Below are 112,698 nucleotides of genomic sequence, written 5' to 3' on the forward strand. Positions count from 1 at the left end.
GCGTAAACAGCGCAAAGCCGAGTTCGGCCTCCAGCTCCTGGATCAGGCGCGTGATGGCCGGCTGCGAGCGGCCCAGCAGGCGCCCCGCGGCGGTGACGCTGCCGGTGGTCACGACGGCGGCGAAGGCTTCCAGTTGCCGGATTTCCATTGGCGTTGGCTATGTATGTGTAAATTGGATTCTGACGTGCTCATCATGCAAATGGCAAATACTATTTCGGGATATGTCTATGCCGCAGCTATGATGTAGAGATGCCGGGCGCACACCGGCCCACCAAAGTGACCCCACAGAAGGACCCCACCAAAGGACCCCACCAAAGGACCCCACCAAAGGACCCCACCAAAGGACCCATTAAAAGGACGGATGTTTTGGCCTGGCTCCGTGGCAATCAGCAGAAGGACGGCACGCCCATGCTCTGGCGCATCGCGCTTTGGGTGCTCGCCGCGGCACTCGCTGGCGTGGGGCCAGCCAAGGCGGCCGACCCCTTGCGGGTCGGCTCCAAGCGCTTTACCGAGTCCTACATCCTTGGCGAACTGCTGACGCAGGCCGCCGGACCGCGCGGCATCGCGCAGCACCAGCAGGGGCTGGGCAATACTGCGATCGTGTTCGAGGCGCTCAAGGCCGGCAGCATCGACCTGTATCCCGACTACACCGGCACGCTCGCTGCCGAGATCCTGAAGCTGCCGCCGGGCGCCGGCCTGGATGCAATCCAGCGGGCACTGGCCCCGCTGGGGCTGGGCGCCGCGATCCCGCTCGGCTTCGAAAACACCTATGCACTGGCCGTCTCCGATACCCGCCCGCCCCACCTGCGCCGTCTCAGCGACCTGGCCGCCCAGCCGCGGCTGCGGCTGGGCCTGTCGCACGAGTTCCTCGGCCGGGCGGACGGCTGGCAGGGCCTTGCCAGCCGCTATCGCCTGCCGCAGCATCCGATCGGGCTGGACCACGGCGTTGCCTATGAGGCGCTGGCTGCAGGGCAGGTCGATGCGATCGACATCTATTCGACCGACGCCAAGATCCTCAAGTACCGGTTGCGCGTGCTGGAGGACGACCGGCGCTATTTCCCGCGCTATGACGCCGTGGTGGTGTACCGCCTGGACCTGCCGCAGCGCTTCCCGCAGGCGTGGCAGGCGCTGCAGCGCTTGTCGGGCCGCATCAGCGCGGCCGACATGGTGGCGATGAACGCGGCGGCGGAGATCGACCGCAAGCCGTTCGATGCCGTCGCGCGCGAGTTCCTGGCGCATGGCTCGAATCCCGGCAACCCGGCCGCAGTGCCGGCGTCCGCGGCTTCAGGCAGCAACGATCGCCGCCTGCTGGGCGCGCTGCTTGGCCCCGACACCAACCGGCTGGCACGGCGCCATGTCGGCCTGGTGGCCGGTGCGGTCGGCGCTGCCACGCTGGCCGGCGTGCCGCTGGGCATTTTGGCCGCGCGCCGCCGGCGCACCGGGCAAGTGGTGCTGGGCGCCGTCAGTGTGCTGCAGACCGTGCCGTCGCTGGCCTTGCTGGCGATGCTGATCCCGCTGCTGGGCCGCATCGGCGTGTGGCCGGCGCTGGTGGCGCTGTTCCTGTATGCGCTGCTGCCGATCGTGCGCAACACCGCCACCGGACTGGAGCAGGTGTCGCCGGGCATGCGCGACGCGGCGCGCGCGCTGGGCCTGCGCAGCGGCCAGGTATTGCGCTATGTCGAATTGCCGCTGGCGCTGCCGGTGCTGCTGGCCGGCGTCAAGACCGCCGCCATCATCAGCGTGGGCACGGCCACCATCGCGGCTTTCGTCGGCGCCGGCGGATTTGGCGAGCGCATCGCCACCGGGCTGGCGCTTAACGACACCACGCTGCTGCTGGCCGGCGCGATCCCGGCGGCGGTGCTGGCGCTCGTCGTGCAGGCCGCGTTCGAGACGCTGGAATGGGCGCTGCGCCGCCACCGCGACGCGCGCTGACGGGGCTCAGGCGGACTGTTGCGCGATCAGCCGCCCGAGCGTGGCAATCGCCGCCTCCGCCTCGTCGTTCCACAAATGCCCGTAGTTGAGCCGGATGCAGTTGCGGTAGCCCTGCCGCGCCGAGAAGATCGGCCCCGGCGCCAGCCCGATGCCGGCCTCCAGCGCGGCATGGTGCAGCGCCAGCGCGTCAAAACCCGGCGCAAACTCGACCCACAGGAAGTACCCGCCATCCGGACGCGACACGCGCACGCCTTCCGGAAAATGCCGGCCGATGGCGTCGAGCATCTGGCCCTGCTGCATCTCCAGCACATGGCGCAGGCGGCGCAGGTGCTTGTCGTAGCCGCCGTGCTGCAGGTACTCGGCCAGCGCCACTTGGGTCGGCACGCCGGCCGACAGCGTGGTCATCAGCTTGAGCCGCTGGATCGCCTCGCCGAAGCGGCCCGGCGCCACCCAGCCGATGCGGAACCCTGGCGACAGCGTCTTCGAGAACGAACTGCAATGCATGACGAGCCCTTGCGTATCGAAGGCCTTGGCCGGCAGCGGGCAGCGGTTGCCGAAGTAAAGCTCGCCATAGACGTCGTCCTCGATCAGCGGCACCTGGTGGCGCGCGAGCAGGGCTACCAGCGCCTTCTTCTTGTCTTCCGACATGCTGGCGCCGAGCGGATTCTGGAACTGCGTCATGAACCAGCAGGCCTTGACCGGGTGGCGCGACAGCGCGTTGTCGAGCGCGCCCAGGTCGATGCCCTCGGCCGGATCGACCGGGATCTCCAGCGCCTTGAGCCGCAGCCGCTCCAGCGCCTGCAGCGCGGCATAGAAGCCCGGCGACTCGATCGCGACCACGTCGCCCGGCTGGGTCACGGCCATCAGGCACAGGTTCAGCGCCTCCAGCGCGCCGTTGGTGACGACCAGGTCTTCGGCTGGCTGCGGCGCGCCCGCGCCGAGGTAGCGCAGCGCGATCTGCCGGCGCAGCGCGGTGTTGCCGGGCGGAAGGTCGTTGACCGAATACCACGGATCCAGCGCACGGCCGGCGCGCGCCAGCGACTTGCCCAGCCGCTCCCACGGGAACAGCTCGGGCGACGGGAAGGCCGAGCCGAACTGCACCAGCTTGCGGTCGCGCGCGCCCTCCAGCACCGCGAACACCAGCTTGGAGATGTCGACCTGGGTCGAAACCTGCCGCGACGGCCGCGCCTGCGGCTGTGGCATATCGCGCCGTGCCGGCCCCGCCACGTAGTAGCCGGAACGCTCGCGCGCGCGCACCAGGCCGCGCTCCTCCAGCCGGTAGTAAGCCTGGAACGCGGTGGAGGGGCTGACGCCGTATTGCGCCACGGTCTTGCGGATCGATGGCAGGCGCGTGCCTGGGGGCAGGCTGCCGTTGCGGATATCGGCGGCCAGGGTCTCGGCGAGGGCTTCGTACCGTTTCATGGAGCGCTGTCGGGAGCGGAGGGCGGTCGTGCCATTATCGCCGCGTGCGGCCAACTGATACGTAAATTTTCCCGGTATCTGATGCTGTTACGGCTGGCGCCTGACGGCCATAATCGGTCCTGACCGCCAGAGGCATTTCTGCAAGGAGAGGCAATGAACCCATTCAGGCTGTTGCGGACCGTGCTGTGGGGCTTCTTTGGCCTGCGCAAGGGCCAGGAGCACCAGCGCGACCTGGAAAACCTGCGTCCCGTCCCGCTGATCCTGACCGGCGTGGCCGTCGCCGCCGGGCTGGTGGTCTGCCTGGTGCTGGCCGCCAACTGGGCCGTTTCCACGGCATCATCAGCGGCAACCGCGGTGCCGACGGTGACGATGGCCTGAGCGGCAGCGTCACGCGACTTATCCACCACAACGAAAAACTGACTGTCCCCATGTTTCGCCCGACCGGGCGGCATCGCGCCGCCGCATTGCTGCCGGCGCAATGGCTGCCCTGGCTGTGGCTATCCCTCGCACTGCTGCTTGCGTGGCCGGTCCGCCCGGCACTGGCTGCCGGCGCCACCGATGCACAGCAGGTCGAGCGAGGCCGCTACCTCGCGCGCGTCGCCAACTGCGCCGCATGCCATACCCGCGAAGGCGGCAAGCCGTTTGCCGGCGGCTTGCCAATCCGCACCGCCGTCGGCACCCTCCACTCGACCAATATCACCCCCGACGCCACCACCGGCATCGGCGCCTATACCTTGGCCGAATTCGACCGCGCGCTGCGGCAGGGCGTGGCGCGCGACGGCAAGCGCCTTTATCCGGCCATGCCGTACCCGTCCTACGCGCGCATGCGCGCCGACGACGTGGCCGCGCTGTATGCCTACCTGCGCGCGGAAGTCGGGCCGGTGGCGCAGACCAACACGGCGCCGCAGCTTCGCTTTCCGTACGGCATGCGCTCGCTGCTGTCGGTGTGGAACCTGCTGTTCCTTGACGATGACCCGGTGCGCACCGAGCCCGCGCGCGGAGACGCATGGAACCGCGGCGCCTACCTGGTGCAGGCGGTGGCCCACTGCGGCGCCTGCCATACGCCGCGCGGCCGGCTGTTCGCGGAGAAGGGCCTGGACGAGCGCAGCCGCCACTTCCTGTCCGGCGCCAGCGTGGAAGGCTGGTCCGCGACCAACCTGACCGGCGACCAGATCACCGGCCTGGGCGCCTGGTCGCGCGCGGACATCGCCGAGTTCCTGCGCACCGGGCGCAACGGTCATGCGACCTCGTTCGGGCCGATGTCCACCGTCATCTCCACCGCCACGCAGTACATGAGTCCGGCCGACCTCGATGCCGTGGCGGCCTACCTCAAGTCGCTGCCCGGCGCGCGTGGGGAGGACAAGCCGTTCCGCCCCGATCCGGCCACCGCGCGGCAATTGCAGCAGGGCCGCTTCGACTTGCCGGGCGCGCGCCAGTACGCGGTGTACTGCATGCCGTGCCATGGCGCAGACGGCAAGGGCTTCGCGCGCGTGTTCCCGCCGCTGGCCGGCAACCCGACCGTGGCCGATCCCGATCCGGCCTCGCTGGTCAACCTGCTGCTCGATGGCGCCGTGACCGCGCGCGTCGGCACCGCCGCCACCGACTACCACATGCCCGGCTATGGCTGGACGCTGGACGACCAGGAACTGGCCAGCGTGCTGACTTTTATCCGGGGCGGCTGGGGCAACCGTGCCGGCCCGGTGACCGAAGCCGAAGTCGCCGCGCGGCGCAAGGCGCTGGCGGCACAGCGCTGAGGCCAGGCGTTCCGGCACGCACCGATTACCGATGAGCATCCGATGACGATCACGCGCAGAGACTTCCTCAACGGCACCGCGTTGACCATTGCCGCCGGGCTGGCCCCGGTGCAATGGGTGAATGCGCAGCAGGGCGGGGCGGCCAGCCCTGGCTACCCTCCGTCACTGACTGGCCTGCGCGGCAATCACGAGGGGACGTATACGCTGGCCCACAGCCTGGCGCGCGAGGGGGCGAAGTATCCCGTGGTGCTGGCGCGCGAGGCCTTCGACCTGGTCGTGGTCGGCGGCGGACTGAGCGGACTGGCCGCGGCGTGGTTCTACCGGCGCCGCTTCGGCGCCGCCCGGCGCATCCTGATCCTGGACAACCACGACGACTTCGGCGGCCATGCCAAGCGCAATGAATTCACGGTGCGCGGCAAGCGGCTGGTGACCTACGGCGGCAGCGCCGAGATGCCGCCCGGCGCGGTCAGTGACGCCGCCATGCGTGAGTTGCTGGCCGGCATCGGCCTCGATCCCGCGCGCCCGCCGGCGGGCACGCCGTCAGACCCATATGCCGCACTGGGCATGGGTCGCGCGGTGTTCTTCGATGCCGAGCATTTCGGCCGCGACCAGTGGGTCGGCGGCGATCCCTTCGGCGAGCTGTTTGATGCACGCAGTGGCCTGCGCGCGCAGGGCGCTGACGCCGTGGCCCTGCAGCGCTTCCTCGACCTGGCGCCGCTGCCCGCGGCGGACCGCGCCGCGCTGTCCCGCCTGGCTGCCGGCACCGCCGACTACTTGCCCGGCCTGGAAGGCACTGCCCGCGCCGCTGCGCTGCGCACCATGCGCTACGCCGCCTTCCTGCGCGACAAGGCCGGACTCGGCCTGCCAGGGCTGCGCTTCCTGCGCAGCCGCAGCAACGACGCCTATGCGCTCGATGCCGACGGCATATCGGTGGCTGACGCCATCGCGATCGGGTTGCCCGCCGGCGCCAGCATGCCCGCGCCGGCGGGCAACCCCAGGCTGGGCAAGTCGCCCGCCTCGCGGCTGTGGTTCCCGGATGGCAACGCCTCGCTGGCGCGGCTGCTGGTGCACAGCCTGATTCCCGGCGTGGCGTCGTTTGGCACCCCGGTCGACGTGGCCGGCGCCGCCTTCGACTACAGCCGGCTGGACCGCGACGGCGCGCCGGTGCGGCTGCGCCTGAACAGCACCGCGATCGCGGTCGAGCCCGACGGCAACATCACCCGGGTGACCTACGGATGGAGCGGCAACCTGCATCGGGTCGAGGCGCGCCATGTGGTGCTGGCCGGCTACAACATGATGATCCCGCACCTGCTGCCGTCGCTGCCAGCGGCGCAGAAGGCGGTGCTGCGCGACGAGGCCAAGGCGCCGCTGGTCTACACCAAAGTGGCGCTGGACCACTGGCAGGCCTTCGCCACACTGCGCACGCGGCGCATCCATGCACCCGCCATGCCGTACAGCGACCTGTGGCTGGAGCCGCCCGCGGGCACCCGCCCGTCCGACCCCGCGGTGCTGCACATGCTTTATGTGCCAACCGTGCCCGACAGCGGCATGCGCGCGCGCGAGCGCTTCCGCGCCGGGCGGGCCTTCCTGCTCGGCACGCCGTTCGACGCGCTGGAGCGCGACATCCGCACGCAGCTGGACCGGATGCTGGCGCCGGCCGGCTTCAGCGCCAGCAAAGTGATCCGCGGCATTACGGTGAACCGCTGGGCGCACGGCTACAGCTATATGCCGGACAGCGTGGCCGGCGAAAACGTGGCTGCCGATGCGGCCTGGCCGAATCTGGCGGGGCTTGGCAACGTCAGCATTGCCAATAGCGACAACGCCGGGAGCCCGTCGGTGACGGCGGCGGTCAGCCAGGGCAAGCGGGCGGTGGAGCGGCTGCCGGGGTAACAGGGAAGGCGTTTGCCGGGCAATGCGCGCGCGGTCAGCCAGCGCGCCCGGTCGTCAAGTCCTCGATCTCGTCGTCCTTGTCCTGCCACTGCTGTGCCAGCCAGTGATGGAACTCGGTGCGGAACGCCTTGTTGGTGGCGTAGTCGGCCTCGCAGAACGAAGGCGGCACCGGCAACTGGTGCATGCGCACCACCACCATGCCGGCGCGGCCGCAAGCCAGGTCCCAGAAGCTCGGCACGCCGTCGGGATAGGCGATGGTCACGTCGATCATCGAGCGGAAGCGCGTTCCCATTGCATTCAGCGCCACCGCCAGCCCGCCTGCCTTGGGCTTCAGCAGGTGGCGGTATGGCGAGGCCTGCGCCGCACGCTTGGCCTCGGTAAAGCGCGTGCCTTCGGCAAATACCATCACACTGGTCGGCACCAGCGAAAATTTCTCGCACGCGCGCCGCGCCGTTTCCTGGTCCTGGCGCCGCAGCGCAGGGTTGCGGCGCAGTTCCGCCTTGCCATGCCGTTTCATGAACGGGAAGTCCAGCGCCCACCAGGCCAGCCCGATCACCGGCACGTAGATCAACTGCTGCTTCAGGAAAAACTTCAGCAACGGGATGCGCCGGTTCAGCGCGCGCTGCAGCACAAAGATATCGGCCCACGACTGGTGGTTGCAGTTGACCAGGTACCAGTCCGCATAGCGCAGCCCGGTATTGCCCTGGATATCCCACGGCGCCTGCTGGATGCGCGCGAACCAGCCGGACGTACAGGAAATCCACGCCGTGGCAATCCCGTTCAGCATGGGATCGATGCGCCGGCGGACCGCGGCGAACGGCAGCGCCAGCTTCAGCAGCGCCAGCGGGAACAACAGCGCGCACCAGAACAGGGTGCTGGCAACCAGCACGATCCAGCTGACGATGCCGGTGATCCACCCAAAGCGGCCGCGCGGCAAGGGCAGGGTGCGATGAGACCCGGAGGATGCGCTGGATTGACCAGCATCGGCGGCACGGGGCGTGCCGGATGGCGAGGTAGGAAAAGTCATGGATGCCAGTTTGCTAGCTCTCGGCGGATAAAGGCTTGAGCAGAGTCAAGGCGGGCAGTACGAATCTGGAGCCGCAGGACACAGTTGTGACGCCAGTGTGACGTCAGTGCCTAGTGTACGACAGGATGCGCGCCGGAAATGGCGCCGGGGGCACCTGCAATGCTGGGGCAGCCCGTCTGGACGGCGCGCTGCGGAGGAAGTCCCGGATCAACGCGGCGTGGAAGGACTATGCTTTGAGAACGGGCATGCCGGACGCAATGCGGGCTACGCTGGCATCACGGCCCCAGCCACGCACAACCGTATGGCGGTGACGACATGAAGCGTGTTCACGCCCTGATCGCGGCCAGCGCAATGCTGGCTGCCTGCGTTTCGACGGGCGTCGACGTCCGGCAGGAGCATCTGGAAAACTTCATGCTCGGCTTCTCCACGCTTGACGACGTGACCGGGCAACTCGGCAAGCCGACCTCGGAGACGACGCTGAGCAACGGGTCGATCATCCTGGTCTATTCCTTCGCGGCCTCCCGGCCGCATCCAGAGAGCTTCATCCCCTTCATCGGCCCGCTGTTCGCCGGCGGCTCCATCCGCTCGTCGATGGTGCTGTTCGAGTTCGACGAAAACGGTGTGCTCAGGAGCCAGCGCAGGAGCATGTCGACCAGTGCGTCGGGGCTGAGCGTATTGCCGGCGGATGCTTTGCCGTAGCGATGTCCTCGCGGACACCGCCTTGGGTCGCTTCCGGTCGCTTCCTGTCGCTCCAGGCCGCTTCAGGCTGCTTCGGGCACGGATTCCGGCCGGGTTGCCGCGCCGGCCTCGGCCCGGCCCGTGGGATACCCTGCCGCAAACACCATCCGCCCCGCCGACCACGTATGGGTGACCAGCGGCTGGCCGGCCACGCTGGCCACGGCAATCACGTCGGCGCGCAGTCCCGGCGCCAGGCGCCCGCGGTCGCGCAGCAGGCAGGCTTCCGCCGGGTTTGCCGTCACCAGCGCCAGCGCTTCGTTCAGTGGCAGTTCAGCCTGCCGTGCCGCGGCATAGGCGGCGGCGATCAGCGTAGAGGGCTGGTAGTCCGAGCACAGGATGGTGCCGACGCCGGCGTGGATGGCGTCGATCGCCCGCATCGAGCCGCTCTGGCTCTTGCCGCGCAGTACGTTGGGTGCGCCCAGGATGGTCGGCAGCGCTTGCGCGCAGGCGGCTTGCGCAGTCTCCAGGTTGATCGGGAACTCGCTCATGCGCACGCCCAGCGCCTGCATGGCTGCGATGCGCTGGGGCGAATCGTCGTCATGGCTGGCCGTGGGGATGCCGAGACGGTGCGCCTGTGCCACCAGCCGGTTGACGCGCTCGTGCGCGCCGTCCAGTGCGGCAGCTTTCTTGTCGGCGGCATCGGCGGCTTCCTCGCGGGTCATGCCGTGGTTGCCCATCATGTAGGCAAGGTAGGCGTCCAGCGTCTTGAACTGGCCCTGGCCCGGCGAATGGTCCATCACCGACAGCAGGTCGACCACGCCCTCGGCCATCAGCATTTCCAGCACCGGCACGGCGCCGGCGTCGGTCACTTCATAGCGGCAGTGGATGCGGTTATCGACCAGGCTGTGGCGGCGGAACGCGGCTAGGGTACGCACCAGCGTGGCGGCGGTGTCGACGTTGCGCACGCCGAAGTGGTTGCCGGCAAAGGACAGCGCATGGTACGGCGTGGTGATGCCGGCGGCGGCGTTGCGGCGGTCGACCTGGGCCACGGCGAAGTCCAGCGGAAACAGCACGTTGGCGCGCGGCTCGACCTCTTTCTCGATGGCATCGCAATGCACGTCGACCAGCCCCGGCATCAGGGTGTGGCCGCGCAGGTCGATCACCTCGGCGTGCGCGGGCGCGGCGGCAGGCTCGATGGCGGCGATATGGCCGTCATCGATCAGCAGCGCGCTGTCGTGCAGCACGCGGTCGGGCAATACCACGGTGGCGTGCGTGAGGTAGGTTGCAGGCATGTCCGGCTCCGTTGTTCTGACAGTTACTGGCCGGCGAGGGCAGTGGCAGGCTGCAGCGGCAGCAGGCGCGTGGCCACGGCGTCGCGTACCGCCTCGTCGTGGAAGATGCCGATCAGCGCGCGGCCTTCGGCCAGCGCCTCGCGGATCAGTTCGACCACGACCGCGCGGTTGTCGGCATCGAGCGAGGCGGTGGGCTCGTCGAGCAGCAGGATGGGGTGCCCGCCGATCAGGCCGCGTGCAATGTTGACGCGCTGCTGCTCGCCGCCGGAGAACGTGGCCGGCGGCAGTTCCCACAGCCGGCGCGGCAGATTCAGGCGTCCCAGCAGCACCTCGGCGCGGGCGCGGGCTTCTTCATGGCTGGTGCCGCGCTGTTGCAGCGGATCGGCCACCACGTCCAGCGCCGACACGCGCGGGATGGCGCGCAGGAACTGGCTGACATAGCCGATAACATCGCGGCGCAGCTTCAGTACGCGCTGTTCGGGGGCGTTGTTAAGCTCGACCCACGGCTCGCCGTCGGCGCTGGTGTCGCGCAGGCGGATGCTGCCTTCGGTCGCCAGGTAGTTGCCGTACAGGCAGCGCAGCAGCGTGCTCTTGCCCGTGCCGGACGGACCCGACAGTACCAGGCATTCGCCGCGCGCGGCGTCGAAGTCGATCGCGCTCAGCACCGGCAGGCGGATGCCCCCCTGGTTGTGCAGCGTAAACATCTTGCCGAGGCCGCGGACCTCGACCAGTTTCTGTGCATTGTCTGCTTGCATGTCGTCAGCCTTGCAGGATGGAGGAGACCAGCAACTGCGTGTACGGGTGCTGCGGGTCGTCGAGGATCTGGTCGGTCAGGCCTTGCTCGACCACGCGGCCGCCCTGCATCACCAGCGTGCGGTGCGCGAGCAGGCGCGCCACGGCGAGGTCGTGCGTGACCAGCACCGCGGCCAGGCCCAGGTCGGACACCAGCCGGCGCAACAGGTCGAGCAGGCGCGCCTGCACCGAGACATCGAGCGAGGCAGTAGGCTCGTCCATGAACACCAGCCGAGGATGCGTGACCAGGTTGCGCGCGATCTGCAGGCGCTGCTGCATGCCGCCCGAGAACGTGCCGGGCACGTCGTCCAGGCGCGCGAGGTCGATCTCCATTTTCTCGAGCCAGCTTCCGGCGACTTCGCGCAGGTTGCCGTAGTGTCGCTCGCCCACGGCCATCAGCCGCTCGGCGATATTGGCGCCCGCGCTGACCTGCATGCGCAGGCCGTCGCGGGCATGCTGGCGCACGAAGCCCCAGTCAGTGCGGGCCAGCAGCCGCATGCGCGCGCTCGACAGCGTGGCGAGGTCGGCCAGGCCGGACTCGCGCATGTCGTAGCTGACGCTGCCGCGCTGCGGTGGCGCCTGCATCGACAGGGCCTGCAGCAGCGTGCTCTTGCCAGAGCCGGATTCGCCGACCACGCACAGCACCTCGCCGGGATAGAGGTCGAAGCTGACGTCATGGCAGCCATGCAGGCCGTCCCAGGTGCGCGTCAGGTCGCGCACCGACAGCAGCGGGGTCGCGCTCATCGTGCACCTCCTGCGGCGGCCTTGAGGGCTTGCTCGGCCTGGCGGTCCGCGCAGTACTCGGTGTCCGAGCACACGAACATGCGCGTGCCGGCATCGTCGGTGATGATCTCGTCCAGGTAGCTGTCGGTGGCGCCGCACTGGGCGCAGCAACTGGTCCACTTCTCGACCGTGAACGGGTGGTCGGCGAAGTCCAGGCTCTTTACCGAGGTGTAAGGCGGCACGGCATAGACGCGCTTCTCGCGCCCGGCGCCGAACAGCATCAGCGCAGGGCTGCGGTCGAGCTTGGGGTTGTCGAACTTGGGAATCGGCGACGGCCGCATCATGTAGCGCTGGTTGACGATCACGGGATAGTCGTAAGTGGTGGCGATATGCCCGTGATGGGCGACGTCTTCATAGAGCTTGACGTGCATCGCGCCGTACTCCGACAGCGCGTGCATGGTGCGGGTCTCGGTCTCGCTCGGCTCCAGCCAGCGCAGCGGCTCGGGGATCGGCACCTGGAACACCATGGTCTGGCCCGCGCGCAACGGCGTTTCCGGAATGCGGTGGCGGGTCTGGATGATGGTGGCCTCGGCGGTGCGCTCGGTGGTCTGCACGCCGGTCACGCGGCCGAAGAAGCGGCGGATATTGATGGCGTTGGTGGTGTCGTCGGAACCCTGGTCGATCACCTTGAGCATGTCAGGCTTGCCGATAATGGCCGCGGTGACCTGGATGCCGCCGGTGCCCCAGCCATAGGGCAGCGGCATTTCGCGGCTGCCGAACGGGACCTGGTAGCCGGGAATCGCCACGGCCTTGAGCAGCGCGCGGCGCAGCATGCGCTTGGTCGATTCGTCGAGGTACCCGAAGTTGTAGTGTTCGTCGCGGGCGATGCCCGTGGTGGCGGATGCGTTCGCGGTGGTCATGCCAGCGACTCCTCTTGCGGCTGGGGCCGGGGTTGCGATTCAGGTTGCGACCCCGCCGGCGCTGCGGTTGTGATCGTGCCTGCCTGCTCGCCGCGCAGGCGGCGCAGCAGTTCCAGGTTGGCCTGGAAGTCCACGTAGTGCGGCAGCTTCAGGTGTTGCACGAAGCCGGAGGCCTCGACGTTGTCGCTGTGGTACAGCATGAATTCGATATCGTTGGCCGGGGCGTCGGCGGCTTCGCCCAGTTCGGCGGCGCGCATGGCGCGATCGGTCAGCGCCATCGACATGGCCTTGCGCTCGTTGTAGCCGAACACCAGGCCGTAGCCACGCGTGAAGCGCGGCGCTTCGTCGGCGTTGCCGGCGAACTGGCTGACCATCTGGCATTCGGTCAGTTCGATCTCGCCGATCGTCACCGCGAAGCCGAGCTCTTCGACAAACAGTTCGACCTCGGCGGTGCCATAGCGGATTTCCGCCGCGAACGGGTGCGAGTTGCCATAGCCGCGCTGCGTGGAATAGCCCATCGACAGCAGGAAGCCTTCATCGGCGCGCGCCAGGTTCTGCAGGCGCGCGGCGCGGCTGGCGGGGAAGGTCAGCGGTTCGCGCGTCAGGTCGGGCGGGGCGGGGTCGCCCACGGGGATCTCGTCGGCTTCGACCAGTTGTTCCGCTTCCAGCAAGCCGGTCACGCGCGGCATGCTGGCGGGCAGCGGCTCGGCCGATGGCGGCAGCGGCGCGGGCTCGCGGCCGGCTTCGAGTGAAAAGTCCAGCAGGCGCTGCGTGTAGTCATAGGTCGGCCCGAGTACCTGGCCGCCGGGCACGTCCTTGAAGGTCGACGAAATCCGGCGCTGCAGGCGCATCGCGCCGGTATCGACAGGCACCGTATAGCCAAAGCGCGCCAGCGTGGTCCGATACGCGCGCAACAGGAACACCGCCTCGATCTGGTCGCCGGCGGCCTGCTTCAGCGCCAGCGCGGCCAGGTGCGGGTCGTACAGCGAGCCCTCGGCCATCACGCGCGACACGGCCAGCGGCATCTGTTCGCGGATCTGCGCCAGCGTCAGCTCCGGCAGCGCCGTGTCGCCGCGGCGGTAGGCGTCGAGCATCTGGTAGGAATTCAGGATGGCGCGTTCGCCACCTTTGACGGCTACATACATGTCAGGCCTCCATCTGCGTGGTGCGCGTCAGCGCGCAGAACCGGTCGCCGCTGGCGAGCAACAGGTCGACGCCCAGCGGAAAGCCGGCGTTGTTGGCGCGCCAGGCGCCGCGGAAGTCCGCCGGCAGGCCGGCCACGCGCAGCGTTTGCGTGTGCTCGATGCCGGGGCCGCACAGCGTGAAGGTGTCGCCGTCGTCCAGCGAAGCGACTTCCACCAACAGCGTGGCCGAGCGGTCCGGGAAAGCGGACTCGCCCTGCGCGCACTCTGCCAGCGCCGGCATGGCGTGGCCGGCGGGCACGCACACGAAGGTGGCGGCGCGGAGGTCGTCGGTCAGCGGACAACCGCAATGGAAGCGCAGGAACGCGCGCGCCGCGGCGGGCACGCCCGCGGGCAACCACACCGGGGTATCGGGATCGGCCAGCGTCAGCAGCAGCGCGGCCAGCGCCGGCGACAGGCCGTCGGGCAGGCCGCTGGTCACCGGCAGGGACTGGATTTGTCCGGGATGGGCGAAGGCATGCAGCGTGGCGCGGAATACCTGCTGTGCATCGTCGACCGGGTTGTCAAAGCCAGGCACCAGCGAGGTGGCGGCGGACAGCACCGGCGTTGCGGAGGATTGGGCGGATGTCATGTCAGTCCTCTCCCCGGACCATGGTGAAGAACTCCACGCGCGTCTGCGCGGCGACGGCGGCCTGCTGCGCCGTGCGCGCGGCATGGGCGTCGGCCAGCGGCGCCAGCACGGCGTCGTGCACGCGCCGGTGCCACGCCGGGCGCTGCAGCAGCGCATCCAGCACCGCGGCATGCTGCGCGTGCTGTGTGCTGCGGCCTTGTACATAGGCAACACCCACGGTGCCGCCGGCATCGCCGTCTTCCAGCACGACCGCGCAGCGCGTGACCGTGATCTCGCCGAGGTTGAACTGCGCGCCGGTGCCGCCGGCACGCGCCCGCACCATCGCCATGCCGGACTCCGGCTTGCGCAGCAGGCGCCACGCGGGCAGGGCCGCTGACTGGCCCAGTCGCGCGTAGGCCGCATCGAGCGCCTCGGTTGGCGCCATCGCCAGGATTCGCAGCCAGGCAGCGCGGGCCGCGTTCGCATCGGTCGTTGCCGGACCGGCGTTTTCGCTTTGCATCATCACCCCTATACGTCTATACGTTTAGATGTCACAACGTGAACACGCCGCTACTAGACCACAGGCAGATGAACGTTTCGTGACGGTGTGCGGCACTAGTCGGGCAACACGCCATGCCGGCATAACTCGGGCACAATCGCATGGCACCAATGAACGCTTGATGACAAGAGGGCAGGATGTCTGATCGGGAAGTAGAACGGGGTTCCGGCGTGGCAGTCTGGCGCCAGATCGGCGAGGCGCTGGCGGACGACATCCGCAACAAGCTGTACCAGCCCGGTGAGCAACTGCCGCCGGAGCCGGAGCTGGCGACACGCTTCGCCGTGAACCGGCACACCATCCGGCGCGCCATGGGCGAGCTGGAACTGAGCGGGCTGGTGCGCATCGAGCAGGGGCGCGGCACTTTCGTGCAGGAGCATGCGATCGACTACGCGATCGGGCGGCGCACGCGCTTTTCGCGGAACCTGGCCGCGCAGGGGATGCGCGGGCATACCGAGATCATCGGCTGCCAGGAACTGCGCGCACCGGAGATCGCACGCCACCTGGGGCTGGCGCGCACGGCGCCGGTCTTGCACGTGCAGATGCGCGGGCAGGCCGAGGCCCGCACCATCGACGTTGCCGAGCACTATTTCGATCCGAAGCGCTTCCCGGGCCTCGACGAGGTGCTGCGCGCGCAGCAATCGGTGTCGCGCGCGCTCGCGCACTTCGGCATCGCGGACTACACGCGCAAGTGGTCGCGCATTACCGCCGCCATGCCCAGCGCTCCGGTGGCACGGCTGCTGAACCAGCCCAAGACTCGCCCGGTGCTGCAGGTGGAGGCGCTCAACGTCGATATCGACGGCGCGCCGGTGCAGTACAGCGTGACACGCTTCGCCGGCGACTGGGTCCAGCTGACGGTTTCCGACAGCGACTGAGGCTGGACTGAGGCCGCACGGACGCTGCGCGCATTGGTCTAGACATCTGTCTGTCATCTGCCGGCGCTAACGTGCTGACCATGCATACGATCATTCCTACCCAAGCGCCGCAACTGAGCGGCATCACGGGGCGCCGCGTGCTTGGCGCAGCGGGCCTGGGCCCGGCCACGCTCGGCTGGCACGACGGCATCGTTGCCCCGCATCCGCCCGCATCCGGCCTGTGGCTTGACGCAGGCGACCTGCTGGTGCTGCCCGGCATCGTCGATATCCACGGCGACGCGTTCGAGCGCGCGGTGATGCCGCGCCCGGGCGTCAGCTTCCCGTACGCGGGTGCGCTGCTCGACGTGGACCGCCAGTTGCTGGCCAACGGGATTACCACCGAGTTCCATGGCGTGACCCTGTCATGGGAAGGCGGGTTGCGCGGCGAAGCGTATGCGCTGCGCATGTTCGAAGCGCTCGCACAGGCAGCTCCCGTGCTTGGCGCCGGGCACAAGGTACACCTGCGCTTCGAGGCATTCCACCTCGCCGGCGTCGAAACCGCGCTGGCCTGGATCGCCGAAGGCCGTGTCGGGCTGCTCGCCATCAACGACCACCTGCCGATGATGGCGCGCCGCATGGCGGACGAAGGCAAGTTGCGGCAATACGCCGAACGCGCCGAGTGTGACGTCGAGACCTTCCGCCGGCGGCTGCGCGCAGCCAGCGCCAATGCGCAGGAAGTGCCGGAGGCGATGGCTCGCCTTATCGCCGCGGCGCGCGCGGCCGGGCTGCCGGTCGCGTCGCATGACGACCCGGACGTGGCCACGCGCCAGCACTATCACCGCCGTGGCTGCCGCATTGCCGAGTTTCCGCTGACCATCGACGCTGCCACGCTGGCGCGCCAGCTCGGCGACGACATCGTGTTTGGCGCGCCCAACGTGGTGCGCGGCACCAGCCACACCGGCGCGCCCAACGCGACCGAGATGGTGGCCGCCGGCCTGTGCACGGTGCTTGCCTCCGACTACTACTACCCGGCGCCGCTGCAAGCCGCGCTGCGCCTGGCGCAACTGGGCATGCTCGACCTGCAGGGTGCGTGGCAACTGGTGTCGCGCAATCCCGCGCGCGCCGCCGGACTGCGCGATCGTGGCATGCTGGCCGCGGGCCTGCGGGCCGATGCGATCCTGGTCGATGACCGCCAGCCGGGCGCGCCGCGCGTCTGCGCCACTATCGTCAATGGCGAGCTGAAGCATGCGGCGGCGATGCCACTGCTGGTCGATCTTGCCGACGCCGGTACACTGGCGGCATGACCATGCATGCACACCGTTACGCGATATACCTGGCGCCGGCTGAGCCGTTTCGTACCTTCGGCAACCAGTGGCTTGGCCGCGATGCCGATACGGGCGCGGCTCCGCTGGTGCCTGCCGCATTCACTGCGCCGCCTCCGGAGTGGGTGCGGGCGCCGGCCCACTACGGCCTCCATGCCACGCTGAAGCCACCATTCCGGCTTGCCGACGGCATCGACGCCACGCAGCTCGACGCCGCAGCCCGCGCTTTCGCGCGCGGCCGCGAAGCGTTCGACGCGCCGTTGGCGCTGCACTCGCTGCGTGGCTTTGTCGCATGGTGCCTGGCCGAAGCTTCCTCGCCGATGCAGGCGCTGGCCGATGACAGTGTGCTGGCATTCGAGCGCTTCCGGGCGCCGCCCGGCGCGGCGGAACTGGCACGGCGCAAGCCGGAACAGCTGAACGAGGCGCAACGCCGGATGCTCGATGCGTGGGGCTATCCGTACGTGTTCGAGACCTTTGTCTTTCATATCACGCTGACCGGCATGCTTGATGCCGCCAGCGAGGCCGCTGCACTGGCACGCCTGTCCGCTGTGGTGGGCAAGCTGCCGGAAGTGCCGCTGCATGTCGACGGCATCAGCGTGTTCGTGCAGCCGCAGGCTGGCGATGACTTTATCGTCGGGCGCCACTATGGCTTCGATGGCAGCATCAACGATGGCGCCGGTGCGGCGTACCTGGACGCATGAGTACGCGAATCAAAACTGACGGCAGTGGCCTGTTTTACGTGATGGGGCCGTCCGGCAGCGGCAAGGATTCGCTGCTGCGCGCGTTGCGCGAGCGGTTGGGGCCTGATGATCGCGTCGTGGTGGCGCATCGCTATATCACGCGGGAGGCAGATGCCAACGAAGCGTCGGTGGCACTTAGTCCTGATGAGTTTCAGCGCCGGCGGGCGCTTGGGTGCCTGGCGCTGAACTGGCACAGCCATGGGTTGCATTACGGGATTGGGGTCGAGATCGAGCAGTGGCTGGCTGCGGGACTGACGGTGATCGTCAACGGCTCGCGGGAGTATCTGCCGCAGGCGGTGGCGCGCTATCCCAAACTTTGCGCTATCCATGTGCGGGTCAAGCCGGAGGTGCTGGCTGCGCGCCTGCGTCAGCGCGGGCGTGAGTCAGAGGAGGCCATCGCACGGCGGCTTGTGCGGGCCGGGCAGGCGTTTGATGTTCCTGATGGATGTTTGTTGGTAGAGATTGATAACAGTGGGGCGTTGCGGGCGTCGGCGGATGATTTGGCGCGGGTGGTGGGGGTGGGAGGGGATTAGCTCGGTCCTGCCACTGTGGCTCAAGGTTGTGACATGCTGTCGGGCTTTGAAGCGCCGGGGTCGCTGCTGGTGACATGCTGTCGGCCTTTGAAGCGCCGTGATCGCTGCTGGTGACATGCTGTCGGCCTTTGAACCGCCTGGTTCCGCCCTGCTGGGCGGGTCACTTTTTGGCCGAGCGCCAAAAAGTAACCAAAAAGCGCGTCGCCTGAGCGGCTGGCTATCAATTTGGCGGCGTGGGTGGTTCGGGCGGTGGTGATTTCCGTTTAGCTTGGGTGCCCGTTCGAACCTGCTAACGCTATGTGAGTTAGGGATCGTGCCTGCGTTAACCGGCTCTTGAACAATCCCCATGCCGGGCGTAGGCCGCCTGCTGCATGCGATATTGGTGGGACGCCTTCGGCTGCGCTACGCGCGGGCCCTAACGTGGCAGAGCGGCCGATCTCTCTCTGGTCATTGCCGTCGCCGCCTAGCGAGCGAAGCGATGCGTTCGTGCCAGGGCACCTCATCCGCGAGACTGAGCCGCGCGCAGCGCAGCCGTAGGCGATGATGCGATACCGCAGGCAGCAGGCGGCCTACACCCGTCCTGGGGATTGTTCAAAAGTGGGTATTCGCCAGGCACCGACATTCACTCACCTGGCGTAGCAGGCTGGCACCGCGACCGCCCAGGAGGGCGGAACCGGGCGGTTCAAAGGCCGACAGCATGTCACCAGCAGCGATAACGGCGCTTCAAAACCCCCAGCAGCGACCCCGGCGCTTCAAAACCCGACAGCATGTCACCAACATCCACAGCCGCGCCTCAAAGCCCAACACTAAAACTAACGCCATGCTCAATAAACCCAAGCCCCCGATAAAACCGATGCGCCTGTAACCGCCGCGCATTGGACGAAAGCGCCAGCTTCCCAGCCCCAGCCTCACGCGCCAGCCGCATAGCCTGCTGCATCATCGCCTTGCCAACTCCCATGCCACGCGCGTGCGGCGCGACCACCACGGCCTCGACAATCGCCTCTGGCCGCCCGTCATGAACGATCACAGGAAACACCAGCAAACAAAACGTGCCAAGTGGAATCTCGTCAGCATCCACCATCATGTAGCAGCGATAGTCCGGATAGCGCCGCATGGTCGCATAGCGCTCACGCATCGTCGCCAGAGACAACGGCGGCTCGCCATCCATTGAGGCAAGCAGTGCGGAAAGGTGCCGCAACTCCGCATCGGACCCCCGCACCTCGCGCAAGGCAAGGGCAGGAGCAGCGGAACAGTCCTCGGAGCGGGAACGCATCAGCATAGGATTACACCAGCACCTTGCGGATCTGCGCAGAAATAATATCGATGGCCGACACAAACAGGATGATGATGATCATCACCGCGCAGGTCTGCCCATACTGGAAGCTGCGGATGATTTCCCAAAGCACGGTGCCGATGCCGCCGGCGCCGACAATGCCCACCACCGAAGCCGACCGTACATTCGACTCGAAGCGATACAGCGCAAACGACAGCCACAGCGGCAACACCTGCGGAATCACACCGTAGACGATCTCTTCGATCGGACCGGCGCCGGTGGCGCGCACGCCTTCGACCGGCCGCGGGTCGATCGCCTCGACGGCTTCGGCAAAGAGCTTGGCCAGCACGCCCGTGGTGTGGATCCAGATCGCCAGCACACCAGCGAACGGCCCCAGGCCGACGGCGACGATAAACAGCATCGCGAACACCATCTCGTTGATGGCGCGGCAAGCGTCCATGATGCGGCGCGCCGGCTGGTAGACCCACACCGGCACAATATTGGCCGAGCACAGCAGGCCCAGCGGCACCGCCAGCGCGACCGCCATGGCCGTGCCCCACAAGGCGATCTGGACAGTAACCAGCATCTCGTCCAGGTAGTGGCGCCAGTCGCGGAAGTCGGGCGGGAAGAAATCGGCGGCGAATTTCGCCATGTTGTCGGAATCGCGCAGCAGGTCCATCGGGCGCATGTCGGCGCCTTGCCAGGACAGCGCAAGCAAGGCCAGCACGACCGCCCAGGTCAGCATCATGGCAAGGGACGTGCGCGGCGGCCGGACAGGATTTTGACGCGAGGGGGGCAGGCCGGGCGTGGCGGTGGCGGTCATGGGCAATCCGGTTTGAAGCATGTGAGGAAGTAGCGGCCTTGGGTCGGCAACAAGCCGGCCCAAGGCAAAACAGCTTATTGCGCGCTGGTCGCGGCAGCGGCCTTGTCCAGCTCGGCCAGGCGGCGCGAGACGTCGGCGAGGCGCTTGTCCTTGTCGGCGGCGGCCAGCGTGGTGTCGGTCTCGATCTTGGCCTTCTCGCGCGCCAGTTCGATCTGGCGGATCGGCACCAGCTGCGCGTCGCTGGAGGTGCGGAAGCCCTGGTAGGTCAGCGTGGCCAGCACCTGCTTTTCGCGCGCGGCGTCGGTACCTTTGCCATAGTTGACGAAGAAGGTCTGGATCTTCTTCTTCAGCTCGGGCGACAGGTCCTTGCGGTAGACCATCGGATCGGCCGGGATCAGCGGCGACTTCCACAGCACGCGTACCTGGTCATAGGGATTCTTGCCCGTGTTGATGCGGTAGCGCTCCATGTTCTCGGTGTTGTTCACCGCCACGTCAACTTGCTTGTTCAGCACCGACAGCAGGTTGGCTTCGTGGTTGCCGATGCGCACCGCCTTGAACAGCGTTTTCGGCTCGACCTTGTTGGCGGTCCACAGGTAGAAGCCCGGCACCGCGGTACCGGAGGTAGAGTTGGGATCGCCGGCGCCGTAGCTCAGCTCCTTGCCGCGCTTGATCACGTCCTCGACGCTCTTGATGTCGCTGTCTTTGTTGACGATCAGCAGCGACCAGTAGCCCGGGTTGCCGTCCTTGTCGATCACCGAGGCGAACACTTCGCCGTTGGCGCGGTCCACCGCTTCCATCGCGGACTTGTTGCCGAACCAGGCGATCTGGACCTTGTTGAAGCGCATGCCTTCGATGATGCCGGCATAGTCCGAGGCGAAGAACGGCTTGACCGTCACGCCCAGCGTCTTGCTGAGATCGTCGATCAGCGGCTGCCAGGCGCTTTTCAGGTTCGAGGACGATTCCGTCGAGATAAAGCCGATGCTCAGGCTCTTGGCGTCCTGGGCGAAGGCGGGCAGGGCGACCAGGCCAGAAGCGACGACGGCGACAAAGGTTCTGCGAAGCATGGATAACTCCGATTGGGAAGCTTGGGGGGAGAAGACTGCGTGGGCGGGGCGGCGCTCAGGCCGCCGCCAGGTTCATCGTGACCATCGCGGGCGCGGGCATTGCCGGGGCGGTTTCGTCCGCATCCGTTGCGGCATCGTGCAGCAGCTCGTCGGCCTCGGTGCCGTACAGGTCGCGCAGCATGGCCGGCGTCAGCGCCGCCGAGGGGCCGTCATAGACCACCTTGCCGTGGCGCAGCGCCACCACGCGCGGGCAGTAGCGCATGGCCACGTCCACCTGGTGCAGCGATACCACCACCGCCACCTTGCGCGTGCGGTTGATCTGCGTGAGCAGCGACATCACGCGGCGCGACGATTCCGGGTCGAGCGAGGCAATCGGCTCGTCGGCCAGGATCACGCGCGCGTTCTGCACCAGCGTGCGCGCGATGGCCGCGCGTTGCTGCTGGCCGCCCGACAGCGTCGAGGCGCGCTGAAACGCATAGTCGTCTATACCAACCTGGGCAAGCGCATCGAGGCCGGCGCGTAGTTCATCGGCCTTGAAGATACGGAACAGGCTGCGCCATTTGGGGATGCGGGCCAGCATGCCGACCAGCACATTGGTGATCACCGGCAGCCGGCCCACCAGGTTGAACTGCTGGAAGACGAAGCCGATCTCGCCGCGCACCTGGCGCACGTTGCGGGCCAGGCGGCCATTGCGCTGCACCGGGCGGCCGTTGACCAGGATCTCGCCGGCATCGGCGGTGACGAAGCCGGCCATATGGCGCAGCAGCGTCGACTTGCCCGATCCCGAGGCACCCAGCAGTGCAACCATTTCGCCGGGGGCAACGCGCAGCGTGACCTCGTCAAGCGCCTTGCGGTCCGCGCGGAACGATTTGGAGAGCCCGCGGACTTCAATTGTGTGGGTCATGACGACTCCGTGGCTTGAATGACGTCACGGATTCTGGCGGGCGTATATGTCAGACAGATGAAGATGGACGTCCCGTGCTACAAGCCGCCGAGCGCGTTCACGGTGAACGCCAGGATTCCCATGTTGAACAGGAACGCGGCCATGCAGTGCGCCAGCGCCACCTTGCGCATATGCGCGCCGTGGATAGTGATGTCCGACGTCTGGAACGTCATGCCCAGCGTGAAACTGAAATACAGGAAGTCCCAGTAGCTGGGCTCCCGCACGCCGGGCACCTCCAGCCCGCGCCGGTCGCCGGTGGGAGACTGCAGGTAGAAGAGATGCGCATAGTGCAGCGTGAAGACGGTATTGGCGAAGAGCCAGGACAGGATCAGCGTGGCGACGATCAGCGCGACATCCATCCAGTGTGGCGTCTCCGGGCGCGCGACCAGCGTGCCGATCGATACCAGGATGACCATCGACAGCAGCACGGTGATGGCCAGCAGCGCGGGCCGGTTGGCGTCGTTGAGCTCTGCGGTGCGCCGCATCGCGGCGGCATCGGCACGCAACAGCGGCAGTGCTGCGCCAAGGAAGACCAGGGCGGCGATATCGAAGCCGATCAGCAGCGCGATGCGCAGCTGCGCGCCGAGCGCTGCCGCGGCGCCGGTCGCGACGATCAGGATGGCGCCGCACACCAGGAAGCGCGGCGGCGCGAGGCGTTTGCCGATGGCAATGGAAGAAGGTGTGTGCATGGCTGGAGCTGGTGTCCGTAATCAGGCCTTGACTGCCGGCGATCAAGCCGCGGGCGCGGCGGGAAATCGCATACCGACCAATCGGTCGCACATAGCCCTTGCGTCGCCATGTTGCGCCGCGACGCGCGAGCGCCGGCTGGCAGGGCAATGTGAGGATATGCAGCGGTCAGCCATTCCGCATCTGGTATTGAACAGTCCCGGCTGACCGACTAAGATGGACTTTCGCGGCGCAAACGGTAAGCGCCGCCAGCCAGTCCCTCGCCCCGGCAACGACGTCTGCACCACCAGACCGGCTTCCGGCGGCGTTAGCGCAGTCCCGTTGCAAGACACTACCCCTGTTTGCCGAGGAGACGCCTGTGCTGAGTCATCACGAGTTTGCCACCCTGGTCCTTGTCAACGACAGCATCGACCCGCCCGAACTGGAACGAACCGACGTGGAAGCGCTGCTCGCGCACCAGCTGATTACGCTGGAACGGGTCGGGCCCAGCGTCAGCCGGCCGCAGGTCACGCTCCAGGGTTACCGTTTCCTCAAGGCGCTTGGGCGCATCCGGGCGAAAGAGCCTCGCGCCTGCCAGTGACGCCCTGCCATGCGCGGCTTGCCGCCGCGGCATGCTTGCCAGTCCCCCGATGTCCGCCGTGCATTCGGTTTTGCCATATGGCCCTTTCGGGAAATCCGGATAGCCAGCCGTAGCCTTGTCCTGCAATCTGGCGGCCGATCGATAACAGACCGGCGCGCAGGTGCCGGCAGCATGGAGACGGCAACGATGGCGACGCAAGCAATGCAGGTACAGGGCAAGGGCAAGGGTTGGCAATGGATGGTGGTCGGAGCGCTTGGCCTGGCGTTCGCCGGCGGGGTGCAGGCTGCGGATGCCTATCCGTCCAAGCCGATCACGCTGGTGGTGCCGTTCTCGGCAGGCGGGCCCACCGATGTCGTGTCGCGCGCACTCGGCCAGGCGATGTCCAAAGACCTGGGCCAGAGCGTGGTGGTGGAAAACCGCCTGGGCGCTGGCGGGACCGTCGGGGCGGCGTTCGTGGCGCGCGCGCAGCCGGATGGCTACACCATCCTGATCCATCACAACGGCATGGCCACCGCGCCGGCGCTGTACAAGAAGCTGTCGTACAGCCCGCTGAAGGATTTTGAATATATCGGACAGGTTGCCGATGTGCCGATGACGCTGCTCGGCCGCAAGGACCTGCCGCCGGCCAATGCGGCCGAACTGGTGAAGTACGTGTCGCAGAACAAGGACAAGGTGTCGCTGGCGAATGCCGGCCTCGGCGCCGTGTCGCAACTGTGCGGCCTGTTGTTCGAGGAAGCGTTGCACGTCAAGATGACCGCTGTCCCGTACCAGGGGACGGGGCCCGCGATGACGGCCCTGCTGGGCGGCCAGGTCGACCTGCTGTGCGACCAGACCACCTCCACGTTGCCGCATATCAACGCCAACCGCGTCAAGCTGTATGGCGTGACGACCCCCAATCGCATCAAGGCGCTGCCCAATGCGCCGACGCTGCAGGAGGGCGGATTGAAGGGCTTTTCCATGAAGGTCTGGCATGGTGTCTACGCGCCCAAGGGCACGCCGCCGGCCGTGGTGGCGCGGCTGAACAAGGCATTGCAGCAGGCACTGAAGGATCCGGTGGTCGCCAAGCGCCTCGATGACCTGGGCGCCGAGATCGTGCCCGCCGACAAGCAGACGCCGGAGGGGCTGAAGACCTGGCTCAAGGCCGAAAGCGACAAGTGGCAGCCGCTGCTGAAGACGATGAAGATCGAGGCCGACTGAGTCGGAGGCCGACTGAGCGCGCCCGGCCTCGGCCAGCGCACGCAGGCAACCAGCATGCCGCACGGCGAAAGCCGTGCGGCATGCTTGCATTTGCGGCCTGCCGAGGCCATGTTTGCGCCCACGGACCCATTACGGGTAAACACGGCAGTACAAGCCCCAGGCATGCCGGCGCGTGATGGCAGCAGCGGAATTTTCTATTTCACCATCCGAAAGCTAGCTCGCTACCATCGTCTCAACGGGTGCCGCCATGCCGCGACACGCCTGACCATAACTACCCGTGGAAGAGACAATGAAACGCTTGCTTGCCCAAGTGGGGATCGGTGCGCTCGTCGTATCCGGTGCGCCTGCCGATGCCGCTTATCCTGACCACCCCGTGCGCATGGTCGTCGGCTTTGCCGCCGGCGGCAGCACCGATGTCGTGGCGCGGCTGGTTGCCAACAAGCTTGGCGCGCTGCTCGGCCAGCCGATCGTGGTCGAGAACAAGGCCGGCGCCGGTGGCACCATCGCGACCGAGGCCGTGGCCAAGAGCCCGGCGGACGGCTACACGCTGCTGTTCGGCACCAGCTCGCATGCCATCAATGCCACGCTGTACAAGAAGCTGCCCTACGACTCGGTCAATGACCTGGTGCCGGTCTCCGTGGTCGCGGCCGTGCCGATGGTGCTGGCGGTGAACCCGTCGGTGAAGGCCAATACCGCGAAGGAGCTGGTCGAGGACATCAGGAAGAACCCCGGCAAATACAGCTACGGCTCGGCGGGCAAGGGCAGCGCGGTCCATATGGCGGTCGAGCTGCTGCAGTACCAGGAGCACCTCAGCCTCACCCACGTGCCGTTCCGCGGTGCAAGCCAGGCGATCCAGTCAGTGATCTCGGGCGATGTGCAGTTCATCACCGATGGCGTGTCTACCGCCGCGCCGATGATCCAGTCGGGCCGGCTCAAGGCACTGGCGGTGACCACGTCGACGCGCTCCAGCGTGCTGCCGAACGTGCCAACGATGAAGGAGGCCGGCTATGGCAACTACGAGACGTCGCTGTGGAACATGGTGATGGTGCCGCGCGGCACGCCCGCCCCTGTCATCCACAAGATCAGCACAGCCTTGCAGGCGACCGTCAAGGATCCGGAGGTGCGCCAGCGTATGGAAAAGATCGGCGTGCAGCCGATCACCGATTCCACGCCGGACAAGGCGGCGAAATTCGTCCAGGCGGAAACGCGCCGCTGGGCCGAGGTGATCAAGGCGGCGAATATCGAACTCGACTGACGGGGGGTAATGTCGGGCGTCCACCGAAGCCGGGGCAGGTTCCGGTTGGCGTGAGGCGATAGCCTTCTATCGCATGCCAGCCGCGCACGACCAGCGGTGCATGGCAGGCGGGAGCGGACAAAGCGATTCAATCGCCAAAGGGCAGCTTGATTCTAGGCCGCAGCAGTTCCTTCCTCCACGATGCGGCGCCGTTTCAGCCGAAGCACGACGCCATAGACGGCCAGCGCTGCGATGACGTGCTTGAGGGTGTGTCCGCTGACCAGTCCCGTCAGCGCAGCGATCTGGTGGTCCAGTACATCGCAAACCAGTGCCAGCACATAGCAGCCGGTGATGGCCAGCACGTCCCGGTCGCCCGTGTAGCGCGGTGCATAGAGGCAGAGCAGCAGCGGTACCACCAGAATGGCGCAGGCCTGGACCAGGAGGTAAGGGCGCAGGTCGCCGCTGCCGCGGGCTTCGCTCCATGCCCAGTAGCCGACGCTGGCCGGCCCCACGATCAGCAGCAGCGGCAGCAGCCGCAAGCCGGCCTTCAGGCTGGCGCGCTCGCACACGTTGGCGCCCAGCCAGGCCATCAGCGCGAGTGCCAGCGGAGCGCGGTCCCACACCAGCCGCTGGTTGTCCGGTGCCAGGTGGTAATAGCCCGAGCCCAGGCCCACGAGGAATACGGCCAGAAAAAGCACCCGGTAAGGCCAGGCTTCGGCCGGAGCGATAAACGCGCGGCTGGCAGCGGTGACGCCCAGATAGCGCAGGCCGGCCGCGCCCGCGAGCAGGAACAGCAGGTTCGAGCCGATGTCGAGGCAATGGGGCGTGCCGAAGCAGACGTAGGGGTCGGCAAAACGATGATATTGCGGCGGCTGCGCGATGCGCGGCACCAGCCAGGCCCCGGCGGCCATGGCCGCCACCAGCAACCAGACCCCGGCGGCCCTGGCGGCAGGGCGGGCTTGCCGGCAGGCGCGCATGATGGCTCTCTTCAGCTCGTTGGCATCCGTGACTGCAATGCAGGTTACGACGGTAGCACGATCTGGGCGCGACAAGATTCAATCGCCGCCGCGCACTGGCCGTTCGTGCCGAGGGACGTAGTGATTGCTACATCGCCGGTCCGTGTAGCCGCGCTTGCCGATGAAACATCGCGCTCAGTCCGTGCACTGCTGGATGAACTGCGTAATGGCCGGCAGGATGGATTGCCGGAAGCCCTGGCCGGCGAACGTCCCATAGTGGCCCACGCCGTCAACGACCAGGTGTGCGCGCCTGTCGGCGGCAAGGCCTGGGCAGAGTGCGTGGGCCGCTTCGGTCTGGCCCCGGCCGGTGATGTCATCCTCGCCGCCTTCGATGGTCAGCAGCGAAACATTCGTGATTGCCTCGGGGTGGACACGGCGCTGGCCGATTTCCATGCAGCCGCGGCACAGGTGATGCTCAAGGAAGACCTTCTGGATGGTTTCCAGATAGTACTCGGCCGGCACGTCAAGCACGGCGTTGTACTCGTCATAGAACTGGCGATGCCTGGCGGCTTCGTGCTGCCTGCCATCGACCAGGTGGCAGTAATAGTCAAGGTGAGCACCAGCGTGGCGTGCGACGTTCATCGAGATAAAGCCCGCAAGCTGCAGGAAGCCGGGATAGACCCGGCGCCCCCGTCCGGGGTAGCTGTCGGGTACCCGTTCGATGACATTCGACTCGAACCATGACAACGGATATTTCTGCGCGAACTGGTCGACCGCAGTCGGGCTGACGCGGGTGTCGATCGGCGCGGCGATAAGCGTCATGGAGCGGGGCTGGGCGTGCTCGTTGTCCTCGGCCATCTGCGCGACCGCACAGAGCAGCGGGACGCCCGGCTGGCATACCGCTACCACATGCGTGCCGGCGCCGAGGTATCGCATGAACTGCTTGAGGTAGTCGACATAGCTGCCAAGGTCGAAGTCGCCGGCGTGAAGTGGGACCAGGCGCGCATCGGCCCAGTCGGTGATGTAGACATCATGCTCGGCCAGCAATGCTTCGACCGTCGGGCGCAGCAGCGTGGCGTAGTGGCCCGAGAGCGGCGCCACCAGCAGCACACGGGGACCGGGGCTCGGCATGTCCTTCCTGAAATGCAGCAGCCGGCAGAAGGGCGCCTCAATCAGCACGGTCTCGGTGACAGCCACCCGTTGCCCACACGCGATGACGTGGTCGATGGCGAAGCCAGGTTTCCCGTAGGACTTGGTCAGACGCGTGAATAAATCAAGCGCGGCGCCGGCCTCGCGCATCCCTGGCACCCACGCGAGGGACTCGCCCCAGAAACCGACTGCACGCTGGCCTGCCTCGATCATGGCCCCGAGCGGCCCGACCGACTGCAGCGTGAGTTCACGCAGAGCATAGAGCGCCATGGCAATCCCCGTCTTCTGAAAAAATGGTTGCTGCATTGTTCCGAGGCCGGGAGCTGCAAACCGCGCGTGGCCTCTTGCTGGCGCGATGCCGCGATCGCTTCAGCGCACAGGGTGCGCCGGACAGCGGCAGGACCGACTTCGTTCAAGGTGGACGGGCGGGCGGCAGGCTTGTAACGCGGCTCGGCCGGAGGGAGGTGGGCAGTGCGCCGCGAGGTGCCGCGCACGGCCAAGGTGTCGTCGATGCCGAATTGCCTGGGCGCGGGTAGCGTGCGCCTTGCCGGGACGGCTGGTCCGGCAGCTGCGGCCGGATGCAAGCGCACGGCTCAGGCCGCACGCGAATCGATTGGTATGCTGCATGACGTCCCCACGACTCAGGGCTACCGGCATTGCGTCGCAATACCGGTGCAACAACATGCATTTAAGTTACGCGATTTACATTCAGTAACATATTCGATCTAACCCTACTGCAACGCCTTGCATGCTTTTTCTCGGGGAAAGTGACTCGGGTGACATCGCTTGTTCGCAACTCGGATTCAAGGGTTCTCGCGAAGTGATGCTTGAATTCCAATGCGCTGCTGCAGCTAGCGCTGGCTGCCGTGCAATTTGTAAATCTTTGCAAACAGGGGGCCTGTTGCTGGGTCAGTCACTGATCCACGTTGCCCCCGGCCAGGCGCCATCGAGCACCAGCCGCTTCATCAGCGCGACCAGTTCCGCGGCAGCGAAACTGGTCGCGGGCGTCAGCCGCCGTGTGGCGGCGTGGGCCAGCACGATGCGCCGGGCGAGGTTCGGCGAGACGACCGGCGCGCCCGCAAGGACGCCATCCTCCATCTCTCCCGAAACCGCCGAACTCGGCAGCACGGTAAAACCGAAGCCCTTCGCCACGAGGTTCTTCTGCACCGCCAGCGAGTTGGTTTCGACGGCGATGGTCGGGCTGAACCCCGCCACTGCGCACGCATGCTCCACCACGCTGCGCAGCCCGTGCGGGGCATTGGGCAGGATCAGGGGCAGGTCGCGCAGGCGCTCGACGGTCTCGTCCTCGCCGGGCGACAGGCTGCCGGCCGGTCCGATCAGGTAAAGCTGTTCATCGAGCAGCGGCTCCACCTGCAGGCCGGGGGACGCCTTGGTGTCGTAGAGCAGGGCGACCTCGACGTCGCCAGCCTCCAGCCACTGCAGCAGGTTGCCCGCATAGCCCACGTTGAGGCGTATTCCGAGTTGCGGGTGCCTGGCCTTGACGGTCGCGACCAGTTCGGCCGCAAGCAGCTCGCAAGTGCTGGGAAGCAGCCCGATCACCGCGGTGCCTGAAATCGCGCCTGCCGCCGGCTTGATTTCCGCACGGGCCCGGTGGAGTTCCTGCAGCGCCCGGCGTCCGTATTCGACCAGGGTGCGGCCCGCGTCGGTCAGGACCATGCCATGGCGCTCGCGCTCGAACAGCTCGACGCCCAGTTCTTCCTCAAGCAGGCGCACATGCCGCGACACGGCAGGCTGCACGATGCGCAGCAACTCGGCCGCCTTGGTGGCGCTGCCGGTCTCGGCGATGGCTAACAGGGCGCGCAGTTGCTTGATGTCCATGCGTCGGGGAGTGGCTGGTTGGCATGCAGGTTTGTGATTGCAGGCATCAATTTATTGTATTTCATGGCGCCAGCTAATCAACTCTATGATAGCAAACGTTCCCGCCGCAGTTCTCCATGTCGCAATTCTCTATCCATGTCCCGCTATGACTACTCCCCACGCTGACCCCCTTGCCTGGCAGGAAGACATCTTCCAGGCCCTCAAGCAAAACGACATTCGCCAGGTGGCCTACGTGCCGGATGCCGGCCACTCGCATGTGATCCGGCGCGCCAGGGCCGATCCTGATATCCGTGACGTGGTGCTGACCACCGAGGAAGAAGGTGTTGGCGTCGTCAGCGGCGCCTGGCTGGGCGGCCAGCGCGCCGTGCTGCTGATGCAGAGCAGCGGAGTCGGCAACTGCGTGAACATGTTCTCGCTGCTGGGAAGCTGCCAGTTCCCGTTCTTCACGCTGGTCACCATGCGCGGCGAGTACGCCGAGTTCAATCCCTGGCAAAACCCGATGGGCCTGGCTACCCAGCAGGCGCTGGAGCTGATGGGGATCACCGTCTACCGCGTGAACTCGCCGGAAGACGCCGCCGAGCTGGTCGACGCCGGCCTGGCCTCTGCCTTCGACGCTGGCAACCGCGTTGCCGTTCTCCTGTCCCAGAGCCTGATCGGCCGCAAAAAGTGGATGCGCTAAACCCATGACTACCTCGACCTCCAAGCACGCCCATCCCGGCCTTGACCGCCGCAAGTTCGTCGCCGAACTGCTCAAGCAATTTCCTGACGCCCTCGTCGTCACCGGCCTCGGCTCGCCTTCGTACGACGTGTTTGCCGCCGGCGACCGCCCTGGCAACTTCTACCTGTGGGGGGCGATGGGCGGCTCCACCTCGCTGGCGCTGGGCCTGGCCATCGCGCAGCCGGAAAAGACGGTGATCGCCATCACCGGCGACGGCGAGCAGCTGATGGGCATCGGCAGCCTGGCTACGGCCGCGGCGCAAGGGCAGAAGAACCTGAATATCATCATCCTGGACAACGGCCACTTCGGCGAGACCGGCATGCAGCAGAGCCACACCAGCCTGGGTACCAACCTGGCCCAGGTGGCGAAGGCCGTCGGTGTGCCGACCACGCTGGAAATCACGGATATCGAGCAAGTGGAACAGCTCGCACACCAGATCAGGAAGGCCGACGGCATGACCGTGGCGCAGGTCTATATCTCGACGGACGAGCCGCAGCGCGCACTGCCGCCGCGCGATGGCACTTACGTCAAGAACCGCTTTCGCCAGCATCTCGGCTTCGCACCGTTCTAGCCTGCCTACCCGAACCAGAATTCGAACCCGGACCGCATCGCGCCATGAAGCAGTATCAAATGTTCATCGACGGGGCCTTCGTCAATGCCGACGACGGCCGCTGGTTTGAAACCCAGAATCCCTATACCGGCAAAGCCTGGGCCGAAGTGGCCCGCGGCACCGCAGCGGATGCCGACCATGCCGTCCAGGCGGCCGACCGGGCGTTCCGCGCCGGCCCGTGGCCGGAGATGACAGCGACGCAGCGTGGCGCCTTGCTGCGCAAGCTCGGCGACCTGATCGCGCGCGACGCCGAGCGGCTGGCCGAGTTCGAAGTGCAGGACAACGGCAAGCTGCTGGCGGAGATGAGTGCCCAGCTGAAATACCTGCCGCAGTGGTTCTACTACTTCGGGGGGCTGGCCGACAAGGTCGAGGGCTCGGTCATCCCGCTCGACAAGCAGGGCTACTTCAACTACACGCGGCGCGAACCGCTGGGCGTGGTGGCGGCCATCACGCCGTGGAACTCGCCGCTGATGCTGCTGGCGTGGAAGATCGCGCCCGCGCTGGCGGCGGGCTGCACGGTGGTGGTGAAGCCGTCGGAATTCACCTCCGTGTCGACACTGGAGCTGGCGCTGCTGTTCGAGGAAGCCGGCTTTCCCGCGGGGGTGTTCAACGTGGTGACCGGGTTTGGCGCCGAAGTTGGCTCGCCGCTGGTGACGCATCCGCTGGTCAGGAAGGTCACCTTCACGGGATCCGATGCCACCGGGCGCGTCATCAACCAGCAATGCGCGGCGCAGTTCAAGCACGTCAGCCTTGAGCTGGGGGGCAAGTCGCCGAACATCGTCTTCAGCGATGCAAAGCTGGACGATGCCGTCAACGGCGCCGTCTCGGGCATCTTCGCCGCGAGCGGCCAGACCTGCATCGCGGGTTCCCGGCTGCTGCTGCAGGAAGATATCCACGACGTCTTTGTCGAGAAACTGCTGGCGCTGGCGCGGACCGCCAGGCTCGGCAACCCGATGAATGCCACCACGCAGGTGGGGCCGATCACCACGCCCGCGCAGTACGACAAGGTGCTCTCGTATATCAAGATCGCGCAGGAAGAGGGCGCGGAGCTTCTGCTCGGTGGCAAGCCCGCATCCTGCCAGGGATGGTTTGTCGAACCGACCATCTTCGCCGGCGTTTCCTCCGCCATGCGCATCGCCCGGGAGGAGGTCTTCGGGCCGGTCCTGTCGATCCTGAAGTTCCGCGACGAAGACGATGCCATCGCGATCGCCAACGACAGTTGCTACGGGCTGGGTGCCGGCGTATGGACGTCCGATATCGGCCGCGCTTTCCGCATGTCCGAGCGGATCCAGGCGGGGACGGTGTGGGTGAACACCTATCGCGCAGTCAGCTTCATGTCGCCGTTCGGTGGCTACAAGGACTCGGGCCTCGGCCGGGAAAACGGCAGCGCCGCCATCGACTCGTACCTGCAGACCAAGAGTGTGTGGATCAACACGGGGGCGGCCACCGGCAATCCTTTCACCATCCGCTAATTCGCGTCTTGCCGAAGCCTCCTCGCCTGCAGGCGGGGAGAGTGCCTTGCCTCGGCAGTTGCGCAGTCTGCAAACTGCGCTCGCGGGTCACCGTGAAAGCGCGTCTTCCGGGCTCCCGCCCGCGGCCTGCGCCACTTCGATCAGCTCATCGATCAGCGCCTTCGCGCAGCCGGGCAGGCCGTCCAGTTCCCGCACGATCACCGCGCGCTCGCGAACCGCCCACGCTTCCGGCAGTTCGATGATGTCGATCTTCATCGTCTGCCGATGGCGCAACGCTGCCGACAATGGCACCACGCCGATCCCCACCCCGGCCTCGATCATCCTGCACATCGCCTCGAAGCTGCGGATCTGGATGCGGATCTGCAGCTTGCGCCGTTGGTCGCGCACGAGTTCGGTCAGGAAGGCATGCAGCGTGCTCCCTTCATGCAGGCTGACGTGCTCGTAGTCGAGCGTGTCGTCGAAGGTGACGTTTTCCTTCCGCGTGAGCGGATGCCCTATCGGCGTGGCCAGCACCAGCTTGTCGGTACTGAAGTGGATGACCTCCAGCCCATCCGGGTTCAGCGGCCCGGAAATGATGCCGAGATCCGCGCTGCCATCCAGCACGCCGCGAATGATGTCGCGCGTCAGGCGCTCCTGCAGGTCGACAGTGACCGCCGGGCGTTCGGCCATGAAGCGCGCCAGCACCTCGGGCATGAATTCGGTGACGGCCGTGGTGTTCGCAAAGATGCGGATATGGCCGACGGAGTCTTTCGAATACTCCTCGAACTCGCTCCGGACATGCTCGAACTGCCGTTCGATCACGCGGGTATGCCGCAACAGGCGCTCGCCGGCTGGAGTCAGCGCCAGGCCCTTGCTTTCCCGGTAGAAGAGGCGGGTGCCGAGCTGGTCTTCCAGCGCCTTGAGCCGGGCGCTGGCGGCGGCTGGCGACAGAAATGCCTTTCTCGCCCCGCGCGACAGGTTTTCCTCTTCGGCGATGCGGGCAAACAGCCTGAGGTCGGCAAAATCGAAATGCATGGGGGCTCCTTGGCCGTAACTCTATCAAGGCACTTCAGGTGGCGCAAACCGCGGCTGGCCGTTGTGCGGCGGTGCTTTCGGCCCGAGCGAACGGCTGCTTCGAGAAAACGAGATTTACCGCGCCGGCCCGTGCTGCGAGACTTGATGCATTGGCGGCCGGCACAACGGGCCGCAACCGGATCACCGTTGTTTGCGCGCGCTGTGGCGGTGCAAACGCAATCTTCACGAAAAGGCTGCTATGCGTCCTCTTGATGGCATTACCGTGGTTTCCCTGGAGCATGCGATTGCTGCGCCGTTCTGCACCCGCCAGCTGGCAGACCTGGGCGCTCGGGTCATCAAGATCGAACGGCCCAAGGTCGGCGATTTCGCGCGCGGCTACGACGAGCGCGTTGACGGGATGTCGTCCCACTTTGCCTGGACCAACCGCTCCAAGGAAAGCCTGGCGCTGGACCTGAAGCACCCGGAAGCCCCCGCCATCCTGCAGAAGATCCTGGACCAGGCCGATGTGCTGGTGCAGAACCTGGCGCCGGGCGCGGCCGACCGGCTGGGCTTGTCGTACCAGGCGCTGTCGCAACGCTATCCAGGCATCGTCGTCTGCGACATCTCCGGCTACGGCAACGACGGCCCATACCGCGACAAGAAGGCCTATGACCTGCTGATCCAGGCGGAGTCCGGTTTCGTCTCGATCACCGGCACGCCGGAGAGCCCGTCCAAGGCTGGCTGCTCGATCGCGGATATCGCGGCCGGCATGTATGCCTACACCAATATCCTGGCGGCGCTGCTGCAGCGCGGCAAGACGGGGAAGGGCGCCCATATCGATGTGTCCATGCTGGAAAGCATGGCCGAGTGGATGAGCTTCCCGCTGTACTACGCCTTCGACGGCGCCACGCCGCCGCCGCGCGCCGGCGCCTCGCATGCCACCATCTTCCCGTATGGCCCGTTCACCGCCGGAGACGGCAAGACCATCATCCTGGGGCTGCAGAACGAGCGCGAATGGGAGGCTTTCTGCCGTGTGGTGCTGGAGCGGCCGGAACTGGCCACCGACGCGCGTTTCGTCACCAACTCGCTGCGCTCGAAGAGCCGGGCCGAGCTGACGCAGATCATCACCGATGTCTTCGCCGCACTGACAATCGACGACGTGGTCGGGCGGCTGGAGCGCGCCCAGATCGCCAACGCGCGCATGAACGATATGCGGGACCTGTGGAATCACCCGCAGCTCAAGGCACGCGAGCGCTGGACCTCGGTCCAGTCCCCGGTCGGCGTGATACCCGCGTTGCTGCCGCCGGGGCAGTCGAATGCCTTCGAGCCGCGCATGGACGCCATCCCGGCGCTGGGCGAGCACAGCGAAGCGATCCTGCGCGAACTCGGCTACACCGGCGACGACGTCGCGCGCCTCCATTCGGAAGGCGCCATCTAGCCCGCGCCGCTCGCTTTTCCCCACCATGTCTTGCCGCCACCATGTCTTGCCGCTCTACGCCCGCCTGTCGGCGGGAAGGCGGCGCTCGCCCGTACGCCAGCAGGGTTCCCATGACTACCACCGCCATTGCCCGCTCTTACCTCTTCGTCCCGGCCAACCGGCCTGAGCGCTTTGCCAAGGCCCATGCATCCGGTGCCGACCGGGTCATCCTGGATCTGGAGGATGCGGTTTCCGAAAGCGACAAGGACCGCGCCAGGCACCTGCTGGCTGAATACCTGGCAGCAGGCGGCACCGGGCTGGTCCGCATCAACGCCACGCAGACGCGCTGGTTCGAGGACGACATGCGTGCCTGCCTCAGTCCTGGCGTGCAGGGCGTGGTGCTGCCGAAAGCCGAGAGTGCCGGGCAGGTTGCGCAGGTGACGCGGCACCTGCCACCGCAGGTCAAGGTGCTGCCGCTGATCGAAACCGCCGCGGGCATGACCAACGTGGCGCAGATAGCTGCGGCGCCAGGCGTGGAGCGGCTGATCTTCGGCACCGTGGACTTCCGCACCGAGCTGGGCATCGAGGGCGACGACGAAGAACTGCTGTTTTTCCGCTCGATGCTCGTGCTGGCGTCGCGCACGGCGGGCATCGCGGCGCCGGTGGACGGCGTGACCGTGTCCATTGCCGATGCGGATGAGCTTGGCGCCGCCAGCGTGCGCGGACGCCGGCTGGGATTCGGCGCCAAGCTGTGCATCCATCCCTCGCAGGTGGAAGCCGTGAATGCGGCGTATCGGCCCTCTGACGCCCGGGTGGCGTGGGCCGAGCGCGTCATCGCGGCTGCCAAGACCAGCCCAGGCGCATTCCAGCTCGACGGCGAGATGGTAGACGCCCCGGTAATCGCCCGTGCCACGGACCTGCTGCGCCAGGCGGGGCGCAATCACTGAGAACACCTTTCCGTGCGAGCGAATGGCTCGTTCAGAACTTTCGAATGGGAACCGGCCGCGCCAGCAGGCATAGTGGAACCACGCAATCAACACCAGAGACCAGAGAGACGTGATGGACGTTGTTAAGTTGAAGGAATGGATCGGCAAGACCACGGAAAGCCAGGACGAGATCACCGCGTATCCCGTCAAGGCGCTGTCGGCAACACTCGACTATGAACACGCCGCGGCGACGCGCGGCGACGGCATCCCGCCCCTCTGGCACTGGCTCTACTTCCTGCCGCTGCACCGCCAGTCAGAGATCGGCGCGGACGGCCACGCCAGCCGCGGCGGCTTCCTGCCGCCGGTGCCGCTGCCGCGCCGCATGTGGGCGGGCGGCCGCCTCTGGTTCCACCAGCCGCTGCGCGTTGGCGATGCGGCGTCCAAGGTATCCCGCATCCTCGATGTCAGTGCAAAGACCGGCCGCACGGGTTCGCTTGCATTCGTCACAGTGGAGCATAAGTACTCGGGCCCCAATGGCCTCGCGGTCACGGAAGAGCACGACATCGTCTATCGCGAAAGCGCTTCGCCGGATGCGCCCGCACCGGCCCCGGTTCCCGCGCCGACGGACGAAGAGTGGGCGCAGGAGGTGGCAACCGATCCCGTGCTGCTGTTCCGCTTTTCCGCACTGACCTTCAACGGCCATCGCATCCACTATGACAAGCCGTACGTGAGCACGGTCGAGCATTACCCGGACCTGATCGTCCACGGCCCGCTGCAGGCGATGTTGCTGCTGGAGCTGGTGCGCACCAACCTGCCGGACGCCGTGGTCAAGACCTTTTCGTTCCGAGGCGTGCGTCCCACCTTTGTGCCGCAGCGCATTTTCGTCTGCGGCAAGCGCAGCCCGGACGGCAAGACCGTCGAGTTGTGGATCCGCCATGAAGACGGCGCCCTCGCGATGAGCGCGACGGCAGAACTGAACTAACCCCCAGGAAGTTGGAGACCAGGCTGTGCAGAACCGAATCGATGAATACCAGGAAATCCGTGAGGCCGTCCGCGACCTGTGCGGGCAGTTCTCATCGGAGTACTTCCGCAAGGTCGACGAAGTGCGGGGCTACCCCGAAGACTTCGTCAATGCGCTGACCGAGGCCGGCTGGCTGGCGGCGCTGATTCCGGAAGAGTACGGCGGCTCAGGCCTCGGCCTGACGCAGGCCTCCGTGATCATGGAGGAAATCAACCGTGCCGGCGGCAACTCGGGCGCCTGCCACGGCCAGATGTACAACATGGGCACGCTGCTGCGCCACGGCTCCGCCGAGCAGAAGAAGCTGTACCTGCCCAGGATCGCCAGCGGCGAACTGCGCCTGCAATCGATGGCCGTGACCGAGCCGACCACCGGAACCGATACCACCAGGATCAAGACCACCGCAGTGCGCAAGGGCGACAAGTATGTCGTCAACGGCCAGAAAGTGTGGATCTCGCGCGTGCAGCATTCTGACCTGATGATCCTGCTGGCGCGCACCACGCCGCTGGCCGAGTGCACGAAGAAGTCGGAAGGCATGTCGATCTTCGTCGTCGACCTGCGCGAGGCGATCGGCAAGGGCCTGACTGTCCAGCCGATCCTCAACATGGTCAACCACGAGACCAATGAGCTGTTCTTCGACAACCTGGAGATCCCGGTCGAGAACCTGATCGGCGAGGAAGGCAAGGGCTTCAAGTACATCCTCGACGGGCTCAACGCCGAGCGCACGCTGATTGCCGCCGAGTGCCTCGGCGACGGCTACTGGTTTATCGACAAGGTGACCAAGTACGTCAACGAGCGCGTGGTTTTCGGCCGTCCGATCGGCCAGAACCAGGGCGTGCAGTTCCCGATCGCCAAGGCCTTCGTCAACGTCGAGGCCGCCAACCTGATGCGCTTCAAGGCGGCAAAGCTGTTCGACGCGCACCAGCCATGCGGTGCCGAAGCCAATATGGCGAAGATGCTGGCGGCGGATGCGTCGTGGGAAGCCGCCAATGCCTGCCTGCAGTACCACGGTGGCTTTGGCTTTGCGGCGGAGTACGACGTCGAGCGCAAGTTCCGTGAGACGCGCCTGTACCAGGTGGCGCCGATTTCGACGAACCTGATTCTTTCCTACGTAGGCGAGCATATCCTGGGGATGCCGCGCTCGTTCTGAGGCTGGGCGAGAACGCTTGCCTGTGCCGCCACCTCTGGCAAACGCTCCCCTCTCCCGCGCGCGGGAGAGGGGAGCAAACCGGCAGCGTGCCGGGCTTGATCGGTTCTGGCAACGCGCTGTCGTTACCTACAGCACCCTCTCAAACGCAAACAACGCCTGTCCATAGCCGACCAGGCTGCCGCAGTCAGCGGCCTGCTCGCCCAGGATTAAGCGTTCCCCCGCGAGCACGGCGCTCAGTACAGCGCCCACCTGCAAATAGCCGACTGGCTCCCCGGCCTCGATGACGAGGCGTGCCGGTTCAAAGGTTTCGTCCGCCAGTGGATGACTGGCGTGGAAGATGCCTGCTGCTGGCGCCCGTATGAAATCTTCATCGCAGCCACGCAGTTGGGGCTGGGTTGCAGCCTGGGACACTATCGCGGTCTTGTCTTGCGCCACCACGGGCCCGCTCAACACCAGGCGCTTGCCGCCCAGTTCGAGTTCCAGGAGTTCCATGGTGCCGGATCGCATCCGCTCGGCCAGCCGCTCGATCGTTTCAAGGTTCATGTCAGGCGCGCTCCCCAAGCCCTTGCTCCAGGCACCGTTCCAGGTGGTGAATGTCATAGCCGCCCTGCACGAACCCAGGTTCGTCCATCAGCACCCGGTGCAGCGCCACTGTTGAGTCGATGCCTCCCAACACGATTTCATCCAGCGCCACGCGCATGCGTGCGATCGCTTCTTCGCGCGTGGCACCATGCGCGAGCAGCTTGGCGACCAGGGAGTCATAGTTCGGCGGTACCGCGTAGCCTGCATAGAGATGGGATTCCACGCGTATGCCGGGACCGCCGGGCGGCACCCAACCGGTGACACGGCCGGGAGCCGGGGTGAACCGCCACGGGTGTTCGGCGTTGATGCGGCATTCCACGGCATGCCCGCGAAGCACTACGTCTTCCTGTCGGAAGGAGAGCGGCTCGCCGCGGGCGATACGGAGTTGCTCGGCGACGATGTCGATCCCGGTGACCAGTTCGGTGACCGGATGCTCCACCTGTACCCGGGTATTCATCTCGATAAAGAAGAAGGCGCCGTCCTCATAGAGGAACTCGAAGGTGCCGGCGCCACGGTAGCCGATATGCAGGCACGCCCTGGCACATTGCTGACCGATCCTCGCAATCGCCTCGCGGGGAATGCCCGGCGCCGGCGATTCCTCGATGACCTTCTGATGGCGCCGCTGCATCGAGCAGTCGCGCTCGCCGAGCCAGACGGCATTGCCATGGGCGTCCGCCAGCACCTGGATTTCGACATGGCGGGGACGTTCGAGGAATTTCTCCAGGTAGACGTGCGGGTTGTTGAATGCCCGTGCGGCTTCCTCGCGGGTCATGGCGATTGCCTGGGCAAGCTCGGCCGGTTCGCGCACGATGCGCATGCCGCGCCCGCCGCCACCACCTGCCGCCTTGACGATCAGCGGGTACCCGACCTTGTCGGCGAGCACCGCCGTGGCTTGCATGTCGTCCGTCAGCGCGCCCTCGGAGCCGGGAACGCAGGGAACGCCGGCTTCGATCATCGCGCGCTTGGCGCTGACCTTGTCTCCCATGCGCCGGATCGAGGCCGCGGTGGGGCCGATGAAGACCAGCCCGGCATCCTCCACCGCCTGCGCAAAGTCCGCGTTTTCCGACAGGAAGCCATAGCCGGGATGGATCGCATCGGCACCTGACAGGCGTGCTGCCAGCAGCAATTCGTTCTGGTCCAGGTAGCTTCGGCCCGCGGGTGCCGGACCGATGCACAAGGCCTGGTCCGCCAGCGCGACGTGACGCAGGTTGGCATCGGCCTCGGAATGCACGGCTACCGTGCGGATGCCAAGCTTGCGGCAGGCCCGCAGTACCCGCAGCGCAATTTCGCCACGGTTGGCGATCAACACAGTCTCAATCATGGTCGTCTCCCGCAGGCTCGATCACGAAGAGCGGCGCGCCGGCTTCCACCGAGGCGCCATCCGTGGCGACGATCCGGACAACGCGGCCCTTGTGGTCGGCCTCGACCGTGTTCAGCATCTTCATGGCTTCGATGATGGCAAGCTGTTGTCCTGCTTCCACGAGGTCGCCTACCGCCACGAACGCAGGCTGGCCAGGCGCGGGGGCGCCGTAGAACATGCCGGAAAGGGGCGCCGAGACGGTTTGGGTCCTGTCCTGCGGGGCAATGGCTGCGGCAACAGGAGCAGGCGCATCCTGCACTGGCGTGGCAAGCGTGGCGGTAGCGTCGGCCTCCGGCGCACCGGAGCGGACCAGCCGGACGCGCCCGCTATCCTCGGCGTACTCCAGTCCTGACAAGGCCGAACGCTCCAGGATGCCAATGAGCTGCTCTATGAAGTCGATATCGATCGGCATGCTCACCTCAGCTGAAGGCCCGTACCGCGACGCCAGCCTCCTCGAGGGTGCGCCGCACCTGCGCGGCCATGGCGATTGCCCCCGGGGTATCGCTGTGCACGCAGATCGACTCGATCGGCGCGGGAAGCAGCTTGCCCGAGATGGTTTCGATCGCGCCGGCACGCACCATTCGCAGCATCCTTGCAGCGGCCTCGTGCGCGTCGTGCAGCACCGCGCCGGGGATCTTGCGATGCACCAGGTGACCCTCGTCGGTGTAGGCGCGGTCGGCGAACACTTCGGCACATACCCGCAACCCCATCTCCTTGCCGATGCGCTCGAGATGGCCGTTGGCAAAGGTCAGGCAGACCAGGTTGGCATCCACTGCCTTGATGGCGCGGGCAATGGCGGTGGAGACGTCGGCATCGGTCTGGGTCAGGTTGCCGAGCGCGCCATGTGCCTTGACGTAGGTGATGGGGTGGCCCGCGTAGGCGGAAAGCGCTTGCGCGGCACCGATCTGGTAGGCAACCAGCCGTTCGATCTCGCCGGTGCTGAACGGGATGATGCGCCGGCCGAAGCCCCAGAGGTCGGGGAAACCGGGGTGCGCACCCACGGCGACGCCACGTTCCCTGGCCAGGGCGAAGGTGCGGGCCATGATCTCCGGATCGCCGGCGTGCAGGCCGCAGGCGATATTGGCGGAGCTGACGATATCGAGGATGGCTTCGTCGTCGCCCATGCGGTAGGCGCCGAATCCCTCGCCCATGTCGGAGTTCAGGTCGACGCGCAAGGCTGCTGCATTCTGTGTGGTCATGGTTGCTTATGTCGATGTGGTTTGGGGGAGGCTTCAGCGGCGTTGCGCCATCAGCGCGAGATTGCTGCGCAGTGACGCGCGTTCTTCGGATTGCGCCTGCGATGCGGCAAGGGCCTGGTCCTGGCCGACCGCCATGAATCGCACGCGGCAGCCGACAGGCGCCTGGGCAAGCCGCCACAGATCAGCCTCGATCACGGTGGCGATCTTGGGATAGCCGCCGCAGGTGTTGGCCTCCGCGAGCTGGATGATGGGTTGGCCTGAGGGCGGGACCTGTACGGTTCCGGGCACGATGCCATGCGACAGCAGTTCCAGCGGCCAGGTCAGCGTCAGGGCTTCGCCGGCCAGGCGGTATCCCTGGCGGTTGGCGTCGGGTGTCACCTTGTACTCGGTGCCGGTGAAGGCGGTCCTGGCCTGCTCGCTGAACTGTTCGTACTCGGCAGCCGGGACGGCCCGTACCGTCACGCAGCCCTGGGACAATTCCTGCCAGAACGCGGGAATGTCGTTGGGGATCAGGCCGAGCCCTGAGCCTTGCAGCGCGGGTTTTGCCGCGGGCGTCGCCTCGGGGGTCGCATTGGCGAGCGGCAGCACGTCGCCACGCCGCAGGCCACGTCCCTCCCAGCCGCCGAATCCGCCTTTGAGGTCGGTCGATCTGGAACCTAGAACGGGCGCGACATCGATGCCGCCGGCGAAGGCCAGGTAAGCACGCGCGCCCCGGCGGGGGCGCTCCACCACCAGCACCTGGCCAGCGCGGGCGCGTTTGCTCCACCACGGCGCCAGTACGCGCTCGTCGAGCAGCACGCGGCTGTCCGAACCCGTGCAAGCGAAGACCGTGTCGGACTGGAAGCGCATGCGGAACGGGAACAGGCTGATCTCGATCCCGGCCGCGCCATCGTCGTTGCCGGCCAGCGCATTGGCAAGGGACAGCGCCATGGCATCCATCGCGCCGCTGCGGCCCACCCCGATACCAAGGTGGCCACGCCGGCCCAGGTCCTGGACGACGTTGGGCGCTCCGGTGGAGAGGATTTCGATCATGATGCGATGCCCTCCACCCTGAAGTGCACACGGTCTCCCGGCGCCAGCAGGCAAGGCACGCTGCGGTGCGGGTCGAACGTATCCAGCGTCGTCATGCCGACGAGATGCCAGCCGGACGGGGCCGTGCATGGCATTACCCCGGCGTGGCTGCCACCGATCGCCACGGAGCCTTTCGCCACCTTCGTCCTTGGCACCTGCCGGCGCGGCGTGGCAAGCCTGGCCGGCAGGCCCGTCAGGAAGGCAAAGCCAGGGTATGCGCCGATGCAGGCGACCGAGTACACTGCGGCGCTGTGCAAGCCGACGAACGCTTCGATGGTCAGTCCGGCGCCTGCCGCCAGGGCCGGCAGGTCTTCACCGGCGTCTGCGCCATAAAGCACCGGAACCTCGATATCCCGGCCCGGTCGTGCCTTGACCTCAAGCGTCTCCCAGAGGCCGACCAGGCGAGCGCGGGCGCTGGCAGGCTGCAGCAGCACAGGATCAAACACCACGAGCAGATTGTTGACGCCCGGTACGGTTTCCCGAACCCCGTCAAGCACCTTGCCCCCCGACAGCAGGGCGGAAAGCGCCCAGATGCGTTCCTGTATCGCCTGGTCGAATTCGCCGGCTGCGGCATCGAGCAGCAGCGCGGTGGTTCCTGCGGCGTGGATCCTGGGCATCCTGTCGGCGCTGTCCACGTGGCCCGCAGGCTGTTCTTCAATGGCATGCATGGTCGTATCCACGGGATTCAGTCGAGCTTGATGCCAGCGTCGTCGACCACCTTCTTCCACTTGGCGGTTTCGCTCTTCATCACCGCACCCAGCTGCTCCGGGCTGCCTCCGGCCGGATCCAGCCCCATCTCGACCAGCTTGCTGCGGATTTCCTTGTCGCGGAGGATTTCATCGATCGACTGGTTCAGCCTGGCAACGATCTCCCTGGGCGTGCCCGCCGGCGCGACAAAGGCCTGCCAGAAAATCATCTCGAACCCCTGCATGCCGGACTCGGCGATGGTGGGCAGTTCGGGGTATTCGGCGGAGCGCTTTGCCGTGGTGATGGCCAGCGCCTTCAGCTTGCCGGCCTTGACCAGCGGCATCGCCTCGGGCAGCAGCGCCATCATGATCTGCACCTGGCCCGCCATCAGGTCCTGCAGCGCGGGCGCGCCGCCCTTGTACGGCACATGGACGACATTGGCGCCGGTGACGCGCTTGTACAACTCCATGCCGAGGTGGCTGGGCGTGCCGTTGCCGGCCGAGGCGTAGCCTTCGCTGCCGGGCTTGCCCTTCAGGAACCTGAGCAGGTCCGGCATCGACTTCGCCGGTACGTTCGGGTTGACCACCAGCACGCTGGGGATGGTGGTGGCCTGGATGACAGGCGCGAAGTCCTTGCGCGGATCGTAGGCAAGCTTGCTGTACAGGCTCGGGTTGACCGACAGGCCGGTCATCGTGGCCAGCAGGATGTTGTAGCCGTCGGGCGCGGATTTCGCCACGAAGCTCGCGGCGATTGCCTCGCTGGCGCCGGGCCGGTTATCGACGACCACGGGCTGGCCAAGTTTCACCGAAAGTTTCTGCCCGACCATGCGCGCCACCGCATCGGTGGAACCACCGGCCGGGTAGGGCACGACGAGGCGAACCGGTTTGGTCGGATAGTCGGTGGCGCTTGCCGTGGAGATGTCGGAGGCAAACGTCAGGCAGGCAACCAGGCAGGCAATAGCGAACTTCATGACAGTCTTCCTTCAAGGGGGGCAGGAACAACATCGTGGAAACACGCAGCGCGCAAAGGCATGGCGGCGCCGCGACAAGTCTTGGTGCTGGCGTTGGATATCGGTGCCACTGCCGCGCTATGTGCCCGACAACCGCGCCAGGAACCCGGAAATCCGCGCCCACATCTCCGGCGGGTTCGAGTACATGGGGAAATGCCCGCACCGCGGAATCTCCGCGAGTTCCACGCCATGGCGTTCGAGATGGGCCAGGTAGGACAGCGAGGCGTTCTGCGCGCCGTACATGAACATCTTCGGGCAAGGCAGGCCGAGGAATTTCGTCATCAGGTCGCCGTTGTCGGAAAGGTCGACCATCGACTCGAAGATGCCGCGGACGGCGCCGGCGCGCACCTTGTGCCGCAGGCTGGCCGCATATAGCGGGCTGGAGAAGTACGAGGAGTGCCAGGTGCGCTCGATGAACGCTTCAAAGAAGCGGTCCGCGTCGTCGGTGCGATGCGAGACGATCTGCCGGCTGAGGAAGCAATCCTCGGGGGCCACATTGCCCTCGATGTCGATAAAGCTCAGCACGCGTTCGGGGGCGCGGTGGGCCAGCATCAGAGCGGTCAGGCCGCCCATGGAATGGCCGACCAGGTGAAAACGTTCCATGTCGAAGTGGTCGAGGGCGGCAAGCGCCGTTTCGACCAGGAAGGGGATCGAGATCCGGGACAGGTCCCCGCAACGCGTCTCGCCGCAACCGGGCGCATCGTAGGCCAGTACTGCGCGGCCGGCGAGTGCGGGCTGCAGGACGATGTCCGCGTAATCCTCCTTGGTCGAGCCGAAGCCGTGCAGGAAGACAAGGGGAGGGTATTCGCCGGGGCAATGGAGCGTGGAGAGCTCGATTGGCGCTCTGCTTACGGTTAGTGGAATGCGTTGCCTGGTGAGTGGTGACACGTTGGAGCCTCCAGATGTGGGACGAAGACAGCCCAGCTTGAGCAGCCGGCAAGCCGAAGGGCCGGCGCTCAATCCCTCAGCGCACCGCAAAACCCCGCGATCGCCTCGCACGCCTGCCGCAGCGATTCCGTATCCAGCGCATACGCAATCCGGATATACGGCCCCAGCCCAAACGCGCTGCCGTGCACGACCGCGACATTGGCTTCATCCAGCAGCGCGCCAGCGACATCCTCGTCGGTCTGCAGCAGCGTGCCGGCCGCCGTACGCCGGCCCAGCAACCCCGCGCACGAGGCAAACGCATAGAACGCGCCGCCAGGCACCGGGCATTCCAGCCCCGGCGTATCGTTGAGCATCCGGATCATCAGGTCCCGTCGCTCCTCGAACACGGCACGCGATTCCGTAATGAAGTCCTGCGGCCCGGTCAGCGCAGCCAGCGCGGCATGCTGGGAGATGGAGCAGGCGCCCGAAGTCTGTTGCCCCTGCACCTTCTCCATCGCTTCCAGCAGCCAGCGCGGCCCGGTGCCGAAGCCGATGCGCCAGCCGGTCATCGCATACGCTTTGGATACCCCGTTCATGGTCAGCGTGCGCGATGCGAGGCGTGGTTCCACAGCGGCCAGCGTGTGGAAGCGGGCGCCGTCGAACGTCAGGTGTTCATAGATATCGTCCGACAGCACCAGCACATGCGGGTGCGCCAGCAGCACTTCGGCCAGCGCGGCCAGCTCTTCGCGCGTATAGACCGCACCGGTCGGGTTCGACGGCGAATTCAGTATCAGCCAGCGCGTCTTTTCTGTGATCGCCTGCGCCAGCGCGGCAGGGGTCAGCTTGAAACCGGCTTCCGCACCGCACGGAACAATCACCGGGATGGCGCCCGACAACTGCACCATCTCCGGATAGCTGACCCAGTATGGCGCCGGCACGATGACCTCGTCGCCCACGTTCAGCGTCGCCGACAGGGCGTTGTAGATCACCTGCTTGCCGCCGGTGCAGACAATGGTGTCCTGCCAGTCCACGTCCAGGCCGTTTTCATGGCGGAACTTGGCGGCGATGGCTTCGCGCAGCGCACGCATGCCGGCCACCTGCGTGTAGCGCGTGTGGCCGGCGCGGATCGCTTCGATGGCGGCATCGCGGACATGTGCCGGGGTATCGAAGTCGGGCTCGCCGGCACTCAGCGAGATGATGCTGGCACCGGATGCCCGCCGGGCTGCCACCCGGTCCATGATCCGGTAAGTCGCGGAGGCCCGGGCGCAGGCCAGGTTGACGTTCAGGCGCTGGATATCGGCGTGCATCAGGACTTCCTCTGCAGGGTGTGGTAGCCAAGGGCCGCACGGGCCTCGCCGAGCGTCTTGCCGCTGGCGATGTGCTCACGGATCTGCGCTTCGACCGCTTCGATGCTGCGCGCCAGTTCCGCCACCTCGCGCGCCCGCTCGCGCGGCACCACCACCACGCCGTTGGCATCGGCGACGACGATGTCGCGCGGGCAGACGCGCGCTGTGCCGACGGATACGGGAGCGTTGACCGCTTCCACTTGCACGCGATCCTTGCCGGTGCGCATGAAGCGGCCGCGCGAGAACAAGGGATACCCGTCGCCCAATGCCCTGGCGACGTCGCGGCAGACGCCGTCGATGACGGTGCCGGCAATGCCGCGCGCGCCGGCATACTGGGTCATGATGTCGCCCCAGACGGTGCAGTCGGTGCGGCCATCGTTGTCGATGACGACCACGTCGCCCGCGGCTACGTCATCGATGAAATCGCCAACGGTGCCGGGCGGTGTGCTTGCCGGCACATACCTGACCGTGTACGCCGGCCCGACGACCACCTGGCGATAATTGTCCAGCGGCGCGATGCCGAGGCATTGGCCGGGCAGGCCCAGCCGGTCCATCGCATCCGATACTCCGGGGGTATCCAGTCCCTCGAACAGGGCAACCAGTTCCTTGTCTTGCGCGCTCATTTTGCTGCTCCGGTGTGGATGGCGTCGAATTCCTTGTCGTGCATGACCGCTTCCACGGAACGGCCCGTGCGTACGGCCTGCACCATGCCGTCCTGCCGGCGCGCGATGTGCTCGGCCAGGTCGAGCACCGTTTCGATCCGCGCCGCCGGGACGAACACCGTGCCGCAGCGGTCCGCGATCACATAGTCGTCCTGGTGCACCACGACGCCAGCAAAGGCCACGGGTTCGCCAGAGCCGGTCTGCACCACGCGGTTGCGCGCGCTGATCATGGTCACGCCGCGGCCGAAGACGGGATAGCCGATCGATTCGCTGCCTTCGATATCGCGGCTGAGGCCGTCGATCACCGAGCCGCGCACTTTGCGGGCCGTGGCGGCATTGGCGAGGATGTCGCCCCAGCAGGAGATGCCGTCGAGGCCGCCGGCGATCACCAGTACGCGGTCGTCGCTGTCGATCGCCGCGACAACGGGTGTGATCAGGTGCGCCGTCGGCGCGGCGTCGGTCTTGGGACCCAGCTGGACGGTGCTGGCGCGGCCCGCGATCCTGGGGCAGTCCCACAGCGGGCGGATGCCATACGTGGCCCCTGGCAGTTCCAGGAAGTCGAGTGCGTCAGACACCGTGTTGGTATCGAGCGCGGCAAGGCGGTCAAGCAGGGTAGGAGAAGTCATTGCGGCTTCCAGAGTGGTTGCTTGGCCTGCACTATCGGCGCTAGAGTCTGATCCGTAAATTTCGAAGAACAGAACCTTTCCATACGCCAAAGCTATCAACCATCATGATCAACTTCAGACTGGTAAGGCACCTGTGGCTGTTCCTGGCCGTGGCCGAGGAAGAGCACTTCGGGCGCGCGGCGAAGCGGCTGGGGATGTCGCAGCCCCCGCTGACCGAGCAGATCCAGGTGCTCGAACATGCGCTGAAGGTCCGGCTGTTCGAGCGCTCCCGGCGCGGCGCGAAGCTGACCGCCGCCGGCGCGGCGATCCTGCCGGCGGTGCGCAAGTTCGCCGAGCAGCTGGAGCGGCTGGAGCTGGCGGTGCGCGAGGCGGTGCAGGGCCAGAGCGGCGTGCTGACCATCGGCGCCATCTCATCGGCAATGGTCGAGACCCTGCCAGCGCTGATCGAGCACCTGAAGGCGGAGTATCCGCAACTCACGGTATCGGTGAAGGAAATCGACAGCGTCGAGGCCGTGCCGGCGCTGGAGCAAGGCGATGTCGATCTCGCGTTCGCGCGCCTGGAAGGCGACCTTGGGCCGTCGATCCAGTCCATCGCGCTGAAGCAGGAGCGGCTGGCGGTGGCGCTGCCAAGGTCCCACCGCCTGGCGGAACTGCCCCGGATTCGCCTGGCGTCGCTGGCGGAAGAGGCCTTTGTGATCTTCTCCCGGCATGTGAGCCCGGTCTACTACGACAGCCTGATTGCCACCTGCCGGGCCGCCGGCTTTTCACCCCGCATCCTGCATGAGGTGCGGACCGTGTCGTCGCAGATCGCCTTTGTCGGGTGCGGGCAGGGGATCGCGCTGGTACCGGCTTCACTGAAGAAGGCGGCCTCGGACAATGTGGTCGTGAAGCCGCTGAAGGAGGCCGTCAACGTGGTCACGACCGCCATGGCATGGTCGACCAGCCGGGAGAACCCGATGGTGCAGGCGGCCGTGGCGGCCTTGTCGGCCGGCAAGATCGCGGAGCGCAAGCCGCGCCGGCGCGCGACCGCACCGCCTGCCGGCTGATAGGTTTGGCAGAACGAAACGATCCTGTCTTCGGAATTTACAGAAGGATCACGGAGGCAGAAAGTTGGCGGACTGGTGCGTCGCCACGGAAGGACCGTGAGGCGCGATGTCTTTCCGTACCGGAGCCTGCCGTGGCGTCAAACTTTGCCATCCACCCCGTTCCCCAACTTGCTCCGGCCGCGCTGGTCGAGGCCTTTCGCGAGGTCGTGACCCCGCATATCAGCGACAACCTGCAGCGCCTGTCCGGCGTGACCGGGCTGACGCGGTTTCACCGCAGCAAGAAGCTGGTCGGTACAGCCTTCACGGTGAAGGCCAGGCCCGGCGACAACCTGCTGATCTACAAGGCACTGATGGAACTCCAGCCCGGCCACGTGCTGGTGGTGGATGGTGGCGGCGATTGCACCAATGCGCTGATCGGCGAACTGATCATGCTCTACGCGCAGCAGCGCGGTTGCGCCGGATTCGTGCTCGATGGCGCGATCCGCGACACTGCGGCGTTCTACGAAGCCGATTTTCCCTGCTATGCGCGCGGCACCAGCCACCGCGGGCCGTACAAGCTCGGGCCCGGTGCGATGAACGTGCCGGTATCGATCGGCGGGCAGGTGATTTCGCCCGGCGACCTCATCGTCGGCGATGAGGATGGCGTGGTGTCGTTTCCGGCGGCCCAGGCGACTGCGCTGCTTGAAGCCGTGCAGGCCACCGTCTCGAAGGAAGACGCCATCAAGGACGAGATTGCAACCGGTCGGCGCGAGCAAGGCTGGCTTGAAGCCGTACTCGCGCCACACGGGCTGCTGGGGTAAGCCGGGCTACTTGTCCGCCACTGGCCCCGGGCGCCGCTTCCTGAGGGCCATCCCCTACATCCGGTACACCAGCCCCACCCAGACACTGCGCGGCGCCCCCGGCGCCACGAACAACGCCGTCGCGGCATCGCCGGGCGCCATGTGCGGCTGCACCAGGCTGCCGCCGGGAAACACGTTGTTCGCCACTTGCCCGTAGGTTTCGTAGCGCCGGTCGAACAGGTTGGCCACGCGCGCATAGACCTCGAAGCGCTTGTTCACCTTGTACGCGGCGCGCAGGTTGACGGTGGCGTAGCCGGGCACGTGCCAGTCGGCGGTCCTGGGCGGCTGGCCCGGCTGCGGATCGCTGCGCAGGCCGTCCTCGTTGCCGCTGGCGACGCTGCCGGACACGGCGACCAGGTCGGCGCCGAGCGTCAGCCCGGCCAGCGCCTGCCAGTCGGCGCCAAGCTTGAGCGTGTGGCGCGGCAGGCCGGCCATGCGCATGCCGGGCTGGACCTCGATGGTGCGCTCGCCGGCCGCCAGTTGGCCGGCCGCCTGGTAGGTAGCATGCAGGTAGCTGTAGGCCAGCCGCAGCGTGATATCGCCAGCGCGCTGGCGCGCGCTCAGGTCGAGCCCCTGGTTGCGGGTGCGGTCGAAGTTGGCGAAATAGCCGAGCTGGGTGTTGGGCGCGCGCAGGAACAGGATGTCGTCGTGGTTGTCGATGCGATAGAGCGCGGCGGTGACCTCGGTGTCCTTGCCGGGGCGCCAGCGCACGCCGGCTTCATAGGCGTGCGAGACCACCTGCTTCAGGTAGGGATCGGCCTGCAGTCCGGCCGGCAGGCGGCACGGGCGCGTGGGATCGGCGCAGCCGAGTTCGAGCACGGTGGGCACGCGGTTGTTCTGCGCGTAGCCGCCGAATACCGTGACGCCGCCGCCCAGTTTCTGGGCCAGCCCCACCGCCGGGTTGAGGCGGCGGTAGGTAAAGCTTTCGCGCGGCTGCTCGCTGCCGTCGCTGTTGCGCAGCGTATTGCTGACGGTGGCGAGATTCCACCTCGCCGACGCCGTCAGGAAGGTGCTGGGTGTCAGCGACCACGTATCGGACAGGTAGGCGCCGAAGGTGCGCGCGTTGCCGCTGACGCCGGAGAACAGCGCATTCGGCTCGGCCGGGTCGGCCACGGCGCCCCGGTCCGCGGTGAACGTGCCGGGCTGCTCGAACTGGGAATAGGTCAGCCGGCTGCGGTCCAGGCTGACGCCGGCGTTGAGCACGTGGCGATCGGTCTCTTTTGCCAGGCTGAGCGCCACGCCGACGGTCTGCTGCCGCATATGGGTGGTGTTGACCACGGCGGGATGCAGCGCGGCGCCTTCGGCGCGGGTCACGCCGCAGTCGCCGCCGCGCGGGCTGCCGTCGGCGTTGAAGCCGTCCTCGCAGGCTTCCGCATATTCCTCGTAATCGGGATTGACGTCGCCGTTGGTGGTGTCGCGGCGGCTGTTGCGCACATAGGCGAGGGCGGCGGCGCTGGTCTTGTCGTCGAACCAGTGGCGGCCGTTGGCGGCGACCTGGGTCACCTGGTTGCGGGTCTGGTCCGGGTAGGTATAGACGGCGCGACGGTTCGCCTGATAGATGTCGGGCAGCGTCGCGCTGCCGTCGGCGCGGTAGGACGGCACCAGCCCGTTGCCGGTCAGCGTGCTGCGGCCGTGCAGCAGCGAGACGTCGACGCTGCTGGTATCGCCCGCGTAGCCGGCCTTGGCGAAGATATTGCCGAGGCGCCCCGACGAATGGTCGCGCCAGCCGTGCTCCTGGAACAGGGTGCCGGCGGCGAAGGCGTGCCAGCCACCGTCGCTGCGCACGCCGCCCGACAGGTCCGCGCGCTTGCGGCTGCCGCTGCCATAGGACAGGTCGGCGGTGACGCCGGGCGAGTCCAGCCCGGAGCGGGAGGTCATGGCCAGCGCGCCGCCCAGGCTGTTCAGGCCATAGGCCGGGTTGGCGCTGGAGACCAGCGATACGCTGGCAAGCGCGGCCTCCGGGATCATGTCCCAGCTGACCACGTCGCCAAAGGGCTCGTTGACCCGAATGCCGTCGAGATAGACCGAGAGCCCCTGCTGCACGCCCGGGATCGATGAGGCGCGGAAGCCCCGGTAGGTGATATCGCTCTGGAAAGGGCTGCCCTGGATGTCGTTGACGTTGACGCCGGCCAGGTTGCGGGCCAGGTAGTCGGCCAGGTTGCTGGCGCGGGTGCCGTCCAGTTCATCGCCGCGCACGGTCTGCACGGTGTAGGGCACGAGGTCGCTGGCGACGCCGATGCCCGGCAGCGGCGCCGCGGCGACTACCAGCACTTCAGGCAGCACCGCACTGTCCTGATTTTGAGCAGCGGTGTCCAGTTGTGCAACAGCGGGACGCTGGAGCTGCATCGCCACGGCCATGGCGATGGCCGTGGCGATGCAGCGGCGGCGCGCGGCTGCGTGGCGGAATGCCTGCTTTTGCGGGACAGGGAACGGGCTGGCTGGCATCTTGCATCTCCTCGGGCGTACGGGGGTGCTGCCTGCATCGGGCGGCACCTGAAATCGAACTAGCTGAGGGGGTGGGGAGCAGGTTCCGTACCTCGGGCATCGGGAAAAACTCCCGACCTGGACCGGAGCGTCGACCACCAACGTCGACCGCCAACGCCGACCACCATCCCCCGGAGGAGCACTGCCATGACGATGTCGCACTTCCTGGCCAGCCGGGCCCTGTGGCTGTCCTGCGCATGCCTTGGCTGCGCGCTGCTGGCGGCGCTGTGGCAGGCACGGCAGGCGCTCGGCGAAGAGCGCAGCGGCGCTGCCGCCACGGCGCAGGCGATGGCGCGGCTGTCGGCGCTGCAGGCCGCGGGGCCGGCGGAGCGCGCGGCGCACCTGGCCGCGCTGCGCGCCATCAACCAGTCGGCGCAGATGCGCCACCTGCGGCTGCATGTGGAGGACGCCGCGGGCGGCGTGCTGGTGGGGGCCACGCCGCATGGCGACCCGGCGCATGCGGAAAGCCAATGGGACATCCGCGCGCGCGACGGCACCGTCTACCGGGCCGCGCTGCGCTGGAACCCGGACAGCGAACTGCGCGAAGCGCGTGGCGACGTGGCGGGCAACCTGGCTATGCTGGCCGCGTACAGCGTGCTGTTGCTGTGCTGCCTGTGCTGGGCCGCCCGCCGCGCCTTCGCGCCGCTGCAGCAGATCCTGGACGCCATCGGCCACTATGAACGCAAGGATTACAGCGTGCGGCTGCCCGCCATGCGCATCCATGAACTGGAGCTGGTGCGCCGCGCGCTGAACCACCTGGCGGGCGCGCTGGCGCAGCACCAGGCCGAACGCCGCGCACTGAGCCGCAAGCTGCTCGACGCGCAGGAATGCGAGCGCGCCCGGCTGGCGCGCGAGCTGCACGACGAGTTCGGCCAGGTGCTGACGGCCATGCGCGCGGACGCCGCCTATCTTGTCCGCAAGAGCGCGCATGCGCCGATGCTGCAGATCGTGGCCAACGACCTGGCCGGGCATTGCGCCAGGATCCAGGACGAAGTCCGCCACCTGCTGCACCGCCTGCGTCCGCATGGCGCGCAGCCCGACGGGCGCGTCGCCTGCCTGGCGCGGCTGCTGCAGGACCTGGTGCGCTGCTGGCGCGACCAGCCCGGCCAGTCGGTGCGGCTCGATTGCGAGGTCGACCTCGGCGGCGCCGCGCTGGGGCCGGACCTGACGCTGACGCTGTACCGGATGACGCAGGAGGCGCTGACCAATGTCATGCGCCACGCCGGCGCGGGCCAGGTGGCGGTCCGCATCGCCGCCACCGGCAACGCCGTCCACTGGTGCGTGCAGGACGACGGCAGGGGCATCGACGATATCGGCGCGGCGCTGCAGCGCAGCCACGGCCTGCGCGGCATGCAGGAGCGCGCCTGGGCGCATTGCGCCACGCTGCACGTGGGGCCGGCGCCAGGCATGCGCGGCTGCCGCTTGCGCGCAAGCTTTCCGGTGCCGGTGCCGGTGCCGGCGCAGGATGCCACGCAACTAGCCAACGTACCGGCAGGGAGCCAGCCAGCATGAACACGATCGATGTGGTGATTGCCGACGACCATGCCGTGGTGCGCACGGGCTACCGGCGCCTGCTCGAGCTGGACGACGGCATGCGCGTGGTGGCGGAGTTCGGCGATGGCGATGCCGCCTACGCCTGGCTCTCGCAGCACCGGGCCGATGTGCTGATCCTGGACTTGTCGATGCCGGGCCGTGGCGGCCTGGAGATGCTGCAGCGGCTGGGCGCACGCGTGCCGTCGCTGCGCACGCTGGTGTTCAGCATGCATGACAGCGCCGCCATCGTGCTGCAGGCCATGCGCGCCGGCGCGGCCGGCTACCTGACCAAGAACAGTGCGCCGGAGGCGCTGGTGGATGCGGTGCGCCGGGTGGCAGGCGGGGAGCAGGTGTTGTCCGCCGACGTCGCGGGGCTGGTGGACATGGGCCAGCCGCCGCCGCACCTGGCGCTGTCGCCGCGCGAGTTCGACCTCTTCCGCCAGTTCGCGCGGGGCACGGCGCTTGAGGACGTGGCCGCGTGCTTCTGCCTGAGCACCAAGACCGTGGCCAACTACCAGACCCTGATCCGCAAGAAAATGGGGTTGGCCAACCGCGTCGAGATGCATCGCTACGCAGTGGAGCATGGCTTTGGCTGACATGACCGCTACCCAGGCGCCGCTGGCGCTGCGCTGCGAGGCCGTGCGCAAGGCGTTCGGCGCCCGCGTGGCGCTGGACGGGGTTTCGCTCACCGTGCGGCGCGGCGAGTTCGTGGCGCTGCTCGGGCCCAACGGGGCGGGCAAGACCACGCTGTTCCAGATCCTCAGCGGCCTGTTCGTTGCCGATGCCGGGCGCGTGACGGTGCTGGACAGCGATATGCACGAGCACGACATGCGGCGCGATCCGGTGCGCGCGCTGGCGCGCCTCGGCATCGTGTTCCAGCAGCCGGCCATCGACCTGGACCTGCCGGTGCTGGCCAACCTGCGCTTCCATGCGGATTTGCACGGGCTGACGCGCCGCGTGGCCACGCAGCGCATCGCCCGGCTGCTCGACGCCTTTGGGCTGGCCCCGCGGGCGCATGCCCCGGTGCGCGAGCTGTCCGGCGGCAACCGGCGCAAGGTGGAGCTGGCGCGCGCGCTGCTGCACGAACCGGCGCTGCTGCTGCTGGATGAGCCCACCGTCGGGCTCGATCCGGCTTCGCGGGCGCAGCTGGTCAGCGATGCCAGACGGCTGACCGCGCAGGCGCAGGCCGGTGTGCTGTGGGCCACGCACCTGGTGCAGGAGGTGGAGCACGCCGACCGCGTGATCGTGCTGGACCGCGGCACCGTGCGCTTCGACGGCACGCCGGCGGCGCTGCGCGGCGCCGCCGGGCGCGACGACCTTGAAAACGCTTTCCTGGCTATGACGCGGGCACCGGCCGCTTCTGCCGCCACTTCCGCCAACAACACCGAAAGGAGCGTACCAGCATGAACGAGATGCCATCGCCGAGGTGGCTTGCCATCACGCTGCTGCTGGTGACGGCATTGCTGGTGGCCGCCGGACTGGCCGAAGCGGCGCGCGTGGCCAGTGGCCAGGTGTTCGTGTCGAGCGAGAAGGATGATGCAATTGCCGCCTTCGATGCGCGCAGCCGGCAACTGCTTGCCGTGTGGCGCCAGTGCAAGCGGCCGCGCCACCTGCAGCTCTCGCCCGATCGCGCGCGCCTGTATGTGGCCTGCAGCGATGACCACCGCGTCGACGTGGTCGACGTGGCCAGCCGCAAGACGCTGGCTTCGCTGCCGGTAGGGGACGACCCGGAGTTGTTCGACCTGAGCCATGACGGCCGCATGCTCTATGTCTCGAACGAAGAGGATGGCCTGCTGTCGGCCTACGACACCGCTTCGGGCAAGCGCGTATTCGCCGTCAAGGTTGGCGAGGAGCCGGAGGGCGTCAAGGTCAGCGCGGATGGCAAGCGGGTATACGTGACCTCGGAGGTGGCCAACCTGGTCCATGTGATCGACGTGGCCAAGCACAAGGTGGTCGGCAATATCCAGGTCGGCAACCGGCCACGCCGGCTGCTGCTGTTGCGCGACGGCAAGGAACTGTGGGTCTCGAACGAGCTGTCCGCCAGCGTCAGCGTGATCCGCACCGATACGCTGGAGGTGGCCCATACCATCCACTTCACGCCGCGGGGCTTCCGCGCCGGGGATGTGACCCCGGTGGGGATGGCGGCCAGCAGTGATGGCACGCGTGCCTATGTCGGGCTTGGGCGTGCCAACCACGTCGCGGCGGTGGACGTGGCGTCGCGCCGGGTGCTGGACTATGTGCTGGTCGGCCGGCGCGCATGGGGGCTGGCGCTGAGCCGCGACAACGCCAGGCTCTATGTCGCCAACGGCCTGTCGGACGACGTCAGCGTGGTGGATACCGCCAGCAGCAAGGCGACGGCAACCCTCAAGGCGGGCCGGGTGCCGCACTCGGTGGCGATCGATGACTGAACGCGTGCGCTGCTGCCGCTCGCTCGTTGCCGCGCTAGGCCTGTTCGCGGGTGCGGCCGGGGTGGCCGACTCCGCCGAGGTGCGCATGGCGGTGGTGTCGCTGGCCGGCGACCCGCGCCATGAGGCCCGCCGCCTTGCGCAGCGCTATCCCGGGCAGCCGCAGGGCCGCGCACTCGATGGCGCGCAGGTGGCGGCAGCGGAGGCCCGCTTCGCGCTGGAGGCAGCGGGCCAGTCGCTCAGGCTCGATGCCCAGGAAGCGCGCAGCGAAGCGGAAGTCGGGCCGATGGTTGCGGCGCTGGCGCGGCAGGGCACGCGCTTTATCCTGCTCGACCTGCCATCCGCGGCAGTGAGGCAGGCGACGGCCGCCATCAAGCCGGGCGAGGCCCTGCTGTTCAACGTCTCGGCCGATGACGACGACTTGCGCGGCGCCGCCTGTTCGCCGGTGCTGCTGCACACGCTGCCCAGCCTGCGCATGCGCGCCGACACCCTGATGCAATACCTCGCGCTGCGCACGTGGCGCCGCGCGCTGCTGCTGAGCGGGCCGTCGGCGGGCGACGCGGCGCAGCGCGATGCGCTGGTCAAGTCCGCGCGGCGCTTCGGCATTGCGTGGTCGGTGCAACGGACGTTCAGGCTGTCCAACGACCCGCGCGAGCGCGACCTGGCCAACGTGAACCTGCTGACCAATGGCACCGACCATGACGTGGTGGTGGTGGCAGATGCCGACGGCGAGTTCGCCCGCGGCGTGCCCTATGCCACGCAGCTGCCGCGCCCAGTGGTGGGCGCCAGCGGCCTGGGCGCGCAGGCCTGGCACTGGGCCTGGGACCGCAATGGCGGGCCGCAGCTCAACCGGCGCTTCACGCGTGCGGCGGGGCGCCCGATGACGGGCCACGACTGGGCCGCCTGGGTGGCGGTCAAGGCGATAGCGGAAAGCGTCGCAAGGCAGCCCAGGGCCGGCTTTGCCGCGCAGGCACAAGCCCTGGTCACCGGCAAGGTGGTGGTGGACGGCTTCAAGGGCCCGCCGCTGTCGTTCCGTCCCTGGGACCGCCAGTTGCGCCAGCCCGTCATGCTGGCTCACCCGGATGGCGTCGTTGCCGTGGCGCCGGTGGAAGGCGTGCTGCATCCGAAGAACAACCTCGACACCCTGGGCGCGGACGAAGCCGACACCGCGTGCCGCGCCCCGTCCTCGTAAGGCGCAACCCATGGCCACCGTGCTGATCCATCGCTGGCGCGCGCTGCGCGCCGTCTGCGGGCGCGAACTGCGCAAGTACCTGCGCCAGCCCGGGCGTCTGCTGTCGTCGCTGGTGCGGCCGCTGCTGTGGCTGCTGGTGTTCGCGGCCGGCTTCCAGAATGCGCTCGGCGTCGCGATCGCGCCGCCGTATGAGACCTACATCGAATACAAGGTGTACGTCGCGCCCGGCCTGCTCGGCATGATCGCGCTGTTCAACGGCATGCAGTCGTCGCTGGCGATGGTGTACGACCGCGAGATGGGCGTAATGCGCCTGCTGCTGACCGCGCCGCTGCCGCGTGGCTGGCTGCTCGGCTGCAAGCTGGCCGCGAGCACGGTGCTGTCGCTGCTGCAAATGGCCGCGTTCCTGCTGGTGGCGATAAGCTTCGGCATCCGGTTCGAGCCGTTGCACCTGCTGCCCGCTTGCGGCGCCATGGCGCTGGCGGCGCTGATGCTGGCTGCGCTGGGACTGCTGCTGTCGGTGCATGTGCGCCAGCTGGAGAACTTTGCCGGCACCATGAACTTCGTGATCTTTCCGATGTTCTTTGTCAGCTCGGCGCTGTATCCGCTGTGGAAGCTGCAGGAGTCAGGTGCCGAGATCGTCTATCAACTCGCGCGCTTCAACCCCTTCACGCATGCGGTCGAGGCCATACGCTTCGCGCTGTATGGGCAGGTGGCCCCCGTGAGCCTGGCCGTGGTGGCAGGCTGTGCTGCAGTGTTCTTTGCGCTGGCGCTGCGCGGCTACGACCCGCAGCGCGGCATGGCCCGCCAGGGGCAGGCGTGAACTGGGCTGCGGCCGCCACGCATGGCTGTTCAGATCTGGAGCAGATGCAACGCAGTGTTGCGTGCTGACACGGCCGCCGGCACGCAATGCGGCCGCTTTCGGCGTGCTAGCGCGGCAATCCGATTGGCATGGGAATTGCCGTAAGTGCGGGTCCGGTGCCTGGTGGGTGCCTGGTATCGGCGCACTGGCGCATCGGTGGGAAACCAAAACAAGAGAGGAGAAGGCAATGAGGACGTTACGAGCAGTGATGGCGATCGCGGCAGTCGCGACTGCCGCGGCCAGCCTAGCGGCGCAGGCGGCAGTGACCGACGCCATGATCGAGAACGACGCAAAGAGCCCCGGCGACGTGCTGTCGTGGGGCATGGGCCCGCAAGGGCAACGCTATTCTGCGCTGACGCGCATCAATACGAAAAATGTCGGCAACCTCGTGCCGGCGTGGTCGTTCTCGTTCGGCGGCGAGAAGCAGCGCGGCCAGGAAGCGCAGCCGCTCATACACGACGGCAAGATGTTCGTGACGGCATCGTATTCGCGCATCTACGCGCTCGACCTGAAGACCGGGGCCAAGCTGTGGAAGTACGAGCACCGCCTGCCCGAAGGCATCATGCCGTGCTGCGACGTGGTTAACCGCGGCGCGGCGCTCTACGACAACCTGGTCATCTTCGGCACGCTGGATGCACAGCTGGTGGCGCTGGACCAGAAGACCGGCAAGGTGGTGTGGAAGGAGAAGCTGGAGGACTATGCCGCCGGCTACTCGTACACGGCTGCGCCGCTGATTGTCAAAGGCATGGTGCTGACCGGCATCTCGGGCGGCGAATTCGGCGTGGTCGGCCGCGTCGATGCGCGCGATGCCAAAACGGGGCAACTGGCGTGGTCGCGCCCGGTGGTGGAAGGCCACATGGGCTACAAGTACGACAAGGACGGCAACAAGACCGAGATCGGCGTGACCGGCGCCGAGAACGCCAGCTGGCCAGGCGAGACCTGGAAGACCGGCGGCGCTGCCACCTGGCTGGGCGGCACCTATGATCCGGCCACCGGGCTGGTGTACTTCGGCACGGGCAACCCGGGGCCGTGGAACAGCCATATCCGCAAGGGCGACAATCTCTACTCCGCGTCGACGGTGGCGATCGATCCGGCCACCGGCAAGATCGTCTGGCACTACCAGAACACCCCGAACGATGGCTGGGACTTCGACGGGGTCAATGAGTTCGTGACCTTCGACCTCGATGGCAAGCGCATGGGCGGCAAGGCCGACCGCAATGGCTTCTTCTACGTCAACGACGCGCGCAACGGCAAGCTGGTCAACGCCTTTCCCTTCGTCAGGAAGATCACCTGGGCCAGCGGCATCGACCTGAAGACCGGGCGGCCCAACTTTATCAGCGAAGGCCGGCCCGGCGACCCGGCCGCCGGCACCGACCCGAAGAAGGGCAAGTCCGTGTTCGCCGCGCCCGGCTTCCTGGGCGGCAAGAACCAGCAGCCGATGGCCTACAGCCCGCAGACCGGCCTGTTCTATGTGCCGGCCAACGAGTGGGGCATGGATATCTGGAACGAGCCGGTCAGCTACAAGAAGGGCGCAGCTTTCCTGGGCGCGGGTTTCACCATCCAGCCGCTGAACGAGGACTACATCGGCTCGCTGCGCGCGATCAATCCCAAGACCGGCAAGATCGTCTGGGAGGCTAAGAACGGTGCGCCGCTGTGGGGCGGTGCGATGACCACTGCCGGGGGACTGGTGTTCTGGGGCACGCCGGAGGGCTATCTGAAGGCAGCCGACGCCCGGACCGGCAAGGAACTGTGGAAGTTCCAGACCGGCAGTGGCGTGGTGGCGCCGCCGGTCACCTGGGAAGACAACGGCGAGCAGTACGTGGCCGTGGTGTCGGGCTGGGGCGGCGCGGTGCCGCTATGGGGCGGGGAAGTCGCCAAGCGGGTGAATTTCCTGGAGCAGGGCGGATCGGTGTGGGTGTTCAAACTGCACAAGAGCTGAACACGGGCCGGTCGATGGACATGCACGCTGGCATCGCGATGCCGGCGTGCGCGCATAACGAAACTGTGAGACCAAAGGTATGAAGAAGGAATGGATGGCGCTGGCGGCTGCGGTGCTGCTGCCTTGCGCGGCGCAGGCGGGCACGGCGGCCGATATGCAGGCACTGGCTGACAAGAACGGCTGCTTCGCCTGCCACGGCATGCAGTCGAAACTGGTGGGGCCGGGCTTCGCCGAGGTGGCGGCCAAGTACAAGGGGGATAGCCAGGCAGTCGGGCGGCTGGCCAGGAAGATCCGTGAAGGTGGCAAGGGGGCGTGGGGGCCGGTGCCGATGCCCGCGCATGGGAATCTTGGCGAGGCGGATGCGAAGAAGCTCGCGGAGTGGGTGCTGGATGTAGGGTAGGAACGCGGTAGAAGCGCGTGAGAAGCGCGTAAGAAGCGCGTAAGAAGCGCAGCCCGGCTGGCGCGAGCCAGCCGGGCTTTGCTACTTGCCCGCAGCGCTCAGGCGCAGGGAGTTGCCATCGCTGCGAAACACCATCGGCTGGACTTCGCCGCGCGCCTGCAGGGCCGCAAGCCGGCCCCGCAGCACGACCTCGCCGACCTTGCCGTGCTCTGCGGAGCGCTCGCAGACCGGATCGGTCGCAGCGGGGTCGCCGGTCAGCAGGAAGGCCTGGCAGTGGCAGCCGCCGTAGTCCTCCTCCCGGTGGTCGCAGGACCGACACGGTTCCTGCATCCATGCCGTGCCGCGAAAACGGCGGAACGCCTCGCTGTCGCGCCAGATCTCGCGCAATCCCTGCGTCGTCACATTCGGCAGCGCCAGCCCCGGCAGCATGCGCGCCGCGTGGCACGGCAGGGCAGTCCCGTCGGGCGCCACGCCCAGGAAGGTCGTGCCCCAGCCATTCATGCACTTCTTGGGCCGGGCCTCGAAGTAGTCGGGCACCACGAACAGGATCTGGCACCGCTTGCCGATGCGCGCCCGGTACTCCCTGACCACGGCCTCGGCCTCCAGCAACTGCTCGCGCGTGGGCAGCAGCGCAAGGCGGTTCTCCCACGCCCAGCCGTAGTACTGGGTATTGGCCAGCTCAAGGTATTCCGCCCCCATCTGCAGCGCCATCTCGATGATGGTGCCGACATGCGGCAGGTTGTGCCGGTGCAGCACGCAGTTCATCACCATCGGGTAGCCCTGCGCCTTGATCATCCGGGCTACGCGCTGCTTCAGGTCGAAAGTGCGGGTGCTGGAGAGGAAGTCGTTGAGCTCGCGCGTGGAATCCTGGAAGGACAGCTGGATATGGTCCAGCCCCGCCTCGCGCAACGCCGCGAGCCTGGCGTCGGTCAGGCCCACGCCAGAGGTGATGAGGTTGGTATAGAAGCCCAGGCCGTGCGCATGCCGCACCAGTTGTTCCAGGTCCTTGCGCAGCAGCGGCTCGCCGCCGGACAGGCCGAGTTGCACTGCACCCAGTGCGCGGGCCTGGCTGAATACGTCGCACCACTGCGCGGTGTCGAGCTCGGCCGTGTGCCGGGCATAGTCCACGGGGTTCGAGCAAAAGGCGCAGTGCAGCGGGCAGCGGTAGGTCAGCTCGGCCAGCAGCCACAGCGGCGGGCCGGGCTGGCCGGGCGGGGGGGCAGCGATGGCGTCAGACCAGCCAGCCGCGTTCGGTCGCATGTTTGACAAAGGCATGTACCTCCGGGGCGATGCCCTGCACGCCGAATGCGGCCTGCAGGTCGTCGATCAGCATGTCGAGCGTATGGCCGCCGTCGCAGCGCTGCAGGATCGCGGCGGCGCTGTCGTTGAGGGTGACCATGCCTTCCGGGTAGAGCAGCACCCAGTTCTGCTGGGCCTCTTCCCATTGCAGGCGGAAGGTCCGGTGCAGCAGCGGGCGGGCGAGGTCTGGCGCGTTGGCTGTCATGGCTGTCATGGCTGGGCGTGCTGGATGGCGTCGAGCATCGACCAGAGGACGTCGAGCTTGAACTGCAGGATGTCGAGCGCGCGCTGCTGTTGCTCCGGGGTACGGAAGTAATCCAGCGTCACGCGCAGTCCATGGTCGACGTCGCGCTGCGCCAGCGGGATGCGCGAACGGAAGTAGTCCAGCCCGGCGGCCTCGATCCATGGGTAGTGGGTGGGCCAGCCGGCCAGGCGCTCCTTGTGGATCTCCGGCGCGAACATCTCAGTCAGCGACGAGCACACGGATTCCTGCCACGGCGCGCGGCGCCCGAAATCGACATAGGCATCGACGGCAAAGCGCACGCCCGGCACCACGTGCCGATGGTCCAGCAGCGCCTCGCGCTCCAGCCCTACGGCCTGGCCCAGCCGCAGCCAGGCTTCGATGCCGCCGGGCACGACGTCGGTGCCGTCGTGGTCGAGGATGCGCACGACCCACTGGCGGCGCGTGTCGCGGTCGGGGCAGTTGGACAGGATCGCGGCATCCTTCAGCGGGATATTCGCCTGGTAGTAAAAGCGGTTTGCCACCCACGCGCGGATCTGCGCTGGCGAACACTCCCCGGCGGCCATGCGCCGGTTGAACGGATGGTGGATGTGGTAGCCGCTTTCCTTGGCACGCAGGCGGGCCTCGAACTCCGCCGGGCTCCATGCAATGGGATGTGTCATAGCGCGATTTCCATGCCGTCGCAGGCCAGCTCGATGCCGTGCCGCGCCAGTTCGGCGCGTTCGGGAGAGTCTTCCACCAGCACGGGGTTGGTATTGTTGATGTGGATGAGAATCTTGCGTGTGGCCGGCAGCCGGTCGAGGATTTCGATCATGCCGCCGCGGCCAGACAGCGGCAGGTGGCCCATGTCGGCGGCGGCCTTGGCGGAGAAGCCCAGGGCCTGCATCTCGTCCTCGCGCCAGAAGGTGCCGTCGACCAGCACGACGTCGGCGTCGCGCAGTTCCGCGAAGACGAGGTCGTCGACGCTGCCGAGGCCGGGCGCATAGAAAGCGCGGCGCCCGCTGCGGCTGTCTTCAATACGCAGGCCGATGTTGTCACCGGCGCGCGGGGCGTTGCGGCTGGGGGAATAGGGCGGGGCCTTGCTTTGCAGCGGCACGGCCGTGAGCCGGATGCCTTCCAGCGGCGGCACGGTGAACGGCGTGCCGTCGCAAGGCAGGGCGTGCGTCTGCAAGCCGCAGTAGTGCGACAGCATGCGGGTCAGCGGAAAGGCCGCCCCCAGGTCATCGAGGACCGCCGCGGTTGCATAGAGCGGCAGGGCCCGGCGGTGCTCGCGCAGCATCAGCAGGCCGGTGACGTGGTCGATCTGCGCGTCCATCAGCAGCACCGCCGCGATGGCGCTGTCGCGCGGCGCGCGCGCCGGCTGCAGTGCGGGCGTCTGGCGCAGCTGTTGCAGGATGTCGGGCGAGGCGTTGACCAGGATCGAATCCGGTCCGTCGCCGGACAGCGCGATCGACGACTGCGTGCGCGGCGTGGCCCGCACGGTGCCGCGGCGCACGCCGTCGCAGTTGTGGCAATTGCAGTTCCACTGCGGAAAGCCGCCGCCGGCGGCCGACCCCAGTACCCGGATGGTTGTCATGGCGCGAGCGCTTTGTCGTGGGGCATGGCGTCACGGAGCAGGCGCGCGGTCCGGCAATGCGGGCGTTGCGCCTGTCCGGGCGCGGTCAGCGGTTGGCGATATACATCGTGATCTCGAAGCCCAGCCGCAGCTCGGTGTAGGCAGGGGTGGTCCAGGTCATGTCTCTCTCCTTGGGTGGCATGGTTAGTGAATATCGTTGTGGCGCGGCAGGCTGGGCTGCCGCATCCCCGTAAAGGCAACATCCATGCCCGACGTATCCACACCCGACGTATCCATGACCAATGCCTGCTTCTACCTGCGCACGCCAGACGCCCAGCGCCTGCATGTGCGCCTGGCCGGCGCCGCGCACGGCGAGCCATGGCTGGTCCTGCATGGCGGCCCCGGCAGCGGCTGCCCGGCGGCGATGGCGGCATGGTTCGACTTGCGGCGGCACCGCGTGGTCATGCCGGACCAGCGCGGCGCCGGCCGGTCCAGGCCGGCGGGGTGCCTGCGGCGCAATAACGTGGGCGCGCTGCTGGCCGACCTGGAGCAGTTACGCCGCACGCTGGGCATCGAACGCTGGGGCGTGGTCGGCGGATCGTGGGGGGCGGCACTTGCGCTGGCCTATGCCGCGCGCTGCCCGGATGCAGTGGCGGCGCTGGTGTTGCGCGGCGCGTTCCTGACCGGGCGCGACGACGTGTTCAACCTGTTTTCGTCGCGCCATGGCGGCCGCATGCTGGAACGCGTCAGGCCGCTGGGCGAGCGCCTGAGCGATGCCCGTGCACGCCTGATCACTGTGTCACGACTGTTTCAAAGTGGGACACCTGTCCAGAAACGGGACACCGCCGCGGCGTGGCGGGCGAGCGAACAAACATTGCTTGGCATGCCGCGGCGGTTGCGCTCCCGCCGCCCGCTCCTGCGCGAGCGCGAGGCCACGGTGGCCAAGTACCGCATCCAGGCGCACTACCTGCGCAATCGCGCCGGGCTGGGCAAGCCGGCCCTGCTCAGGGCGGCGCGGGCGATTGCCGCGCACGGGCTGCCGGTAACGCTGCTGCATGGCCGGGCCGATGCGGTCTGCCGGCCCGCCAATGCGCTGCGCCTGCAGGCGGCGATGCCCGGCGCGCGCCTGGTGTGGGTGGATGGCGGGCACCTGACCGGCGGTGCGATGGGCGCAGCACTTGCCGCCGCCATCGGCGCGCCGGGCGTGGCTCAGCCGGGCTGGTGCGGCAGTCCGCGCGCTTCTTCCATCTTCCGGTAGACCGTATTGCGCGAAATGCCCAGCGCCTTGGCCGCCGCCGAGATATTGCCGTGGTGCGCCCTGACGGTGGCGACGATGGCCTGGACCTCGACCTCGGCCAGCCGCGTCGGCTGCGCACCCGGCGGCCCGCCCGTCAGGGCATGGGCTGCCGGCGCGGCCGCCCGCGCCTGCCGTTCGCGCAGGTCGTCCAGGAAATCGTCGGGCAGGTGGTCCTCGGTGATCTCGGCTTCGCCTTCGGCCATCAGCCGCGCGGTGCGCAGCAGGTTGCCGAGCTGGCGGATATTGCCCGGCCAGTGGTAGTGCCGGAACATCTCCATCACCGAGCCCTTGATGCGCGGTGGCACGCCTGCGGCCTGCTCCTGGCGCAGCAGCTTGCCGGCCACCACGTCCAGGTCGCTGCGCTCGCGCAGCGCGGGCAGGCGCACCACCAGGCCGTTGAGGCGGTAGTACAGGTCCTCGCGGAACTGCCCGCCGGCTACCATCTCGCGCAGGTTGCGGTTGGTGGCGCACACCAGCGAAATATCGATATGGATCACCTTGCTGCTGCCCAGCGGCTGCACCGCGCGCTCCTGCAGCGCGCGCAGCAGCCGCCCCTGCAGGTGCAGCGGCATGTCGCCGATCTCGTCCAGGAACAGCGTGCCGCCGTTGGCCAGCAGCATCTTGCCGATGCCGCCTTTCTTGCGGGCGCCGGTGAAGGCGCCTTCCTCGTAGCCGAACAGCTCCGATTCGATCAGGTTTTCGGGGATCGATGCGCAGTTCACCGCGATGAACGGACCCGCGCGGCGCGGGCTGTCGGCGTGGATGGCGCGCGCCATCAGTTCCTTGCCGGTGCCGGTCTCGCCCAGCACCATGACCGGGATGTCCTTGCCGATCACCTTGCGCAGCTTGCCGATGACGGCCCGGATCTGGGTGTCGCCGGTGTCCAGGTCATCCAGCCCCTCGGGCCCGGACGGGTCGGCGCGCAGGCGCTGTGGCGCCACGACGGCCTCGCGCGCATCGGGGCGCACATCGTGGCGCACATCCGGGCGTACATCGGGGCGCGCTGCGTCCACGCCGGGCACCGCGCTCCGGCTGGTCTTCCATTCCACGCGCGCGCTGACCTTGACGCCGCTTGGCAACTGCAGCTGCACCATGGCCGCCTGTGCCGCGCGCACCGCATCGAACAGCTGCGACATCGACATGCCGAACAGCGAAGAGAAGGTATGCGCCTGCAGCGCGCCGTTGGACAGGCCCAGCTGGAACTGCCCGCTGCGGTTCGCCGACAGGAAGCGCCCGCCCGGCGTGAACGACACGATGCCCTCGACCAGCGTGCCCAGGAACTCCGCACGCGAATGGAAGCGGATGCACACCATGTCGCGGAAAGCGTTGCCGAACAACTGGTTTTCGATCATCTGCGCCGACATCCGCACCAGCGCCATAGTGTGCTTGTGGAAGCCGCGCTGGTCGCCGGTCACATCGAGCGCGCCGACGGTCTTGCCGTAGGGATCGAGGATGGTCATGCAGGAACAGGTCAGGAACTGGTTGGCCTCCAGGAAGTGGTCGGCGCCGTGGACCAGCGTGGCACGGTTCTCGGCCAGCGCGGTGCCAATCGCGTTGGTGCCGCGGGACGACTCCGACCAGTCCGCGCCGGCGCGCAGCGCCACCTTGTCGGCGCGGGCAAGGAAATCGTCGTCGCCCAGCGAGTGCAGGATCAGGCCGTCGGCGTCGGTCAGGATCACCATGCTCTGGGTGTTCACGATCTGGTCGTAGAGCGTTTCCATCACCGGCAGCGCATAGGTGAACAGTGATTGACTGCGTTCGATGCGGGTCTTCAGCTCGCTCTGCAGCACAGGGCAGAAGTCCGGCGACTCATATGGGCGCAGGCCATAGGAAGCGGAACGCTGGTGGGCCTGGGCAATCAGTTCGGCGCGTTCGGGTTGCGCAGGTTCACCTGCCGTGGCGGCTTGGAAGGTCATCTCTGTGTCTCCTGTGGAAGGTCGCCCGCGATCTTTGCGCGGGTCGCTGCCGGCGCCTTCAGCGGGCGCGTGTCCGACAGTGTTGCGTCATGAAGCAAGACGCTTGCCAGAGTGTGGCATTGCGGGACACCCGCGCGCCGATGGCTTGTTCCGCTCCGGCTGGCGCGGCCCTGGCCAGCGCTGCTGCGGAGCGGTTCCGCGTCCCGTCGGGCCCGTGTCCTGCCCGCTGGTATGGCTCTTGCGGAAATGACGTCAAACACAGAACCCATTCACCGCAGGAGACATCCATGAACACGCAGCGCCATTTGCTTGCCTTGCTATCGCTTTGCGCGGCCCTTGCCGCCCTTGCCACCCCCGCCTCCGCGCTGGCCCACGGCGACGTCACGCCACAGGCCGTCGACACCAAGGCCCTGCCACAGCTTGGCGACGAATGGCGTCCGGACAATCCCTACCGTACCGGCGCCGCGCAACAGGAAGCGCAGCGCATCGGCAGCTCGGCCTACAACCAGAACTGCGCGCGCTGCCACGGCCTGGAAGCGGTGTCCGGCGGCATCGCCCCCGACCTGCGCAAGCTCGACGGCGACTGCGTGTCGCTGGCGGATGCCAAGAAGAAGCAGGCCTGCATGGGCGAGATCTCGCAGTTCTACACCACCACCGTGCGCAAGGGCCGCACCCGCGACGGACGCGTCTACATGCCGCCGTTCGACGGCGTGCTGAGCCAGGAAGCGGTGTGGGCGATCAAGACCTACCTGGAATCCCGGCGCGAGTGAGCGCCGGGCGTCCCGCAGGCCATGCCGTTCCACATGCCGTTCCTATAGCCGTCGTCATTCAATTCCAGGAGAGACCTCATGCCTGCCAGCCCAGTCAGTGGCCAGAGGCTTTGCCAGACCCACGCTGCACCAGCGGCACCGGCATCTACCCGGCGCCGGCTGTGCCTCGCCTTGCTGGCGGCCGGCGCGTTGCTCTGCACACAGCCCGCGTTGGCGGACCTGGCCAGGATCCGCCAGAACGGCTCGCTCAAGGTCGCGGTCTACAAGGGCCTGCCGCCTTTCTCGGCGGTGGCGGGCAGCCATTACGACGGCATTGACGTCGCGCTGGCCAAGGCCCTGGCCAGCGAACTGGGTGTGTCGGTGTCGCTGCTGCCGTTCGATGCCGACGAGAACATGTCCGACGACCTGCGCTCGATGGTCTGGCGCGGCCACTATCTCGGCTATGGCCCCGCGGACGTGATGCTGCACGTGCCGGTCGACCGCGCCTTCATGCGCGCCAACGACAAGGCGCTGATCTTCGCGCCTTACTACCGCGAGACCTTCGTGCTGGTGCGCGACCGCGAGCGCGTGCCGGACTTGCGTAGCCTGGACGACCTGGCGGGCCAGCCTGCCGGCGCGGTGGCAGGCTCTGCCGGCGCCAGCGCGCTGCTGTCAGGCGCGGGCGGCGCCTTGCGCGACAAGGTGAAGATCTACCCCGAGGCCGGGCAGGCGCTGCGCGCGCTTTTCGCCGGCGAGATCGCCGCCGCGATGGTGACCCGCGCGCAATACGAGAGCGCGCTGCAGGCCGCTGGCCAGTCCGGGGCGCGCTTTGCCACGGCGGACGTCAGCTCGCCGCTGCTGCCGCCGCGCGGCTGGGCGGTCGGCATGGCGATCAAGGCCGGTGACACGGAACTGGCGCAATCGCTGGAAAATGCACTGGACGCCCTCAGGCGCAAGGGCGAACTGGCGCGCATCTTTGCCGGCTATGGGGTGACGATGCAGGAGCCGTGAGGCGAGGGCGATTGCCGTCATGGGCAGGCCAGCGCCGCTGCGGCATACAGCAGCAGCGCCACCAGTATCACCACGGTAAAGCCGGCATGGATGGCAACCAGCGTGGCCAGCACCGCCGCCACCACCGATGCGCAGGCGTTGATGCCCCAGGCCCACGGCACCAACGCTTCGTCGCGAGCCGCGATCCGGTCCAGGCCGAGCGGAAAGGGCATGCCCATCAGAAACGCCAGCGGCGCGATCAACAGCACCGCGACGGCAATCCGGGCCGGATCGGGCAATGCGATCAAGAGCCTGAAGAGGGCCGGCAGCCCCGCGAGGTAGAGCAGCGATATCGCCCAGATGCCGGCGACCGCCAGCATCACCTGGCGCCCATCGCGTGAGGGGAGGCGTTGCGAGTAGCGGCTGCCAAGCCCGGCGAAACAAAGGAAGGCGCACAGCACTACTGCCACGGCGTACAGCGGATGGCTCAGGAACAGGATGAATTTCTGGATGAAGGCGATCTCGACGAACATGAAGCCGACCCCGACCGCCAGGAAATAGAAGCCGACACGCCATGCGTGCGGACGCTGGCTGCCGCCGGTTGCGACGGGGGTGCGCCGCCGGAGTATTCGCAGCGGGACCACGATCAGCAGCAATGCCGCGGCGGTTGCCTGCAGCAGCGTGGCGACCAGCACCGGATAGCCCCATTCCAGCAGGGGCAGGCCGCCCTGCGACTTCAGCGCCAGCAATTCAGGCAGCGTGCGCCATTTGAAGAAATGGAAGAAATAGGGCTTGTCATCGGTGGCGGGCCGCACGTCAAACTTGTATTCCGACAGGAAGCGCGCACGATCGGGGCCGAGCAAGGCTCGCGCAGTCTCGAAGAAGTAAGGCTTGTCGAGCACGTTGTAGCGATTGGCCTGGCCCGGCTGGATGCCGGGAAAGTACTCGACGTCGAACGAACGGGCGCGACAGAAGGCCTGCAACGCGGCAAGCTCCGCCGCGTCGAACTCGCCGTTTTTTACCAGGAGCGTCGCCGTCTTCCAGCCGCGGATCAGCACCAGCCGCCGCGCCGGCGCCGGCACGTCCATGCCCTCCATGGCTGCCACGGCGGTGGCGAACAGCTTGGGGATATCGCGCGGCGGCAGCGTGACCCAGCGCGTGATCGCCAGCATGCCGCCGGGACGCAGATGGCGCAGGTAGCCCTGGAAGGCTTCCACGGTATAGAGATAGCTCTCGGACAGCGCATACAGGCCCGCTGACGATGTGCTGAACGAATCGAGCAGGGCTACCTGGATCAGGTCGTAGCGGTCCTTGCTGGCCGCCAGGAAGCCGCGCGCTTCGCCGGTAAAGACACGCACGCCCGGTGCGCTGTACGGCTTGCCGGAGAACGCGGCGAAGCGGCCCTGGACCAGTTCGATCACCTGCGGATTCAGTTCCACGGCATCGACAGCGCTGGCGTGATGCCAGATTGCCTGCAGGACGTCCGCCCCGGCGCCGCTTCCCAGCACCAGCACCCTGGGGTTTCGCAGCAGGTGGAACGGCAGGGCAGAGGTCAGGTCGCCGAGGTACGCCAGCGGCTCGCGCCGGCCGTCATAGCGGTTGAGCGCGCTGAGCCCGTCGCCATCCGTCAGCACGGCCAGTTGCGGCGGCGGCTCGGTGCGGGCATTCAGGCTCAGTCCGGGCGCATGACGCAGCGGGATCGACGGGCTTTCCACCACCGTGACCAGCCCGAGCGGACTGGAGCGCTGCGCCACCACCCGTGCATCGCCGATGCGCAGCAACTGGCTCAGCTCCTTGTACTCGGATGGCCGCAGCGCGATCCATTCTTGGGGCACGGCAGCCGGCACTAGCGCCGCCACCAGCAGCAGCGCCGGCAACCATGGGCGATGCCAGCGGCATTCCATGCTAGCGAGCGCGGCCGCCGCCATGCCCGTCGCGCTGACCAGCCGCAGCGCCCCGACCGGGCTCAAGGCGAACAGCGCCACGATGATCCCGAGGCAACCCAGCCCGGCCCCCAGGATGTCGAAGCTGTAGACGCGGTGGACCTGCGCGTTGAAGCGAGAAAACACCAGGCAGACGCTGGTCGCCGCGCAGAAGAACGGCACGAATAGCAACAGGTAGAGCAGCAGCAGGCGCAGCGGCTGCGATGGCTCCCACAGGATTTCCAGCGGATTGAAGGCGACTTGCTGGGCAATCGCGAAACACGCCATCGTCCCGGCGCCGAAGAGCAGGGCGCCCGCAGCGAATGCCGGCATGAAATGGCGCAGCAGCGCCTGCCGTGCGAGGGCGACCAGCGCGCCGGCCGCGCCATAGCCCAGCAGGGCGACACTGATCATCATGTAGGCGAAGTGGTGCCACAGGATGATGGACAGCAGCCGCATCAGCAGGATTTCATAGCCGAGCGCAGCGGCGGACAGCAGGGCCAGGGCAAGCAGCGGCGGTCGTGGCATGGGCCGGCGGCGCGCTATTGCTTGCTTACCAGCGGCACGAACCTGACCGGCAGGATCTGCCGGGTGGACACGGCGCCGTCGGCGGCCTTCTCGACCAGCAGCAGGTATTGCGTCATGAACTGCGCGCCCACCGGGATCACCATGCGGCCGCCAGGCTTGAGTTGGCGGATCAATGGAGGCGGCACATGGCTGGCCGCGGCGGTGACGACGATGGCGTCATACGGCGCGTGTTCCTCCCAGCCGTAGTAGCCATCGCCAACCTTGCACGCCACTTGCCGATAGGCCAGTCGCTTCAGCCGGTCGCAGGCCTGCCGTCCCAGCGGCTCGATGATCTCGATGGTGTAGACCGCCTTGACCAGTCCGGCCAGCACAGCCGCCTGGTAACCCGAGCCGGTGCCGATCTCCAGCACGGTATCGCCAGGCTTTGCCATCAGCAGGTCAGTCATCAGGCCGACGATATAGGGCTGCGAGATGGTCTGGCCATGGCCGATGGGCAGCGGGCGGTTGTGATAGGCGTACGGCTTCTGCCCATCGGGAACGAACTCGTGCCGCGGTACCTGACCCATCACCGCCATGACGCGCGGGTCCAGCGTGTGTCTGCCGCTGGCCGCACCGGTGCCGGCCGCGACGGTGGCGATCTCCTTCACCATCTCGGCGCGCTCGGCGGTGCTTGCGTCCTGGGCGCTGGCGCTGCGCCATGCCGGCGCCACGGTGAGGGCGGCGGCGAGCAGTAAGAGGGCGGGTGACGGTTTCACGGCAAGCACCGGTAGGTTGCCTTATGGACATCGTAGTCACGAAAACGCGCGCTTCTAAGGGCTCGGGCCACGCGGATAATGCACATGGCTCGCCAAGTGGCAAAAGAGGCGCTTTCAGGATTTTTTGAAAAACACTTGCCACTTTGTTTCGGAGGCCCTAATATTCGCCCCCTCCTGCAGCGCAAGCAGCACTGCAAGCCGGCAGGAGGAAGTGGGTAGTTGAGATTTACTTCGGCTGGCAGCGCCAGTCGGAAAAAGAAAGTTCTCGAAAGTAGTTGCTAAATCGTAGAAAATTCTTTAATATCTCGTTTCTTCGCTGCTAACCAAACAGCGACGCGACCAGCAAAGCGAATCGCGAAAGTTCTTTAACAAACAAACACCGATAAGTGTGGGCGCTTGATTAACGGATGCGAAAGACCTCGGTCTTTCAGCTTACAAGTTATACAGTGCTCGCACAGCAAAACGTGACTGGGTCTTCGGATCTGGTCAGTCAGTTTTCTGAGAGTGAGCGACCGCTCGAAAGAGCGAGGGAGCCGCGAGGCTTCCACACAGAGATTGAACTGAAGAGTTTGATCCTGGCTCAGATTGAACGCTGGCGGCATGCCTTACACATGCAAGTCGAACGGCAGCACGGGCTTCGGCCTGGTGGCGAGTGGCGAACGGGTGAGTAATACATCGGAACGTGCCCTGTCGTGGGGGATAACTAGTCGAAAGATTAGCTAATACCGCATACGACCTGAGGGTGAAAGCGGGGGACCGGTAACGGCCTCGCGCGACAGGAGCGGCCGATGTCTGATTAGCTAGTTGGTGGGGTAAGAGCCTACCAAGGCGACGATCAGTAGCTGGTCTGAGAGGACGATCAGCCACACTGGGACTGAGACACGGCCCAGACTCCTACGGGAGGCAGCAGTGGGGAATTTTGGACAATGGGGGCAACCCTGATCCAGCAATGCCGCGTGTGTGAAGAAGGCCTTCGGGTTGTAAAGCACTTTTGTCCGGAAAGAAATGGCTCTGGTTAATACCCGGGGTCGATGACGGTACCGGAAGAATAAGCACCGGCTAACTACGTGCCAGCAGCCGCGGTAATACGTAGGGTGCGAGCGTTAATCGGAATTACTGGGCGTAAAGCGTGCGCAGGCGGTTTGATAAGACAGGCGTGAAATCCCCGAGCTTAACTTGGGAATGGCGCTTGTGACTGTCAGGCTAGAGTATGTCAGAGGGGGGTAGAATTCCACGTGTAGCAGTGAAATGCGTAGAGATGTGGAGGAATACCGATGGCGAAGGCAGCCCCCTGGGACGTCACTGACGCTCATGCACGAAAGCGTGGGGAGCAAACAGGATTAGATACCCTGGTAGTCCACGCCCTAAACGATGTCAACTAGTTGTTGGGGATTCATTTCTTCAGTAACGTAGCTAACGCGTGAAGTTGACCGCCTGGGGAGTACGGTCGCAAGATTAAAACTCAAAGGAATTGACGGGGACCCGCACAAGCGGTGGATGATGTGGATTAATTCGATGCAACGCGAAAAACCTTACCTACCCTTGACATGCCACTAACGAAGCAGAGATGCATCAGGTGCCCGAAAGGGAAAGTGGACACAGGTGCTGCATGGCTGTCGTCAGCTCGTGTCGTGAGATGTTGGGTTAAGTCCCGCAACGAGCGCAACCCTTGTCTCTAGTTGCTACGCAAGAGCACTCTAGAGAGACTGCCGGTGACAAACCGGAGGAAGGTGGGGATGACGTCAAGTCCTCATGGCCCTTATGGGTAGGGCTTCACACGTCATACAATGGTGCGTACAGAGGGTTGCCAACCCGCGAGGGGGAGCTAATCCCAGAAAACGCATCGTAGTCCGGATCGTAGTCTGCAACTCGACTACGTGAAGCTGGAATCGCTAGTAATCGCGGATCAGCATGCCGCGGTGAATACGTTCCCGGGTCTTGTACACACCGCCCGTCACACCATGGGAGTGGGTTTTGCCAGAAGTAGTTAGCCTAACCGCAAGGAGGGCGATTACCACGGCAGGGTTCATGACTGGGGTGAAGTCGTAACAAGGTAGCCGTATCGGAAGGTGCGGCTGGATCACCTCCTTTCAGAGCGTGCATCCCAGGTTGAGCGTCCACACTTATCGGTAGTTTGTTGGTTAAGGCCAGGTGGCCAAATGCAAGCGCTTAAGGATTGAGCGTTTGCATTTGGCATTGCCAAGCGATCGGAACGATCGGCTGTTCTTTAACAATATGGGATGTAGTAAAGGTGTCGCGCGAGCGTTGATGAGACGCTGCAGTACCAACGCGATACCGGGTTGTGATTGTATCAACCAAAATGTATTTAAGTGATCGAAAGATGACTTGGAATACGGCACAAATGCGAGAACTCAACCTGTAGTGAGCGGTGTCATAGAGCGCAAGCTTGAGACACACTTGTTATAGGGTCAAGCGAACAAGTGCATGTGGTGGATGCCTTGGCGATCACAGGCGATGAAGGACGCGGTAGCCTGCGAAAAGCTTCGGGGAGCTGGCAAACAAGCTTTGATCCGGAGATGTCCGAATGGGGAAACCCGGCCCGAATGGGTCATCCCACACTGAATTCATAGGTGTGGGAAGCGAACGCGGCGAACTGAAACATCTAAGTAGCTGCAGGAACAGAAATCAACCGAGATTCCCAGAGTAGTGGCGAACGAAATGGGAACAGCCTTGTACTCTTTAGCAGCATTGTTAGCAGAACGGGATGGAAAGCCCGGCCGTAGCAGGTGATAGCCCTGTATGCGAAAACAGCGTTGTGGAACTAGGTGTACGACAAGTAGGGCGGGACACGTGAAATCCTGTCTGAAGATGGGGGGACCATCCTCCAAGGCTAAATACTCGTGATCGACCGATAGTGAACCAGTACCGTGAGGGAAAGGCGAAAAGAACCCCGGGAGGGGAGTGAAATAGATCCTGAAACCGCATGCATACAAACAGTCGGAGCCTGGCAACGGGTGACGGCGTACCTTTTGTATAATGGGTCAGCGACTTACATTCAGTGGCAAGCTTAACCGATTAGGGCAGGCGTAGCGAAAGCGAGTCCGAACAGGGCGTTGAGTCGCTGGGTGTAGACCCGAAACCAGATGATCTATCCATGGCCAGGTTGAAGGTGCGGTAACACGTACTGGAGGACCGAACCCACTAACGTTGAAAAGTTAGGGGATGAGCTGTGGATAGGGGTGAAAGGCTAAACAAATCTGGAAATAGCTGGTTCTCTCCGAAAACTATTTAGGTAGTGCCTCGTGTCTCACCTTCGGGGGTAGAGCACTGTCATGGTTGGGGGGTCTATTGCTGATTACCCCGCCATAGCAAACTCCGAATACCGAAGAGTGCAATCACGGGAGACAGACATCGGGTGCTAACGTCCGGTGTCAAGAGGGAAACAACCCAGACCGCCAGCTAAGGTCCCCAAATATAGCTAAGTGGGAAACGAAGTGGGAAGGCTAAAACAGTCAGGAGGTTGGCTTAGAAGCAGCCACCCTTTAAAGAAAGCGTAATAGCTCACTGATCGAGTCGTCCTGCGCGGAAGATGTAACGGGGCTAAGCTATATACCGAAGCTGCGGACGCACAGCAATGTGCGTGGTAGGAGAGCGTTCTGTAAGCCTGTGAAGGTGTCTTGTAAAGGATGCTGGAGGTATCAGAAGTGCGAATGCTGACATGAGTAGCGATAAAGGGGGTGAAAGGCCCCCTCGCCGTAAGCCCAAGGTTTCCTACGCAACGTTCATCGGCGTAGGGTGAGTCGGCCCCTAAGGCGAGGCAGAGATGCGTAGCTGATGGGAAGCAGGTTAATATTCCTGCACCGTCGTATGATGCGATGGGGGGACGGATCGCGGAAGGTTGTCCGGGTGTTGGAAGTCCCGGTCCCTGCATTGGAGAAGGCGCTTAGGCAAATCCGGGCGCGGAATTCAAGGATGTGGGGCGAGCGGCCTAGTGCTGCGAAGCAATTGGAAGTGGTTCCAAGAAAAGCCTCTAAGCTTCAGTCATACGAGACCGTACCGCAAACCGACACAGGTGGGCGAGATGAGTATTCTAAGGCGCTTGAGAGAACTCGGGAGAAGGAACTCGGCAAATTGGTACCGTAACTTCGGGATAAGGTACGCCCTGGTAGCTTGACTGGCCTGCGCCAGAAGGGTGAAGGGGTTGCAATAAAATGGTGGCTGCGACTGTTTAATAAAAACACAGCACTCTGCAAACACGAAAGTGGACGTATAGGGTGTGACGCCTGCCCGGTGCCGGAAGATTAAATGATGGGGTGCAAGCTCTTGATTGAAGTCCCGGTAAACGGCGGCCGTAACTATAACGGTCCTAAGGTAGCGAAATTCCTTGTCGGGTAAGTTCCGACCTGCACGAATGGCGTAACGATGGCCACACTGTCTCCTCCCGAGACTCAGCGAAGTTGAAGTGTTTGTGATGATGCAATCTCCCCGCGGCTAGACGGAAAGACCCCATGAACCTTTACTGTAGCTTTGCATTGGACTTTGAACCGATCTGTGTAGGATAGGTGGGAGGCTTTGAAGCGTGGACGCTAGTTCACGTGGAGCCGTCCTTGAAATACCACCCTGGTTTGTTTGAGGTTCTAACCTTGGCCCGTGAATCCGGGTCGGGGACAGTGCATGGTAGGCAGTTTGACTGGGGCGGTCTCCTCCCAAAGTGTAACGGAGGAGTTCGAAGGTACGCTTGGTACGGTCGGACATCGTACCTAAAGTGCAATGGCAAAAGCGTGCTTAACTGCGAGACCGACAAGTCGAGCAGGTGCGAAAGCAGGACATAGTGATCCGGTGGTTCTGAATGGAAGGGCCATCGCTCAACGGATAAAAGGTACTCTGGGGATAACAGGCTGATACCGCCCAAGAGTTCATATCGACGGCGGTGTTTGGCACCTCGATGTCGGCTCATCTCATCCTGGGGCTGTAGCCGGTCCCAAGGGTATGGCTGTTCGCCATTTAAAGAGGTACGTGAGCTGGGTTTAAAACGTCGTGAGACAGTTTGGTCCCTATCTGCCGTGGGCGTTGGAATCTTGACGGGGGCTGCTCCTAGTACGAGAGGACCGGAGTGGACGTACCGCTGGTGTACCTGTTGTCTCGCCAGAGGCATCGCAGGGTAGCTATGTACGGAAGAGATAACCGCTGAAAGCATCTAAGCGGGAAACTCGCCTGAAGATGAGGATTCCCTGGAGGCTTGACCTCCTTGAAGGGTCGTTCGAGACCAGGACGTTGATAGGCTGGGTGTGGAAGCGCAGTAATGCGTTAAGCTAACCAGTACTAATTGCCCGTAAGGCTTGATCCTATAACCAGTGTGTTTCACCTGGTGTGTGTGATCGTGTCGGTGCCCTCGGTTGGCACAATACGCACAACCCAAGACTACATCCCGATTCGCAGCGTTGACCTCAACCTCAGCGCTGCACCCCCTTATGCCTGGTGACCATAGCGAGCTGGAACCACCCCTTCCCATCCCGAACAGGACCGTGAAACAGCTCCGCGCCGATGATAGTGCGGACTACCCGTGTGAAAGTAGGTCATCGCCAGGCTCTTATTGTGCAAAACCCCTCGACAGCGTGTGCTGCGAGGGGTTTTTGCTTTTTTGGATTTGATTTTTGTTGCAAGGCAGTAGGTGGCCTGCTGGCGCGGTTGATGACATGTTGTCGGCCGTTAAAGCGCCGGTCTCGCTGTTGATGACATGCTGTCGGCTGTTTGGGCGTCCGCTGTTCGCTGCCTATGACATGCTGTGGGCCGTTGAACCGCCTGGTTCCGCCCTCCTGGGCGGGTCACTTTTTGTCCGAGCGACAAAAAGTAACCAAAAAACGCGTCGCCTGAGCGGCTGGCTATCAATTCATCGGCGTGGGTGGTTCGGGCGGTGGTGATTTCCGTTCGACGGGGCTGGTGGTTCGCACCTGCTACGCTAGGTGAGTTTGGGATAGTGGCTGCGTCGAACCGCTATTGGACGATCCCCATGCCGGGCGTAGGCCGCCTGCTAAATGCGTTATCGGTGGGACGCCTTCGGCTGCGCTGCGCGCCACTCAGTATCGCAGGTCGGGTGCTCTGGCAGGGAGTGCGTCGCTGCGCTCGCACAGCGCCGTCGTGAAACACGCCTGGCCCGAAGCCGGGGCGAGAACGTGGGCGTAGCCCTGCCACCTTAGGGCCGGCGCGCAGCGCAGCCGCAGGCGTTCCTACCATGCCGCCCGCAGCAGGGTCCACCCACAGCTCTGGGCTCGTTCAAGCATCGCGTCTATCCCGAGCCACCGTGGCGCACCACGGCGTCAGGCAGTCTTGCCCTGCAACGAAGCAAAGCCCCGTACGAAAGCCCCCGTCCGCTACGATAAGAGTGGCCGCCCGCAGGGCCGTAAACGCGTTTTTTGGTTACTTTTTGCCGCTCGGGCAAAAAGTGACCCGCCCAGGAGGGCGGAACCCAGCGGTTCAACGGCCGACAGCATGTCATCAACAGCGACAGCGGGCCGCCAGCATGTGCCCGAGCCACAGCTAAAAACCCCCCAGTACCATAAACTTGGCAACCCCCGCCACGCCAAGCAAAACCATGCTAGCAATCCTGCGCAAAACCACCGACGCGCTGTTCGACACAAACCGTCGCTTTCGGCAAGCCAGGCTGTTCCACGCCACGCGTGTCGCACTGGCATTGCTGGCGTCAATTGCCCTGACCACCGGCATCGATATCCCGCACGGCGAGTGGGCCACCATCACCGTACTGGTGGTCATCGGCGGCCTCCAGCACCACGGCAATATCCGCCGCCGCGCCGCGGAACGGGGGATCGGCACCCTGATCGGGGCCCTCATCGGTCTCGCGCTGATCGTGCAGCAGTCCTTCTTTGGCCAGCCATTACTCACCTACGCGCTGCTGGCGCTGATCTGCGGATATTGCGCGTACCACGCCATCGGCACAGGCGGCTACATCGCATTGCTTGCAGCGATCACGGTGGTAATTACAGCCGGCCACGGCGAGCAGAATATCGCCGACGCGTTCTGGCGCACCGCTGACGTGTTTATCGGTACCGCGATCGCATTGGTGTTTTCCTTCGCGTTGCCGGCCTATGCCTCATACTCATGGCGCATCCGCCTGGCAGGGCTGTTGCGCGCCAGCATGGCGGTCCACACGCGGATGCAGCGCGGTTTTGCTGATGCCGCTGAACTGCGCGCCGCCATGATCGACCTGGGGTCGAAGCTGATCCCGCTGCGCGGGCTGATCCCCTCTGTGGCCAAGGAGACGGGCGTGCCCGCCGCCGAGTTCGAGGAAATCCAGCACGGAGCGCGCGTCTGTATCAGCGCGCTGGAACTGATGGCTACGATCGAGTTTGAGGGCGGCTTGCGGGAGGGCGACGATCCCGGCATCGACGCTACCTTGCTGGCGCTGGCCGACGCACTGGAAACTGGCATGGCACCATTGCCGGCGCCAGCACCACGCACCGTCGTGGCGGAGCCAGAGCCCGGGCCGCTGCCGATCATGGCGCGGCAGCTGGCCGGCGAACTGGCCAGCCTGCGCGCCAGGCTTGACCGGCTGAGCAGGCAGTATGGCTTTCCGTACGCCGCTCGCCCGTAACCTTTGTCAGCGCGGCTTGTCGGCTTGCTTGTCGACCTGTGCGCGTAGCCGTTCTTCCTGCTCGCGCAGCTCAGGCGTGAATTCGGCGCCGAAATCCTCGGCTTCGAACACCTGGCGGATCTCGATCTCGGACTCGCCCTCCATGGGGTTAGGGCAGCGCTTGACCCATGAGATGGCCTCATCCATCGATTTGACCTGCCACAGCCAGAATCCCGCAATCAGCTCATTGGTCTGCGCAAACGGGCCGTCCGTCACGGTCCGCTCCTTGCCAGAGAAGCGCACGCGCTTGCCCCTGGCGCTCGGATGCAGGCCCTCGCCGGCGAGCATGATGCCGGCCTTGACCAGCTCTTCGTTGAAGTTGCCCATTGCCGTCAGCAACTCCGTGCCCGGCATCTTGCCGGCTTCGGAATCGCTCGTTGCCTTGACGATCACCATGACGCGCATTGTCTTCCTCCTTGAAGGCCTGGCTGCCGCCATGGCAGCAGGAGCAAGTCAGAATAGGTGAAATTCAGGCCGCCTTCAAATGACGCCACGGGCGCATGGGATGCCCGCAAGACGGGGTCGGAACCCTTTGCAAAGGGCCCCGACCATCACCCCGCGATCAGCTTGAGCCCGGCGGGCAGCGCTTCCCCGAATACCCGTCCTTCGTCCGCGGCATCGAGCTCGACGATTTCGCGCACCATCGCAATCCAGCTTTGCGGCGCGTTGGCGGCTTCGAGCCGGCGCACGACATCGGCCCGGGTCTCGTCGGGCAGGTCACGGGTGCGGTCGCCGGTCATGCGCGCGATCTGCACCGCGGCGAATGCGGCGGGTTCGACCTTCTTCCAGTCGAGCGCGAGGATTGCGTCGAGCCATTGCGTAGCGATCTCCGCCGGCACCACGCTGTGCGCGCTGCCATAGAACGGCATGCGCGCGCCGATGCGGCCTACCGCCCACCAGGCCAGGTTATTTTCCGATGGCTTGCGCAGCCGCGTCAGCAGCCAGCCGGCAAGCTCGATCTTGGTGTCGGCCGACAGGCGTTCCAGCGATCCGGCCAGGCGCACCATGTCGGCATAGCCACCGCGCGTGGGACCAGCGGGCTTCTTGTAGTGTCCGCTGCCGGGCGGCTGCAGGTAGAACGCCATGTCTTCGAACAAGCGCAGCTGCGCGCTTTCATCGAGGCCGCCAGCGGCGCGCCGCCATAGCGTCCACCACTCCGACCAGTTCTGGCTTTCGTTGACGTACTGGATGCCCTGGTCGTACTGCGACCAGAGCTGCTCGACGCGCCATTCGTCCAGCGGATAGCCGAACCCCGGCCGCACGCAATAGCCGGCCAGGTTCAGCCACAGGCGTTCATGGTCGGCCGTGCGGCGGCGGCGTTTGGCGCGCTCCCAGAACGCGCCGAACAGCTCGCGCAGCAGGGCGCTGTCCCATTGCTCGCGCGCGCCCAGCACCTGCTCCAGTTGCGCACGCAGCCGCTTGACCTCCTTGGGGCCCACGTCCTGAGAGCGGGCGCCGAAGGTGCGGTCGATCGCCTCGATGGCCTGCGGCAGCGACGGATGCGCGGTCGCGGCTACGGGTGCTTCCGCCGGGGCGTCGTTGCCGCGCAGCTGGAACTCCAGCTGCCAGCGTTGCGCGGCATCGGCGATGTCGATGCAGTGGACTTCGAGCGTGCCCACCTCGGTCAGCGATGTGCTGATCTGCACCGGCGTCTCGCGCGGACCGCGGGCGCCGCGCGCCGGCACGACGGTGGCGATCGGCGGCAGGCGCACGAAGTCGCCAGCCGACAGGTCGACCAGCTCGCCTGGCTGGTAGGCGGTGTCGGCAACGGACGACACCAGGTGGAATTGCACGGGGTGCCCGACCCGCAGGGCAAAGGTACGGTCGCTGAGGTGGACCTCATGGCCTTCCTCGGTGCCCTTGGGCAGCAGGCAGATGCCTTGTTGCCCCGACGCACCGTCGTCAAGGACAAGGAAATAGCTGCGCGGCGAGCCGCCCCCGATGCGCGGCGCCTGTCCGCTGCGGGCCCTTGCATAGGCCACCGCGCCGCGCGCCACGGCAATGTCGGGATCGGCGTTGTGCAGCACGTGCAGCGGCGCACCGCGCCATGCGCCCAGGGTCTCGGCGATGCGGCCTGCCAGCGCATCCGCGCGGAACACGCCACCATTGAGCAGCAGGGTGTCGGGCACGGGCAGGGCATCTTCCTGCACCGGCGGCGCTTCCAGGGCCATGCGGGACTGCGCGGCATGTTGCGACAGGAAGCCCGCGACGTGCCGCGTCACAGCCGGATCGGACGCGTATGGCAGGCCGAACTCGACGATGGCACCTCGCGCGCGGCCGGGCCGTTCTGCGGATGCAACCTTGGGGAAGAAACCGTCGACGACGAGTTGCTCGACTTCCTGCCGCGTCACCTCCACCGATCGCGCGCCGCCGATCAGCTTCGAACCCGCACCGAGGAGGGTGACCGTGACGGAATCCGGCGCCTGCGCGCTGAGCAACTGCTCCTTGGCGGCGCGGCTGCGTGCCACCAGCTGCGACAGGCTGGAAGCTGACAGCCGCTGGCCTTCGCCGAGGCGCGCTTCGACCAGGTGCGCCAGCGCCAGGTCCATGTTGTCGCCGCCGAGCATCAGGTGGTTGCCCACGCCTATACGGGTCAACTGCGGCGTCGATTGCGGCTGCCCGTCCTGCATTTCCACCCGGATCAGCGTGAGGTCGGTGGTGCCCCCACCGACGTCGCAGATCAGCACCAGGCGTGTCTGCGCGAGGTCAGCGTCCAGCGTCTGGCGATGGTGGAACAGCCAGTCGTACAGCGCGGCCTGAGGTTCTTCGAGCAGCCGCAGCGCGGGCAGCCCGGCCAGGCGCGCGGCCTCGAGCGTCAGCGCGCGCGCGCCTTCGTCGAACGAAGCGGGCACGGTAAGGACCACGTCCTGCTGTTCGAGCGGCGCATCGGGAAACCGATGGTTCCAGGCCGCGGCGACGTAGCCCAGGTAGCTGGCGCTGGCGACCACCGGCGAGATCTTGTCGGCGTCGTCGGGCCCGCCCCACGGAAGGATGGGCGCGGTGCGGTCGACCGACGCATGCGACAGCCAGCTTTTGGCGCTGGCGACGAGCCGGCCGGGGACCTGCGCGCCCAGCGTTGCCGCCAGCCGGCCGAACACGGTCCGGCGCGCGGCGGCGCTGGCGGCGGTCTGCCAGGGAAGCTGCAGGTCATCGCCGCTGAGTTCGCCCGGCGCCGCGTGGTAGCGGACCGAGGGCAGCAGCGGGCGCGCCGCTACTTCGCCGGGGCTGACCAGCTGGTCGATATCGAAGACGCGGATATCGTCCGACCCGGCCCTCGCGTAGGCGACGACCGTATTGCTGGTGCCCAGGTCGATGCCGACGACGTACTGCTTCGCCGGCGAGGAAGCTGCCTCAGGCATCGGCGCTGCCGCGCACGTCGAACTCGACCTTCCAGCGTTCGCCGTTGCCGCGTGGCACCGCTTCCAGCTCCAGCGTACCGGCCTCGGTCACGCGCGCATGCAGCCTGACCGGCACCACTTCGCCAGCGGTGCGGCCTTCGGCGGGCAGCGTTGCCTGGATCTCTTCCAGTTCCTGCAGTTCTTCCGGACCCCAGAAGTCGAGCAGCGTGCCGACCTGGTCCTGGCGTCGCACCGACGAGCCGAAGAAGCGGAAATGCACCGGCTCGCCCACCACCAGGCCGAACTCCTGCGGCGGCAGCGCGGCATCGGTGCCTTCTTCCATGCCGAACGGCGCCACGCACAGCGCCTGGATCGGCGGCTCGAACCCGGGCACGGCCGGCATCGACGATTCCACCGCGACATAGTAGGCGCGCGCGGTGCCGCCACGGATGCGCACGCCCTTGCCGCGCCGCACGTAGCCGTAGTAGGCCGCGCCGCGTGCCACGGCCAGGTCCAGTTCGGCGCCGCCCAGCAGCCGCGCGGGTGCGGCGCTTTCGCCGGCGAGCCAGCCGTTGAGGGTCTGCAGGATACGCTCGACCAGCAGTTCCGACTTGAACACGCCGCCGTTGAACAGCACCGCGGTCGGATGCAGGAAGGTCGCGCCTTCCGCCTGCGCGCCCTGGAAGCCTTCCAGTTCGGCCAGCGCGGCAACCTGGCGGCCCAGGAACGCGGCCAGGTGGCGCGTGATGGCCGCATCCTGCGCGTACGGCAGCCCGAGCTGCGTCAGGCCGGCCCGGGTACGGCTGACCGGGCGGGCCGAGGCGTCGACCTGCGGGAAGAAGCCTTCCAGGATGGTCTGCGTCAGCTCGGCGCGGGTCAGGTCCGTGCGGATCGAGCCGCCGATCAGCTTCGAGCCGCGGCTCGGCACGACCAGCGGCACGGTATCGGTGGCGGGATCGGTAAGCAGCGTTTCCTTGGCCGCGCGGCAGGCGTAGGTCAGCGCGCGCAGTTGCCACGGATCGGCTTGCGTGCCCTGGGCCGCCAGCTTGCGTGCCACCACGTGGGCCAGCGCCAGGTCCATGTTGTCGCCGCCGAGCAGGATATGGTCGCCCACGGCGACGCGGTGCAGCTCCAGGTTGCCGTCGCGCTCGATCACCGCGATCAGCGACAGGTCGGTGGTGCCGCCGCCGACGTCGACGACCAGGATGATGTCGCCGACCTTGACCTGCTTGCGCCACTGGCCGCCGCTTTTCTGGATCCAGCTGTACAGCGCGGCCTGCGGTTCTTCCAGCAGGGTCATGCGGGCATAGCCGGCCGCGGCTGCCGCTTCGGCGGTCAGTTCGCGCGCGGCGGGGTCGAACGATGCGGGGATCGTGACCGTGATGTCCTGCTCGCCGAACGGCGCGTCGGGATGGGCCTGGTCCCAGGCTTCGCGCAGGTGGTTCAGGTAGCGGACCGATGCCTCCAGCGGCGATACGCGCGAGACTTCCGGCGGCGCGTCGGCCGGCAGGATCTGCGCGCGGCGGTCGACGCCGGGGTGGCACAGCCAGCTTTTCGCGCTCGACACCAGGCGGATCGGCGTGGCCGCGCCGCGGGTGCGCGCCATCTCGCCCACGGCGAAATCGCGCTCGGCGGTCCACGGCAGCGCCAGGTCGCCGGGCGACAGTTCGCTCGCGTGCGGCAGGTACAGGAAGGAGGGCAGCAGGTCGAGGTCTTCGACGGCGCCCGGCGCGGTCAGCTGCGTGATGGCCTGCACTTCCTGGCTGGTCTTCTCGCCATCGCTGGCGGCCAGGTCCACGTAGGACAGCGCGCTGTGGGTGGTGCCCAGGTCGATGCCGATGGCGTAGCGGGCTTCGCTCATAGCTCGACCTCGGCCGGGGCGATCACGGTGGCGTCATGGCGCTCGGCCACGCGGGGCAGGCGCACTTCCTCGACCTTCCAGCCGCGGTGGCTGATGCTGCCGTGGAACGGCGCGCTGCCGACCACGTTGCCGGTCAGGCGGATGGCGGTGGCGTCAAAGCCGTCGGCCACCGTCACGCGGCTGCCTTCGGCTTCCTCGCGCACCGGGCGGATGGTGAAGTGCTCGCGCAGCACCGCGCGGCAACCGTCGTGCACCAGGCGCGCGGCGGCGCCGATTTCCGTGTCGGAATAGCGGGCGATGTCTTCCTCGACGAAGTCGACGAAGCGGGCGTCACGCTGCAGCAGGCCCAGCAGCTGCAGTGCCGCCACCGGGCTGGCTTCCTTCAGTGCGGGAGTTTCAGGCGCTGCTGCCGGGACCGGTGCGGCCACGGGGGCCGGCGCCGCGGTCTCGCCGTTGCGCAGCCGCTTGATTCCTGCCGCGAGCTGGGCGTCGCCGAGGATGGCGAAGAAGGTGCCCACGGCAAGCGAAACCCTGCCGAAGAAAGATAGGTTCGAGTCAGTCATGAAAAAGCTCCCGTGGCCCGTCGGGGCCACCCAGACCGGGATTTTGCCCTAACAAGTGTGACAGCCGGCCAGTTTGCGACGAAACGGCCACGGCAGCTTCCCATGCGCCGCCCGGTGCACGCCGGCCGGCCGGAGATCAGGCGTCGCGCAGGTAGGTCATCAGGCGGTCAGCGCGGCTCGGGTGCTTGAGCTTCTTCATGGCCTTGCTTTCGATCTGGCGGATCCGCTCGCGCGTGACGTCGAACTGCTTGCCGACCTCTTCCAGCGTATGGTCGCTGGCCATGTCGATGCCAAAGCGCATGCGCAGCACCTTGGCTTCGCGCGGGGTCAGCTCGTCGAGCATCTCGCGCACTACCGCGCGCAGGCCCGCCTGCAGGGCGGCATCGGCCGGCGTGGCGTTGTCCGAGTCGGCAATCATGTCGCCCAGGCTGGTGTCGCCGTCTTCGCCCACCGGCGTTTCCATCGACACCGGCTCCTTGGCGATCTTCATGATCGAGCGGATCTTCTCTTCCGGCATCTCCATGCGCTCGGCCAGCACGGCCGGATCCGGCTCCTTGCCGGTCTGCTGCATGATCTCGCGCGAGAGGCGGTTGAGCTTGTTGATCTGCTCGATCATGTGCACCGGCACGCGGATGGTGCGGGCCTGGTCGGCGATGGCGCGCGTGACGGCCTGGCGCACCCACCAGGTCGCGTACGTGGAGAATTTCCAGCCGCGGCGGTATTCGAACTTGTCCACCGCCTTCATCAGGCCGATATTGCCTTCCTGGATCAGGTCCAGGAACAGCAGTCCGCGGTTGGTGTACTTCTTGGCGATCGAGATCACCAGGCGCAGGTTGGCCTGCGTCATCTCGTGCTTGGCCTGGCGCATCTGGCGCTCGGCGGCAAGCATCTTGCGGTTGACCGACTTCAGTTCGGCCAGCGACAGCGTGGCGCGGGCCTGGATGTCGATCAGCTTCTGCTGGTGCGATTCCAGGTCAGGCAGGGCACGCGCCACGGCGGCGCTGTACGGGCGGCCTTCGGCCACCAGTGCCTGCCCCCAGGCAAGGTTGGTTTCATTGCCGGGGAAGCGCGCCACGACGTCCTCGCGCGGCATCCCGCAGCGCTCGACCAGCAGTTGCAGCACCTGGCGCTCGACCACGCGCACGGCATCGACCATCGACTGCACATCGGCGCACAGGCGCTCGATGGTCTTGGCGGTGAAGCGGATCGTGCGCAGTTCTTCACGCACCGCGTCGCGGGCGGTCAGGAAGACTTGCGACTGGGTGCCGTCCGCCGTTTCTTCGCCGCGCATCACTTCGAACTGCGCGGCCACGCGCGCAAACCGCTTCAGGCATTCCTCGCGCAGCTGCGCCGAGTCGGTATCGGCACCGCCCTGCTGGGTCGAGCCTTCGTCGGCATCGTCTTCGTCGCCGTCTTCGTCGTCGGCGCTGACACTGGTGTCTTCGGCCTCGTCGTCGGAAGCGGGGGCTGCGGTGACGTCTGCACCGCTCTCGTCGCTCAGGCCGTCGACCAGGTCGTCGATCGACATGTCATTGGTGGACACCCGCTCGGACAGTTCCAGGATCGTCGCGATCGTCGACGGGCACGCCGAAACCGCATGGATCATGTTGTTCAGGCCGTCTTCGATACGCTTGGCCAGCTCGACTTCCTGCTTGCGCGTGAGCAGGGTGGCCGAGCTCATCTCGCGCATGTACATGCGCACCGGGTCGGTGGTGCGGCCGAATTCGGAGTCGACCGTGGACAGCGCCACCTCGGCTTCTTCTTCGGCCTGGTCGTCGGAGGCGACCGCCGGGCCGTCGCTCAGCAGCAGCGTTTCGGCATCCGGCGTCTGCTCGTAGATCTTCACGCCCATTTCGGCGAACGTGTTGACGATGCTTTCCATCGCCGCCGTGTCGGTGAAGTTTTCCGGCAGGTGGTCGCTGATATCCGCGTGGGTCAGGTATCCGCGCTGTTTGCCCAGCTGGATCAGGGCGCGCAATTGCTGGCTACGCGCGGCGGCCTCGGCCGAGGGGTCAGGCTGAGCCGCGGACCCGCCGGGGGTCTGGCCTAGGCCCTTGATGGCTCCTGCATCTCGTGATTTGGCTGCCGTACGTTGTGCGCCGCTTGTCATTGACTGCTTTTTCCTTCGTGAATGGCAATTCGACGGCAGCGCGCACGATCGCGTGCATCTGCTCCTGCTGCCGAGGCTAAAGAGGGGGTTCGTTATGGCGAGGGGCCGCAAAAAGGGGTCCGCCGTGGCCTTCGAATCGGGGCCCGACATTGTACAGCCATTGGTGCGTCGCAGCACCCTGTGGTCGCACGGAAGGTACTGTGGACTTGCCTGAACGGCGTAATCGGTGTATGCGCCGATCCATTCTATAGGTGCTCAAAAAGCCATGTGAGGGCAACATGCGGCATATCAATGTCGGCTCCGGGGCCGGATAGCGGTTTTAGCTTAGGCTACCCGGCTAAAATCAGGGGCGCGGCACAAGTTCGTGCCGCGTCGACAAAGGCCCCCGAATGCCCATGAACCCGAGAACGATCACGATGGTGCTCTTGCTGGCCGCATGCAGCATCCCGGCCTACGCGAGCCTGGCGTCGGACGCGCGCGCGTTCAAGCAAAACGTCAAGGCGGCGGGCAAGCAAGGCGGCCACGCGGTGCGCGATGCGGCGCATGCCGTCGGCCGCGGTGCCAAGGAAGCCGGCCATGCCGTCGGCGGTGCGACGAAGCAGGGCTGGCATGCGACGAAAAAGGCAGTAAAGGGCAGCGACTAACCAGTGCAGGCCGTCCCTTTACGCCCCGGCATGAACGCTGCCCTTGCCCAGGACTGGCTGGTCTTCAGTGCGCCAGTGGCCGCCGCGCGGGCCGCGGGCCGTCCCGTGGTCGCGCTTGAATCGACCATCATCGCGCACGGCATGCCTTACCCGGAGAACGTGCGCACCGCCCGCGAGGTGGAGGCGTTGATCCGCGGCCTCGGCGCCGAGCCGGCGACGGTCGCGGTAATCGGCGGGCGCATCCGCATCGGCCTGTCCGACGACGAGCTGGAACTGCTGGGCCGCTCCGGGCAGGCGCACAAGGTCAGCCGGCGCGACCTGCCGGCGGTGCTGGCCAGCGGCGAACTCGGCGCCACCACCGTGGCGGGGACGATGATCTGCGCCGCGCTCGCGGGTATCGAGGTCTTCGTCACCGGCGGCATCGGCGGCGTGCACCGCGGCGCGCAGGAAACCTTCGACATTTCGGCCGACCTGCAGGAACTGGCCAGGACCTCGGTGGCGGTGGTCTGCGCCGGCGCGAAATCGGTGCTGGATATCGGCCTGACGCTGGAATACCTGGAGACGCATGGCGTGCCGGTGCTCAGCTGCGGGCAGGACAACGTCGCGGCGTTCTACAAGCGCGACAGTGGCTTCCGCGCGGATTACCGGCTGGACGACCCGGCGCAGCAGGCGCGCTTTATCCGCGCCAAGTGGGACCTGGGCCTGGCGGGCGGCGTGGTGCTGAGCACGCCGGTGCCCGAAGCGGCCGCCATGGCCTCGGCGGAGATCGATGACCTGACCACACAGGCGCTCGCCGAAGCCGCCGCGCAGGGCATCGCCGGCAAGGCCGTGACGCCGTTCCTGCTGGCCCGCATCAAGGCGCTGACGGGCGGCCGCAGCCTGGCGACAAATATCGCGCTGGTCAAACACAACGCCGAAGTGGGCGCGCGGCTGGCCCTGGCGCTGGCGGCTACCGGAGCGCTGGCCGGTCCGGACACCTCGCCGGGCACGCCATGAACACCAATGCCCCCGCACCGCTGAATTCCGACGACCTGGCCTGCTTTGTCTGCGTGGCCGGCACGGGCAGCATCTCGCGCGCGGCGCTGGAGCAGGGCGCGGACCAGTCCACGGTCAGCCGGCAGATCGCGCGCCTGGAAGCCAGCCTGGATACCCGGCTGTTCCATCGCACCGGGCGCGGCATGATCCTGACCGAGGCGGGCCAGACCCTGCTCGGTTATGCGCGGCAGGTCTCGGCCACGCTGGCCGACGCGCGCGAGGCGATCCGGGCCTCGACCGCGCAAGGTCCGGCGCAGCTGATCATCGCGGCGCAGCCGACCATCGCCAACACCGCGTTCGCCAGCATCGGCACGGCCGTCAGGCAGCGCTTCCCGGCGACCCGGCTGCGCTTTGTCGAAGGGCTGGCCAGCCCGTTGCTGGCCTGGCTGGCGGAAGGCGAAGTCGATGTCGCGCTGCTCTACCTGCCCGACCAGCATGGCGCGCTCAAGGTGGACGTGCTGCTGGAAGAAGACCTGACACTGGTCACGCCGACCTCGTGGAGCCATATCGGGCCGACTTTCCCTTGCGGCAGCCTGGACGAGGTGCCGCTGATCCTGCCCAGCACCGGCCACGGGCTGCGCGTGCTGGCAGAGAACCTGGTGGCGCGCGCCGGCAAGCCGCTGCAGCTGGCGATGGAGTGCGATGCGTCGAATACCGTGTCGATGCGGCTGGTGGAGGATGGCTGCGGTGCCACGCTGCTGCCGTTCGCCGCGGTGGCGGACCGCGTGGCGCAGGGGCGGCTGCGCTGCGCCCGGCTGGTCGAGCCGGTGGTGACGCGGCAGGTCGCGCTGGCCACCGCGCGCAACCGGCCGCCGGTGCCGGAGCTGTGGGACATCATGCAGGCCGTGCGCCAGTCGGTGCGCAATACCGTGATGTCGGGCGCGTGGCCGGGCGCCCGGCTGGTCTGATCACCTCATTCCACCTCAGCCCGCGCCCGCTACCCTCAGTCGGCAAAGCGGTCGCGCAGCGCCTGCGTGGCCTGGCGCAGCAGCACGTGGTCCAGTCCCACCGCAACGAAGCTGGCGCCCATGTCGAGGTAGCGGCGCGCGTCGGCCTCGACCGGCGTCAGCGTGCCGACGGCCTTGCCGGCCTGCCGGGCCGCCCGGAAGATGCGCTCGACCTCGGCCTGCACCTCGGGGTGGTTGGGGTTGCCGAGATGGCCGCAAGCGGCCGCCAGGTCATTGGGGCCGATGAAGATGCCGTCGACGCCTTCCACCGCGCAGATCTCCTCCGCAGCATCCACGCCTTTCCGGCTCTCGATCTGCACCAGCACGCACAGGTTGTCGTTGATCTGCTCGAAATAGCCCGGCATGGTGCCGTAGCGGTTGCTACGCTGCGTCATCGCCACGCCGCGCGTGCCCAGCGGCGGATAGCGGGTTGCCGAAACCGCCTGGCGCGCCTGCTCGGCGCTTTCCACGAACGGGATCAGGAAGTTGTGGAAGCCCAGGTCGAGCAGGCGCTTGAGCAGGATCGGGTCGTTCCACGCGGGCCGCACCACGGGGGCGCTGACGCTGTCCTTCAGCGCCATCAGCTGCGGCAGCAGTGTCAGCGGGTCGTTGGGAGCATGCTCGGTATCGAGCAGCAGCCAGTCGAAACCGGCCACGCCGACGATCTCGGTGGTCACCGGGCTGGCCAGCGAGCACCAGCAGCCGATCTGGCGCTGCTGGCCGAGCACGGCGGCACGGAAGGTGTTGGGCAGCGGCGAATACGGGGCGCGGGTTTGGTTAGCCGAGGGCATGCGGTCTGCTTCCTTGTTGTCGGGGGGGTGAAGTAATGCTCAGGCCGCCAGCCGCGACAGCGGCCCGGGCGAAATGCCGCGGACCGACTGCACGCGCGCGGCGGCGTCGTCAAGCTGGGCCAGCGTGCCGCTGTCCACCGGGATGGCTTCGGCGCGTTCGCGCCGGCGTTGCCGTTCGGGTTCGCCGGGCAGGGCGATGCCGGCATGCCCGGCCTGATGGCGCGACGAGCGGACCCAGTCGGCGAAGGCCTGGACTTCGCCGCCGAAGCTGGTGCTGGTGCCCAGCCGCTGCGGGTCGAATACGATCGCCAGCATGTTGTTCCATACCGCGTGGCGGTGCGTCAGTGTCTCGGGCCGGATGGTGTGGCCGCCGGTCACCGCGGCGCCCAGCAGTTCGCACATCACCGCCAGCACATAGCCCTTGTGCTCGCCGAATGCCTGCAGCGCGCCCTGTGCGGCGCCGTCAGTGGGGAACATCACCTCGGGCCGCGTGGTCGGCACGCCGTCCGCATCGATCAGGCAGCCGGCCGGCACCTCGACCCCCTTGTTGTGGGCCACGCGCACCTTGCCGAGCGCGATCGCGCTGGTGGCGAAGTCGAGCACCAGCGGCTCCGCGCCCGCCACCGGCAGGCCGATCGTGAAGGGATTGGTGCCGAAGCGCGCTTCGCTGCCGCCGTGCGGGGCGACGAGCGGCTTGGACAGCACGTTGACGAAGTGGATCGAGATCATGCCCGCCGCGCACGCCTGCTCGGCCCAGTGCCCGACGCGGCCGAGATGGTGCGACTGGCGCAGTCCCATCACGCAGACGCCATGCTCCCTGGCGCGGCCGATTGCCAGCGCCATGGCTTCCTCGGTCACCGCCTGCCCCATGCCGCGGTTGCCGTCCAGGCTCAGCATGCTGCCGCCGTCGTGCAGCACGCTGACGTTGCGGTTGAGCTGCAGCTCGTCGGCCTGCCACGACAGCACGTACTTGGGAATCATGCCGACGCCGTGCGAATCGTGCCCGCTCAGGTTGGCGCCGACCAGGTGGTCCGCGGTGAGGCGCGCCTCGCGCGTGTCGGAGCCCGCCGCCAGCCAGAGATCGGTGACCCATTGGTGCAGGGCAGGCGTGGAAATTTGGTGTTCGCTCATGTCTGTCTCGAATTGTTCTTGGATGGGGCGCCTTCCCGTTGGCAAGGCGCGGGCCCGGCGAGCGGACATTCTGGCAGCAATCTACCTGCCGGCGGCCACCCCGGCCTTGCATTTTCTGCATAGCAGGCATGCAGGAAGACGCGTGCGGATGTGGCAGGCCCGAGGCAACAATCGACGCCGTGCCTTCCCCGAACCCTGATGAGACGCCATGCCTGCCGATTCCGCCCTGACTGATGCCCGAGAGACCGACGCTGCCAGGATTGCCGCGCCAGGCCGCCGCACCGGTGGCCGCGCGCTGGTCGACGCCTTGCGCCTGCACGGCGCGGACCGCGTCTTCTGCGTGCCGGGCGAAAGCTTTCTCGACGTGCTGGATGCGCTGCACGACCAGCCCGCCATCGAACTGGTGGTTTGCAAGCATGAGGGTGCCGCGGCGAACATGGCCGAGGCCGACGGCAAGCTGACCGGCCGCCCGGGCATCTGCTTCGTGACGCGCGGGCCGGGCGCCACCCATGCCAGCATTGGCGTGCATATCGCGGCGCAGGATTCGACGCCGATGATCCTGTTCATCGGCCAGATCGCGCGCGAGCACATGGGGCGCGAGGCGTTCCAGGAAGTCGACTACACCGCGATGTTCGGCGGCATGGCCAAGTGGGTGGCACAGATCGACGCTCCCGAGCGCATCCCGGAACTGGTCGCGCGGGCGTTCCAGTGCGCAACCTCCGGGCGGCCCGGCCCGGTGGTGCTTGCGCTGCCGGAGGACGTGCTGGACGGCCTGTGCGAGTGCGCCGATGCCGCGCCGTACCGCCCGGTCGTGGCCGCGCCGTCGCAGGACGATGCCGAGGCGCTGCGTGCCGCGCTGGGCGCCGCCGAGCGCCCGCTGGTGATCGCCGGCGGCGCCAACTGGAGCGCCGCTGCCGCGGCGGACTTCGCCGCCTTCGTCAAGGCCTGGGACCTGCCGGTGGCGTGCGCCTTCCGTCGCCAGGACGTCATTGACAACCGCGATGCGCACTATGCCGGCCACCTGAGCCTGGGCATGAACCCGCGCCTGGCGCAGCGCGTGCGCGACGCCGACCTGATCCTGGCCTTCGGCACCCGCCTGGGCGATATCGCCACCGACAGTTACCAGCTATTGACGCCGCCGCGGCCGCGCCAGCGGCTGGTGCACGTGCATGCCGACAGCGCCGAACTGGGACGCGTCTACCAGGCGGAACTGGCGATCCAGGCCGGCATCGGGCCGGGGGCACGCATGCTGGCTGCACTGGCCCCGCCGTCCTCATCGTCCTCGCTGCGCTGGTCGGAATGGACCTGCGCCGCGCGCGCCGACCACGTCGCCTTCTCGGCCCCGGTGGCGCCGAACGCGCAGGCGCGTGGCGTCGACCTGTGCCAGGTGATGCAGCACCTCGACCAGGCACTGCCGGACGACGCCATCCTGAGCAATGGCGCCGGCAACTACACGGTCTGGCTGCACCGCTTCTTTGCCTACCGGCAGCCGCGCACCGAACTGGCTCCCACCTGCGGCGCCATGGGCTACGGCCTGCCGGCGGCCATCGCGGCCAAGCTGCGCGCGCCGCAGCGGACCGTGGTCTGCTTTGCCGGCGACGGCTGCTTCCAGATGTATCCGCAGGAACTGGCCACCGCGGCGGAGGCGGGCGCCAACGTGATCGTCGTGCTGGTCAACAACGGCATGTACGGGACCATCCGCATGCACCAGGCCAGGCGCTATCCGGGGCGCGTCAGCGGCACCGGCATCCGCAACCCGGACTTTGTCGCCTTGGCGCGCGCCTGTGGCGCGTGGGCCGAGCGGGTCGAGCATGCCGACGGGTTTGCCGCTGCCTTCGAACGCGCCCGCGCCGCCGGCACGCCGGCCGTGATCGAGCTGATGACCGATCCGCGCCAGATCACCCCGGCAATGTGGGTGGAGGAATGAGATGCGGCGAAACAGGCGGTGAAACAGGTGCGGTGAAGCGCGGTGCCGTCAGCGGAAATAGTCGGTGAAGCGCCCGCGGATCTCGTCGATATTGGCCAGCGTGCCCGACAGGTGGGCGCGCAGCGCGCCTTCGGCACGCGCCGGATCGCCGGCCGCGATCGCGTCGACAATGGCGTCATGGTCGCGCAGCACCGCCGTCGCCTTGCCGGGAATCGGCAGGTGCAGGCGGCGCAGCCGGTCGAGGTGGCCGCTTTGCCGGCGCACCAGCGTCCACAGGTCGGGCACCCGGGCCGCTTCGTAGAGTTCGCGATGGAAGGCCTGGTCGTTGACGTTGAATTCGTCGAAGTCCTGCAGCTCAAGCATCAGGCGCTGCCGCGCGACCGTGGCGCGCAGGCGCTCGACCAGCACGGGATCGGCCTGCAGCGCCAGCGTGCGCACGATTTCCAGCTCGACCGAGCGGCGCAGGAAGTGCGCCTGCGTCACCAGGGCGACGTCGATCGGGCTGACCACGGTGGCGTGCTGCGGAAAGATGTCGACCAGGCCTTCTTCGCCCAGCCGGATCAGGGCGTCGCGCACCGGGGTCTGGCTGATGCCATACAGGTCGGCCAGCTCGGGGCGCGACAGCACGGTGCCCGGGGGCAGGGCCATCGAGATGATCTGGTCGCGCATGTGCTCGAACACCTGCGGCGCTGCGTGGCGCGTGCGGTCGAACTGGAACTTGGCGGCGGTAGGAACGGTTGCGGATGGCATGGGAAGGCTCGGCGCATGCCTGGAGCGCCACACCGGTGGCGCCGAGGCGTTGCTGATGCGCTGGATTCTAAGGGATTTCACCCGGATTCTCTTACATTGACGTACTAATATATTAGTGCTTTAATGTTTTCGAACGACGCCAGGCGGCACGATCGCCTGGCACCAGACAACAAGGTGGAAGAGACACATGACGGCTCGCAAGAAAACGCCGGACGCGCTGCGCAGCGCGCGCTGGTTCGCACCCGATGACCTGCGTTCGTCGGGCCATCGGTCCCGGATCATGCAGATGGGCTACTCGCCGGGCGAGTGGATGGGCAAGCCGGTCATCGCCATCATCAATACGTGGTCGGACATCAATCCCTGCCACGCCCACTTCAAGCAGCGCGTCGACGACGTCAAGCGCGGCATCCTGCAGGCCGGCGGCTTCCCGATCGAACTGCCGGCGATCTCGCTGTCGGAAAGCTCGGTCAAGCCGACCACCATGCTCTATCGCAATTTCCTCGCGATGGAGGCGGAAGAGCTGATCCGCTCGCACCCGATCGACGGCGCCGTGCTGATGGGCGGCTGCGACAAGACCACGCCGGGCCTGCTGATGGGCGCCACCAGCGCCGGCGTACCGGCGATCTTCGTTCCCGCCGGACCGATGCTGCGTGGCAACTACAAGGGCAACGTGCTGGGTTCCGGCTCGGACGCGTGGAAATACTGGGACGAGCGCCGCGCCGGCAATATCACCGACGCGCAGTGGACCGGCATCGAGGCCGGCATCGCCCGCAGCCACGGCACCTGCATGACCATGGGCACGGCCAGCACGATGACGGCCATCGCCGAAGCCATCGGCATGACGCTGCCCGGCGCTTCGTCGATCCCGGCGGCCGACGCCAACCATATCCGCATGTGCTCCGAGGCCGGCCGCCGCATCGTCGACATGGTGTGGGAAGACCTGACGCCGCAGCGCATCCAGACGCACCAGGCCTATGAAAACGCAATCGCGGTGGCGATGGCGATGGGTTGCTCGACCAACGCGATCATCCACCTCATCGCCATGGCCCGGCGCGCCGGCCATGACATCGGCCTCGAAGACTTCGATGCTGCCAGCCGGCGCGTGCCGGTGATCGCCAATATCCGGCCCAGCGGCGACAAATACCTGATGGAGGATTTCTTCTACGCGGGCGGGCTGCCTGCGCTGATGCAGCGCATCAGCGACCGCCTGCACCTGGACGCGCTCACCATTACCGGCCGCCCGCTGGGCGAAACCATCGCCCATGCCGAGGTCTACAACGACGACGTGATCCGCACGCCGGAGAACGCGCTGTACCAGGAGGGTGCGCTGGCGGTGCTGAAGGGCAACATCGCGCCGGACGGCTGCGTGATCAAGCCCAGCGCGTGCGAGAAACGGTTCTTCCGCCACACCGGCCCGGCGCTGGTGTTCGACGACTATCCGTCGATGAAGGAGGCGGTGGAGCGCGATGACCTCGACGTCACCGCCGACCACGTGCTGATCCTGCGCAACGCCGGCCCGCAGGGCGGCCCCGGCATGCCGGAGTGGGGCATGCTGCCGATCCCGAAGAAGCTGGTGAAGCAGGGCGTGCGCGACATGCTGCGCATGTCAGACGCGCGCATGAGCGGCACCAGCTACGGCGCCTGCATCCTCCATGTCTCGCCCGAATCGTATGTCGGCGGACCGTTCGCACTGGTGCGCACCGGCGACCTGATCTCGGTCGATATCGAACGGCGCAGCATCCACCTGGAAGTCTCCGATGAAGAACTGGCGCGCCGCCGTGCGGAGTGGACGCCGCCGCCGCCGCGTTTCGAGCGCGGCTATGGCTGGATGTTCTCCCGGCATATCCGCCAGGCCAACGAAGGCTGCGACTTCGATTTCCTGCAAACCGACTTCGGCGCGCCGACCGGCGAACCGAGCATCTACTGACGCCACCACACCGGCAAGGATCACCATGACCCGACTCAGCCCCGCGGTACGGGACCAGCTCAAGACCGTCAGCACCGCCACGCTGTGCACCGCGCTGTTCAAGCGCGGCCTGCGCAACCAGTTCATCCAGGATGTACGCCCGCTGAACCCGGAAGGCGGCACCATGGTGGGCGAGGCCTTCACGCTGCGCTATATCCCGGCGCGCGAAGACCTCAACCCCATCACCGTGTTCCAGGACCCCGCGCATCCGCAGCGGCAGGCGATCGAGCAATGTCCGCCGGGCGCGGTGCTGGTGATCGACAGCCGCAAGGATGCGCGCGCGGCCTCGGCCGGCTCGATCCTGGTCACGCGGCTGATGCAGCGCGGCGGCGCCGGCATCGTCACCGACGGCGGCTTCCGCGATTCGCCCGAGATCGCGCGGATGGCGATGCCGGCCTACCATCACCGGCCTTCTGCGCCGACCAACCTGACGCTGCACCAGGCGCTGGAGTTCAACGTGCCGATCGGCTGCGGCGATGTCGCGGTGTTTCCGGGCGACGTGATGGTCGGCGACGGCGAGGGCGTGATCGTGATCCCGGCGCACCTGGCCGAAGAGATCGCCGCCGAGGCCGTGGAGATGACTGCGTTCGAGGACTTTGTCACCGAGGAAGTGAGCAAGGGCCGCTCGATCATCGGGCTCTACCCGCCGACGAGCGAGCAGGCACGCGAGGACTTCGCGGCCTGGCGCAAGGCCAACGGCCGCTAGCCGCCTGGCCCCGCCGAACACGCCAACGACGAAAAACACAGGCCGGCGCGACCGGCCAAGGCAGGAGACAACATGCAGCAAGGCATTGCAGCCGCAAGGCGCGGCGCCCGCACGCTGGCCGCGTGCGTGGCTTTTGGCATCGGCGCGCTGAGCGCGCCGGTGCAGGCGCAGGACAAATGGCCGTCGCGGCCGATCACGTGGGTGGTGCCCTTTGCGGCCGGCGGCTCGACCGATATCGTCGCGCGCACCATTGGCCAGGAAGTGTCGCGTGCCCTCGGCCAGCCGGTGGTGGTGGAGAACCGGCCCGGCGCCGCGGGCGCGGTCGGTGCGGGCTATGTGGCGCGCGCCAAGGCGGACGGCTACACGCTGTTCGGCGGCACCATCAGCACCCACGCCATCAACGCCAGCCTGTACAAGAACCTGTCGTATGACCCGGTCAAGGACTTCGAGCCGGTCAGCCTGGTCGGCTATGTGCCGAACGTGCTGATGGTGAACGCGGAGCTGCCCGTCAGCAACGTGCAGGAACTGATCGCCTACGCGAAAAAGAAAAACGGCCTCAGTTTCGCCTCGTCCGGCGCGGGCACGTCGACCCATCTCGCCGGCGAGCTGTTCGCCGACCTGGTCCACGTGCCGATGACCCACGTGCCATACAAGGGCAGCCCGCAGGCCGTGCAGGACGTGGCGGCGGGGCTGGTGCCGTTCCTGTTCGACCAGCTTACCGCGGGCGAGGCCATGATCAAGGCCGGCAAGCTGCGCGCGCTGGCCGTGACTTCGCCGAAGCGCTCGGCGCTGCTGCCCAAGGTGCCGACCATGGCCGAGGCTGGCGTCAGCGGGTTTGAGATGGTGTCGTGGCAGGCGCTGTATGCCCCGCGTGGCACGCCGACGGAAATCGTCCAGCGCCTCAACGCCGAAGTCGTTCGTGCGCTGAAGCAGCCCGCGGTGCAGCAGCGGCTGAACCAGCAGCTGGGCATGGAGATCGTGGGCAGCACGCCCGCGGAGCTGGCCGGGCTGATGGACAAGGAGATTCCGCGCTGGGCGGCGTTGGTGAAGAAGTCGGGGGCGAGGGCGGAATAAGCGGCCGTCGCCACATCAAACGCTGAATCGCAGCGCGAGCCGTCGTGGACGCGTCCCTCTCCCGCAAGCGGCAGAGGGGAGAAACCGACAGCTCCGATTCATGAACAATCAGGCAGGAGACACCATGAACTTCAAGCCCCGCTTCCCCCGTTCCCCCCGCATCGCCGCCGCACTCGCCGCGGCAGCGCTCTGCATCGCCTTCGCCCCCACCAGCGCCCGCGCCCAGAGTTATCCCACCAAGCCCATCACCATCGTCGTGCCGGCATCGCCCGGCGGCGCCATCGACCTTGTCGCGCGCCTGGTCGGCCAGAAGCTGACCGAGGCCTGGGGCCAGTCGGTCGTGGTCGACAACCGCAGCGGCGCCACCGGCATCGTCGGCACCGACCTGGTGGCAAAGGCCGCCCCGGACGGCTACACGCTGGCATTGGTGGCAAGCAGCCACGCCATCAATCCAAGCATGGTGCGCAAGCTGCCGTTCGACACCGTCAAGAGCTTCGAGCCGGTCGCGCTGACGCATGTGGTGCCGCTGATGCTGGTGGTGTCGCCCTCGATCCCGGCGAAGTCGGTCAAGGAACTGATCGCCTACGGCAAGGCGCATCCCGGCCAGCTGTCGTTTGCATCGAGCGGCTCGGGCGGCGCCCCGCATTTTTCCGGCGAACTGTTCAAGAGCATGGCTGGCCTCGACATGGTCCACATCCCGTACAAGGGCAGCACGCTGGCGCATCCCGACCTGACCAGCGGGCGCGTCTCGCTGATGTTTGACACCGTGGCCGCGATCAACCCGCAGGTCAAGGCCGGCAAGGTGAGGGCGCTGGCAGTCACCACCACCAAGCACGCGGCCATCGCGCCGCAACTGCCGACCATGGCCGAAGCCGGCTTGCCGGGCTACGACACCAGCACCTGGGGCGGCGTGCTCGCGCCCGCCGGCACGCCCAAGGCGGTGATCGACAAGCTCAACGCCGGCATCAACCAGGCGCTGGCCGCGCCGGACGTGCGCGAACGCCTGCTCGCGGCAGGCATCGAGCCCGCCGGCGGCAGCCCCGCGCAGTTCTCGGGCTTTATCCAGACCGAGATGGTCAAGTGGGCCAAGGTGGCCAGGAACGCCGGCATCCAGCCGGAATGACACGACGCGCACGACGACGCGCATCCCGACAACGCTCATCCCGACAACGCTCATCCCGACCACGCCAATCGAACGAGACAGCCATGCCTGACCGCACTCCCTCCACCGGCCGGCGCCGCGCGCTGCTGGCCCTGTGCCTCGCCGCCGCACCGCTGCTGGCACCGGCCGCCCATGCGCAAGCCAACTGGCCGACACGGCCGGTCACGATCATCCTGCCGTTCACGCCCGGCGGCGGCACCGACATTGCCACGCGGCTGGTAGCACAGCGCCTGTCGCAGCTGTGGGGCCAGTCGGTGCTGGTGGACAACCGGCCCGGCGCCGCTGGCAACGTCGGCCTGGAACTGGCGTCGCGCGCCAAGCCGGACGGCTATACGCTGGTGGCGGGCAATGTCGGTACGCAGTCGATCAATCCCACGCTGTACAACAAGCTGTCTTACGATCCCAACCGCCTGGTCCCCATCACCGAGATGGCCGAACTGCCGTTCGTGCTGGTGGTGACGCCCAAGCTGTCCGCCAGGACTGCAAAGGATCTGGTCGCGCTGGCCAAGGCACAGCCGGGCAAGCTGTCGTTCGCCAGTTCCGGCACGGGCGGCTCGCCGCACCTGTCCGGCGAGATCTTCAAGGCCGCTACCGGCACCGACATGCTGCACGTGCCCTACAAGGGCGGCGGCGCTGCCATGAGCGACCTGATGGCGGGCAACGTCGACATGCTGTTTGCTTCGGTGCTGGAGACTGCCTCGCACGTCAAGGCGGGCAAGCTGCGCGCGCTGGCGGTCACCGGCACGGTGCGCTCGCCCGCGCTGCCGGATGTGCCCACGCTGGCGCAGGCCGGCATCGCCGGCGCCGAGTCCGGCTCATGGGTGGGCTTGCTGGCGCCGGCCGGCACGCCCAAGGACATCGTCGACAAGATCGCCGCCGGCGTGAAGCAGGTGGTGGCGCTGCCCGAAGTGCGCCAGCAGCTGGTGGAGCAGGGCGCGATTCCCGTCGGCAGCACGCCGCAGCAGTTCAGCGAGCTGATCGCCACCGACCGCAAGCGCTACGCCAAGGTCATCGTCGACAACAAACTGCGCGCCGACTGACGCGCGCGCCTCTCCTCAAAGGACCCCTTGCGCATGAAACCCCGCCTGTTGCAGCACGGCCGCCTGCCTGAAGCCACCGAAGCACGCCTGGCCGAGCACTTCGATGTCCACCCGTTCTGGACCGAAACCGATCCCGCCGCCTTCCTGGCCCGCCACGGCAGCGAGTTCGTCGCGCTGACAACGCGCGCCGCGATCGGCGCAGATGCCGCGCTGCTGGCCGCGTTGCCGTCCCTGCGCGTGATCTCCAGCTTCGGCGTCGGCCTGGACAAGCTCGATCTCGACAGCGCGCGCCGCCGCGGCATCGCCGTGGGCTATACGCCGGACGTGCTCAACGACTGCGTGGCCGATACCGCGTTCGCGCTGCTGCTGGACGTCTCGCGCAAGGTCAGCGCCGCGGACCGCTTCGTGCGCCGCGGCGAATGGCCGAAGGGGCAGCCGTTCCCGCTGGCGACGCGCGTCAGCGGCAAGCGGCTCGGCATCATCGGCATGGGCCGCATCGGCCGCGTCATAGCGCACCGCTCCGTGGGTTTCGACATGGAAGTGCGTTATCACAGCCGCAACCCGGCCGATGACGCGCCTTATCCTTACGAAGCGTCGCTGGAAGCGCTGGCGCGCTGGGCGGACTACCTTGTCGTCGCCACCGCCGGCGGACCCTCCACGCGCCACCTGGTATCGGCGGCCGTGCTTGATGCACTGGGTCCCCAAGGCTTCCTGATCAATATCGCGCGCGGTACGGTGGTGGACGAGGCGGCGCTGGTCGATGCGCTGGCGCAGCAGCGCATCGCAGGTGCCGGCCTTGACGTGTTCGAGGACGAGCCGAACGTGCCCGAGGCGCTGTTCGGGCTGGACAACGTCGTGGTGCTGCCGCATATCGCCAGCGCCACCCATGAAACGCGCCAGGCGATGGCGGAACTGGTGTTCGAGAACCTGCAGCGGTTCTTTGCAACCGGCGCGGTGAAGAAGTCGGCGATCTGATGCATGGCCACGGGCCGATGATGATGGCTATCAACCCGGACCACTGTTGCATTGCCCCGATTGGGATCACACTAGCTGCCTTGGCCTCGCGCCGCCATCAGGCGGACGCCAGAGAGGTACATCAACCAACAAGGAGAACAAAGTGATTACTAGTGCGCGCAACCAGTTTTCGGGTGAGGTTTCGTCGGCCGCGCATGGTGCCGTCAACGACGAAGTCATCCTGCGCCTCTCAGGCGGCCAGGAAATCGTTGCCACCGTTACCAGCGAAAGCGCCGCGCGCCTCGGGCTTGCCCAGGGCAAGAAGGCCGTCGCCATGATCAAGGCGACTTCGGTGATCGTCATGGTCGACGTCGACGCAAGCAAGGTGTCGGCGCGCAATGCGATCAGCGGCAAGGTGACCGACCTGAAGAAGGGCGCTGTCAACACCGACGTCACCATTACCGATGATGCCGGCCTGGCGATCGCGGCCATCATCACCAACAGCAGCGCCGACCGCCTCGGCCTTGCCGTCGGCAAGCCGGCTGCGGCGGTCTTCAAGGCATCGAGCGTGATCGTGGGCGTGGAGAGCTGAGGCAGCGGCGGCCGGCATCAGGCCCGCTGCTTCACCTCGGCGTTCGGTGCGCCGCCTGCGCCGCCCTCGGCAGCGCGACCCGCGCGGCAGCAGGCGCTATCCAACCGAGGTATTGCGGGCTTTTTCAGAAATCCCCGGCTGTTCGGCCGGCAGCACCGGTTTGTCGACGCATCCAACCGGAGCGACCGGCGCAATCGGCGCAATCGGCGAGATGGCGTCGGTGGATGGCATGGCACGGGAGCAATCAATACGCTGGATGATGTCGCCGTTCTTGTCATGCACATAGAGCATCGCCTGTCGCTCCACGGCGAGCGATGTGGCGAGGGCAATGGCGCTGGTCATGTCGAGGCCGACCTGGAGGCGTCCTTCCCCCTCGGCCGCGATTGCCCAGTGCCCATCGAAAACAACATGCACATTGCAGTTCTGAACAGGCATTGGCTGCTTCCTCCGTGGCGGGCCCAATGGACCCTTCGAGACATTGTAAACACAAGCTACCATGGGATTGCCCCGAACGGGTGCGCCCGGAACTCGCGGGATTCGGACGCATTGGGTCTGGTGATTTGACTTACTGGCGCCCGGAACATTCCTTGCAAGTGCCGTACCGGGGCGCGATTGCCGCGCCATCCTGCAGGCAGGCAAGGCCCCGCCACGCATACAGCGACGGGCGCAATACCCGAGGGCGGACGCTTTTGAAAAACATGCATGGATTGCCCTGGCGCGTGTAGATTTCGCTGCGAGCGATTCCGCTCCGGGCTAACGCGTGTGTGCGGCAGAAAGCATACTGAAACCACCGCCGGCACCACTTCTGCGCAATCCGCAGCATGCACTTTGCCGTTCCGCCGTTGTCGTTCTACAACTGGAGAATGGCCCGGAAAGGCACCGCGCCGCACTTGTCGAGGAGACACATCATGTGCCGCTGGCTGGCGTACTCGGGCAGGTCCGTTCCGCTGGAAGCGGTGCTGTTCCAGCCGGAACACTCGTTGATCGACCAGAGCCTGAATTCCAGGCTCGGCCATACCACCACCAATGGCGACGGCTTTGGCGTCGGCTGGTACGGACGCCACTCCGAGGTGCCGTTCCGCTACCGCTGCCTGCATCCGGCCTGGAGCGATACCAACCTGCGCGAGACGGCGCGCGCGGTGCGGGCGCCGCTGTTCGTGGCCCATGTGCGCGCTGCCACCGGCACGCCCACGCAGGAGACAAACTGCCATCCGTTCCGGTTCGGCCGCTGGCTGTTTGTCCACAACGGCCTGATACGCGAATACCCGCTGCTGCGGCGCGACCTGATGATGGCCGTGGCACCGCACCTGTTCCGCTGGATCGAGGGATCGACGGACTCCGAGGTGATGTTCTTCCTGGCGCTGACCTTCGGCCTGGAGCGCGATCCGCGTGGCGCGCTGGAGCAGATGGCGGGGCTGATCGAGGAGGTCGGCCACCGCAATGACGTGCAGTTCCCGCTCAACATGACGGTGTGCGTGACCGATGGCCAGCAGGTCGTGGCGGCGCGCTATTCCAGCGAGACCGACTCGCGCTCGCTGTTCCACAGCACCTCGTTCCGGCAACTGCGCGAGCTCTATCCGGACGACCCGCGCATCATCGCCGCAGGCGACGATGCCTTCCTGGTGTTGTCAGAGCCGCTGATCGACGTGCAGGGGGTCTGGGAGGAAATCCAGGAGGCGACCATCCTGGTGGCCAAGAGCGGCCAGATCGAGTACAAGCGCTTCGTGCCGCGGCTGCCGGAGCCCGCAGCCTAGGCGCTTGCGTGCCTGAACTGGGAATAATCAGGCGGGGTTTCCGGGCGTCGACGGTTCCGCGGATTGTGCCGGCTGTGCCTGTGCCAGTTCTGCCGATTGCGTCGGTTCTGCCGATTGCACCGTTTGCGCCGTCTGCTTGGGTTGCGGGCGTCCCGTGGCGGGGCGGCTGCGCTGCAGGTGTCGCGCGCGCCGGGCATCGGCTTCGGTGACCTGTCCGACGGCCTCGCCGGCAAGGTCCAGGCGCGCCGCGCCTTCCACCATGCAGTTCCAGTAGCGTGCGCCGCGGCACCAGGTCCGGATCGCGTCGCGCAGCTCGGCCTCGGTCAGCTTGAGTTCCTGCGCGTGCTGGACCATGTCCTGGAAAATACCGACCTTGAGCGGCACCTTCGGAGCCGGGCTCTTCGGGAAGACGGTGGGGAAGCGCTTTTGCAGCCTGGCGATGGCGAGGACCACCGGATCGACCGGTTTTTCCGGTGCGGCCGGGGCGGCATTGCGTGCGCGCGGCGGCTTGCTGCCCCTGTTGCCCTTGGTGCCCTTGGTGGCGTTAGTACCCTTGGCACCCTTGGTGCCGTTGGCGCCGTTAGTATCCTTGGTGCCGTTGGTGCTCTTGGTTCGTTTTGCAGACTCGGCCGCCTTTTCGGCCTTTGCCTGTTCCACGAGTTTTGCCTTCAGCGCCGCCAGTTGTTCGAAGCCCATTGTGTCAACACATGTAAACGTGGCGGCATTGTATCAGGGTGCCGTCATACTCACCGATCAGCGCTCGCGCGACAGGTTTTCAAGCCACAGGCTCATCAACCCGGCCCGGCCCCTGACGCCGAATTTGCGGAAGATCGTGGTGACGTAGGAATGGGTGGTGGAGACGGCGAGGCCCAGGCACTGGGCAATCTGCTTCTCCGAAGCGTCGGTCAGCAGCAACTGCAGGACCTTCTGCTCATGGGGCGCGAGCGGCACCGGGGAAAACGCCAGGCCCAGCTCGACCACGCTTTTCTTCCTCAACGCCGTGACATCGCGCGCGACCCCGACGCGCATCCGTTCCGACTGCAGCCATCCGGCCGACCACATGATATGGACCGCGTTGCCGTCCTTGTGCCGGTAGCGGTTCTCGAAGCCGATCCGCTTCTTGCCGGCCATGACTTCCTTGGCCTCGATGATGGTGCGGTCGCGGTCGTCCTGCACCACCAGGTCGATGATGGACTGGCCGGTGATTTCCCTTGGCGTGTAGCCGAAGATGCCCTCGCAGGCCGCGCTGACGTACTGGATGCGGCCGCTGGTGTCGACCAGGAACATGGCATCCAGCATATGATCCGCGACTTCGCTGCGGTCCTTCCCGATCTCGTTCCCCATGGCAGTCTGGAAAAAATACCGCAGCTGGTGCGCTGCGCCGACCCGCGTGCCGCCGGGTTCCCATGCAGGTGAAGACTAGTCGACGCTATCGCACCTGTAAATAACGCCAAGGGGGGTGCGCCAGATCCCTTCAGATCCCACCAGATCACTTCACATCGCTTCAGCGGCCCTTGAATACCGGGTGCCGTGCGCACACCGACAGCACGATGCGCTCGGATTGTGTCAGGTAATCGTTCAGCGCCGCCGCGCATTCAGCCAGCTTGCCGGCCTCGAACAACTGCAGGATGTGCTGGTTCATTTCGACGTATGGACCATGCAGGAATTCCGGATCCTGCAGCATGCCGAACGCCAGGCGCAGTTCCGCGAGCAGGTGGGAGAACATCACGTTCAGGCGCTCGCTGTCGGCCAGTTCAACGATCGCCATGTGGAATTCCATGTTGGCGGTGCCCGCACCCTGCCAGTCGCCGCTGTCGCGGCAGCGCAGGCCCATCTGCACCGCTGCGCGCAGGTGCTTTCGTGAAGGATGGCTTGGGTAGGCCTGGGCAATGGCCTGGCATTCGATCAGCCGGCGCACGCGATAGATGTCGATGATCGACGCGATGCTGGGGATCGCCACCGACACGCCGCGGTTGGGCTCATGCTTGAGCAGGCCCTCCTTGGTCAGCACGCGGAAGGTCTCGCGCAGGGTGTTGCGGGAAATCTGCAGGCTCTCGCTCAGCGCCGCTTCCGACAGGCGCTGCCCGGGCTCGAACTCGCCATGCACGATGCGCTGGCGGATCTGTTCCGTGACCCGCTCGGCCAAATTCTTGACGTCAGGTGTGGAGGACATGGTGGCTGATTCGGGCACCGGTTCATTCCGGTGGCGCCCGTGACCGGATGTTAGCGCACTTTGTTCAACAATAAGCACTGGATTGGTGCTGGTGACGGGCCATTACAGTGCTTTAGGTGTATACCATGATCGATCAACGCCAAAGATTGTTCAACAATATCAGTGCGGTGGTTGAGTGATACGTGCCGATAGGTCAACATGGCATGCGATTTGCTAAACAACGCCGGTGAAACCGAACATCGTCGTGAGATAACGCGACGAGCTTTCTCCCACGCTTTGTCCATCTCTTAGTGAGCGCAACCATGTGGCTTAAAGAAACTACCGGAGAAGAGCGCAAGACGCTCTTTGCCGCTTTTGTCGGCTATGGCGTCGATGCCTTCGACTACATGATCTACACCTTCATGATCCCCACGTTCATTCTCGTGTGGGGCATGACCAAGGCCGAAGCCGGCTATATCGCGACCGGCGCGCTGATCAGCTCGGCCGTCGGCGGCTGGCTGGCCGGCATCCTGGCCGACAAGTACGGCCGCGTGCGGATCCTGCAGCTGACCGTGCTCTGGTTCAGCTTCTTCACCTTCCTGAGCGGCTTCACCAATTCACCCGAGCAGTTGTTCGTCACGCGCATGCTGCAAGGCCTGGGCTTCGGCGGCGAATGGTCGGTCGGCTCCTTGCTGATCGCCGAGATGATCCGCGCCCGCCACCGCGGCAAGGCCGTCGGCCTGGTGCAGAGCAGCTGGGCGGTCGGCTGGGGGCTTTCGGCGGTCGCGTTCTGGGCGGTCTATGCCCTGGTCGATCAGCAATACGCCTGGCGCGTGCTGTTCTGGACCGGCGTGCTGCCCGCGGTCTTTATCCTCTACATCCGCCGCAATATCAGCGAGCCCAAGGTGTACCGCGAAACCCAGGCAAAGCTGGCCCGCACCGGCGAAAGCAACAACTTCATGCTGATCTTCAAGCCCGGCGTGCTGCGCGTCACGGTGCTGGCCAGCCTGCTCGCGACCGGCATGCAGGGTGCCTACTATTCGGTGACCACGTGGCTGCCCACCTACCTGAAGATGGAGCGCAACCTGTCGGTGCTCAACACCAGCGGCTACCTGATGGTGCTGATCGCAGGCTCATTCGCCGGCTACCTGACCAGCGCCTGGCTGTCCGACCACCTGGGACGCCGCCGTTGCTTCATGCTGTTCGCGGTAAGCGCGGCCATCCTCGTGGTCTGCTACACGCAGCTGCCCATCACCGACGCGGCGATGCTGGTGCTGGGCTTCCCGTTGGGCTTCTTCCTGTCGGGCATCTTCTCGGGCATGGGGGCTTACCTGACCGAGCTGTACCCCAGCCATATCCGCGGTTCGGGGCAGGGCTTCTGCTACAACTTCGGCCGCGCGGTCGGTTCGATCTTCCCGGCCATGATCGGGCACATGAGCGCATCGATGTCGCTGGGCGTGGCGATCGGCTACCTGGCCGCCGGCGCCTATGCGCTGGTGGTGGTCGCCTGCCTGATGCTGCCGGAAACCCGTGGGCGCGAACTGCTCGGCGAGGCCGAGGCAGCGCACTGAAGTACTAAAGCACCGAAGCCCTGAAGCACCGAACCACACTATGCATATCGATCTGAACAGCGACCTCGGCGAGAGCTTCGGCGCCTGGAGCATGGGCAACGATGCCGCCATGCTGGATATCGTCAGCAGCGCCAACGTGGCCTGCGGCTTCCATGCCGGCGATCCGGCAGGCATCCTGCAGACGCTGAAGGCCGCGGCGGAGCGCGGCGTCGTCGTGGGCGCGCACGTTTCGTATCCTGACCTGCAGGGCTTTGGCCGCCGCAACATGGACGTGGCCAGCGCCGACCTGGTGGCTGACGTGATCTACCAGATCAGCGCACTGTCGGGCATGGCCGCCACCGTCGGCACCTCCGTGCGCTATGTGAAGCCGCACGGCGCGCTCTACAACACCATCGCCAGCGACGAACGCCAGGCGCGCGACGTGATCGCCGCCATCCGCGCGGTGAACCCGGAACTGGCGCTGGTGGCGCTGGCCGGCTCGCCGCTGGTGGGCTGGGCGCGCGAGGCCGGCCTGCGCGTGATCGCCGAAGCGTTCGCCGACCGCGCCTACACGCCGCAGGGCACGCTGGTGTCCCGCCGCGAGAAGGGCGCGGTGCTGCACGATGCCGCCGACGTGGCGCAGCGCATGCTGCGCCTGGTGCGCGAAGGCACGGTGCTCGCCATCGACGGCAGCGTGGCGCGCGTGGAAGCGCAATCGATCTGCGTGCACGGCGACAGCGACGGCGCGCTCGAGATGGCGCGCGCCGTGCGCGCCGCGCTGGAGCGCGACGGTATCGCGATTCGTGCCTTCGCCTGAGCCCCCTGGCCCTGAACACACTGGAGAAACACCCATGCAAGCATCCGCACTGGAACGCGCCCGCATTGCCGCGGTGAACGCCGCCCGCGAAGCGCGCGCGAGCTATCGTGCCGGCACCGTGCAGCCGACCGCCGGCATTGCGCCGGGCATGACGCAGGCCAACATGATCGCCTTGCCGCGCGACTGGGCCTGGGATTTCCTGCTGTACGCGCAGCGCAATCCCAAGGCCTGTCCCGTGCTCGACGTGATCGAGGCGGGCGCGCACCAGACCACGCTGGCCGAAGGCGCGGACGTGCGCACCGACATTCCGTTGTACCGCGTCTGGCGCGACGGCAAGCTGGTGGAAGAGGTGGCCGATGCCACGCCGCTGTGGGCCGAGCATCCGGACCTGGTCACCTTCCTGATCGGCTGCAGCTTCACCTTCGAAACGCCGCTGCAAGAGGCCGGCATCGAGGTGCGCCATATCGCCGACGGCTCCAACGTGCCGATGTACCGCACCAGCCGCCAGTGCCGTCCCGCCGGCCGCCTGCATGGCGAGTTGGTGGTGTCGATGCGGCCCATCCCCGCGCACCGCGTTGCCGATGCCGTCTCCATCAGCGGGCGTTTCCCGTCGGTGCATGGCGCGCCGGTCCACGTGGGCGACCCGGCCGCGCTGGGCATCGCCGATATCGGCAAGCCTGACTTCGGCGACGCCGTGCGCATCGAACCGGGCGAGATCCCCGTGTTCTGGGCCTGCGGCGTCACGCCCCAGGCGGCCGTGATGGCGTCCGGCGTGCCGTTCGCCGTGACCCACGCGCCGGGCCATATGTTCATTACCGACGTGCCGGACAGCACGTACCACGTCTGAGACCGCCGGGTCCATTGCGGAGCTAGTCTTGCGTTTCCTGCCCGTCACCTCGAATGCCCTGCTGGTAGAGCTGGCCGACCTCGGCCAGACACTGGCCCTGCTGGCCTCGCTGCAGCGCGATCCGCTGCATGGCGTGGTCGAGCTGGTGCCCGCCGCGCGCACCATCCTCGTTCACTTCCGCCCCGCGGCCACCAGCGCCGCGGCGCTGGTGCGGGCCATCGCCGCGCGCGACCTGTCGCAGCGCGTCGAGCGCAGCGACATCCTGGTCGAAATCCCCGTGCGCTATGACGGCGAGGACCTGGCCGAGGTCGCCGGGCTGCTCGGCATCACGCCGGAGGAAGTCGTGCGCCGCCACACCGGCAGCGAATACACCGTGGCCTTTACCGGCTTTGCCCCGGGCTTTGCCTACCTGAGCGGCGGCCATCCCAGCTTAGACGTGCCGCGCCGCAGCACGCCGCGCACGCGCATTCCCGCCGGCGCCGTCGGCCTGGCGGGTACCTTCAGCGGCGTGTATCCGCAAGCCAGCCCCGGCGGCTGGCAGATCCTCGGCGTGACGCCGGTGGCGATGTGGGACCTGGATCGCGACCAGCCCGCGCTGCTGCAGCCTGGCTATCGCGTGCGCTTTGTCGATATCGCGACACTCAATGGCATGGCGGATCCCACCGGCGCCATTGCCTCCGTCGCGCCGGTGCGCGCGGCATTGCCGGCGGACAAGGCACCTGCCGCCGCGGCGCTGAAGGTGAAGGGCACCGGCCTGCAGACCGTGTTCCAGGACCTGGGCCGGCACGGCCAGGCGGGGCAGGGCGTGTCCGCCTCGGGCGCGATGGACCAGGCGGCGCTCAAGGCCGCCAACCGGCTGGTGGGCAATGGCAGCGATGCCGCGGCGCTCGAGACCATCGGCGGCGGCCTGCAGCTGCAGAGCGTCGGCGAGAGCGTGCTGGCAGTCACCGGCGCCGATGCGCCGCTGACGGTGCGCACCGTCGATGGACGGCAATGGGAAGTCCCGAACCACCAGGCCGTGGCGCTCGCCGATGGCGACACGCTGGCCATTGGCCAGCCGCTGGCCGGCGCGCGCTGCTACGTGGCCGCGCGCGGCGGGTTTGCGGTGGCACCGGTGCTGGGCAGCTGCGCCACCGACACGCTGGCCAGGGTCGGCCCCGCGCCGCTGGCGGTGGGCGATGTGATCGACCTGCGGCCGGCTCCGGCCGGCGCCATCGTGGGCACCCCCGAAATGCCTGCCGAGAACCTGCCCACGGTGGAGCAGGAGGTCGTGCTGGACGTGGTGCTTGGCCCCCGCACCGACTGGTTCACCGCCGAATCCGCAGAGCGTCTGGCCGCGCAGCGCTGGCAGGTTACGCCGCAATCCAACCGCGTGGGCCTGCGCCTGGCCGGCGAAGTGCCGCTGGCGCGCGCCATCTCCGGCGAGCTGCCCAGCGAAGGCACCGCGCTCGGGGCGCTGCAAGTGCCGCCGAGCGGCCAACCCGTATTGTTCCTGGCCGACCATCCGCTGACTGGCGGCTATCCCGTGATCGGTGCCGTGGCGCCTTATCACCTCGACCGCGCCGGACAAATCCCGGTCGGTGCCTGGCTGCGCTTCAATCCCGTCGGCGCCTTCGAAGAACTGCAACCGTAACTGCCATGAAGAAAGTCCTGATTGCCAACCGTGGCGAGATCGCCGTTCGCATCATCCGCGCCTGCGCCGACTATGGCGTGGCCTCCGTCGCCGTCTATGCCAACGCCGATATCGACGCGATCCACGCGCGCCTGGCCGACGAAGCCTACGGCCTCGACGGCGACCGCCCGGCGGACACCTACCTGAATATCCCCAAGCTGCTGGAGATCGCGCGCCGCAGCGGTGCCGACGCGGTGCACCCGGGTTATGGCTTCCTGTCGGAAAGCGAAGCCTTCGCCCGCGCGGTGATCGATGCCGGGCTGACCTGGATCGGACCGTCGCCGGAAACCATCGCCCGGCTGGGCGACAAGGTGGAAGCGCGCAAGATCGCGCTGCAGGTGGGCGCGCCGCTGGTGGCCGGCACTGCTGATCCGGTGACCGACGCCAACGAAGTGCTGGCCTTTGCCGAGCGCCACGGCCTGCCCATCATCATCAAGGCGGCGTTCGGCGGCGGCGGCCGCGGCATGAAGATCGCCTGGCGCATGGATGAGGTCGAAGAGCTGTACGCGTCGGCCGTGCGCGAGGCGGTCACCGCCTTTGGCCGGGGCGAATGCTTCGTCGAGCAGTTCCTCGACAAGCCGCGCCATATCGAAGCCCAGGTGCTCGCTGACCAGCATGGCAACGTGGTGGTGCTCGGCACGCGCGACTGCTCGCTGCAGCGGCGCAACCAGAAGCTGGTGGAAGAGGCCCCGGCGCCGTTCCTGAGCGACGAACAGCGTGCCCGCATCCACGCCGCCGCGCGCGATATCTGCGCCGCCGCGGGCTACACCAGCGCCGGCACCGTCGAATTCCTGCTCAGCACCGGCGGCGCGATCTCGTTCCTGGAGGTCAACACCCGCCTGCAGGTCGAGCACCCGGTGACCGAGCAGACCACCGGCGTCGACCTGGTCGTCGAGCAGCTGCGCGTGGCCGACGGCCTGCCGCTGTCGATCACCGAAACGCCGGCGCCGCTGGGCCATTCGATCGAGTTCCGCATCAACGCCGAAGATGTCGGCCGCGGCTTCCTGCCCACGCCGGGCCCGGTGCAGCGCTTCGAGGCCCCGTCGGGCCCGGGTGTGCGCGTCGATTCGGGCGTGCAGACCGGCTCGGTGGTGCCCGGCACCTTCGACTCGCTGATGGCCAAGCTGATCGTGACCGGCGCCACGCGCGAGCAGGCGCTGGCGCGGGCGCGCCGCGCGCTGCGCGAGTTCAGGATCGAGGGCGTGGCCTCGGTGCTGCCGTTCCACCGCGCCGTGATCGACCACGCCGATTTCCTTGGCGCCGACGGCTTCAGGGTCCATACGCGCTGGATCGAGTCCGACTTCACCGAGCCGCTGGCCGCCGCCGTACGCGCCGAGCCGCAGCCGGATGGCAGCCTGCTGCGCACCGCGATCGAGATCGACGGCCGCCGCATGGTGCTGGGCCTGCCGGCGCAGCTGCTGCGCGGCCTGGCCGACGCGCCGGTGCAGGGCGGTGCCGCTGTTCCCGCGCCGGCTGCCACCACCAATGCCGCCGACCTGCCTTCGCCGATTGCCGGCACGGTGCAGGCCTGGAAGGTCAACGTGGGGGATGAGGTCAAGGAAGGCGACCTGATCGCCGTGATGGAAGCGATGAAGATGGAGATGCAGGTCCATGCCCATCGCAACGGCCGCGTCACGTGGCAGTCGGAAACGGGCGTGTTCCTCGCGGCAGGGGCACGGCTGGCCAGCGTGGAGTAAGCCGCAAGGGCGGCAGGCAGCGGACGCGCATTGCCGCCCATGCCGCAGCGCCGTGACGGACGTCGCGGCGCCATGCCTCAGCTGTCGGGCGAGATCCTGGCGTCCTCGACGATGCGCCCGAACTTCACCGACTCCTGCTGGATAAACGCCCTGAACTGCCCCGGCGACGTCGGGGCGGGGTTGCCGCCCAGTTCCCGGAGCCTGGCGATCTTTTGCCAGGGGACTTGCCAGCGCTTATTCGTCGGCACCGCCCATCTTGCGCAGGCCTTTGAATACGAAGGGTGCCGCCAGCGCGGCGGCGGCCAGTGCCAGCAGCGTCGCCGAGCCGGGATGCGATACGAACACCAGCGGGTCGCCCAGGCTCATCTGCATCGCGCGGCGGAACTGGCTTTCGGCCATCGGCCCCAGGATCAGC

Annotated in this window: 103 protein-coding genes and 3 rRNA genes (2 of these 106 running past the window's edge); 53 read left to right on the top strand and 53 right to left on the bottom strand. The window is 66.9% G+C overall.

All coding sequences use genetic code 11. The annotated features are described in order from the left end of the window. A protein-coding gene (locus LPA45_RS07085; RefSeq protein WP_116320943.1) for a LysR family transcriptional regulator crosses the window boundary here: on the bottom strand, positions 1-148 show its beginning. Its footprint begins 863 nt before the window's first position; 148 of the gene's 1,011 nt are visible here — the first part of the coding sequence; its start codon is at positions 146-148; its stop codon lies off the left edge, out of view. A gap of 260 nt (positions 149-408) precedes the next feature. Between LPA45_RS07085 and LPA45_RS07090 the strand changes: the two genes are divergently transcribed. Then, complete coding sequence (locus tag LPA45_RS07090) at positions 409-1,932, top strand: glycine betaine ABC transporter substrate-binding protein (RefSeq protein ID WP_317922090.1); 1,524 nt, start codon at positions 409-411, stop codon at positions 1,930-1,932. Positions 1,933-1,938: 6 nt separating this feature from the next. Here the strand turns inward: LPA45_RS07090 and LPA45_RS07095 are convergent, their stop codons facing one another. Continuing rightward, positions 1,939-3,354 carry a PLP-dependent aminotransferase family protein gene (locus LPA45_RS07095; protein ID WP_317922091.1) on the bottom strand — a complete coding sequence of 472 codons (1,416 nt, stop codon included), beginning with the start codon at positions 3,352-3,354 and terminating at the stop codon, positions 1,939-1,941. Positions 3,355-3,507: 153 nt separating this feature from the next. On the opposite strand from LPA45_RS07095, the gene LPA45_RS07100 reads away from it, so the two are divergent. The 3 genes from LPA45_RS07100 to LPA45_RS07110 are packed head-to-tail and all read left to right on the top strand — an operon-like array spanning position 3,508 to position 6,998. After that, positions 3,508-3,732: a DUF2970 domain-containing protein gene (locus LPA45_RS07100; RefSeq protein WP_116320941.1), complete on the top strand. Its 225-nt coding sequence runs from the start codon at positions 3,508-3,510 to the stop codon at positions 3,730-3,732. A 50-nt stretch (positions 3,733-3,782) separates the two neighbouring features. Beyond that, positions 3,783-5,108, top strand: coding sequence for a cytochrome c (locus tag LPA45_RS07105; protein WP_116320940.1), 1,326 nt, complete (start codon positions 3,783-3,785; stop codon positions 5,106-5,108). 42 nt (positions 5,109-5,150) lie between these two features. Beyond that, the gene (locus LPA45_RS07110; RefSeq protein ID WP_116320939.1) at positions 5,151-6,998 is read left to right on the top strand and encodes an FAD/NAD(P)-binding protein; all 1,848 of its coding nucleotides are present in this window, start codon (positions 5,151-5,153) and stop codon (positions 6,996-6,998) included. A gap of 34 nt (positions 6,999-7,032) precedes the next feature. Here the strand turns inward: LPA45_RS07110 and LPA45_RS07115 are convergent, their stop codons facing one another. Further along, complete coding sequence (locus LPA45_RS07115; RefSeq protein ID WP_116320938.1) at positions 7,033-7,935, bottom strand: acyltransferase; 903 nt, start codon at positions 7,933-7,935, stop codon at positions 7,033-7,035. A 405-nt stretch (positions 7,936-8,340) separates the two neighbouring features. Here LPA45_RS07115 and LPA45_RS07120 point away from each other — a divergent pair, with 405 nt between their 5' ends. Beyond that, complete coding sequence (locus tag LPA45_RS07120; RefSeq protein ID WP_116320937.1) at positions 8,341-8,724, top strand: hypothetical protein; 384 nt, start codon at positions 8,341-8,343, stop codon at positions 8,722-8,724. A 62-nt stretch (positions 8,725-8,786) separates the two neighbouring features. Here the strand turns inward: LPA45_RS07120 and LPA45_RS07125 are convergent, their stop codons facing one another. Genes LPA45_RS07125 through phnG form a run of 7 tightly spaced genes read right to left on the bottom strand, consistent with a single transcriptional unit; the run spans position 8,787 to position 14,705 of the window. Then, positions 8,787-9,995 (bottom strand): alpha-D-ribose 1-methylphosphonate 5-triphosphate diphosphatase, encoded by a 1,209-nt coding sequence (locus tag LPA45_RS07125; protein WP_116320936.1) that lies wholly within the window; start codon positions 9,993-9,995, stop codon positions 8,787-8,789. Between the two features lie 23 nt (positions 9,996-10,018). Continuing rightward, positions 10,019-10,750 (bottom strand): phosphonate C-P lyase system protein PhnL, encoded by a 732-nt coding sequence (gene phnL / locus LPA45_RS07130; protein ID WP_116320935.1) that lies wholly within the window; start codon positions 10,748-10,750, stop codon positions 10,019-10,021. A gap of 4 nt (positions 10,751-10,754) precedes the next feature. Further along, positions 10,755-11,531, bottom strand: coding sequence for a phosphonate C-P lyase system protein PhnK (gene phnK, locus LPA45_RS07135; protein ID WP_116320934.1), 777 nt, complete (start codon positions 11,529-11,531; stop codon positions 10,755-10,757). After that, positions 11,528-12,430, bottom strand: a complete 903-nt coding sequence (locus LPA45_RS07140; protein WP_116320933.1) for an alpha-D-ribose 1-methylphosphonate 5-phosphate C-P-lyase PhnJ — start codon at positions 12,428-12,430, stop codon at positions 11,528-11,530. Before LPA45_RS07140 ends, phnK begins: the two co-directional genes overlap by 4 nt. Beyond that, entirely contained in the window at positions 12,427-13,575 is a 1,149-nt protein-coding gene (locus LPA45_RS07145) for a carbon-phosphorus lyase complex subunit PhnI (RefSeq protein ID WP_116320932.1), read from the bottom strand. Before LPA45_RS07145 ends, LPA45_RS07140 begins: the two co-directional genes overlap by 4 nt. 1 nt (position 13,576) lies before the next feature. Continuing rightward, positions 13,577-14,203, bottom strand: coding sequence for a phosphonate C-P lyase system protein PhnH (gene phnH / locus LPA45_RS07150; RefSeq protein ID WP_116320931.1), 627 nt, complete (start codon positions 14,201-14,203; stop codon positions 13,577-13,579). A 1-nt stretch (position 14,204) separates the two neighbouring features. Beyond that, positions 14,205-14,705, bottom strand: a complete 501-nt coding sequence (phnG, locus tag LPA45_RS07155) for a phosphonate C-P lyase system protein PhnG (protein WP_116320930.1) — start codon at positions 14,703-14,705, stop codon at positions 14,205-14,207. A 173-nt stretch (positions 14,706-14,878) separates the two neighbouring features. On the opposite strand from phnG, the gene phnF reads away from it, so the two are divergent. The 4 genes from phnF to phnN all read left to right on the top strand — a co-directional run bounded on the left by phnF (position 14,879) and on the right by phnN (position 18,187). Continuing rightward, complete coding sequence (gene phnF, locus LPA45_RS07160) at positions 14,879-15,613, top strand: phosphonate metabolism transcriptional regulator PhnF (protein ID WP_116320929.1); 735 nt, start codon at positions 14,879-14,881, stop codon at positions 15,611-15,613. 80 nt (positions 15,614-15,693) lie between these two features. Then, positions 15,694-16,896 carry an alpha-D-ribose 1-methylphosphonate 5-triphosphate diphosphatase gene (locus tag LPA45_RS07165; protein ID WP_116321066.1) on the top strand — a complete coding sequence of 401 codons (1,203 nt, stop codon included), beginning with the start codon at positions 15,694-15,696 and terminating at the stop codon, positions 16,894-16,896. Continuing rightward, positions 16,893-17,615, top strand: a complete 723-nt coding sequence (locus tag LPA45_RS07170; protein WP_116320928.1) for a DUF1045 domain-containing protein — start codon at positions 16,893-16,895, stop codon at positions 17,613-17,615. The genes LPA45_RS07165 and LPA45_RS07170 overlap by 4 nt, the downstream gene beginning before the upstream one ends. Continuing rightward, positions 17,612-18,187 carry a phosphonate metabolism protein/1,5-bisphosphokinase (PRPP-forming) PhnN gene (gene phnN, locus LPA45_RS07175; RefSeq protein ID WP_116320927.1) on the top strand — a complete coding sequence of 192 codons (576 nt, stop codon included), beginning with the start codon at positions 17,612-17,614 and terminating at the stop codon, positions 18,185-18,187. Before LPA45_RS07170 ends, phnN begins: the two co-directional genes overlap by 4 nt. 793 nt (positions 18,188-18,980) lie before the next feature. Here the strand turns inward: phnN and LPA45_RS07180 are convergent. The 5 genes from LPA45_RS07180 to LPA45_RS07200 all read right to left on the bottom strand — a co-directional run bounded on the left by LPA45_RS07180 (position 18,981) and on the right by LPA45_RS07200 (position 22,979). Then, positions 18,981-19,466, bottom strand: coding sequence for a GNAT family N-acetyltransferase (locus tag LPA45_RS07180; RefSeq protein ID WP_317921457.1), 486 nt, complete (start codon positions 19,464-19,466; stop codon positions 18,981-18,983). A gap of 4 nt (positions 19,467-19,470) precedes the next feature. Next, complete coding sequence (gene phnE / locus LPA45_RS07185) at positions 19,471-20,283, bottom strand: phosphonate ABC transporter, permease protein PhnE (protein ID WP_116323296.1); 813 nt, start codon at positions 20,281-20,283, stop codon at positions 19,471-19,473. A 74-nt stretch (positions 20,284-20,357) separates the two neighbouring features. Then, complete coding sequence (phnD, locus tag LPA45_RS07190; RefSeq protein ID WP_116323295.1) at positions 20,358-21,347, bottom strand: phosphonate ABC transporter substrate-binding protein; 990 nt, start codon at positions 21,345-21,347, stop codon at positions 20,358-20,360. Between the two features lie 55 nt (positions 21,348-21,402). Further along, positions 21,403-22,251: a phosphonate ABC transporter ATP-binding protein gene (phnC, locus tag LPA45_RS07195; protein WP_116323294.1), complete on the bottom strand. Its 849-nt coding sequence runs from the start codon at positions 22,249-22,251 to the stop codon at positions 21,403-21,405. 77 nt (positions 22,252-22,328) lie between these two features. Then, positions 22,329-22,979, bottom strand: a complete 651-nt coding sequence (locus tag LPA45_RS07200) for a DUF1345 domain-containing protein (protein WP_116323293.1) — start codon at positions 22,977-22,979, stop codon at positions 22,329-22,331. Between the two features lie 356 nt (positions 22,980-23,335). Here LPA45_RS07200 and LPA45_RS07205 point away from each other — a divergent pair, with 356 nt between their 5' ends. The 3 genes from LPA45_RS07205 to LPA45_RS07215 all read left to right on the top strand — a co-directional run bounded on the left by LPA45_RS07205 (position 23,336) and on the right by LPA45_RS07215 (position 26,009). Beyond that, on the top strand, positions 23,336-23,557 hold the full coding sequence (locus LPA45_RS07205) for a hypothetical protein (RefSeq protein WP_116323292.1): 222 nt from the start codon (positions 23,336-23,338) through the stop codon (positions 23,555-23,557). Positions 23,558-23,794: 237 nt separating this feature from the next. Continuing rightward, positions 23,795-24,754 carry a tripartite tricarboxylate transporter substrate-binding protein gene (locus tag LPA45_RS07210; RefSeq protein WP_233528426.1) on the top strand — a complete coding sequence of 320 codons (960 nt, stop codon included), beginning with the start codon at positions 23,795-23,797 and terminating at the stop codon, positions 24,752-24,754. A 289-nt stretch (positions 24,755-25,043) separates the two neighbouring features. After that, positions 25,044-26,009 carry a tripartite tricarboxylate transporter substrate binding protein gene (locus LPA45_RS07215; RefSeq protein ID WP_116323291.1) on the top strand — a complete coding sequence of 322 codons (966 nt, stop codon included), beginning with the start codon at positions 25,044-25,046 and terminating at the stop codon, positions 26,007-26,009. A 152-nt stretch (positions 26,010-26,161) separates the two neighbouring features. Here the strand turns inward: LPA45_RS07215 and LPA45_RS07220 are convergent, their stop codons facing one another. The 3 genes from LPA45_RS07220 to LPA45_RS07230 form a co-directional block, all read right to left on the bottom strand. Further along, positions 26,162-26,965 carry a hypothetical protein gene (locus LPA45_RS07220; RefSeq protein ID WP_116323290.1) on the bottom strand — a complete coding sequence of 268 codons (804 nt, stop codon included), beginning with the start codon at positions 26,963-26,965 and terminating at the stop codon, positions 26,162-26,164. Positions 26,966-27,139: 174 nt separating this feature from the next. Continuing rightward, entirely contained in the window at positions 27,140-28,363 is a 1,224-nt protein-coding gene (locus LPA45_RS07225; RefSeq protein ID WP_116323289.1) for a polyhydroxyalkanoate depolymerase, read from the bottom strand. 639 nt (positions 28,364-29,002) lie between these two features. Further along, a complete protein-coding gene (locus LPA45_RS07230) occupies positions 29,003-29,932 on the bottom strand; it encodes a LysR family transcriptional regulator (RefSeq protein WP_367394992.1) in 930 nt (309 codons plus the stop codon). Positions 29,933-30,077: 145 nt separating this feature from the next. On the opposite strand from LPA45_RS07230, the gene LPA45_RS07235 reads away from it, so the two are divergent. From LPA45_RS07235 to LPA45_RS07245, 3 genes are read left to right on the top strand one after another with little or no spacing between them, the layout of a single operon-like run. After that, positions 30,078-30,611: a thiamine pyrophosphate-binding protein gene (locus tag LPA45_RS07235; protein ID WP_116323287.1), complete on the top strand. Its 534-nt coding sequence runs from the start codon at positions 30,078-30,080 to the stop codon at positions 30,609-30,611. Positions 30,612-30,615: 4 nt separating this feature from the next. Next, on the top strand, positions 30,616-31,221 hold the full coding sequence (locus tag LPA45_RS07240; RefSeq protein WP_116323286.1) for a thiamine pyrophosphate-dependent enzyme: 606 nt from the start codon (positions 30,616-30,618) through the stop codon (positions 31,219-31,221). Between the two features lie 44 nt (positions 31,222-31,265). Next, positions 31,266-32,732: an aldehyde dehydrogenase gene (locus LPA45_RS07245; protein ID WP_116323285.1), complete on the top strand. Its 1,467-nt coding sequence runs from the start codon at positions 31,266-31,268 to the stop codon at positions 32,730-32,732. 87 nt (positions 32,733-32,819) lie between these two features. Here the strand turns inward: LPA45_RS07245 and LPA45_RS07250 are convergent, their stop codons facing one another. Continuing rightward, positions 32,820-33,746, bottom strand: coding sequence for a LysR family transcriptional regulator (locus tag LPA45_RS07250; protein WP_116323284.1), 927 nt, complete (start codon positions 33,744-33,746; stop codon positions 32,820-32,822). A 238-nt stretch (positions 33,747-33,984) separates the two neighbouring features. Here LPA45_RS07250 and LPA45_RS07255 point away from each other — a divergent pair, with 238 nt between their 5' ends. From LPA45_RS07255 to LPA45_RS07270, 4 genes are all read left to right on the top strand, one after another. Then, entirely contained in the window at positions 33,985-35,163 is a 1,179-nt protein-coding gene (locus LPA45_RS07255; protein WP_116323283.1) for a CaiB/BaiF CoA-transferase family protein, read from the top strand. A gap of 110 nt (positions 35,164-35,273) precedes the next feature. Continuing rightward, positions 35,274-36,089 (top strand): CoA ester lyase, encoded by an 816-nt coding sequence (locus LPA45_RS07260; protein ID WP_116323282.1) that lies wholly within the window; start codon positions 35,274-35,276, stop codon positions 36,087-36,089. Between the two features lie 112 nt (positions 36,090-36,201). Further along, positions 36,202-37,050, top strand: coding sequence for a MaoC family dehydratase N-terminal domain-containing protein (locus LPA45_RS07265; protein WP_116323281.1), 849 nt, complete (start codon positions 36,202-36,204; stop codon positions 37,048-37,050). A 25-nt stretch (positions 37,051-37,075) separates the two neighbouring features. Then, on the top strand, positions 37,076-38,236 hold the full coding sequence (locus tag LPA45_RS07270; protein ID WP_317921465.1) for an acyl-CoA dehydrogenase family protein: 1,161 nt from the start codon (positions 37,076-37,078) through the stop codon (positions 38,234-38,236). 126 nt (positions 38,237-38,362) lie between these two features. Here the strand turns inward: LPA45_RS07270 and LPA45_RS07275 are convergent, their stop codons facing one another. The 11 genes from LPA45_RS07275 to LPA45_RS07325 all read right to left on the bottom strand — a co-directional run bounded on the left by LPA45_RS07275 (position 38,363) and on the right by LPA45_RS07325 (position 47,645). Then, positions 38,363-38,779: a hypothetical protein gene (locus LPA45_RS07275; protein WP_147316316.1), complete on the bottom strand. Its 417-nt coding sequence runs from the start codon at positions 38,777-38,779 to the stop codon at positions 38,363-38,365. Position 38,780: 1 nt separating this feature from the next. Beyond that, on the bottom strand, positions 38,781-40,139 hold the full coding sequence (gene accC / locus LPA45_RS07280) for an acetyl-CoA carboxylase biotin carboxylase subunit (protein ID WP_116323278.1): 1,359 nt from the start codon (positions 40,137-40,139) through the stop codon (positions 38,781-38,783). Then, positions 40,132-40,590, bottom strand: coding sequence for a biotin/lipoyl-containing protein (locus LPA45_RS07285; protein WP_147316315.1), 459 nt, complete (start codon positions 40,588-40,590; stop codon positions 40,132-40,134). The genes accC and LPA45_RS07285 overlap by 8 nt, the downstream gene beginning before the upstream one ends. Before the next feature lie 7 nt (positions 40,591-40,597). Next, a complete protein-coding gene (locus tag LPA45_RS07290) occupies positions 40,598-41,377 on the bottom strand; it encodes a LamB/YcsF family protein (protein WP_116323276.1) in 780 nt (259 codons plus the stop codon). Between the two features lie 33 nt (positions 41,378-41,410). Beyond that, positions 41,411-42,409 (bottom strand): biotin-dependent carboxyltransferase family protein, encoded by a 999-nt coding sequence (locus LPA45_RS07295; RefSeq protein WP_116323275.1) that lies wholly within the window; start codon positions 42,407-42,409, stop codon positions 41,411-41,413. Then, the gene (gene pxpB, locus LPA45_RS07300; protein ID WP_199414723.1) at positions 42,406-43,116 is read right to left on the bottom strand and encodes a 5-oxoprolinase subunit PxpB; all 711 of its coding nucleotides are present in this window, start codon (positions 43,114-43,116) and stop codon (positions 42,406-42,408) included. The genes LPA45_RS07295 and pxpB (LPA45_RS07300) overlap by 4 nt, the downstream gene beginning before the upstream one ends. A gap of 17 nt (positions 43,117-43,133) precedes the next feature. Further along, positions 43,134-44,105 carry a tripartite tricarboxylate transporter substrate binding protein gene (locus LPA45_RS07305; protein ID WP_116323274.1) on the bottom strand — a complete coding sequence of 324 codons (972 nt, stop codon included), beginning with the start codon at positions 44,103-44,105 and terminating at the stop codon, positions 43,134-43,136. 117 nt (positions 44,106-44,222) lie between these two features. After that, on the bottom strand, positions 44,223-45,032 hold the full coding sequence (locus LPA45_RS07310) for an alpha/beta fold hydrolase (RefSeq protein ID WP_116323273.1): 810 nt from the start codon (positions 45,030-45,032) through the stop codon (positions 44,223-44,225). 68 nt (positions 45,033-45,100) lie between these two features. Further along, a complete protein-coding gene (locus LPA45_RS07315; protein WP_116323272.1) occupies positions 45,101-46,318 on the bottom strand; it encodes a pyridoxal phosphate-dependent aminotransferase in 1,218 nt (405 codons plus the stop codon). After that, positions 46,318-46,980, bottom strand: coding sequence for an RraA family protein (locus LPA45_RS07320; RefSeq protein WP_116323271.1), 663 nt, complete (start codon positions 46,978-46,980; stop codon positions 46,318-46,320). The genes LPA45_RS07315 and LPA45_RS07320 overlap by 1 nt, the downstream gene beginning before the upstream one ends. Continuing rightward, entirely contained in the window at positions 46,977-47,645 is a 669-nt protein-coding gene (locus tag LPA45_RS07325; RefSeq protein WP_317921472.1) for an RraA family protein, read from the bottom strand. The genes LPA45_RS07320 and LPA45_RS07325 overlap by 4 nt, the downstream gene beginning before the upstream one ends. Positions 47,646-47,749: 104 nt before the next feature. On the opposite strand from LPA45_RS07325, the gene LPA45_RS07330 reads away from it, so the two are divergent. Next, complete coding sequence (locus LPA45_RS07330) at positions 47,750-48,691, top strand: LysR family transcriptional regulator (RefSeq protein ID WP_317921473.1); 942 nt, start codon at positions 47,750-47,752, stop codon at positions 48,689-48,691. 131 nt (positions 48,692-48,822) lie between these two features. Next, a complete protein-coding gene (locus tag LPA45_RS07335) occupies positions 48,823-49,491 on the top strand; it encodes an RraA family protein (protein WP_233528424.1) in 669 nt (222 codons plus the stop codon). Positions 49,492-49,545: 54 nt separating this feature from the next. Here LPA45_RS07335 and LPA45_RS07340 read toward each other — a convergent pair whose 3' ends face one another. After that, a complete protein-coding gene (locus LPA45_RS07340; protein ID WP_116323267.1) occupies positions 49,546-51,975 on the bottom strand; it encodes a TonB-dependent receptor in 2,430 nt (809 codons plus the stop codon). Between the two features lie 186 nt (positions 51,976-52,161). On the opposite strand from LPA45_RS07340, the gene LPA45_RS07345 reads away from it, so the two are divergent. From LPA45_RS07345 to LPA45_RS07380, 8 genes are all read left to right on the top strand, one after another. Further along, entirely contained in the window at positions 52,162-53,526 is a 1,365-nt protein-coding gene (locus tag LPA45_RS07345; RefSeq protein WP_116323266.1) for a sensor histidine kinase, read from the top strand. Next, complete coding sequence (locus tag LPA45_RS07350; RefSeq protein WP_116323265.1) at positions 53,523-54,143, top strand: response regulator transcription factor; 621 nt, start codon at positions 53,523-53,525, stop codon at positions 54,141-54,143. Before LPA45_RS07345 ends, LPA45_RS07350 begins: the two co-directional genes overlap by 4 nt. Further along, a complete protein-coding gene (locus LPA45_RS07355) occupies positions 54,130-54,954 on the top strand; it encodes an ATP-binding cassette domain-containing protein (RefSeq protein WP_233528423.1) in 825 nt (274 codons plus the stop codon). The genes LPA45_RS07350 and LPA45_RS07355 overlap by 14 nt, the downstream gene beginning before the upstream one ends. Then, positions 54,951-55,955 (top strand): PQQ-dependent catabolism-associated beta-propeller protein, encoded by a 1,005-nt coding sequence (locus LPA45_RS07360; RefSeq protein ID WP_116323263.1) that lies wholly within the window; start codon positions 54,951-54,953, stop codon positions 55,953-55,955. The genes LPA45_RS07355 and LPA45_RS07360 overlap by 4 nt, the downstream gene beginning before the upstream one ends. After that, positions 55,948-57,144 carry an ABC transporter substrate-binding protein gene (locus LPA45_RS07365; RefSeq protein ID WP_116323262.1) on the top strand — a complete coding sequence of 399 codons (1,197 nt, stop codon included), beginning with the start codon at positions 55,948-55,950 and terminating at the stop codon, positions 57,142-57,144. Before LPA45_RS07360 ends, LPA45_RS07365 begins: the two co-directional genes overlap by 8 nt. 10 nt (positions 57,145-57,154) lie before the next feature. Next, a complete protein-coding gene (locus tag LPA45_RS07370; RefSeq protein WP_116323261.1) occupies positions 57,155-57,964 on the top strand; it encodes an ABC transporter permease in 810 nt (269 codons plus the stop codon). Positions 57,965-58,190: 226 nt separating this feature from the next. Further along, on the top strand, positions 58,191-59,942 hold the full coding sequence (locus LPA45_RS07375) for a PQQ-dependent methanol/ethanol family dehydrogenase (protein WP_116323260.1): 1,752 nt from the start codon (positions 58,191-58,193) through the stop codon (positions 59,940-59,942). Positions 59,943-60,021: 79 nt separating this feature from the next. Further along, positions 60,022-60,342: a c-type cytochrome gene (locus LPA45_RS07380; protein WP_317921479.1), complete on the top strand. Its 321-nt coding sequence runs from the start codon at positions 60,022-60,024 to the stop codon at positions 60,340-60,342. An 81-nt stretch (positions 60,343-60,423) separates the two neighbouring features. Here the strand turns inward: LPA45_RS07380 and pqqE are convergent, their stop codons facing one another. The 5 genes from pqqE to pqqA form a co-directional block, all read right to left on the bottom strand. Then, positions 60,424-61,602: a pyrroloquinoline quinone biosynthesis protein PqqE gene (gene pqqE, locus LPA45_RS07385; protein ID WP_317921492.1), complete on the bottom strand. Its 1,179-nt coding sequence runs from the start codon at positions 61,600-61,602 to the stop codon at positions 60,424-60,426. Further along, a complete protein-coding gene (pqqD, locus tag LPA45_RS07390; protein WP_317921494.1) occupies positions 61,574-61,846 on the bottom strand; it encodes a pyrroloquinoline quinone biosynthesis peptide chaperone PqqD in 273 nt (90 codons plus the stop codon). The genes pqqE and pqqD overlap by 29 nt, the downstream gene beginning before the upstream one ends. A 5-nt stretch (positions 61,847-61,851) precedes the next feature. Further along, entirely contained in the window at positions 61,852-62,544 is a 693-nt protein-coding gene (pqqC, locus tag LPA45_RS07395) for a pyrroloquinoline-quinone synthase PqqC (RefSeq protein WP_317921481.1), read from the bottom strand. Beyond that, positions 62,541-63,458: a pyrroloquinoline quinone biosynthesis protein PqqB gene (gene pqqB, locus LPA45_RS07400; protein ID WP_116323255.1), complete on the bottom strand. Its 918-nt coding sequence runs from the start codon at positions 63,456-63,458 to the stop codon at positions 62,541-62,543. The genes pqqC and pqqB overlap by 4 nt, the downstream gene beginning before the upstream one ends. An 85-nt stretch (positions 63,459-63,543) precedes the next feature. Beyond that, a complete protein-coding gene (gene pqqA / locus LPA45_RS07405; protein ID WP_012355514.1) occupies positions 63,544-63,618 on the bottom strand; it encodes a pyrroloquinoline quinone precursor peptide PqqA in 75 nt (24 codons plus the stop codon). Between the two features lie 84 nt (positions 63,619-63,702). Here pqqA and LPA45_RS07410 point away from each other — a divergent pair, with 84 nt between their 5' ends. After that, positions 63,703-64,695 (top strand): alpha/beta fold hydrolase, encoded by a 993-nt coding sequence (locus LPA45_RS07410; protein ID WP_317921483.1) that lies wholly within the window; start codon positions 63,703-63,705, stop codon positions 64,693-64,695. Here LPA45_RS07410 and LPA45_RS07415 read toward each other — a convergent pair. After that, positions 64,647-66,650, bottom strand: a complete 2,004-nt coding sequence (locus LPA45_RS07415; protein WP_317921485.1) for a sigma-54-dependent Fis family transcriptional regulator — start codon at positions 66,648-66,650, stop codon at positions 64,647-64,649. The two genes, LPA45_RS07410 and LPA45_RS07415, sit on opposite strands and share 49 nt — an antisense overlap. 287 nt (positions 66,651-66,937) lie before the next feature. Here LPA45_RS07415 and pedF point away from each other — a divergent pair, with 287 nt between their 5' ends. Both pedF and LPA45_RS07425 read left to right on the top strand, forming a co-directional pair. Next, a complete protein-coding gene (pedF, locus tag LPA45_RS07420) occupies positions 66,938-67,420 on the top strand; it encodes a cytochrome c-550 PedF (protein ID WP_116323252.1) in 483 nt (160 codons plus the stop codon). Positions 67,421-67,498: 78 nt separating this feature from the next. Next, complete coding sequence (locus LPA45_RS07425; protein WP_116323251.1) at positions 67,499-68,410, top strand: ABC transporter substrate-binding protein; 912 nt, start codon at positions 67,499-67,501, stop codon at positions 68,408-68,410. 17 nt (positions 68,411-68,427) lie between these two features. On the opposite strand, the gene LPA45_RS07430 is transcribed toward LPA45_RS07425, so the two are convergent. Then, on the bottom strand, positions 68,428-70,839 hold the full coding sequence (locus LPA45_RS07430) for a spermidine synthase (RefSeq protein ID WP_317921488.1): 2,412 nt from the start codon (positions 70,837-70,839) through the stop codon (positions 68,428-68,430). 14 nt (positions 70,840-70,853) lie between these two features. Next, positions 70,854-71,594, bottom strand: a complete 741-nt coding sequence (locus LPA45_RS07435) for a protein-L-isoaspartate(D-aspartate) O-methyltransferase (RefSeq protein ID WP_233528420.1) — start codon at positions 71,592-71,594, stop codon at positions 70,854-70,856. Positions 71,595-72,151: 557 nt separating this feature from the next. Between LPA45_RS07435 and LPA45_RS07440 the strand changes: the two genes are divergently transcribed. The 4 genes from LPA45_RS07440 (at position 72,152) to LPA45_RS07455 (ending at position 79,164) form a co-directional block, all read left to right on the top strand. Continuing rightward, positions 72,152-73,685, top strand: a 16S ribosomal RNA gene (locus LPA45_RS07440). A 336-nt stretch (positions 73,686-74,021) separates the two neighbouring features. Continuing rightward, a 23S ribosomal RNA gene (locus LPA45_RS07445) occupies positions 74,022-76,902 on the top strand. 127 nt (positions 76,903-77,029) lie between these two features. Then, positions 77,030-77,143, top strand: a 5S ribosomal RNA gene (rrf, locus tag LPA45_RS07450). Together the 16S, 23S and 5S rRNA genes form the textbook arrangement of a ribosomal RNA operon. Before the next feature lie 1,004 nt (positions 77,144-78,147). After that, a complete protein-coding gene (locus LPA45_RS07455) occupies positions 78,148-79,164 on the top strand; it encodes an FUSC family protein (RefSeq protein WP_116323375.1) in 1,017 nt (338 codons plus the stop codon). A 6-nt stretch (positions 79,165-79,170) separates the two neighbouring features. On the opposite strand, the gene LPA45_RS07460 is transcribed toward LPA45_RS07455, so the two are convergent. The 5 genes from LPA45_RS07460 to rpoD form a co-directional block, all read right to left on the bottom strand. Next, positions 79,171-79,608, bottom strand: a complete 438-nt coding sequence (locus LPA45_RS07460; RefSeq protein ID WP_116323374.1) for a YciI family protein — start codon at positions 79,606-79,608, stop codon at positions 79,171-79,173. Between the two features lie 146 nt (positions 79,609-79,754). Then, on the bottom strand, positions 79,755-82,562 hold the full coding sequence (locus LPA45_RS07465; protein WP_116323373.1) for an Hsp70 family protein: 2,808 nt from the start codon (positions 82,560-82,562) through the stop codon (positions 79,755-79,757). Beyond that, a complete protein-coding gene (locus tag LPA45_RS07470; RefSeq protein ID WP_116323372.1) occupies positions 82,555-84,402 on the bottom strand; it encodes an Hsp70 family protein in 1,848 nt (615 codons plus the stop codon). Before LPA45_RS07470 ends, LPA45_RS07465 begins: the two co-directional genes overlap by 8 nt. After that, the gene (locus LPA45_RS07475; RefSeq protein WP_116323371.1) at positions 84,399-84,965 is read right to left on the bottom strand and encodes a DUF2760 domain-containing protein; all 567 of its coding nucleotides are present in this window, start codon (positions 84,963-84,965) and stop codon (positions 84,399-84,401) included. The genes LPA45_RS07470 and LPA45_RS07475 overlap by 4 nt, the downstream gene beginning before the upstream one ends. 136 nt (positions 84,966-85,101) lie before the next feature. Next, positions 85,102-87,075, bottom strand: coding sequence for an RNA polymerase sigma factor RpoD (gene rpoD / locus LPA45_RS07480; protein WP_116323370.1), 1,974 nt, complete (start codon positions 87,073-87,075; stop codon positions 85,102-85,104). Positions 87,076-87,470: 395 nt separating this feature from the next. Between rpoD and LPA45_RS07485 the strand changes: the two genes are divergently transcribed. From LPA45_RS07485 to LPA45_RS07495, 3 genes are read left to right on the top strand one after another with little or no spacing between them, the layout of a single operon-like run. Further along, positions 87,471-87,719 carry a hypothetical protein gene (locus tag LPA45_RS07485; RefSeq protein ID WP_116323378.1) on the top strand — a complete coding sequence of 83 codons (249 nt, stop codon included), beginning with the start codon at positions 87,471-87,473 and terminating at the stop codon, positions 87,717-87,719. 30 nt (positions 87,720-87,749) lie between these two features. After that, positions 87,750-88,715 (top strand): pseudouridine-5'-phosphate glycosidase, encoded by a 966-nt coding sequence (locus tag LPA45_RS07490; protein WP_116323369.1) that lies wholly within the window; start codon positions 87,750-87,752, stop codon positions 88,713-88,715. Then, complete coding sequence (locus LPA45_RS07495; protein ID WP_116323368.1) at positions 88,712-89,662, top strand: LysR substrate-binding domain-containing protein; 951 nt, start codon at positions 88,712-88,714, stop codon at positions 89,660-89,662. The genes LPA45_RS07490 and LPA45_RS07495 overlap by 4 nt, the downstream gene beginning before the upstream one ends. Positions 89,663-89,697: 35 nt before the next feature. Here the strand turns inward: LPA45_RS07495 and garL are convergent, their stop codons facing one another. Together garL and LPA45_RS07505 are read right to left on the bottom strand one after the other, a co-directional pair. Beyond that, positions 89,698-90,492: a 2-dehydro-3-deoxyglucarate aldolase gene (gene garL / locus LPA45_RS07500; protein ID WP_116323367.1), complete on the bottom strand. Its 795-nt coding sequence runs from the start codon at positions 90,490-90,492 to the stop codon at positions 89,698-89,700. 39 nt (positions 90,493-90,531) lie between these two features. Continuing rightward, positions 90,532-91,623, bottom strand: coding sequence for a malate/lactate/ureidoglycolate dehydrogenase (locus tag LPA45_RS07505; protein ID WP_116323366.1), 1,092 nt, complete (start codon positions 91,621-91,623; stop codon positions 90,532-90,534). Positions 91,624-91,831: 208 nt separating this feature from the next. On the opposite strand from LPA45_RS07505, the gene LPA45_RS07510 reads away from it, so the two are divergent. After that, positions 91,832-93,550, top strand: coding sequence for a thiamine pyrophosphate-binding protein (locus LPA45_RS07510; protein ID WP_116323365.1), 1,719 nt, complete (start codon positions 91,832-91,834; stop codon positions 93,548-93,550). A gap of 48 nt (positions 93,551-93,598) precedes the next feature. Here the strand turns inward: LPA45_RS07510 and LPA45_RS07515 are convergent, their stop codons facing one another. After that, complete coding sequence (locus LPA45_RS07515) at positions 93,599-94,300, bottom strand: GntR family transcriptional regulator (protein WP_116323364.1); 702 nt, start codon at positions 94,298-94,300, stop codon at positions 93,599-93,601. Positions 94,301-94,487: 187 nt separating this feature from the next. On the opposite strand from LPA45_RS07515, the gene araD reads away from it, so the two are divergent. From araD to LPA45_RS07550, 7 genes are all read left to right on the top strand, one after another. Next, positions 94,488-96,227, top strand: a complete 1,740-nt coding sequence (gene araD, locus LPA45_RS07520) for an L-arabinonate dehydratase (RefSeq protein ID WP_116323363.1) — start codon at positions 94,488-94,490, stop codon at positions 96,225-96,227. Positions 96,228-96,252: 25 nt separating this feature from the next. Further along, positions 96,253-96,972, top strand: a complete 720-nt coding sequence (locus LPA45_RS07525; RefSeq protein ID WP_116323362.1) for a ribonuclease activity regulator RraA — start codon at positions 96,253-96,255, stop codon at positions 96,970-96,972. Between the two features lie 72 nt (positions 96,973-97,044). Continuing rightward, entirely contained in the window at positions 97,045-98,046 is a 1,002-nt protein-coding gene (locus LPA45_RS07530) for a tripartite tricarboxylate transporter substrate binding protein (protein ID WP_116323361.1), read from the top strand. Between the two features lie 124 nt (positions 98,047-98,170). Next, complete coding sequence (locus LPA45_RS07535) at positions 98,171-99,169, top strand: tripartite tricarboxylate transporter substrate binding protein (protein WP_116323360.1); 999 nt, start codon at positions 98,171-98,173, stop codon at positions 99,167-99,169. A gap of 83 nt (positions 99,170-99,252) precedes the next feature. After that, the gene (locus LPA45_RS07540; RefSeq protein ID WP_116323359.1) at positions 99,253-100,248 is read left to right on the top strand and encodes a tripartite tricarboxylate transporter substrate binding protein; all 996 of its coding nucleotides are present in this window, start codon (positions 99,253-99,255) and stop codon (positions 100,246-100,248) included. Positions 100,249-100,281: 33 nt separating this feature from the next. Next, positions 100,282-101,223 carry a 2-hydroxyacid dehydrogenase gene (locus LPA45_RS07545; RefSeq protein ID WP_116323358.1) on the top strand — a complete coding sequence of 314 codons (942 nt, stop codon included), beginning with the start codon at positions 100,282-100,284 and terminating at the stop codon, positions 101,221-101,223. A gap of 142 nt (positions 101,224-101,365) precedes the next feature. Further along, positions 101,366-101,794 carry a molybdopterin-binding protein gene (locus LPA45_RS07550; RefSeq protein WP_116323357.1) on the top strand — a complete coding sequence of 143 codons (429 nt, stop codon included), beginning with the start codon at positions 101,366-101,368 and terminating at the stop codon, positions 101,792-101,794. Between the two features lie 96 nt (positions 101,795-101,890). Here LPA45_RS07550 and LPA45_RS07555 read toward each other — a convergent pair whose 3' ends face one another. Beyond that, positions 101,891-102,229, bottom strand: coding sequence for a DUF2188 domain-containing protein (locus LPA45_RS07555; protein WP_158577752.1), 339 nt, complete (start codon positions 102,227-102,229; stop codon positions 101,891-101,893). Between the two features lie 473 nt (positions 102,230-102,702). On the opposite strand from LPA45_RS07555, the gene LPA45_RS07560 reads away from it, so the two are divergent. Beyond that, positions 102,703-103,548, top strand: coding sequence for a class II glutamine amidotransferase (locus LPA45_RS07560; RefSeq protein ID WP_116323355.1), 846 nt, complete (start codon positions 102,703-102,705; stop codon positions 103,546-103,548). 27 nt (positions 103,549-103,575) lie between these two features. On the opposite strand, the gene LPA45_RS07565 is transcribed toward LPA45_RS07560, so the two are convergent. From LPA45_RS07565 to LPA45_RS07575, 3 genes are all read right to left on the bottom strand, one after another. Further along, positions 103,576-104,244, bottom strand: a complete 669-nt coding sequence (locus tag LPA45_RS07565) for a ProQ/FinO family protein (RefSeq protein WP_116323354.1) — start codon at positions 104,242-104,244, stop codon at positions 103,576-103,578. A 57-nt stretch (positions 104,245-104,301) separates the two neighbouring features. Next, entirely contained in the window at positions 104,302-104,892 is a 591-nt protein-coding gene (locus tag LPA45_RS07570) for a helix-turn-helix transcriptional regulator (protein WP_317925435.1), read from the bottom strand. A 160-nt stretch (positions 104,893-105,052) separates the two neighbouring features. After that, a complete protein-coding gene (locus LPA45_RS07575) occupies positions 105,053-105,721 on the bottom strand; it encodes a GntR family transcriptional regulator (protein ID WP_116323377.1) in 669 nt (222 codons plus the stop codon). Between the two features lie 302 nt (positions 105,722-106,023). Here LPA45_RS07575 and LPA45_RS07580 point away from each other — a divergent pair, with 302 nt between their 5' ends. From LPA45_RS07580 to LPA45_RS07600, 5 genes are read left to right on the top strand one after another with little or no spacing between them, the layout of a single operon-like run. Beyond that, positions 106,024-107,271 carry an MFS transporter gene (locus LPA45_RS07580; protein WP_116323352.1) on the top strand — a complete coding sequence of 416 codons (1,248 nt, stop codon included), beginning with the start codon at positions 106,024-106,026 and terminating at the stop codon, positions 107,269-107,271. Positions 107,272-107,311: 40 nt separating this feature from the next. Then, positions 107,312-108,067: a LamB/YcsF family protein gene (locus LPA45_RS07585; protein WP_116323351.1), complete on the top strand. Its 756-nt coding sequence runs from the start codon at positions 107,312-107,314 to the stop codon at positions 108,065-108,067. A 34-nt stretch (positions 108,068-108,101) separates the two neighbouring features. Next, positions 108,102-108,914, top strand: a complete 813-nt coding sequence (locus LPA45_RS07590) for a putative hydro-lyase (protein ID WP_116323350.1) — start codon at positions 108,102-108,104, stop codon at positions 108,912-108,914. A 28-nt stretch (positions 108,915-108,942) separates the two neighbouring features. After that, the gene (gene pxpB, locus LPA45_RS07595) at positions 108,943-110,547 is read left to right on the top strand and encodes a 5-oxoprolinase subunit PxpB (RefSeq protein WP_116323349.1); all 1,605 of its coding nucleotides are present in this window, start codon (positions 108,943-108,945) and stop codon (positions 110,545-110,547) included. A 5-nt stretch (positions 110,548-110,552) separates the two neighbouring features. After that, on the top strand, positions 110,553-112,283 hold the full coding sequence (locus LPA45_RS07600; protein ID WP_116323348.1) for a biotin carboxylase N-terminal domain-containing protein: 1,731 nt from the start codon (positions 110,553-110,555) through the stop codon (positions 112,281-112,283). A 77-nt stretch (positions 112,284-112,360) separates the two neighbouring features. Here LPA45_RS07600 and LPA45_RS07605 read toward each other — a convergent pair whose 3' ends face one another. Together LPA45_RS07605 and LPA45_RS07610 are read right to left on the bottom strand one after the other, a co-directional pair. Continuing rightward, entirely contained in the window at positions 112,361-112,531 is a 171-nt protein-coding gene (locus tag LPA45_RS07605) for a hypothetical protein (RefSeq protein ID WP_158577751.1), read from the bottom strand. Then, a protein-coding gene (locus LPA45_RS07610; RefSeq protein WP_116323347.1) for a tripartite tricarboxylate transporter permease crosses the window boundary here: on the bottom strand, positions 112,518-112,698 show its 3' portion. It continues 1,319 nt past the right edge of the window; 181 of the gene's 1,500 nt are visible here — the last part of the coding sequence; its start codon lies beyond the right edge, outside the window; its stop codon occupies positions 112,518-112,520. Before LPA45_RS07610 ends, LPA45_RS07605 begins: the two co-directional genes overlap by 14 nt.

It is taken from the genome of Cupriavidus sp. Agwp_2 (genome assembly GCF_040784895.1).
Taxonomy (GTDB): Bacteria; Pseudomonadota; Gammaproteobacteria; order Burkholderiales; family Burkholderiaceae; genus Cupriavidus.

Excerpts from the sequence above, each read along its gene's own strand:
- LPA45_RS07090 (WP_317922090.1), top strand. The coding sequence starts at position 409 with ATGCTCTGGCGCATCGCGCTTTGGGTGCTCGCCGCGGCACTCGCTGGC.
- LPA45_RS07095 (WP_317922091.1), bottom strand. The coding sequence starts at position 3,354 with ATGAAACGGTACGAAGCCCTCGCCGAGACCCTGGCCGCCGATATCCGC.
- LPA45_RS07100 (WP_116320941.1), top strand. The coding sequence starts at position 3,508 with ATGAACCCATTCAGGCTGTTGCGGACCGTGCTGTGGGGCTTCTTTGGC.
- LPA45_RS07105 (WP_116320940.1), top strand. The coding sequence starts at position 3,783 with ATGTTTCGCCCGACCGGGCGGCATCGCGCCGCCGCATTGCTGCCGGCG.
- LPA45_RS07110 (WP_116320939.1), top strand. The coding sequence starts at position 5,151 with ATGACGATCACGCGCAGAGACTTCCTCAACGGCACCGCGTTGACCATT.
- LPA45_RS07120 (WP_116320937.1), top strand. The coding sequence starts at position 8,341 with ATGAAGCGTGTTCACGCCCTGATCGCGGCCAGCGCAATGCTGGCTGCC.
- LPA45_RS07125 (WP_116320936.1), bottom strand. The coding sequence starts at position 9,995 with ATGCCTGCAACCTACCTCACGCACGCCACCGTGGTATTGCCCGACCGC.
- phnL (WP_116320935.1), bottom strand. The coding sequence starts at position 10,750 with ATGCAAGCAGACAATGCACAGAAACTGGTCGAGGTCCGCGGCCTCGGC.
- phnK (WP_116320934.1), bottom strand. The coding sequence starts at position 11,531 with ATGAGCGCGACCCCGCTGCTGTCGGTGCGCGACCTGACGCGCACCTGG.
- LPA45_RS07140 (WP_116320933.1), bottom strand. The coding sequence starts at position 12,430 with ATGACCACCGCGAACGCATCCGCCACCACGGGCATCGCCCGCGACGAA.
- LPA45_RS07145 (WP_116320932.1), bottom strand. The coding sequence starts at position 13,575 with ATGTATGTAGCCGTCAAAGGTGGCGAACGCGCCATCCTGAATTCCTAC.
- phnH (WP_116320931.1), bottom strand. The coding sequence starts at position 14,203 with ATGACATCCGCCCAATCCTCCGCAACGCCGGTGCTGTCCGCCGCCACC.
- phnG (WP_116320930.1), bottom strand. The coding sequence starts at position 14,705 with ATGATGCAAAGCGAAAACGCCGGTCCGGCAACGACCGATGCGAACGCG.
- phnF (WP_116320929.1), top strand. The coding sequence starts at position 14,879 with ATGTCTGATCGGGAAGTAGAACGGGGTTCCGGCGTGGCAGTCTGGCGC.
- LPA45_RS07165 (WP_116321066.1), top strand. The coding sequence starts at position 15,694 with ATGCATACGATCATTCCTACCCAAGCGCCGCAACTGAGCGGCATCACG.
- LPA45_RS07170 (WP_116320928.1), top strand. The coding sequence starts at position 16,893 with ATGACCATGCATGCACACCGTTACGCGATATACCTGGCGCCGGCTGAG.
- phnN (WP_116320927.1), top strand. The coding sequence starts at position 17,612 with ATGAGTACGCGAATCAAAACTGACGGCAGTGGCCTGTTTTACGTGATG.
- LPA45_RS07180 (WP_317921457.1), bottom strand. The coding sequence starts at position 19,466 with ATGCTGATGCGTTCCCGCTCCGAGGACTGTTCCGCTGCTCCTGCCCTT.
- phnE (WP_116323296.1), bottom strand. The coding sequence starts at position 20,283 with ATGACCGCCACCGCCACGCCCGGCCTGCCCCCCTCGCGTCAAAATCCT.
- phnD (WP_116323295.1), bottom strand. The coding sequence starts at position 21,347 with ATGCTTCGCAGAACCTTTGTCGCCGTCGTCGCTTCTGGCCTGGTCGCC.
- phnC (WP_116323294.1), bottom strand. The coding sequence starts at position 22,251 with ATGACCCACACAATTGAAGTCCGCGGGCTCTCCAAATCGTTCCGCGCG.
- LPA45_RS07200 (WP_116323293.1), bottom strand. The coding sequence starts at position 22,979 with ATGCACACACCTTCTTCCATTGCCATCGGCAAACGCCTCGCGCCGCCG.
- LPA45_RS07210 (WP_233528426.1), top strand. The coding sequence starts at position 23,795 with ATGGTGGTCGGAGCGCTTGGCCTGGCGTTCGCCGGCGGGGTGCAGGCT.
- LPA45_RS07215 (WP_116323291.1), top strand. The coding sequence starts at position 25,044 with ATGAAACGCTTGCTTGCCCAAGTGGGGATCGGTGCGCTCGTCGTATCC.
- LPA45_RS07220 (WP_116323290.1), bottom strand. The coding sequence starts at position 26,965 with ATGCGCGCCTGCCGGCAAGCCCGCCCTGCCGCCAGGGCCGCCGGGGTC.
- LPA45_RS07225 (WP_116323289.1), bottom strand. The coding sequence starts at position 28,363 with ATGGCGCTCTATGCTCTGCGTGAACTCACGCTGCAGTCGGTCGGGCCG.
- LPA45_RS07230 (WP_367394992.1), bottom strand. The coding sequence starts at position 29,932 with ATGGACATCAAGCAACTGCGCGCCCTGTTAGCCATCGCCGAGACCGGC.
- LPA45_RS07235 (WP_116323287.1), top strand. The coding sequence starts at position 30,078 with ATGACTACTCCCCACGCTGACCCCCTTGCCTGGCAGGAAGACATCTTC.
- LPA45_RS07240 (WP_116323286.1), top strand. The coding sequence starts at position 30,616 with ATGACTACCTCGACCTCCAAGCACGCCCATCCCGGCCTTGACCGCCGC.
- LPA45_RS07245 (WP_116323285.1), top strand. The coding sequence starts at position 31,266 with ATGAAGCAGTATCAAATGTTCATCGACGGGGCCTTCGTCAATGCCGAC.
- LPA45_RS07250 (WP_116323284.1), bottom strand. The coding sequence starts at position 33,746 with ATGCATTTCGATTTTGCCGACCTCAGGCTGTTTGCCCGCATCGCCGAA.
- LPA45_RS07255 (WP_116323283.1), top strand. The coding sequence starts at position 33,985 with ATGCGTCCTCTTGATGGCATTACCGTGGTTTCCCTGGAGCATGCGATT.
- LPA45_RS07260 (WP_116323282.1), top strand. The coding sequence starts at position 35,274 with ATGACTACCACCGCCATTGCCCGCTCTTACCTCTTCGTCCCGGCCAAC.
- LPA45_RS07265 (WP_116323281.1), top strand. The coding sequence starts at position 36,202 with ATGGACGTTGTTAAGTTGAAGGAATGGATCGGCAAGACCACGGAAAGC.
- LPA45_RS07275 (WP_147316316.1), bottom strand. The coding sequence starts at position 38,779 with ATGAACCTTGAAACGATCGAGCGGCTGGCCGAGCGGATGCGATCCGGC.
- accC (WP_116323278.1), bottom strand. The coding sequence starts at position 40,139 with ATGATTGAGACTGTGTTGATCGCCAACCGTGGCGAAATTGCGCTGCGG.
- LPA45_RS07285 (WP_147316315.1), bottom strand. The coding sequence starts at position 40,590 with ATGCCGATCGATATCGACTTCATAGAGCAGCTCATTGGCATCCTGGAG.
- LPA45_RS07290 (WP_116323276.1), bottom strand. The coding sequence starts at position 41,377 with ATGACCACACAGAATGCAGCAGCCTTGCGCGTCGACCTGAACTCCGAC.
- LPA45_RS07295 (WP_116323275.1), bottom strand. The coding sequence starts at position 42,409 with ATGATCGAAATCCTCTCCACCGGAGCGCCCAACGTCGTCCAGGACCTG.
- pxpB (WP_199414723.1), bottom strand. The coding sequence starts at position 43,116 with ATGCATGCCATTGAAGAACAGCCTGCGGGCCACGTGGACAGCGCCGAC.
- LPA45_RS07305 (WP_116323274.1), bottom strand. The coding sequence starts at position 44,105 with ATGAAGTTCGCTATTGCCTGCCTGGTTGCCTGCCTGACGTTTGCCTCC.
- LPA45_RS07315 (WP_116323272.1), bottom strand. The coding sequence starts at position 46,318 with ATGCACGCCGATATCCAGCGCCTGAACGTCAACCTGGCCTGCGCCCGG.
- LPA45_RS07320 (WP_116323271.1), bottom strand. The coding sequence starts at position 46,980 with ATGAGCGCGCAAGACAAGGAACTGGTTGCCCTGTTCGAGGGACTGGAT.
- LPA45_RS07325 (WP_317921472.1), bottom strand. The coding sequence starts at position 47,645 with ATGACTTCTCCTACCCTGCTTGACCGCCTTGCCGCGCTCGATACCAAC.
- LPA45_RS07330 (WP_317921473.1), top strand. The coding sequence starts at position 47,750 with ATGATCAACTTCAGACTGGTAAGGCACCTGTGGCTGTTCCTGGCCGTG.
- LPA45_RS07340 (WP_116323267.1), bottom strand. The coding sequence starts at position 51,975 with ATGCCAGCCAGCCCGTTCCCTGTCCCGCAAAAGCAGGCATTCCGCCAC.
- LPA45_RS07345 (WP_116323266.1), top strand. The coding sequence starts at position 52,162 with ATGACGATGTCGCACTTCCTGGCCAGCCGGGCCCTGTGGCTGTCCTGC.
- LPA45_RS07350 (WP_116323265.1), top strand. The coding sequence starts at position 53,523 with ATGAACACGATCGATGTGGTGATTGCCGACGACCATGCCGTGGTGCGC.
- LPA45_RS07355 (WP_233528423.1), top strand. The coding sequence starts at position 54,130 with ATGGCTTTGGCTGACATGACCGCTACCCAGGCGCCGCTGGCGCTGCGC.
- LPA45_RS07360 (WP_116323263.1), top strand. The coding sequence starts at position 54,951 with ATGAACGAGATGCCATCGCCGAGGTGGCTTGCCATCACGCTGCTGCTG.
- LPA45_RS07365 (WP_116323262.1), top strand. The coding sequence starts at position 55,948 with ATGACTGAACGCGTGCGCTGCTGCCGCTCGCTCGTTGCCGCGCTAGGC.
- LPA45_RS07370 (WP_116323261.1), top strand. The coding sequence starts at position 57,155 with ATGGCCACCGTGCTGATCCATCGCTGGCGCGCGCTGCGCGCCGTCTGC.
- LPA45_RS07375 (WP_116323260.1), top strand. The coding sequence starts at position 58,191 with ATGAGGACGTTACGAGCAGTGATGGCGATCGCGGCAGTCGCGACTGCC.
- LPA45_RS07380 (WP_317921479.1), top strand. The coding sequence starts at position 60,022 with ATGAAGAAGGAATGGATGGCGCTGGCGGCTGCGGTGCTGCTGCCTTGC.
- pqqE (WP_317921492.1), bottom strand. The coding sequence starts at position 61,602 with ATGCGACCGAACGCGGCTGGCTGGTCTGACGCCATCGCTGCCCCCCCG.
- pqqD (WP_317921494.1), bottom strand. The coding sequence starts at position 61,846 with ATGACAGCCAACGCGCCAGACCTCGCCCGCCCGCTGCTGCACCGGACC.
- pqqC (WP_317921481.1), bottom strand. The coding sequence starts at position 62,544 with ATGACACATCCCATTGCATGGAGCCCGGCGGAGTTCGAGGCCCGCCTG.
- pqqB (WP_116323255.1), bottom strand. The coding sequence starts at position 63,458 with ATGACAACCATCCGGGTACTGGGGTCGGCCGCCGGCGGCGGCTTTCCG.
- LPA45_RS07410 (WP_317921483.1), top strand. The coding sequence starts at position 63,703 with ATGCCCGACGTATCCACACCCGACGTATCCATGACCAATGCCTGCTTC.
- LPA45_RS07415 (WP_317921485.1), bottom strand. The coding sequence starts at position 66,650 with ATGACCTTCCAAGCCGCCACGGCAGGTGAACCTGCGCAACCCGAACGC.
- pedF (WP_116323252.1), top strand. The coding sequence starts at position 66,938 with ATGAACACGCAGCGCCATTTGCTTGCCTTGCTATCGCTTTGCGCGGCC.
- LPA45_RS07425 (WP_116323251.1), top strand. The coding sequence starts at position 67,499 with ATGCCTGCCAGCCCAGTCAGTGGCCAGAGGCTTTGCCAGACCCACGCT.
- LPA45_RS07430 (WP_317921488.1), bottom strand. The coding sequence starts at position 70,839 with ATGCCACGACCGCCGCTGCTTGCCCTGGCCCTGCTGTCCGCCGCTGCG.
- LPA45_RS07455 (WP_116323375.1), top strand. The coding sequence starts at position 78,148 with ATGCTAGCAATCCTGCGCAAAACCACCGACGCGCTGTTCGACACAAAC.
- LPA45_RS07460 (WP_116323374.1), bottom strand. The coding sequence starts at position 79,608 with ATGCGCGTCATGGTGATCGTCAAGGCAACGAGCGATTCCGAAGCCGGC.
- LPA45_RS07465 (WP_116323373.1), bottom strand. The coding sequence starts at position 82,562 with ATGCCTGAGGCAGCTTCCTCGCCGGCGAAGCAGTACGTCGTCGGCATC.
- LPA45_RS07470 (WP_116323372.1), bottom strand. The coding sequence starts at position 84,402 with ATGAGCGAAGCCCGCTACGCCATCGGCATCGACCTGGGCACCACCCAC.
- LPA45_RS07475 (WP_116323371.1), bottom strand. The coding sequence starts at position 84,965 with ATGACTGACTCGAACCTATCTTTCTTCGGCAGGGTTTCGCTTGCCGTG.
- rpoD (WP_116323370.1), bottom strand. The coding sequence starts at position 87,075 with ATGACAAGCGGCGCACAACGTACGGCAGCCAAATCACGAGATGCAGGA.
- LPA45_RS07485 (WP_116323378.1), top strand. The coding sequence starts at position 87,471 with ATGAACCCGAGAACGATCACGATGGTGCTCTTGCTGGCCGCATGCAGC.
- LPA45_RS07490 (WP_116323369.1), top strand. The coding sequence starts at position 87,750 with ATGAACGCTGCCCTTGCCCAGGACTGGCTGGTCTTCAGTGCGCCAGTG.
- LPA45_RS07495 (WP_116323368.1), top strand. The coding sequence starts at position 88,712 with ATGAACACCAATGCCCCCGCACCGCTGAATTCCGACGACCTGGCCTGC.
- garL (WP_116323367.1), bottom strand. The coding sequence starts at position 90,492 with ATGCCCTCGGCTAACCAAACCCGCGCCCCGTATTCGCCGCTGCCCAAC.
- LPA45_RS07505 (WP_116323366.1), bottom strand. The coding sequence starts at position 91,623 with ATGAGCGAACACCAAATTTCCACGCCTGCCCTGCACCAATGGGTCACC.
- LPA45_RS07510 (WP_116323365.1), top strand. The coding sequence starts at position 91,832 with ATGCCTGCCGATTCCGCCCTGACTGATGCCCGAGAGACCGACGCTGCC.
- LPA45_RS07515 (WP_116323364.1), bottom strand. The coding sequence starts at position 94,300 with ATGCCATCCGCAACCGTTCCTACCGCCGCCAAGTTCCAGTTCGACCGC.
- araD (WP_116323363.1), top strand. The coding sequence starts at position 94,488 with ATGACGGCTCGCAAGAAAACGCCGGACGCGCTGCGCAGCGCGCGCTGG.
- LPA45_RS07525 (WP_116323362.1), top strand. The coding sequence starts at position 96,253 with ATGACCCGACTCAGCCCCGCGGTACGGGACCAGCTCAAGACCGTCAGC.
- LPA45_RS07530 (WP_116323361.1), top strand. The coding sequence starts at position 97,045 with ATGCAGCAAGGCATTGCAGCCGCAAGGCGCGGCGCCCGCACGCTGGCC.
- LPA45_RS07535 (WP_116323360.1), top strand. The coding sequence starts at position 98,171 with ATGAACTTCAAGCCCCGCTTCCCCCGTTCCCCCCGCATCGCCGCCGCA.
- LPA45_RS07540 (WP_116323359.1), top strand. The coding sequence starts at position 99,253 with ATGCCTGACCGCACTCCCTCCACCGGCCGGCGCCGCGCGCTGCTGGCC.
- LPA45_RS07545 (WP_116323358.1), top strand. The coding sequence starts at position 100,282 with ATGAAACCCCGCCTGTTGCAGCACGGCCGCCTGCCTGAAGCCACCGAA.
- LPA45_RS07555 (WP_158577752.1), bottom strand. The coding sequence starts at position 102,229 with ATGCCTGTTCAGAACTGCAATGTGCATGTTGTTTTCGATGGGCACTGG.
- LPA45_RS07560 (WP_116323355.1), top strand. The coding sequence starts at position 102,703 with ATGTGCCGCTGGCTGGCGTACTCGGGCAGGTCCGTTCCGCTGGAAGCG.
- LPA45_RS07565 (WP_116323354.1), bottom strand. The coding sequence starts at position 104,244 with ATGGGCTTCGAACAACTGGCGGCGCTGAAGGCAAAACTCGTGGAACAG.
- LPA45_RS07570 (WP_317925435.1), bottom strand. The coding sequence starts at position 104,892 with ATGGGGAACGAGATCGGGAAGGACCGCAGCGAAGTCGCGGATCATATG.
- LPA45_RS07575 (WP_116323377.1), bottom strand. The coding sequence starts at position 105,721 with ATGTCCTCCACACCTGACGTCAAGAATTTGGCCGAGCGGGTCACGGAA.
- LPA45_RS07580 (WP_116323352.1), top strand. The coding sequence starts at position 106,024 with ATGTGGCTTAAAGAAACTACCGGAGAAGAGCGCAAGACGCTCTTTGCC.
- LPA45_RS07585 (WP_116323351.1), top strand. The coding sequence starts at position 107,312 with ATGCATATCGATCTGAACAGCGACCTCGGCGAGAGCTTCGGCGCCTGG.
- LPA45_RS07590 (WP_116323350.1), top strand. The coding sequence starts at position 108,102 with ATGCAAGCATCCGCACTGGAACGCGCCCGCATTGCCGCGGTGAACGCC.
- LPA45_RS07600 (WP_116323348.1), top strand. The coding sequence starts at position 110,553 with ATGAAGAAAGTCCTGATTGCCAACCGTGGCGAGATCGCCGTTCGCATC.